The following is a 99228-nucleotide window of genomic DNA, read 5'->3' on the forward strand; positions in this document are numbered from 1 at the left end:
AATCACCAAAGGTTCCAAAAGAAACTAAATAACCTGAGTCCATATAAATATAGAACTCAGGTTGCTTAGTTGTGTTTTTTGAATACTGTCTACTTGACAGGGGTCACTTCAAGGTGCCTTTTCTAATAGTTTTTTAGCAGAAGCAACTGCATCCGATAATGATTAATAGTATAAAGAGTACAACGAGTAAAGCAAAGCCTCCAGCAAAACCGCAGCCTTCGCCGCAACTACCACTATATCCCATAATAATAGTTCCTCCTTTAGATAAGAGAATACAACTAGGATCCATTCCACGGATTTTAATGGGTTCACTTTACCTTATGTTTTTACGTATGAATTGAGCAGGTCCTTTTGAAAATAAGCGAAAAATTATTTAATGTGTTGCCCCTGAATGTTGATAAGTACCGACGTTCGAAAGGTGCTTAAAACGTATAATCCAGAAGTAATTGTTGTAAATGGAGGGAGGCAAAATTTCTTCAAGGGAATCCTGTAATTATGACTAAAGAAGCTATTTATCAAATACATATGGAAGCTGTTAATCATTACTTACTAACTAGAAAAGAATTAAAAGATTTTATCAATGAAAAAGGACTTTCCAACAATATTTTAGTACCATCCGATGGTGAAGTATCCCACTTTCCAATATAAATACTTAAATACTTAAATACTTATGCGCTTTTTTTGATTATAAGCGTTGGTTTTCAAAATAGGGTGCTTACCAAACATGCCCATCAAGTCAAGATAATATAATACTCCCAGAACAAAAATTTTGGCGTGTTGCTCGTAATTAGTGTTTTGCGATAACTCGTTCTTGTTAGTTTGATAGTGATGGGGTGCTACCTCAAATAGATAAAATTCCATTCTTCTTTGTAGGAAACCTATAGGACTTAAATACTTTTGAATATTGAATACAAATTTAGACATGAAAAAACACGATCTATTCTTATGTTTTTATAGAAAGAATAGATCGTGTTTTTTCATTTTAGGGGGATTTTATTTTGTTAGCTTGATAGCGATGTGATCATGCCTTTTTTTAGAGTCATACTATCAGTATATCCAAGATTAGGAGATTACTTGCAAGAGTCTTGGAAGTATTGCAATCGTGCTGTGTTATAATTCTAAAGTACTAACATTTCATGTAGGAATTATAGATGTCGTTTTGACATATGAAATGTAAAATCAATCTGTTATTTTGAGGGTTCAGGCTACCATTATCTAAACTAACATTCACACTAAAAGAAGTACAAGGAGGAAGGTATATCTATTAAAATAGTGAGGTATACCAAATTAGAAATGAACATTAAATTTAATAAAAAAGTAGTAGCATTCACGGCAGGATTAACAGTATTATCTTCACCATTGGTATCGTTTGCAGAGGAACAAGAATTAGTAAACAATAAGCAACCTACAAACGTTCAGGAACAAAGTAAAACAACAACAGATGAACAGGCTTTAAAAAGTATTGAAGCTAGTTTTGAAGAGGTAGACGGACGTGGTGGAGGTACTGTCGACAATAAGAAAGCAGATAGTTTTCAACGTTCAGAAGGTATTCATGAAGAAACAGGTACATTAACTGTTCCTAACAATTCAAACAGAACAAAACGTAGTCTGTCTCCCATATCACCTAGTACCTCTAGTACAATAAACGGTGTTCCATTCACTGAATGGATTGTTCCAGCAGGTAACGATAATATTCGTCCTCAAAACTACATGAGTCCAAAGTACATTACAATTCATGAGACTGATAATACAAGTGTAGGAGCAGGTGCTAGAAACCACGCTCAATACCTATATAACCAAGCAGTAGGAAACACAGACCGAGCTGCATCGTGGCATTTTACAGTAGACGATAAAGAGATTTATCAACACCTACCATTAAACGAGAACGGATGGCATGCAGGAGACGGTGATGGTCCAGGTAATAGAGAATCCATTGCAATTGAAATCGCAGTTAATAGTGACGGAAACTACAGTAAAGCGGTAGATAACGCTAAGAAACTTGTAGCTTATTTAATGAAAGAAACTGGTGTACCGTTAAATAACATTGTAAAACACCAAAAATGGAGCGGTAAAATCTGCCCTGCTAACATGATTAATAATGGGCAATGGGATGTATTCGTAAATAGCGTTGAGGGGTATTATAATAATCTTTATCAACCAAAGGATGACATTACAGGAGGGTGGTATGAAGAAGCTATTCGAGAGTTAAATAGAAGAGGTATTATGATAGGGGAAGGAAACGGAGTTTTCGCACCCAATAGAGCGATAACAAGAGCCGAATTTGCTCAATTAATCTCTAACTCTCTAAACCTGCCAGCTGGAGATGCTTCATTTAAAGACCTAAACGATGCAAATTCAACTTTACGGGATGGTATTAAACGTACTGCAAGTGCAGGTATCATTCAAGGTAGAGGAGATGGTTATTTTGACCCAAACACACCTATTACAAGAGAAGAATCAGCAATTATTGTAAACAAGGCTTTACAGTATAAAGGTATATGGGGACCAGTTGTAAACCTACCATTCTCAGATAAAGACCAAATTATATATAAAGAAGATGTACAAAGACTGTATGGCCTAGGTATTGTAAGAGGTAAGGGTGACAATCAATACGACCCTAAAGGAACAACAACTCGTGGTGAAACAGCAACATTCATTCTAAATATGCTACAAGTAATTGAAAATGGTAGTGTTGAAAAGGTAATTGGAACGGCTCAAATTAATGGTATTGGGGTAAATGTTCGAAGCGGATCAGGTACAAACTATTCTATTGTTAGAAAGACAAGTAAAGGCGAAAAAGTTACAGTATATGAAGAAAAAAATGGTTGGCTAAGAATTGGAACAGGTCAGTGGATTTATTATGACTCTAGTTATATCGACTATAACAGATTATAAAAGACTAAATAGTTAAAAGAACAGGCCATATTTGGATATATAACTTAATCTCAGGTTGTGAAGAAGACTTTCTCCACAACCTGTTTTTGTGTCTGCCTCCCTCTTTACCTACCAATACTGATAAAAAGAGGAAAAGGAGAGATTCATTATGATGGGTGCATCGAAAAATCACCGTGATCAGCGTGTATACAATTTAATTTACCTTATGTTTTTACGTATGACTTGAGCAGGTCCTTTTGAAAATAAGGGAAAGATGATTTAATGTGCTTCCCCGGAATATTGATTACCCATTTTCTAAAAAACAAAACATTTAATTATAACTATAATAGGATTGTTTAATATAATGTATTAATCCTAACAGAAGGGAGGATTAGCCATGCAATTAGTTTGTTTTAAAGTAGTAAATGGTCAATACTTTTTAGTTGTAGAAGGTATCGAGATTCCTGCGCCAATTCCAGCGTTTGCTGCAGCTTTATTAATTGGTTTAGGAGTAATCCCGCTTTGTTCTTAATTTAAGGAACTCCAAACAGCTCTATCTTTCAATCAATAAACCCTTAAGTATATGAATGTTTGAGGGTTTTCTTATAATAAAAAAAGAAAAGACGCCATAAGGCGTCCCCACAATTAGGTAGATAAGACTTTAGTTTTCCAATCTAAAGAAATTTTGTATCAGCTCTTTGAAAGTATATCATAATATCTGATTGATTTATTTATTATGTATTATTACATACTTTTCTCAAACCCTCTAGTTTCTAGTAGATAAAATAGAATCCTAATATTACTAAAAATCAAATAAATATTTCTAAAAAACCTAAATATTTATAAGGGTAATAAAAGTGATACATTTAAGGTGCAAATTATAAAAAATATTAAAGGGGAGATAAAGCAGTATTAAAAAAACTATTATAAGCGGTGCGCATTTATACAGGTTATATGAACCTGAATTTTGTTAAAAAGATACTCATTTAAGTGTACTTTTTCTGACTTGGACTAACATAATTTTAATAATATGAATGTTGGAGGCTGATCCCAATAGGGGCATAATGAAACGAAATACCAACAGCGCTTTAGCTAGCCTATCATGCAGTAAAATCTTATTATTTATAGGAACGATTATATCAACGGGCTCCTTACTAAAATAATGAAGAATCATCATTTGTTTATTCTGATTTCTGGAAAAGTTTTAATAGATTCATGCTGAACAAACATACTTTTTAGAAAGAGGAGAGATTATTGATGGATAGTCAATTACCATATCAACAGCAAAAAAGAGAAAAGGCACTTGTGATTGGAGCTGGTATTGCAGGCTTACTTACTGCACGCGTGCTTTCCAGTTATTTTGAGGCAGTGATAGTTGTTGAAAAAGATGAGTTACCTCAAAAACCATCTGAACGGCCAGGTACACCCCAAGACTTTCATCCCCATCGTGTATTACCACGTGGAGAAATAATTATGAACCGTTTCTTTCCTGGATATGTTGATGATCTATTAAATCTAGGGGCCCATAATGTCAAAAATGATAAAATGATTCGATTTTCTCCGTATGGGGAACTGGAACTAGTTATAGAACGAAAAGGTGCAGCAAGCAGTCGAGCATTGTTAGAATGGACAATCCGCCAACGTGTGCAAGAAATTCCTAATGTACATTTTTATTCAAAGCAAGCGGTGACAGGCCTTTTAGCTTCGTCTGATCACAAGCGTGTTATTGGGATTCATATTCAAGAACGAGACGAATTAAAAACAAAGCGAACTGTGTTAACCGATTTGGTAGTTGACACATGTGGTCGTCAATCTAAACTCAATAAATGGCTTACATCTATGGGATATGATGTTCCAGAATCAGAACGTTTAAAGGTGAATTTTGGATATAGCACGAGATATTATAAAGTACCGTCACATATCAAAGAGAAATTGAGTGCAATTTCTGAAGGAGATCCTGCTAAAAACGTTGGTGCTGTAGGGTTATTATATATTGAAGATAACATAGCTCAAGCGCTACTATTTGTTGCTGGAGGGATGCACTATCCACCAACCAATTCAAAAGAATATGAAAAAGAACTGGATTCTTTAGTTACCCCTATGATGAGGGAGTTAATTAAAGAGTTAGAACCAATTAGTGTCCCAAGAGGATTTAGAGCGCAGGAGTCAACTCGTCAACATTTTGAACAAATGGAAAATTGGCCATCTGGATTATTAGTGTTAGGTGATGCTTTTTGTAACTTTGATCCCATTTATGGACAGGGGATGACCGTAGCTGCCATTGAAGCTGAAATGTTAGATACTTGTTTAAAAGAACATTCTACTCATAAACCTGGATTCGAACGCAAGGTGCTGCAACGTATGCAACAAGCTATTGAACCGGCATGGTGGCTGAGTTCAATTGCGGATTTACGTTGGAAAGGTGTTGAACATGTAGGAGCTGTTCCACTAAAAGGTGTGAAATTTGCACAGAAATATTTTGATTTATACCTTAAACAAGCTGTAAAGCAAGCGAATGAGGGGAATTCATCCATGCTCCAAAAATATATAATGATGAATGGGCTAGTTCATTCGCCTCATGATATCATTAACTCAGATATGTTAAGGATGTTAATCAATGGAGATGAGTCTTTAGAAGAGAATGAACTTTTGAACGAACTTGGAGAAGTAGATAAGAAACCAATGCAAGAAAGAATAAATGAATTAATCCCTTCTTTTTCATTAGCTTTTGAGAATAGCATTCCAAATTTGTTCTCATCCATTTCAATTTCTAATGTCAAATGAGGAAAAGAAACATTGCTCTAATTAGGGCAATGTTTCTTTTATTAGATAAGCAGTATTTAATCAACTACTTTTTCAATTGTTGGCATTATAGCGATTGGTGGTAAAGAGTAAGTCCAAGCAGCAGCGTATACGTTTAATTTTTCACCTAATTTGTAGTTTTCACCATTGGATACAGGTACTCTTAAAATTTTATTTTGGGAAACTAGCTCCCACCAATTATGCTGATAATAAAGTGCTTCTTCTTTCGTAAAAGTATCAGCAACAATTAAGTAATTATCGTCTGCTGAAATAACATAGCCCGTGAAAGGTATTTGTATTCGTACCTGTTCCTCCTTAATTGGAGAAGTGTTATTGGCAGTATCCGCAGAAGCAGGTGTTAAGCCAAAAGTAAATCCGCACCCTAATGTTAATGTTGTAACTACTGTTAATAATTTTTGTTTTTTTGAAAACATAATAGAAAGCCTCCTTAAATTTTATTACCACACCAACACCATTCTATTCATTTAGATATAAAGCCTTTCTGCATTCAAATATTTAACAATTTTGTCATAAATAAAACAAAATTGTAAGTGATATGTATTTTTAGAGTGATTTATGATATAATTCACTAGGTAAAGTATTTTCGTGGTTCATCTCTATATAGTTTTTTACCCTACTTACTCTGTAAAATATTATTGGTGAAGAGAGAATGTTTTCTCTCTTCTTTTTTTATTTGACATTAATAATATCGTTAATAAAGGATGTTTAATATTTTTTAGGCTATTTTGTTGTTGGTAATTAGTTTTGGTACGTATAATAAAATATGGTTTGATTAAGAGATTTAGTCTTGACGTACAGAATTTGCAAAATGTTGGTGTTCCGTCTTTATTTACATCAAATGTTAAATGTATTCTAATTTTAAATGAATTCAACATAATATTTTGTATCTATAATCCCAAAGGAAACTTTACATGGAAATGAAATTTTTCCTGCAGAAGCAGCCTGCATACAAGAAATTACCCAAGATTCCAATTCTAAAGGCAAGCGGTATACTTGAATATTACCATCACTGTTTTTTACAGTTACAATCGGTGTATTTACTCTGGTTGTAGCAAAATCGTCCGTTGTTATCATTCTTACTGCATTATTAGTGTGAAAACCAGTGTTTATAACTTCATAAATCTGTCCATCTTTCTCTTTAATAACCATAGGTATATTTAAATAGGGATAGTTTTTAATATCATTATGAATAATTGCTCCTACTGCATTCTTTCTTATTTGAACCTCTTGCATTCTTTTATGCTCCTTTATAATGATTTAAACATGTTTACGTAAATTTATTTTATTTTACATCTATATCTAAAGCTATTTTGCTCATTAAAGGGTTAGGGTCAATTCCTATTGTGCATTCGATCTGTGTTTTTGCATATATTTCACGTTTAAATTTCAACGCAAATTCATAGGGATCGTTAGTAAATAAATGAATGCTATCCGTAATATCCATGAAGAACTCGTCGATGGAATATTGGTGAAAATCCTCAATAGGAACGTACTGCAAAGCTAACTTTGTTATGTAATTAGAGCATTTAATGTATGTTCCCATAATCGGATTTATAACAAGAATGTCTTTTCTTCGAGGAATCTCGTATAATCTGGCCATCTTCTTTACTCCCAATTCTTTTAATGGGGGAGTGGCAGCTAATACGAAAGAACCGTTTCTATTTACATCACCGACTACTGCCAATTGTGTATACATAGGATCTAACCCCATTTTGATGCAACTTATAGAAGCGTAAAAGCTACGTAAATCAACACATAAGATGATTCTATTCGGTAAGATAGAATAGTCATACACTGCTATTCTTTCCTAAACAAAAGAACGTTTGTTCTTATTATATACGAGCTTGTGTTCTTTTATAAAGAGGTTTTGTTTTAAAATAATTTTTTCAGATATTTTTCTTGTGGGAGCAGCAGTTCTAACAACAATCAGTAATAGGGGGCGTGACATATGTCCATCAAGCTAAAATTTTAACATACCCACAAAAAGAAAATTTTTATCTCTCTACACCAATTTATGACAAATTATTTTTTTCATTTTTAGGATAATGAATTTCTTAACTTGATGGCAATGACCTAACATTAAAGTGTATGGGTAATTTCTATTAATTAATATATTGAATTTAATAAATATAAAATTAAAGCATAGGTGTATGATAAACGTATGTAATATCCTTCATTATGTCCATAAATGTGCCCTGGATTTATTAGTATTTTTTTGCTAAAACCATACTAAATAAAGGCCGCAATAAAATTAAAGGTAAAATGAACAGAATATTCAAAATTATATATATCAACTTATTTAAAGGTTAATCTAATGTAATACCATGATACCATGGTTTTACATTAGATATAGATAATTTTGGAAAAGGGGAAGATTCTATGAATGTTCAACTAGAAAATGAACAAATAACAAAATTATTAAACGACTGGTATCAATCCATGTTAAAACAACAATTAGTTAAAGCAAAACAATTAAAAGAGTATATAGAAAATGAAATTAACAATGTCAAGGAAAATCAAAACGTACTCTTATATTATTCTTTATTAGATTTTAGATACAAAGCATTAACAGATTGGATAAGTATTAACGAAAGCAGTTTTGATGAAATGGATAATTTCACAACTCCAGCAGATGACTTCCTAGCTTATTATTATCACTTCTTTAAAGCATTCCATTCTACTTTAACATCCAATTACACTGAAGCAAGTGAACACTATGAAAAAGCTAAAGAACTATTAATACACATTCCTGATCCAATAGAACATGCTGAATTTAATTATCGAATGGGGTATTTTTATTATCAAATCTATAAACAAGTAATAGCTCTTGATTATATAAAATTAGCTAAAGAAGAATTTTTAAAACATGAAGGTTATGAAATAAATGTAGCACTATGTGACAATTTTATAGGTCTGTGTTGTATTGATTTAAAACATTTCGAATTAGCTGAGGAGTCATTTAATAAGGCACTAGACACATTCCAAAAAAATAACCATAAAAATTCTATCCTTATGGTAAGACATAATTTAGCTTGGTTATATTCAAAACAAAATTTATCTAAACTCGCGATTCGTCATGTATCTGAAGTAACAAAGAACAATCCAAACCATTTCAAAGCATTTTTCGTAGAAGCATATGAATACTATAAGATAAATGACCATAATTACAGCGATCAACTAATTCAAAAAGGATTAAAACTTAGTAACGATTTTAACAATCAAGAATTCCAACATCGTTTTAAAATTTTAAGAGCCCTCAACAACAATGTCCCTACATTAACTTTAGAAATATTTATTTCAGAAGGTATTACTTATTTCAAACAAGAAAAACTATGGGAATGCGTAAAAGAATATGCTGATATCTTAGCTCTAAAGTTTTATGAAGAAAATAACCATAACAAAGCAAGTCAATATTTTTATATGAGCAATACAGCTCAAAAAAATGAATTAGAAAAAGGAGCGTTAAAATAATGAAAAAAATCTATCTAACTATACTTGGAATATCTTTAATTAGTATCCTATCGTTAGGGTTAAACGACTCTTTTAAAAATCAAGCTGTAAATATAGGAGACGGTGGAGGTGCACCAGCAAGACCAGATTATTTATTACAAACACACGCTGACTTATAAGAAAAAAACACCTTCATTCTTGAAGGTGTTTTTTTATAATCTGATTTTTAAATAAATGAAAAACGGAATATATCAAAGTTCTCTAAGCTAACATTATATTCCAATTATTAGAAAAATATTAAAAATTTTCATTTTTTGTTCTATTATGGATGTGAGGAGAAATTATACTTATAAGGGAGCTGTATTAGTTTGAAAAAATTTTTAGGATTAGTTTTTGTCGTAGTTATATTAGCTTTTGGAGTTTTTCAACCATACTCACTAAATTTAGAAAAAGTTTTTGCACAAGATAATACTAGTAACAATATTAATAATAATACCAAAGAAAAAAAGATCGATTGTGTACCTTGTAAAAAACCAGAAAATCTTTCGAAAAACGAAACAAATAAATTTGCTGACGAACAAATTTTGGACAAAGTAAAAAAACAATTAACTGATCTTAAACAAAACAAATTAAGTATTTATTCCACAGCAGATTTTGAATGGAAAGAAGCTGTTAAAGTCGATTATAAAGAGAATAAAACATCGGCTATCATAATTCCTTCAAAAGAAAACCCTAAATCTAATGATACAAAACAATATCTAACTGTAGGATTTAACGAATCTGAAAGTAAGTTTGCAGACCCTACATTTTTAGAGTTGAAAACACCAAATAATGGTGATACGATTCTTTTAACAGTAAAAACATTAGATGGTAAAAATGTAGGGACTTTAGACCTAAATTCAAAAGATGGAAAACTTAATCAGATGAAATTATTCACTGATGGAAAAAGTGAATCAATCTTAAAAGAAAACAATGCAAAAGCAGGTTACTGGGAAGATGTTCAACGTTGTATTAAAAACAACTGGAAAACTATGCCTCAATGGGCTAAATGGGCTTGCGAAGGTGCATGTGGAGGATGTTTATTTGCTAGTCCATATGCATGTGGTGGTTGTCTTGGATGTCTAGCTGGTTACGCAATTGGTTGCGCTGCTAGTCAAATATAAAAAGAAGGGTGTGATTCCTCAAATGGAAATGTCTAAAGGAATACTGTTTTATAGACTAACATTGATTATTGCTTGTTTCGCAGTAGTTGCCTTCACATATCCATCTGAATTCTCTAAATTCGCATTAATCGCAGGTATTGTTGGTATTTTTATTACACTAGATAAAATAATAGCAAAAGATAACAAAAAAAGAGTTTATCTCCTCGTATCATTACTCTTTTTAATCGGATTTGCTATAACCTTCTACTACACATTCTTATAAAAATACTTTACAATAGGCGATACTTCAAAAAAAAGAATCCTGATTTTTAAAGGATTCTTTTTTTTGCTCTCCTTCTCTTTTCCCCCCTTAACAAACCAGATTAGCTAGCCAAAACAGGATATGCGAAGGGTAGGGGGCAAAGCTGGGGTGTGGAAAGCCTTTTGACTATGTGTAATTATTTCACTGCCTCTTTAAATTCTTTTCCAGCTTTAAAAGCAGGTGCTTTTGAAGCCGCGATTTGCATTTCTTCACCTGTTTGTGGGTTACGTCCTGTACGTGCAGATCTTTCACGTACTTCAAATGTACCAAAACCAAGAATCTGTACTTTCTCTCCAGTTGCTAACGCATTTGTTATTGTATCTAATAATGCTTGTGTTGCTGCTGCAGCATCTTTTTGTGTAAGTTCAGCTTTTTCTGCTACTACTTTTGTTAATTCAGTTTTATTCATTTTCTGCACCTCTTAATATGTAATTAGGTGACTATTATAACGTGTGTGTATTCATGACGCAATTATACTGTACTTAGAAAAGGCCATAGCAAGAGATAGAGGACAATGTCTGTGTAAAAGGCATAAGAAGGATATTAATTATCGCTTTAAACTCTGTTCATATTTCTTTACATCTTCCATGGTTTTAAATATTAATACATCAAAAATTCCTTTTTCATTCCCACATACAACAACAAAACCATCTGTTGCTTCCAAAACTCTACCGACGCCACCATCTGTAAGTGTAATACTGGTGATATGTTTTACGTTCAGTTTATCTTCTTTTTGAATGTAAGTAGTTATGGGGGTTCCTACAGGAAATGCGTCTGTGATTTCTTTTGTTGTATATGCGCCATCATCTACTGATTGAGTTTTAGTTGTAATAGAATCAGTTTGAGTGGCACATCCTGTTGAACATATTAAAAGAATGCCAGTAATCATACTTACACATGCTGTTTTTACCATTCACAAAATCCTCCTATAACTGTTCGTATTGTCAACCCATTTAGGGTAACAAATTATATATACGAAGTTTGTTGGATTATATGAGTCGTAATTCAAAAAAGATACAGGTATTTTGGCAGAATGTGTTTCAAACAAAAAAAAGACACCCTAAGGTGCCTTTCTGCGACTTGAACCAACGTAATATGGTATTGGATGCCAATCCAATTATTATTTTACCACATTAAGTAATTTTGGTTGTTGAGAAATATAATTCAAATCTATATGTTGTTTATTTTTGCTTCGTTAGCTTTTTTGTAATGGATTCTTCAACCTGTTCAGATTTACTTTTAATTTCATCGGTAATTGCTACCTTGCTACCCTGGTGCACACAATACAGGTGTTTGTTGCACCAGAACCAAAAAAAGTAATTAAATGTAAAAAAGTTAAAAATCGAAACATATGTTATTATTATATTGAGAATTATAAATTAAAGATGGCATCTGGAAGGGAATAGTTATAAATGAAAAACATAAAGGGGAAGTTATCTTTTAGCATTGATATTATAGGTTGTATCCTTTGCATTATAATGTTTATTATAAGTCTTGTTAATTTTAGAACATGGGTACACCCATTTTTATTCCTTATCTTCGGACTAATTTTCTTCATTAATATAGTAAATACCCGTAAGAGAAAAGGGTGTAATTCAAATTAAAATAAAAATGTATCCGTATAACCAAAAAACGCTATTCTTTTTGTAGAAATATACAGAGAGGATGGCATTTTTTATAAATTTTTTGTTTCAAGATGAATTCCAATGAATTGCTAAGGGATTATATCAATATTTTCCTCCTTCACTTTTAGAATAGCTGGCTAGAGGGGGAGATTTTGTTTAAAGAAAGGGAGTTTTTGCGATGTTACCTGATTATATAAAGATAGCTCATGAGATAGCCAAAAAAGCCCATGCTGGACAAGTAGATAAAGCAGGTATGGATTATATCAAACACCCTGAGGCGGTTGCTAGCTTTGTAAATACGAACGAAGAGAAGGCTACTGCTTATTTGCATGATGTTCTGGAAGATACAAAGATAACTGCTAATGATCTGTTAAGTGCTGGTATACCTCATAACGTAGTTGAGGCAGTGCAGGTACTGACAAAAGAGAAATACACACCTTATTTTGAGTATTTGTGCAGAGTGAAAGAAAATTCTCTTGCCCGTACAGTTAAACTTGCAGACTTAAAACATAATTCTGATCGCTCAAGACTTGCTAGGATAACAGATAAAGACCTAAAACGATTGGAGAAGTATCGCAAAGCGATTCAGTATTTAGGGGAATAAAAGAAACAGCAACTTCTTAAGTGATAATTTCTTATAATACTAGTTGTTTAAAGAAACTCCTTCTTGCAATGTTTTAAGGCATGTAAGAACAATTCTCTGGTTGTTAAAAAATAAAAAATAAGAGACTATATTCTAAAGAATCCTAGAATATAGTCTCTTATTATAAGCTTTAAAACATCAATTCAGGAATATGCAAATGATTTTTAAATAAGTTCCAAGTCTCATCTAGAATGGGTTTTGGTGGTATGTAAATAATTGTTCCATCCCGACCTCTTGTTAAAATAACTCGATATGCATTGAGTTTAATTTGGAACGGATCTTCGACACCCCATTGATAGTGTTGCCCCTTCCAATTCCCATTTTGTAGATATAGATCATCATCCCATTGAACAAGCGTCATATCTAGTTCAAGACCCTGTGTTTGGAATTCAGTTGAGCTGTAGTTGAGCGCTCTACAATAGTATTGGGATTCGGCATAGTTAAAGTATTGAGCGATCTTACTAGGGCGTTCATATCGTTCATCTCTTGGTAGAACAGGGACTTCTTTTTGATGATCAGCGCCACCAGCACAGACAACGCCAACTGTTTTTGTATCATCCTGATAAAGCTGATGTAAAGTGTGTTTGGCTTTGGCTAAATCACGCGTAATAAAAAGTTGATAATGTTCTTTTGGTAGCTTATGAATAAGCTGTTTTGTTTGTTCAAAATTAGCATCTAATAAGGTATTAATAATTTTATAGTATTTTAAAGCTGCATGAGCACGGAAAGATGAGTTTAAATGTAGCTGAGAATGTGTTCTATAATGTGCTGCATTTGTGAATATAGAATTAGAATGTTTAGAGTGAACAGTCACGTTTTTTCCAGCGATCGCATGATTCCACAGGGCGAGACCGCCTTCTTCTCCAGAATAGATCTCTTGTCCGTCTCCGATTAAGCCAATTGTTACACTCCACGGTTTATTGTTTGTTGTAACATTCATTATAATATCCGGTTCACTTAAGTTTTGAACTTCTCGATTTCTTCGAGTGAGTGATTGATCGACTTTTTTTGTATCCCATGCTCGTTGGGCCTCATCAAAAATGATTATTTGTTCTTTTGGAATCATTCTCTTTTCGAGAAAATCCATTTTATAGCCATATAGACCTTGTACGAAGGTTCTATTTTTCAACGTATCTTGTAATACGTCTACTAATGGGCCGTTACCAGATAAATAAACTGCATTTTTCATCTCGTGTGCAATGGTCAGACCTAAATATGTTTTACCTGCTCCTGGCTCGCCAGATACCAAAATAAGATGATGGGTATTTGTATGTTGGGCTTCTTCAATAATTGAGCGTACAGTTTGTTGTACTTCTGGGAAATTACTGCTTGATACAGCTTTAATGTCAGGGAATGGTTCATTATTTAAAATAGAACGAGCAGCTTCTAGCATAGAAGGTGAGGGTTCATAGACACCATTGATTACTTCCTCTAGCATTAAAGTTGGTGCTTCTGTTTTATTTAATATTCGTTTAAGAATACTTTCCAATCCATCAACTGTTGAAAGGGTTACTTGATACTCTTTTTGGAAAACCCAGCGTTCGCCTTCATAGTTTGTAAGCAGTAAAACACCTATGACTTGCATGTTAGATTGTTGAATAGCTGAGTGATAATGTTCAAGATCACGCATATAAAGAGATGTTTGGATATATTCAGAAGGTGAAACGCTATTATAACTTTTACATTCGAGGACTATCAGATAACCATTGATCAGTAAAAGTACATCTGGGCGACGACCGCCTCCGCGTAAAATCTCATATTCAAAAATAAGTGATACATCTAAATCAGAAAATCGATTAAATAAATCTTGTAGTTTATTATAACTATCAATCCATGCTCTCTTTTGAGAATCTATTTTTGTATCATTTGTATTGGTTTTATAAACATGATCTAACAATTGTTTAATAAAAAACTGTACATCTAATTGCTTAAATTGTTCAATAGTTCCAGCCCAGCCATAGTTCAATACAAAAGCCTCCTCGAATCATAGTAGTATATATGTATATCTTTATTATACGGAATAATATAACTAGTTTGGAATAAGAAAAGAGTTAAGCCGTATTTTTTCTAGAAAATTGTACAGTAATAAAAGATTTTCATTATATTTTGAGGGCTATCGATAACAAAAGAATTGATTTAGATGAAGATATTTTATGCTTAAACATAGTCTCTTAACTAGAGCACGAAATCATATTATTACCCAATTGTCACTTTTAAATAAAGTCACTATGTTTTGAAAAAAGATGCGATAAAATATAAAAAGGAAATGGCCCATTTGTTAAAAAGATCAATTTCCTTTTTACGATTTAAATATGTTTAAATTTTATTATGAAGGAACCTAAATCATAGCCTGTTTTTATTATAGCTATAGCTGAAATGATAGCTAATGGGTATTTAATAAATGGTTTGTTGAGGAATTCCTTTATATTTTTCATGTTGTAGACCTCCATTGTATTAATTGTATTATTATATATAGTATCATAAATATAATGGTTAACAGTCATTATATTTATCCCTATTAGTGAAGAATGGTACTTAAATTGACGGAGAGTTAAACAAAATAATGAGTAACAAAACGATCAAACTTTTTATGAAAATCGCATACCAATTTACAAAGAAAGAGTCCATTTTGAACAAGCTTATGTCAAAATGGACTCTTCTTATTTATCATATAATATGTGTTTGTGTTACTATTACTATTTAATAAAGTTGTGTTCTTTATTAAATAGACGTATCGTCTATAAAAATTGTACTGTTTTCAGTCCTTTTTATTTTAAAGTTAATGTGATATATTCATAACATAAAGAGCGAAATACATCACATGGGGGTTTTTATGAAAAATAAGTTGTCTTATTTAGGATTTCTCGGTTTTTTGGGGTTTTTAGGTCCGTTTACATTTTTAGGTAATATTTCATGGGCATATTATTTTTTCGGTTTCTTTTTCTTCTTCGCATATGCAAAAGTAGTACCAGATGAGCTTTTTATACTGCATGTTCGGATCGCCGCTACAAGAGCTTTTTTCGTAGCAGTAGTACTAGGAAGTATACTACTTTTGAGTGTTTTTATATTAGAAAATTTACATATAATTCGGTTATTCGTTATAATTTCATTTCTCATACCTTTAGGCACATTTATAATTAATTTAGAAATATTTGAGCGCAGAGAAAAGAAAGGAATGCAAGATGCCACTTAAGACTAGAATGAAAGAATATAGAGTAAAGCTAAATATGTCTCAAGAAGATTTAGCCAAGGAGGTTGGTGTTAGAAGGGAAACAATTGGCAATCTCGAAAATGGAAAATATAACCCTTCCTTCAAACTTACTTATGATATTGCGAAGGTTTTAAAAGCACCTCTTGAAGTTTTGTTTTGGTTTGAAGAATAGTTCATGTATGAGTAAATGATTATGATAGATATGTTCATGAGTTTTGAACAATCTTTTTTATAAAAACTAAATGCAGATTTCTAACAAAAGACTCCATTTTGATTAAACCTTTTTCAAAGTGGAGTCTTTTTGTTTACCATAAATTATGGGTTTGTGGTTTTTTGTTTAAATTTCATTACAAATCAACATCAATTTGCGAATACCTGGTTTGTAGATAAAAGAGAGCCGCAAACATCTGTATGCAATATATAAAAGGTGCCAATTCTATTGTTAATAATGGAGATTGATAGCTCCTCTACGTTCACTTTTATAGAAGAGGGGAGATGAAATAAGCTAAGATACAGCTGTTTTAGTAGATTTGCTTTATTTTTCAATTAATTTGAACGCAGGTGATAATTTGTTAAATACACTATGTTGTTCATTTCCTTCTTGGTTCATACCTGCTTGATAAGATGAAAATCCTTTATATGTTTTTCTTTTCCATTGCCATAAGCCATTACTTTGATCGAATTCACCATAGTAATGATTGTAATCAAGCTTGTTTCCTGTGTTTTTATTAAAATTATTGCTAATAAAAATACGGCTATTACTTGCATAGATTTGGTTATTGGTAATTACATTGTTCCGAGTATCGTAATTTAATTCGATTTGGCCACTCTCTTGATCTTTTGTATCATTTTTATAAATTACATTGTTCGTAATTGTGTTATTTTCTGCATATCCTTGCTGACTATCATATCCACCAATTGCAATGCCACTCATGATATTATTGGATATCGTATTGTTTCTAACCGTAATTTGGCTTGCACTTTTTCCTGCATGTTCGCTAGCTACTTCAATACCGAGGTCGTTTTCATAGCTTTGATTTTGCTCAATGATAATTTCCTTCCCACCATCCACGTAAATACCATCAGCGGAATATTCATTATAACTCGTATTATTGATGGATGAATTGTGATGGACAATGTTATTACGAACAACTCCATTTCGTGCCTGATCTAAAGCAGCTACTGGAGATACGCCTTCATGTCCAATCAGAACAATTCCGATGTTGTTGTTATCATGCACTTTGTTATTGGTAACTTCAAAAGAATCTACATTTCCATTCACAGCAATAGCCTCACTTAGCCCTAATTTCAAATTCGCTACTTCGTTATTATCAATTACAATATGATTTAAATTATTTTGTGCACTAGATGAAGTACCGTATACAGCAATGCCATGTGCATTTCCATTCTTTACATTCGCTTCAATGTGGTGGATATAATTATTTCTAATATCAATGTAACTTCCTGTTCCGGTGATATAAATACCAATAGGGGTTTCGTTAACTTTCGTTGATTTTAAATTACGAAATTCTAATCCTTTTACTTGAATATAATTCTTGTTTTCTATTGTAAATAACCCATCATCCTCTAACTTGACTTTAGAACCATCTAAAATGACCTTTTCATCTTGGTAATTTTGAAAAGTAATGGGTGCTCCTGAGGTACCAGAATGAGCGACACGAACTTTTTGGTTATAAACTCCGCCTCTTATGTAGATTGTACTTCCTTCTTTTGCGACATTAGCAGCTTTTTGAATGGTAGCAAAAGGTTGATCTAATGTACCGGGATTGAGGTCGTTTCCTGTTGGCGATACATAGTAATTTGTAACAGAAATTACATTGTCATTGGATTGTGCAAAGGTAGAGGTAGGGAGTGTGAAAATTAACATACTGAAAGAAAGTATAAAGATAAAAAGCGATTTTTTTAATGAGCGAAATATTGTTTGATATTTCATCATGATCCTCCTTCTTTTTATAAGCATTCCTTCTCAACTATATAGTTAAAACTGACGATTTATATCTTGTATCAATAAAATATTTACTTGGAATTCTGGGGGGCGCATTAACGACTAGTTAACCGCTAAACATCTTTAATAGGAGATAATATTGAGTTTTTATCTTTTTATGAAAACCAACTATTGGGAGATATTACTTGGTTCATGTATTGAATGTAATAGATGCAAATGATTTTTAAAGTTTACATAAATATAAAATCTATTCTACGTTTGTTAGATGAATTGAAGATTCTTATCGAGCAAGGTGATTTAGCAAGTTTTCAATTTATTGAGGTGTGAAAGTCCGCAAAGTTTGTGTAAAGTAATTCTGGAATAATTTAATGAAATTATTGAAGTAGACTAATATACCTAAGAAACTTATGTATTTGCATGAGCTTTTATTGTGGAAAAGGTAAGAAAGACATAAATCAGTAATCAATATGAGTTTTGCTGTCACCAAGTAAATAAGAGTAAAGAATTTTTTTGGATAAATTAGAAATTGATTTCATCTGCCATCACATGTTTAAGCCTCTATATAATATGTGTAACTCGCTTGGGTAACCTTAAAAAGAAATAGTTTTTTTGATTAATAGAATGAAGCTAACTATAAGTAGTAAGTTTTAATATTCAAATTATATTTTATCAATTATTTTTATCTTGCAACAAATAATTCAGTGCAATATATTAGAATAAACTTACAATATAGGATTAAAATTGATAACTTGTATAAAAATAGATATATCTAGTGGGAAACTTTGGTGATTGGTTGAAAAAGAAAGTGTTTTTTGATCTATGTCTATGTTGGTTTTGATAATAATTTGGCATTAAGTTTTTGGGAGAATACGGGTTTTAAAAAGAAATTTTTTTTTATCGAATAATTAATCCCTATGTAGTAGTTTAAATACAAGTTTAGAGTAATTTGTTAGAGTGAAAAATAAGTAAATTCACTGGGCTATTAGTAATAAAAAGTCTTTCATTAAGTTCTAAATGATTTTCTTTTTATTTATTAATATAAATGATAGAAAGGTGATTATTTTGAAAGAGTACATACTTACATTTTTACGAACAGCAAAACCAAAACGGGTAAAAACCGAGGCCATTGAAAAGTATCTATACAGGGAATATAAAGATTTTTATGAAGAGCAAGGTTACTATAATGAATTTGCACGTACTATGTTGAAGTTGGTAGAAGAAGGTCTTATAAAACCAGTTAAATCTTGGGGAGAAAATAGTTTGTTTCCACCATTATATAATGGATATCAATTTATGCCGCAAGAAAATACTAACGAAATACAGGTACAAAGACTATTAACAATGTTTCACCCCACATTATCTTTTTCCTACTACATGACAAACTACAACCAATATCAAATCGATGAACCCTTCATTTATGCAATAAGTGATTTTCTCTATGAAGAAGGAAAACAAGTAGTAGAAATAATTTCGGTAAATGAGCGCTCATTTGAATTATTTCATGATGAAAAATTATTAAAAAGGCCCCAAGGAAAAACATTATTAAAACATTTAGGTATTACGTATAAAGATCTAGCTTGTTACGAGACACACGAACCATTTTTTTATATTAAAAGTAAGAAGCAGCAGAAAAAAAGACTACAGGTACTCATCATCGAAAATAAAGATACTTTTTTTAGTTTGAAGCGTTTATTTCAAAGCGGTATGAACACTTGGTCAGGTATTTCATTTGACTTCTTAGTATACGCGGAAGGTAAGAAAATCATCCATAGCATTTCTTTCATGCAGGAGATTTTAGAAAATGATCAGGATTGTCATATTTATTATTACGGGGATATGGATCCGTCTGGCATCCGTATTTGGTATTCGATGAGTAAAAATACACCTTACATCTGTGAACCATTTGTTCCATTCTATCTTGACTTATTAAAAAAACATGAAAATCATACTATACAGCAACGTACGGAGCAACTGATAAGTGAAGAGGAATTAACTGCTTTTTATTCTTATTTTGGTGCAGAAGAGGCAGTAAGAATGCAAAATATATTTATGAAACAACATTATCTCCCACAAGAAGGATTAACTAAAGTTGATTATCGTCGGTTAGGAAGTGTATAGGATGGAAAATTGGAATGAATTGTTTCATGGTTTCGATGAAAGGATGAAAAATCTTAGTGTGTTTCAGCCTCTCTTACAATTACAATCAAAAAATAGATTCAAAGAATATCCTTTAATATCACTGGGGATGGCAGTTTTGCTCTATATATTAGAAAATATGCTAAGCGAAAATAAACCTACAACAAATGAAGAACTCACCTATTTTCTCCAAAAAATATTAGAAGAATCTCATAAGGAAGGAATAACGTTTCAGGAAGCGGACGAGCTAAGGATCGTCCTTGTAGACAGGTATTTACGTAATAATGGCGCACCCCATACTTTTTCCTATTATGATTTTGTAAATCAAAAGGAACAGAATTTTCAATTCCATTATATTGAATACGATACGTATGATATTCGTGAATTGCGAGAAAAACGTGTGCAGCTAAAGCTAACTACTGTTGGGATTGAAATGTTATTTAAAACAAAAGAAATGTTTAATGAATTGCAAATTTCTATTTCACAATTATACTTCAAACAACAAATGGAGAAAGGCTTGTTTGATGGGGCGCTCCGGACAGTACGTGAGTTATCCTTACAGATTCGAAGTGAAAAGCAAAAAATGATCGAGCTGCAAGGAAAAATTATTAAAGACGCAATTGAAGTATCGAAGAAAAAAGAGTTGGAACTGCAAATGAAGCGTGTAAACGAACAAACTGTTCGGGAAAGAACTACGTTTTTAGAATTGAAACATCTCGTAGAGGATGCACTGCATCGATACTACAAGGGAGAGTTGACAAAAAAAGAAGAAAAAGGCATAGATACTATCTTGCAAATCGATTACCGTTTAACAGATGTAATTTCCTTACATGAATCGTTATTTATTGAAAAGCAAAGGCTGGAAAAGGTTATGAGCGAATCCATAGAATACTTGATTTTAAACGCATTCTCCGTGAAGCTTAACTTTGAAAAAGAAGTCCTAGGAGAAATCGTACGAAATCATGTAGGAGTTGAATCTCTTGGTGAAGTGGTACGACCATTTATATCGCTACGCATCCCTCATTTTTTTCACCCTGCGCGCATGTTTGAAAAACAAAGGCGAAAAAAGGAGAAGGAAGAGCAAGAAATGTTTATCCCTGTGATTGATGAAGAAATTCTCATGGAGCAAGAAAGGAAGGAACGGTATGAGGAAGAGCAGTTGCAAAGAGAACAAAGATATCTGTTAAAACTACTCTTACAACCGCTTTTAACAAAAGAATCCTACACGATAAAAGAGATATTGGATACTTTACGGGAAGATGATAGTAATGCATATACAAGAATTACAAAAGGGCTAATGCTTTATTCCTTTTTGGTTACTCTACATACAGCAGAAACAAAATTTGAAATTATTCCGACAGAATTGCTTCCATTTGTGGAACCGATAGCTAGACTATTTCATGAATTGACTATAGAAAATCCAGAATTTACAGAAATCGGATACGTATCAATTGATCCAAACGGAGAATCAATGACTTTGGAGAGTGGATATATCCTTGCAAACTTTACTATTCAGAGGGGGAACTCATATGTATTGGGAAGTAACTGAGGTAGAGGCCGCATTTGAATTATTTCTTGTGTTTTTACGAAAAGGAAAAATCGAAAAGAATGAGAGGGATTTGTACCAATTATATGACAAAGAACAAGTTCAAGATATCTTACACCAATTGATTGAGAAACAAGCTAATATGAAAATATTTGAAGCAAAAGATGGCTTATATATTGTACCAAACATGGATAATGAGATTTTTAGCTATTCAAATGAAGAGCTTCGTATAAAAATGAAACTGAAAAATAATCGGGAGTTGTATTTGGCATATTTTGCTATGCTTACGGTGGTTTCTAAATTTTACAACAGTGAAGATCAAACGTTATCAACTCGAGTGTATGTGACGATTGAAGATGTGGAGTCTACGATTAACTATCATATAGAACAGTTTGAGAAATCTATAAAAGAGTTTGACGATACAGAAGACCTTGCCGACTTTTATGACTTAGATATTGACGGGATTGTAAAAGCATGGAACGGACTTAGAGTATATGACGAAAAAGCAAAAAATATTGAATTGACAGAAAATAATCGTATTGGTTTTTTACTAAAGGTATTTCGATTTATGCAAGAAGAAAATCTGTTTATCGTGCGAGAATACAAAGAGATTGAGTTAACTGAAAAGTTGAAAAGGATAGTTACTTCATACTATTTTAATAGTTTTCGCAAAGAACAACTAATGAATCTATTACAAAAATCGGATGGAAGGGTTGGAAACTAGCATGCCACGATTGTTACAAGTTCGTATGAGTAATATCATTTTGGATGAGGGGAAAAAAGTGATCCCAGATTTGACGTGGTCACCAGATGGAAGAGATATGTTATTTATTTTGGAAAATGGAGGTGGGAAAACAAGTTTTATTCAGTTGATGATGCAAACAATTTTGCCGAATGTCACATTAACTGGACGAAAAATGAAAGAAACAGTTGCCAAACGATCAAATGGACATATTGCAACATCTTGGCGGCTTGACGGTGATCAACCCAAATATGCGGTCTTTGGATTCTCTTATGTAAATGCAAATTCAGAATCTGAGGATTTACAATATTTTAATTATTATTTTACGCATTCAGATGATTCACCGCTCACAATTGAAACCTTACCGATGGTGGTAAATGGAAAGTTAACTAACTATACCGAATATAAAAGAACATTGCAGCGTGCGGAAGGGGTTCGCGTACGAATTCCTGAAACAAATGAGCAGTATAAAATGGAACTTCAGCAGTTTCAAATCCTTGTTGAAGAATGGAAGAACATGCAAAAGATTAATGGGGATGAGGGAGGAGTTGCTGAGTTTTTCGCTAAGGCAAAAACGGTAGAAGACCTCATAAAAAAATTGCTTATTCCATCCATTGAAGATACGATATTTCAAAGAAAAGAGGATAAAGAAGGTATCTTTGAATCTTTCAAGGGATTTAAGGATAATCTGTTGCGGATTCCGGAGCTGAAACAAGATATTCGTGACTTTGGAATGATTCAAGATAATGCAGACAGTGTAATTACATCTGTGGAAACTTATCAAAATATGAAGAAGGCTTTTTTTGATACACAACATCGATTGGTCCGATTGAAAAAAACATTTCATGTATACCAGGAAGAATTGCAAGAAGTAAATACGTCTGTAGAACAGGAAATTCAGGAATTGAATGCAAGACAAAATGATTGGCTTTGGATTAAAGACAGCTATCTGCCACAGAAAACTATGAAAGAGATTATATCACTTCAAAATAAATTACAAAGTACGCAGGAAAAAGTCGCACAACAAACAGATCGGCTGCAAACTGAAAAGCAACATCATAAAGAAGCTAGAGCACTGTATCATTATGGTGAATATAAAATGTTTCAGCGCGAAAGACGAACCTATCAAACAGAATTGGATGCGTTTGAGTTATCTCATGCAGAATTGATGAAACAATTAGAAGAAGCAAAACGCGTGTTTCAAAATGCATGGTATGCTGAATTTCAAGAAAGAAAAGAAAAAGAAGAAGAGGTAAAAGAAAAACTCTGTGTATGTGAAGCAGAAATGGTAGAGGAAAAACAAATCATTAAAGAAATACGACAAAATGGGAATGCACTTACAAAAGAAAATGCAGAAATTCAAGCAGAACTTGCACAATACAAAAATTATCATAAAGTATTACAGCAGGAAGTAGGAGATGAGGCTGTGGCCGATAAGTCACAGTTTATACTACAGTGTATAAAAGAAATTACTCAGATTAAAGAAGACATCATAGAATTAGAAACGAATATTAAAATAGAAGAGATACAGAAAAAGAAACAAGAAGAAAGTGTGCAAGAGAAAACGTTATTGATTGCTCAGTGGAGTAATGAGAAACAAAATAAGGAAAAGGAGTCGGAGCAGTATATAACACATAAAGAGCGCGTACAAAACATGTTACTTCGAATAGGAAAATCCATCTCTCATATGTGGGAAGAGCGTGAGGAATGTGTTTTAACCCTTCAAAAGCAGTTGGACCAGCTTATACGAGATAAAGAAAAACTAGCCCTTATTGTACAGCGACAAAGAGAACGCGTTGAGGATTTGCAAACTTATGATTATTTCATTCCGCACAAAACACTACTACGCATTAAAGAAGAATTAGAGAAGAACCAAATTTACGTTGTACTCGGAAGTGAATGGCTTTCACAGCAGGCGTTAGAAGAAGAAGACAAAGAGAACGTGTTAGAGAACAATAGATTATTACCCTATTCCATACTAGTAGAAGAAGGACAAATTAAACAAGTAGAGCGTGTGCTTCGTACATTAAAAGGAGAACGTTTTGAAATTCCGATTATATTCCAAGTAAAAGAAAAACTTTTTACTTCTTTCAAAACAGATATGCCGATACTTATGAGTATGCAGCGAGGGGTTATGGTATTTCAACCGCTAGAAAAGAAATTATTTGCATCTCGTGCTGAAATGCAGCGTATTCTACAAGAAGAAGAACGTCAATTGCATACAAATATCCAAAATTTAAACCAATATAGAGAATTAGAAGCATTGCTTCAAACAGTTTTGCGAGAGATTACATCTTTTTTTGAAACTTACGACAACAGGTTTGAAGAGAGGGTAAAACAGCAGATAAATTTATTACAAGTAAAAGGAGAGAAAGCGGAGAAGCAGATTGAAGAAATTCGTGCAGATATATCTCTTTGTGAGCAGCAAATCGTAGATATGAAAGAAAAATGTGGACAACTGGAAAAACAGAAATATACGATGAGAACCAAATTAGAAAAGGTGGAAGCGTTCTGTAAACGATACTGTGATATTCAGTCTGTGAAAGATAGACATATAAAAGCACAAGCCGATCTCATTAGCATAGAAAAAGAGCTTACTATGGCTGAGAGTAGGCAGGAAGAAATCAGGATGCGACAAATACAAATGCAACGTCTTGTAGATGATCACCAACATCAACGGAAACAACACGAGGACGTTCGCAACTTGTATGGTTTTTTATATGAGCTCGTAGAAGGAGAAGTTACGACGGGTGATTACGAAACAGCTCGAATTACATTTGAGCAGCTAAATAAACGTATGGAGCAGGAGAACGGTAGTTATGAACATATTCGAAAATTACTAACAGCCGCTCAGCGAAATGAAATTAAGGAGCAAGAAGTAATTCAGACACTTGCAGTATGCTGGGAATGGTTAAAATATCAGCAGCGAAGTATTACTGCAACAGAGGTAGAAGAGGCTAAAAACTCAGAAGAAAAGGCAGAAGAGACCCTTCGTACTATGGAAAAAGAAATGATTGAGGTTGAAAAAGAAGTGTACGGGAAAGAAGAAAAATGGAAAACAGAATGTGATGCAGTGAAACGGGTATATAAAAAAGAACCACATGTTTTCGGTGAGGATGCAAAAGAGGAACAGGAATGTGCGATACGTGAGTTGACATCTTCTTATGAAGAACAAGAAAAGTTAGAATTTAAATATAAACAAAAGGAAGAAGAATGGAGAGCGGTTTGTCAGGTCTTAGAAGCTTTTCAAGATATTGCGGATCTCCCTGTTTGCACAGAACTTACGATGGTTTTACCAACAGAGGAGTGGAAAAGTATTTATAGCAATCCAATGGAAACATTTCGCAAGCTGAAACGGGAAACAGAGACGGCAAAATCAAATTTTGAACAGCAAAGAATACGCGTACGTCGAGCGTTTCAGCAGTATATTGAATGTTTAGAGATGACGAATAACCATAAAGTGAAAATATTTGCAGATCAATTCACACGTTTGCTGGAAGGTGAGAAGTTGTTTGATTACGAGTATATTCATAGTAAATTCTTACGAGTCTTTGAAAGTCTTGCAGCAATGAAACGGCAACATGAACATATGCTTGTACAATCTGAAAGCGATAAACAAGAACTTGTAAACTTAATGTATCAGCGAATTGTAGCAGTATATGAAAATATTAAAGAAATACCTCGTCATTCAAAAATTCAGTTATACAGTATGCCTTTTGAGATGATTAAAATGGATTGGAAACGGGAAGAAGAAGAAACTACTCTTCAAAATCTGCTTCATTGGGTGGATACACTGCTACACCATGTACAAAAGATGCATCAAAGCAAAAATGAGGAAGAAATTGATTTGTTTATGAAACAGCAGCTGAGCACAGAAAAAATGTTGGATAGTCTGGCTCCAATTCCTACGTGTCAAATTAAAGTGTTCAAACCCCGAAAACAGACTTTAATGGAAAGTGGTATAGATTATATGCCATGGCATATTGCAGCAAAATGGTCGGGTGGGGAACAATATACGTCATATATGACTATGTTTATGGTCTTAATTACGCATATTCGTAAAAAGAGATTTACGAAAGAAAATTCATGGAAATTTATTATAGCAGATAATCCGTTTGGAAAGGCATCTAGTGAGCATGTAGTGAGTCCTATTATTGAACTTGCACAAAAATGTAATATTCAGCTCATGTGTTTAACTGCAATCAAAGAAGAAGGGCTGAGAAGACATTTTGACGTGGTAACAAGCAATCGTTATTATCATATGGGTGGGAAAGAGATTCTCTCAAAACAAGAACAAGTGACAAGTTTAAAGAGTTTATATTATAAAAAACCTGTAGTAATTTAATCAAAAGAAGGATTTTATGATCCTTCTTTTGTTAATATTATTGGAGCTTATTATATGTTTGAAGTCCATTAGATCGTAATGTTAAATTTTAACCGAATTTCTTTGAGAAGAAACAAATATATGTTTATATATTACTAAATTTATTTATGTATTTGTGTTGCTAGAGCAAATTACATACTCTTTTACTATCACATCTTTACACAAATTTTGTAGTGAGTCTTCTAACAGAAAAAAATGATGGCTTCCATAAAGGGAGTCTAAGATTTATTGTTTATGTGATTTTTCCATTCTTGTAAATCGCAAATTACTTCACTGAAATCTTTTTTAAAAGGATATTTTTCTGAAAGGAAGTCAGAATGAGTGGCCTCAATTTTTTCCCATTCTTCACTTAATTTTTGCCATGCAGAAATAGCATTTTCTAATGCTTTGTTGAATTCATCCATTTTAAGTTTGCTCCTTTATCTTAATTATTTTATCTAAAATCTTCATCAATCCATAATCCGTTTTTTTTGCGCAATTCCTTGACTTTAGCAGGGAAGAGCTTGTTTTTTTCTTCATAGACTTTATCAAATAGTTTTTGATCTTGATCTTTATTTTCAAGCCTGTCTTTTATAATTTCACAATTTCCTAGCTCAAATCCTATCCATCTACGCCCTAATAATTCGCAAGCAGCAAATGTTGTACCGCTTCCTCCAAATGGGTCTAATACAACATTACCTTGATTTGTGCTCATGCTAATTACACGATCGAGTAATTTGATGGATAGTTCGTTAAACTTTCTATTTTTAGAGCTTTTATGTCTAACGGGATAAATATCTGACCAAACATCAGAAAGAGTTATACCATTAGGGTTCATTTTATTTTTGTATCCACCATAATCTTTAATTTCTTTACCGCAATGTGGACAAGTCTGTAATGGAATTCTCTGTACGTTAAATGTATTAGGTTTTTCACCTTTTATATAATATAAAAGACTATAATTGGCTGGATATAATCTATTCTGAATAGGTAGTCCAAACTTCATATCAACTGTTATCCAATTTCGAAAGTTCATTTTTCCGTTCAAGTACCCAGAAAGGTAGGTATTCCATTTTGGAATATTATATACAAATAAAGAGCCCCCGGGTTTTAATACTCTAATACATTCATCTATCCATTTATAATACCAATCCAAATATCCACTAGAAGAATTTTTATCAGTTACTCCCTCATCATACTCCTTATCAAGATTAAATGGTGGATCAGCAAAAATAGTGTCTATACTATTATCTGCAATCAATTTAAATAATTCTAGACAATTCCCATTGTATAATTCGCCGAAATCCGAAGAGAAATAAGGCTGAATTGTTGGGGGGATATTATTTTCTTCTTGCCTAATACTATTTCTTTCCTCAAGAAGTTTAGCAATGTCCTTGCTACTGCGTAAAAAAGCTTCTTCAAATCCTGCTGGTATTCTACCTAATTTTAATTCTAATTCCACTTTTGTCATTTCAAGATAACTAAGTATTCCATTTAAAAGTTTTTCGTTTGTTGGGATAATTCCACTTTCCTTAAAAGCATGTAAGTCCTTTTTATTTATTTTTTCTTTTTTTAGTAAAGCATACATTTCATCTTCTGTATGCCCTAGTTGATTAGCTTTGTCTTTAATTACGTCAAATATAGTAAAAAACCGCAATATTATACACCTCATGTCACTTATAGTCTGTAGACCTATAGTATACATAATTTTATCATTTTCTTTAAACTATCGTCAATTATATAGGAGGAGTTATGGGGGGAAATATCAGAGTACTATTTGGCCAAAAAGTTCGTCAAATACGATTATTAAAAGAAAATATGTCACAAGAAAAATTGGCTTTTAGATGTGATCTGCATAGAACTTATATTTCAGATATTGAACGAGGTAATAGGAATGTTTCGTTAGATAATATCGAAAAAATTGCTAAATCACTAGAGGTGCAACCGATGGATTTACTGGATTTTAGTACATTAGATAGTTTTAAACAAAAAGAAACTAATAGAGGAGAAAATAATGAAGATTGAAAAGGAATTTATAACAGAAACAGCTAAAAACTTACTTTTAACTGACAGCTTAATTGAGCAAGCGTATAAGGAAGTAAAAACTTCTATTTGTTCCCCTGTGTGGCCAATGGAATCAAAAATTTTCACGATAAATAATACCAAAAAAAATTGTAATGGTGTAGTACCTATAAAGGAGCTATGCTATACAACACTTGAAGAAACATATAATTGGTACAGAGAGAAACCGCTAAATGTATTGAAAGTGGAAAAGAAGAAAGGGGGACCAATTGACGTCTACAAAGAGTTCAGTGTGAAGTTGTCTGAAGAAAAAGATTTAGATAATTTAAAAGGGCTTAATCAAGTCGATAATATAAGACGTGTAGGAATGGAATTTGAAACTGGAAATATTAGCTCGGCTCATCGCTCCATGAATAAACTTTTACTAGGGTTAAAACGTGAGGAGATTGATTTAGCAATTATCCTAATGCCTATAAAAAAACTAGCTTATTATCTTACAGATCGAGTTACCAACTTTGAGGAATTGGAACCATATTTTGAACTTACAGAGGGACACCCATTTATGTTTATAGGATTTGATGCTGAGGCTTATGATGTAAACGTTCCAGTAATACCAAAAGGTTCTGATGGTATGTCAGATCGTTCCATAAAAAAATGGAAAGATAAGATTGAGGAGCTTTAATACATATTATTTTTTAATTTAAAAACGGAATTTTCACTATTTAACTAAATTCAGATACTACTTTAGAATTTTGGTTATAAGGATAGTCAGTTGTTTTTTTATTATTAGTCTTAATTATAAAAAGGTATGTATTGTATGGTGAATTTTAAATAAAGGAATGAAGTAGTTGTGAGTGCGCAAAAGAAAATAGTTGTTTTATTTGAACATATCGATACGAGTATGAAGTACTTTAATAAAAGAAGGAACCAAAATAAGAAAAGAGCATTCTGGTATAAAATGGCTGTTATTACTGTATCAGCTCTTATTACGGTTCTTCTAGGATTAAAGAGTATAAATAATATTCTATTATCTGATTTTATTTTATTTTTAGCAGCTAGTGTAACTGTAATAAATGGATTTGATAGTTTTTATGATCATAGAGGTTTATGGGAAAAAGATGTTAAAACGTTAAGCAGTTTAAGAGAATTGAAATACAGCATAGAATATTACATTGCTGGAAAAGCAGAAGGAGAATTATCTATAGATGTGCTTAACGATTATCAAAAAAGATTACAAGAAATACTTAGTACAGATATAAATAAATGGTCTGATGTAAGAGAAGCAGCCAATAGATTAGAAAAAGAGGCTGAAAAGTAAGTAAAAATACATATTGGTATATTAAGGTGTAAAGTAACTGCATTATAAATCTAATCGGTCAGCGTGTAAATGATACATCTTTTATAAAAATATGAATAATTTGTAATTGGAGAATTAGTAGATCGATAAGGGGAAACTTCGCATGCATTTTAAATAATACTCTAGTTTTTTTATATATTAAATGTATAGGATAATATTCCTATAAATGAATAATCAATTTTTATGTGAACTTAATTTAATTACAAATTCTAATTAAAATACATAAGTTGAGAGGATAGAAATAAATTCATATGAGTAAGGTATTGTATAAATATAGAGGCATAAATGATAATACCAAAGATATTTTTATTAATAATAAGGTTTGGTATGCAAGTATTCCAAGTTTAAATGATCCAAATGAAGGATTAGTCAAAAGTATTACAGCGAAGAATGCTAAAGCTTTCATAAGAAGAACCAAAGAGATTCAAATGTCGGGATTTGTAACAAGTTTAATGATACAAAAAGATAATCCTGAGTTTAAAAAATTAAAGAGAAGAATATCAAATTTAAACGGATTTGAACGAAAATATAAATTTATGGTGAACTGGTATAAAGAAAGAGGAAGAAAACTTTCAAAGGCTGAAGGGTTTTTAGAATCCATTAATACCATGTTAAAAAAAGTAGGTATTTTGAGTTTGAGTGACAACCCATTAAGTACATTGATGTGGTCACACTATGGGGATAATCATAAGGGAATTGCAATAGGCATCAGTAATTTTAATGAAAATGCTTATAAAAAAGTTAATTATGTGAAATCAACAGAGGTACCTGAAATAAATTTAAAAGAATACAACAGTGTTCTGAAAATGTATAAAGATCATAATGAATTTGAAATTAGTTTAGATGATCCACATTTACAATTGGCGTTACAAACAAAAACACAGGAATGGAAATACGAGAGTGAATGGCGTGGGGTAAAAGAGCAATATGGACTATGCTCTATAGAGGGAGAAATTTCTGAAGTTGTATTTGGGCTAAATTGTAGTGAAAGAGATAGAAAAGAAATTAAACAAATAATTCAAGATCAGGGTATTAAGGGGGTTTTGTATAAAGAGGTTTACAGGGAGCATGATAGCTACGAATTCTTAATAAGAGATTGTAAATGAAATAATTTATAAATGTTAAATCATAATGTATTTAAAATAACATTTAGTTATAGGTGGGATTTAAATTTAAAACTATTTGGTTCATATATAAATTGTATAATAAATAAGCGAAAAGGACTTTAATAATAGATCAGGTTAACTTTTTTCATTTAAGAAATTCGACACTTTTTGTTTTTCGAAATAATTGAAATATAAACTAAACAATTTAATTATACGAACTAAAGTAGAAATAGTAAGTCCTATGTATAAATATGTTAGAAAGGCTTTTTATTAAGTTGTTAATTTTATTCAAATATATTTTTATAAACTGGGGAGGGATAGGAATGATTTGTATGCACTGTTATGATTATGAAAAAGTGCTAGCAGCAGAGAAGATTTTGACAGTATTAAATCAAAATCAGAAGTTTGATAAACTTATTGGACGTTACATTGAATTGAATAATTACTATGAAAAATGTGAGAATTGTGATTGGGAGATAGAAAAACTAGAACCTATTATTGAAAATGATCAGTACTTTTTTGATGAGCTTTTAGAGTTAGTAGGAAATTCTATAAGTCAGCTTATAGTTAATTGTGAGTATTGCTCAGAACAGGATGAAATGATTTCAACAATTAGACATACCTTCAGTGGCAGAGATGAAGGTGATGATGAAATTAGGGATAGAATATTAGACCGCATCCCCTTAGGAAATTATGTATTAGATTTTATACAGGAAGCATTTAGCTCAGCAATTACTGAATCTGAAATGGAGGGCATTGCTAAGAATCTAATCTGTAAAGGTTGTAACCATGGTGCGGGGGAAAGTTATGAAGATAAATTTGACTTTGGGCACTTTGATCTTTATGACACAGTTTACACTCAACATGATAATAATGACTTTTTTAGGGAATTTTATGGGGACAATATTCCGGAGTTATTAACTTTGTTAGCAGATTCATTTTCCATGGAACAACTTGCTTATCTGAAAGAAAATTACGAAAACTCAATTTATTGTACCGATATAAATTTTCAAAAGTTAATTAAGTTAGTAAAAACAATTAGAGAAGGAACCGTTGAAGTTAAACCAATTATTTTAAGCGAAGGTCGATATGTGTATCATGCCCGGAAACACAGTACACAAGAACAACCCTATAGTAATTCTCAAATATGGGCTGCTCCTTATGGTTATTCAAGTAACGGTAGATATAATACAGTCGGAAGTAAAACTTTCTACACATCTAATTCGTATCTGGTATTGCCTAAAGAGCTGAGAAAGCAAGAAGGTGAACAGCTAACCGTGGGAATATTTGAACTTCAAGAAGATAAGGTCTTGCTCCCTGTAGATAGTCTGTTTAGCGACTATGATTATTATAAGTTGATATCAGAAATTCCTGATTATAATAACAATGCTACAGTTAAAAAGGAATATTCAATTACCAATCTTATATATTTAGCGGCTATAAACGCTAATTTTGATGGTATAGTTTATAAATCAGTACAAGACAATAACTACTTAAACTATCTACTCTTTAATGTAGAAGAGAATGATGATTTCGAACTAAGAGCTAAGTTTGAATACAAATAATGACAAGGGGATATGAAAAGTTAATTTTATATTAGTTAGTAAGTATATCATTTATATGCGTTCTGATGAACCATGTCATAAGTAGATGCAGCTTTTAGTTTTTTTGATTGTAATTAATTGGTGAAAAATTTAAGTGGGGTGATATTTTGAAAGTAGTAACTTTTTTTAATAATAAAGGCGGTGTAGGAAAAACTACTTTAGGTGTTAATATTGCAGCCTATTTTTCTATTGAAATGGGACAGAGGGTTTTGGTTATAGACGTAGATCCTCAGGCTAATACAACACAAATGCTAATTTCTGAAGATAAATGGGATTTATTATATAGTGATGATAATAAAGAAATTAAAACATTACATGATTATTTAACACCTCTTGCTCAGGGAGACCCAGAAATTAATTCAACAATTTTAGAACCCTCTAAGGGTAGTGAGAATCGTTTTAAAGTAGATTTAATACCCGGAGATCCTAATATTTCAATTATCGAGGATATTCTAAGTGACGCATGGAATAAAAGTATTTCAGGATCGATAGAAGGTTTTCGTAAAACGAACTGGTTAAAAAGTATAGTGAATCGATTTAAAGAAGATTATGATATTATTTTTATTGATGTTGGACCATCTTTGGGTGCTTTAAATAGAAGTGTTCTACTTAATTCTGATTATATTATAACTCCTATGGGGTCAGATATATTTAGTTTGATGGCTGTGAAAAATATCTCAAAGTGGATAGGTAGTTGGAAAGCAGACTATTCAAATGGTGTTTCTTTAATGAAAAGAAGAGGAACGCCATTTGAAGGATTTAATATAAATTTAGAAGCCGAAAAAGTAAGTGGTTTAATAGGATATTCTGTTCAGCAATATGTTACTAAAACATTTAAAGATGGACGTAGACCAATCAAATCTTATGATGCAATAATAAAAGAAATTCCAACTATAATTGAAAATAATTTGAGTGATTTAATTCCTAATAATTTGAATATCGATAATTTGAATCTAGGGGATATCCCATATCTATATAGTTTAGTACCTTTAGCCCAATCTAATAATACACCCATTTTTGAGTTGAAGTCTGCAGATGGACTTAACGGTTTGCAATATGGACAAGTTAATAGTTATAAGGAAACCCTCAAAGAAATTTGTGATAAAATTGCACATAATATGGAGGTGGTAAAATGAATGATTTTCCACCGAATTTAGTGAGAGAGATAGCAAGTAAAAGGGCAATATTTTTTATTGGATCAGGTATATCGGCAAATTCTCAAAGTCAAAACCCCCAAACTTCACTCTCAAAGCCATTAACTTGGGGGAAGTTTATTAAAGGAGTTAGAAGTTTAGTAGATGAGAAAAATCCTGCTTTAAGTTATATAGATGATATGATAACAAATAAGGATTATCTCAAAGCGTTGCAAGCAATAAAAAATCATTGTGATTCAGGACGTTATGCTGAATATCTAACTAAAAATTTTGATGAGCCTTATTTTGCCCCAAGTCAAATTCATGAATATATTAAAGACATAAATTGTAAAATAGTCATTACTACAAATTTTGATAAAATATATGAACAATCATGTGGAACACATGGTTATACAGTTGTAAATTATTATGATCCAATTAGTAAAATGGTTTCTAATATTAGATCAGCACAAAATTTAATTATTAAAGCTCACGGTACGATTGATGATGTAAATAATATCATATTTACAGAGAATGAATTTTTTAAAGCAAGAAGAAAATGTCCTGATTTTTATAACATATTACAGTCATTATTTTTAACTAATACGGTAGTGTTTTTAGGGTATAGTTTAAATGATCCAGATATCAATTTACTATTAGAAATAGCTAATAGAACAAAAGTAGAAAGTAATCCTCATTATGTTTTTATGCCAAAAGGAAATGATCCGGAGCTAGAAAGGCATTGGAAAGATTGTTATAACATAAATATTTTTGAATATGGTGATGATTACATGTTTTTAGAAAATAGTATGAGAATATTAACAGAAGAGGTTAATTCATATAAAGTAACTTATGATTTACCAAAATAAATTTTATGTGAAAAAATACAATATATCCAAAGAAAGATAAGCGAATGTAAATAACATGTTTGAATAATAGTATGAGTGAGCAATAGGTATAAAAATATCTACTGAACACCTCATACTATTTTTAGAATAAGGTTTTAGAAATTCAATATCAATTTTATATTTTAATTAATAAATAGTTTATTCTTGTGATTTTCTATGCCATTAATTAAAAATATAGGAAATACGAGATCAGGTAATTGGTCTTGGGTAATATTAATGGGGGAAATTTTAGTTTTGAGCCAACGCTTTTTTAAAAATTTCACGTACTATTAAAGTAGTACTGTAACCTCTGAAGGGGGCGGAAACTAAATTTAAGAGTAATTCGTAATAGTTGTAATTTTTTTGTTTTGTATATCTTACAGGTGAAATATCTATCCTAGTATTTGTAAGGTTAACTCTCAGTATATTCAAATTTTGTTTATAGCTCCTAAAATTCAAAATTTTTCTAGTACAATGTAGACAATTTTATGGTTATAAGTACTTTTGTATATGTGTTACAGACTTCTTTGGTTTTATATAATAAAGAAGTAAGTTGTGTGAGGAATAAAATTTATTTGTAAGTGGGAGCTTGTACTTAATATCAACAGCAGTATTGTGTCTAAAATTCGGGTACTAATTTAGTATTGTAGCAGAATTAGTATTTTGAGATGGAAGATTTCAAATGTAGAATAATTCATCATATTAAGATTTTTTATGTGATCTGTAATCAATTAACTTATTTTAATTAAGAGTTTACTTTTTGAAAAATATAGCATTGATAGTTGACTCATGATCATTACTTAAATAGAAAGAAAAAAATACTTAAATTTATATTTATATATAAGGAAATAAGATATAATATTATAAGATTTGAACATTGTTATAAGTAAACCGCTTAATGAGTTAATATATAAGAGGTGATGTTTTGCAGTATTTTAGTGAAGAGGTAATAAATATAGTTTTGCCCATGTTAATACTTATTTGGACGTTAGTAATTAAAATAATTGTTAATCATAATAATTCTGTTGATGGAATAATAGAAGAAGTATTAAGGTTACCGGGTGATATTTCAATCTTAGCGACTACATTTGCAACAACGGGTATTTTAATTTTATTAAAAAAGAATGATAGTATAGGAGTAATAAATTTTGTAGCTTTAATTGTATTATCATTTATAGTTACATTAATTATTTTTGCCCTTTGTAAAAAAGAAATTGAATTAAATGATAAAGGGAAATCAAAAAATTGGAAAGAATGGCTATATGAGATCGGTATATTTATAGGAACGTATGTAATTTCTGGACTAATGCTATATGTATCTATATCCTTTATCTTATCGGAGGTGAATTAAATGTTAGCAATAAAAGATGTTAGTTATCTTTTAACATTCTTGGTTATGTTATTAATTTTGATGTCAGTGTTATTGATGGTTTTAAATTTGCGTAAGTCTACCAGGGATGCATATAGATACAATGAAGAACTAAGAAGAATTGAATTAGAGAGTACAAGGAAAGAGTTTGAAAGGAAGATTTATGAATTAAATAGTAGGTTAGCCCAAGATAATAATAGGTGGAATGAAACAAATCATTTGATTTATAATTCTCAAAAATATAATTTTAATCAGGAGAATAAAAATGATATTTTAAATGTAAATTCATTTCTAGAAAGTGCAGGATTAAAAGTTGGTGAGTTAAAAATAGAGAAGAACTTGGTATTTATGCTAACCCCTTTTCATGATATTGAATGGGATACTTTTGAAACAATTAAAGAAGTTTGTAGTAAATTAGAGTTTAAATGTGTAAGAGGTGATGAGAATAATATCTCAGGAGACATCTTACCTTCAATTATTAAGTGTATGTTACAGGCGCAATTTATAATAGTTAATATTAATGGTAGAAATCCTAATGTTTTTTATGAACTTGGAATCGCCCATGCACTAGGTAAGAAAACAATAATTGTATCTAAATTTGGTGAAGAATTACCTTTCGATATTCAGTCAAAAAATATAATTTTGTATAAGAATCTAGAAGAGCTAAGTGAGCGTATACACTTGGCAATTTTAAGAATTATAAAGGAATAATAAAAAAGAACTTGTTTGAAAATTTTCTGTACGTCATGTTTTTAGTGAAATTTAAATATTATCCTAATTATGTTTTTATAAATAATTAAAGATTCTTAAAAAACGTATTACTAATTAAAAGAAATAAAAAACTAAGTTTGAAATGTGTACAAGATAAAGTTCTATCATTTTCATTCCTCCAATATAAGTGTATTAGTATTATATTGAAAAGAAATACAGATGACAGGAGAAACTTCCTCGAAAAGTTATGATGTTGAACGAATTAACTGGATGTATGCCAAAGGCGATGAACAACCTACGGTGGAAGTTTAATACAAGTAAACGAACCACGCTCGTCACTGGCGTGGTTTTACTGTGTGTGATAGTAAATGTTGAGAAAATATATAAATTGTTAAGCTGATGTATCAGTGGAAATATAGTAAATAAATAGATTAATTGATATAATAAGTTAATTGAAGATAGATAGCGAGGAATAGATTTTGAGAAAATGGTTTTCAAAAACAACAAATTGGATGTTTTTTATCTCAATGTTGTGTATTGTAGGGGCGGTTGGTTCACCGCTTTTCGTCTATTTACGATATAGTGGCTATGGAGATTACACAGGAATAGACAATTTAGGTCCAATAGGAGATTTTGTAGGGGGCACAACAGTAACTTTTTTAACTGCCGCTAGTGTATTTTTATTAATTGGGACAAATATAATGCAACGTAAAGAATTACAAATGAGTAGGCAAAGTGTTGATGAAATGGTAAAACAAACAAAAGCTTCCGTAGAACAAATGAAAGCTTCAGTGCAACAAGCTGAGGAAGCAAAAAAAGAAACTCAAATAACAAACGAAACAATGAAAAGACAACAATTTGAAACAACATTTTTTAATATGATTAACCTACATCATAATATTTTAAAAGAGCTCAGATATAATAATGGTAAAGTAGGACGCGATGCAATATGGGAATTTTATGAAGAACTAAAAGGTATCTATATGAATCGTATATATCGGGAGCATCAGCTTTCCATATTAAAAGAAGGGGATATTGAAAAGCTAAATGAATTAACAATCCGGTTTTTAATTGCTCAAAGACTAAGTGAATATGAAAAAAACATTATAGAAGTACATTGTAATCCACGTTGGGTACATGGTTACTACACTGAATTTGATACTGAAAAATTTGGCGAACTTCAAGCAGTGCTTAATGCTGGAAAAGATGAAACATGGAATACAATTAAAGCTAATACTATGAAGGATTTTGAAAAAAATATTAAAAATAATCGTGAGAAATGTATAAATGTATTAGATAATTTTGACCTAGAATGGTATGGTGAACAAGAAAGAGAGATTCAAATAAAACATGAATTTATAACAAAATTTGAAAATGAATATTATGTTGAAACATTAACAGCATTAAAATGCCGTGCGTATGAAAAGTTATATAAAGAACATGAAAATATAATTGGTCATTATTATCGCAACTTATATAGGATTGTAAAGTTAATACAAAACACTACTTTTGATAGTGAATCGCAAGAGCGAGATAATGAAGAAAAGCGTCAGTATCGAGGGATACTTAGAGCTCAGCTTTCTTCATTTGAGCTATTGATGTTATTTTATAATATTTCATATTCTGAAAAAGGGAAAAAATTCAAAGAGTTGGTTGCAGGGATTAACTTTTTTGATGACCATCTAATTGAAGAAGATTTTATTTGGAAAAATGATGTTACAGAATTAGCTAATTTAAATAAGTATAAATATGAGGCGGAAACTAATTCATTTTATGACTGAAAGACATTGGACGATGATTCAATGTCTTTTTTATATGTAATAAAAAGATGTTCGGAATATAAATAAACAACCAAGCTCGGTGAACTGGTGGGTGTGGCGATTAGTCAAGAAATTCGAAACGATAACCAGAAGAATGTGTGTTTCCGTTGTTTACAAGATTGTAAACAGTTTGCTGTGCGATGATGTTTGCCAGCTCTTGCAACAGATTCAAATAAGTTAGCTCTTAGGAACAAAAACAAGGAACACACTGAAGAAGCTTTTGGATGCTATCAAATTTTCAGTGAGGAATAACCCTTAAACAAGTCATCGTTTTATTTATTATCCCTCTTATCTCATAAATGTTAATATATAAGAAAAGATGAAAAAATTGTCATGAGAGGGATGATATTATGGAGCAAGCAAATAGTATAGCAGAATTTAATAAGATTATTGAACGTTATAAAAAGGGAGATAATTTATCTTTCCGAGGACAAGGTACTAAATACCCAAGCATTATTTCTAGTATTGCTAGAGATAGAGGGTACTTAGAAAATGAACCTGACATGTATGCTGAAGCAATACGTATGAAGCAAAATGAGTTTGATTCATTAACAAGCCCAATCCAACGTTTGGCAAAATTACAACATTATAACGTACCAACAAGATTAATTGATATAACTTCTGACGCTCGTATTGCATTATTTTTTGCTATACAAGATGTAGAAAATAGAGAAGATGCTTACGTTTATGTCTATTCACAAGAAAATCATAAATTAAACAGTAAGAACGTTCGTGTATTATCACTTTTAGCGACTTTAAAAGAATATGATTTGGAAACCATTCGTCACCAATATCAGGCTCAGTTTAATGAAGAAATTCTCGATGAAGAAATATTATCAATAGTACAAAATAATGTTTTTGTTGAGTTTGCTGAAGAATTAAAAGACTTAAATCTTCGTTTATATCAACAAAAAGGCTCTTTTGTAATTTGTGGGAATGTAGTTCTTGATGGGGAAATTCAACGTGAGCTGAAAACTTTAGACAGTGTGGAACCAGTAATTATCATTAAAATTCCTTTTGAATATAAAGAAATGATTAAGAGGGAGTTAGATGAAAAGTATGCAATAAATGAAACGTTTATTTATCCAGAATTGCCATCGGTTGGAAGCTATGTTCGAGAAAAATACAAATATAGCAATTTTTCTAGTGATAATATGTATAGCTTAATGGAAGAAGCGGATGTTTCACATGCTGGAGCAAAACGAATATCTTTAGTTATTCTATTAAACGAAGCATTTGGTATAGAAAAGATTAAAAAAGCTGCTAAAGAATTGATGAGGAAATATCAGAAAACCAATGATGTTGTTTGGGTTTATATAGCTAAAAATGATAATGATTACATCATGAGAAATTGGATTTTAAGAGGGCAATGGATTAATCATAAATTACCAGAAAGATATAAACCAATGGCAATTAGCGAAATAAATGATGAAGGATATTCTTGGGTAAACGAGGCCGCTTACAGTGTCCAAGGAGATTTTTATAACGAGCATATCTTTGAGGATGATAAAGTCCTATTTGCAAAGTATCAAAGTTCTTACAAAGATGTATTACCAATTTATAATCAATTACATAATTTATTTGAAAATAGTCAATTTGATTTATTTAAAGAAGAACTAAATAAACAAGCTGAAAAAATAAGAAAAGTTTTCATGAATATTACTGATTTTGGTCGTTCAACGAATAAAGAGTTTGGAGATTTCCTTTATCATTATCAAGAATTTATGGCGAGATTTGATGATGTTTTGCTTACGAACGGGATGGAGCATTTAAATGAGAATGCTTGGAAATATCAAATCACAAGCTGTTTTCAAGATGCAAATAAGGCAATGCAATTGATTGATTCAGAAATTGAAATGTGGAAAAAGAACATAAATCTTACAGACAAAGAGCTTCAAGAAATTAGCTCTACTGTAGAAAAATAAAGATGGAGTAGCTTAATTGCTACTTCATTTTTGTTTGTATAAAAGTTTAATATATTATGAGAAATTCTCATTATAATGTAGAAAATTACCGAAGCTGACGAGGAAGGTTAAGAACATATCATTCTATTAAAAACAAATTCAAATGCAATGTAGGTCAAACTAACAACGATAAATTTTTTTGAAAAAGCGTGTTTTTTAGTTTACTCCCACATTCAGTATGTACATATATTATGTAGACGGAAATTAGACGGAAATTAGATGTTTTACGTTTTCACAATAAATATCGAATGAGGTCGTATAAATGGACAATTTAACAAAAGCATTAAATGAGTTGGGAACTTCAAAAAAGCTGAACTCAAAGTTAAAAAAGCTGTTGTTCAGTATTCTCAAAATCAACAAAATTCCCAATCTGAAACATTATCATTATTAAACGAATGGGGCAAAAAACCAGTTACGTTTGGCTGTGTTAAGCACCATTGGAAAAAACAAAATTAAAGCCATTTTATGGCTTAATATATATTCAAGAATTTCGATACTATATTTCCATTTGGTTCGATTGAAGCGTAGTTTTAATTTTTCCTACGTGGCCTGATTTATTTCAGGTCACAACCTCCAAACATTCAGCAGTCACTTGTTAAGGTGGCTGTTTTTAAATTTGTATGAAATAAAATGGAGCTCAGATTTAATGAGTTCGAATTAAATAAAAATGAGCAAGGTCAACTTAAAGTTTCAGGCTATGTAAACAAAACAAATCAATGGAGTCAAACGCTAGGTAAGCAGAAAAAATTCGTTGAACGTATTTTAACTGGCACATTTCGTAAAGCAATTCAAAACGGAAATGAAATTGATTTCTTAGCTGAACATGAAAATGCAAAAAGCTTATCATCTACACGAAATGGTTCTTTAAATTTACGTGAAGATGAACACGCTCTTTACATGGAAGCTACAATCAGTGATACAGCTGGGGTCCTGATTACCACACATTAATTACAGACGGAATCATTCAAAATATGTCATTTGGTATGCAAGTATTAAAAGATTCATGGAAAAACTTGCTGATGGCACATATGAACGTTCAATGAGTGACCTGTATTTAGCTGAAGTTTCAGCTGTACGAAATCCTGCTTACGTTCAATCAACAATTCAAGCTCGTTCAATTGAAGTTGTTGAAGATGTAGAAATCCCAAAAGAAAATAATATGGAGGAAAACAAATGACTGTACAAGAAAAACGTGAAATGACGTTAGAGGAACAAATTGAAGCGAAAAAGAAATTCATTGAAGTTCATCAAAATTTGGTGGATTGGGGCGACGCTTCAATGAAAAAAGAAGTAGATAAATTAACAAAAAAGCTTAGAAGTTTAGAAGCGCAATTGCCTGTTAATCAAAAATCTGAAGAAGAAAAGTGAGCTATACAAATTGGTCGTAAACCTGGTTCTGACATGCGTAAAATCAATATTGTTAAAGCAAATGTCAAAAAAATGAATGGTAATCATTCTGTCGTTGCTCGAACAAAGTTTATTGTAAAAAAAGAAACAGAGCTTGATGTGTTTTCAACAGATGGTGAATTTCTAAAAGAAGATATGTTTGTTGATGAATTGCCTAATCTTCCACTGAAAGAAATTGGTGGGGAAAAGAATACTATCTAAGGCAAACGTGCTGGCTACGCAATTGGAGTTTAAACGATAATGATGTAGACATCGAAGAAAGCATTAATAATAAGCTAATTGGTTATCTTGAAGACGGATTAAACTTTTCAATGTTCAATGAAACTGGTAGTATGGAAAACTTAAATGTTGATTCGTCTATGTTGAGTATTATTTCTACCGTTGAAGCTGATAAAATTTCGTTAATTGATGTATTAACATTAATCGGCAATTTAAATCAAGAATATCGTCAAGATGCTTTATTTATTATGCACACACAATTATTCAATAAGATTTTAACGAATGTAGAATTTAAAGACCACTTACACTTAGCTGTCGATGAGTTCAGCGGTAAAAAATTATACCATCTAGGAGAATATCCTGTTTTAGTAAATGATAATGCTGATAAAAAACGTATCATTTTTGCAAACTTATATGATGGTTATACAACTTTGGTTTCTGAGGATTCATTCAATAAAAGAATTGTAAATGATGATACAAAATCAGCACGTAAAGCTTCTGAGAAACACATCATGGACATTTACGCTGGTGGAAAAGTAATCAACAAAGATTGTTTCGCTCAACTTGATGTGAAAACAGCTTAATGAGGAGCTACTGTTGTAGCTTCTTTTATTAATATTTAAGTTGATTGATTTAATTCACATGTTTCAAAAATAATATTTTATAATTAAGTAAAATATTATTTAGAAAGTTGGAATTGAAAATGTTTCGATTTGGCTGGGAAGGTTTTATATGTAGTATGTTTGAAAGTAGGCTTGATAAAGTTTGTGATTTACATGAAATAACGGAAAGTACAATTTTTAATGAAAAGAAAAGTTTTGAGGAATTTTTAGAAAAAGAAGCCAGTGAACTCGATGAAGAAAGTAAACAAGATTTTTATGAACATTATCAAGATGAATATTTTAAATTTAGAGATGATTTTCCGAATATTTCAAGGTCATCGTTATTTATGAATTGCTTTTTTTCTCTTGAAAACTTTTTATATGAATTATGCTGTCACTTTGATAGTAATTCAGAAAGAAAACTTAAAGATGCTAAAGATAGAGGGTTAAGAAAATATAAAAATTATCTCAAGCAGTTTGTGAGTGATAAAAGTTTTTTTGCTACACCGCTTTGGGAAAGTATTATGTTTTATCAGGAGTTGAGAAATGCTTTAGCACATGCAGATGGGAATTTGGATATGTCATCGAATGAATCGTTAATTAACAAATTAGAAAAAGAAAAGAATATTACACTTACTAAACAGGGCGAAATTCGATTGAATGAGGATTTTATAAATGAAGTATCGGATAAGTTAAAAGCATTTTCTAATGGCTTGTATAAACAATTGGAACCTTCGATTAGAAAGAAATAATACAAATAAAATTCGTATTTTACCAGATTGCGCTCATTATCAATTAAGACGATGAGCGCTATTTTTTATTTTAGCTTATTATTCCTTTATCTACTTATTATATTGTCTGAACCGAAAAATCTACTTTTGGCATGTTTTTCTTGAAAGTGTTATCAGCCATGTGTGCGTAATGAAGTACCATTCTTAAATCAACGTGTCCAAGAATTTTTCGTAAAGATTCAATATCACCTGTAGAAAGATAATGGGTAGCAGCTGAATGACGTATTAAATGCAAATAAAAACGCTTTGTAATTCCAGCTTCTACTGCGTATTTTCGCATGTCACGAAGCACATTATTTTTGCTTAACATACGACCACTCAGTGACAAGAAAATTAAATCATCGACTTCACCTTCAAACGCTTCATTTTCTTCTAGTAATTGCATGAGTAGGCGATAGGTCTTATTAGATAACTGAACTACACTAGCTTTTCGGCTTTTAGCATTGTTGGAACGTATAATAGTAGTTTTATTTTCATGGTCGATGTCTAACGGGCTTAACAACAAAGCTTCGGTTATACGAAACATTCCGTCAATGAGAAGGTGCAATAATACATAATCTCGAAAATGTTTGTAACTTTTATTAGAATATGATTTTGCTACTTTTAATAAACGATTCAATTCTTCTTTTGTGAGGATTTTAATCTACTTACTATCTTTACGGAACCCCTCAAACTTAATAAATGGGTCTTGTTTTATTAACTCTTCTTTTAGACACCAATTTATAAACGTTTTTAGCCGTTTTATCCTTGCAGCAATTGTTTCATCTGAAAGACCAACAGTTTGAGATGTTTTGGGCATATAAGCATGTCCATCATAGCGTACGTATTCATTTTTTAGCCAACCAATCCAATCAGAAATAAAGTTTGTTGTAATACCTGACCGATAAAATGCTTTCGTACTTTTTTCGTTATGAAAGGCTTTAATACTGTTGAACATAAGAACGAATTGATTTAGAGATTTTGGTCGTAGGTTTTGTTTAACTTTGACCTCGAGAAACCTTTCGAATAATCGTTCAACTGCATTTTCTTTTGTAATTCTTTCAGCTTTTTTCTTATGTGGTTATCGTTTTTGCACGTTTTCTTTTTCGTTAAAGTATTCTAAAGACAATAAAAAACACTCCTTATATTCTGAATTACAGATTAAACGGAGTGTTGTGTTTCAATCAACATTTGAGTGGAACCTAATGGTAATTTTTTATGTTTGACAGTATACATATATCAATGTTTTTCAAGGTCATAATTGATAATCCTTCTATAAACCCTGTCAAGGTGGAGGTCTTTTAGATAATTTAGTCTTCTCTTTGTATTATAAACTCCCAAAACTTTTTTAATTCCTCACGTTTTTGAGGAGTCGCATTTTTTATATCTTTAAACCATTGATAAAGTTCAGGATCTTGCAAGTCTGTAACTTGTCTTATTTTAGTTGTACCGAGGAGGTAATCAATTGATACTTCAAAGAAAGTGGCTAATTTTATCAATGTATTATAATCAGGTTCTCGATTTCCTTGTTCATACATTGCATATGTAGTTCGAGCAATCCCTAGTTGTTTTGCCATGTCTTCTTGACGCAGTTTGCGTTCTTTTCGAAGAGTGTGTAGTCTAGTGCCAAACATATGCTACCTCCTTTTAGGTATTTTCTATATCAATTATAACGTCACAATATGTAACATTTAATAAAGTACACGAAATGTGTAAAAAATATTGAATTTATACTTGAATTTATGTAATATAATTGTTGGTTACACATTTTGTGACAATGGAAGAGGGGGAATAATGAGGTTTTGGTTATTGGAAAAACGTAAACATAAAAAGAAAACACAAGATTATATTGCATATGAGGCAAGAATATCTAGGAGTATGTATGCAATGATTGAAAGTGGTGAAAGAAATCCAAGTGTTCCTGTTGCAAAGAATATAGCTAAGGTACTAAATTTTGATTGGACTCTTTTTTTTGAAGAGTAATGTCACGTTTTGTGTAATTCAAAACGTGATAAGTTATGTTTCTATATTTTTTTCCTAAAACGAAATAAATTATTAGTTATTTTCAAGAAAATATTAGATAAGGGAAGTGTTTAATGTGAATATGAAAAGATTTGAAATGCGTGAAAAACGCTTAGCAGAACTACTAGGTGCAAAAGTATTATGGGAATTTATAAGTGCTGTCACAGAGGAAATTGAAAAACAAGAATTAGAGTCTACACCAGGTTTATTAGAAGATCTATTTGTACATGTGAAAGAAACCATTCAAATTCAAAATATGAACAAGAGCATAACAAAAGCCCCTGTAAAAACAGAGGCTGATGGTATAAATAAAGATACATTATTTATGGAAGCATATGTAGAATTAATCAATCATAAGTTTATTATTTCTGAATTAGCTGTAGAGCTTTCATCTGTTCTAAAAGAATTAAATTGTTTTGTTCAATCATCTTTGCCACAGCTTCAAAATAAGCTTGACTCTCAAGAACCTCAACCTGCTTCTCTTTAAGGAATTTTATTTCTTTATGCTCAAATATGTTATTTCCGGATTGTCGGATTAATTTATTATCTATGCACAACGTATTGTAGAATATGTTTTATTTTAAATTATATATGTGTGATATAATATATAAATCATTTTTGGGGAGGAATTATTTATGAAGTGCAATAAATATAATTGGGTACATTTAAAGAGGGAAAGCGTATCAATGACCCTATAAACTACGTCTACCCTTATTATTGGAGGGTAAAGTGTGAATTCATCTCATTCACATTCAATATTACGCCATAATCAAATTTTATTATGGCTCTGTGTTCTTTCTTTTTTCAGTGTTTTAAACGAAATGGTTTTGAATGTTTCATTACCTGATATCGCTAGTGATTTTAATAAGGAGCCAGCAAGTATAAACTGGATAAACACAGCGTTCATATTAACTTTTTCTATAGGAACAGCTGTATATGGAAAGTTATCGGATCAGTTAGGCATTAAAAAGCTACTCCTATTTGGAATTATAGTAAATTGCTTCGGATCAGTTATCGGGTTTGTTGGACATTCGTTCTTTTCTGTACTTATTTTGGCTCGGTTTATTCAGGGAGCTGGCGCAGCTGCATTTCCAGCACTTGTAATGGTTGTTGTTGCGCGCTATATTCCAAAAGAAAATAGCGGTAAAGCATTTGGTCTTATTGGGTCCATTGTAGCAATGGGAGAAGGTGTCGGACCATCTGTAGGTGGAGTAATTGCCGAATATGCTCATTGGTCTTATATACTGCTTTTGCCTGTTGTAACGGTTATCACTGTTCCTTTCCTTGCAAAATTATTGAAACAGGAAGATGTAATAAAAGGAAGTATTGATGTTAAAGGAATAATATTTATGTCCGTGGGTATTGTATTTTTTATAATGTTTACGACATCTTATAGAATTTCCTTTCTAATCGTTAGCATTATATGTTTCTTGATATTTGTTAAACATATTAGGAAAGTGTCTAATCCCTTTGTTAATCCTTCGCTAGGAAAAAATATATTATTTATGATTGGAATCATTTGTGGAGGACTTATATTGGGAACCGTAGCAGGATTTATTTCTATGGTTCCTTATATGATGAGAGATGTCTACCAATTAAGTACCGACACAATTGGAAGTGGGATTATTTTTCCTGGAGCAATGAGTGTTATTGTTTTCGGTTATATTGGGGGAATACTTGTTGATAAGAAAGGTTCTCTATTTGTATTAACAACTGGAGTTGCATTTCTTTCTATAAGCTTTTTAGTAGCAGCCCTTTTTATAAAAACAACACCTTGGCTCATAACAATTATAGTAATTTTTGTTTTTGGTGGGCTTTCTTTTACGAAAACAGTTATCTCTACTATTGTTTCAAGTAGTTTGGAACAAAAGGAAGCTGGTGCTGGGATGAGTTTGCTTAATTTCACAAGCTTTCTATCAGAAGGAACAGGTATTGCAATTGTAGGTGGATTATTATCAATACATTTGCTAAATCGAAAATTACTACCTATAAATGCTGATCCGTCCACTCATTTGTATAGTAATTTGCTATTAATTTTTGCAGGAATCACAATTACTAGCTGGTTAGTTACAATGAAAATGTATAAACGCTCAAGAAGAAATATATAAAAGAGCCAAAGAATTCATTTTTAAACGAATTTATTATTATATTTTTGGATAGTGAATATCTTACATCAAAAATTAAATGATTTTAAGTATAACCTCGTCCTAATTATAGAACGGGGTTATACTTGTTTGAACTTTTAAAATTTAATAATCTTATTGTCCCTTTACAAAACATATACAGAATAAACATTAATGAATTTATGGAAGTGGTAAAGGAAGAGTATAAGTTACATAGCGATAAATAGGAAACAGGAGCCAATAAAAACAACCTCGGTAAGGTAAGTGATGGAGTGTGGTATGATCTTTGTAAATCAGATATGGCTCATCTAACCGATGCTGTCTCGTGGTGGAATAGTATTGGTAGGCATTATGGAGCAAAGTCTAAGGAAGTTAGAAAATGGATGCTAGATTCTGTTAATTATGAATTGGATCATTTTAGTTTAAATAGATCAGCAGGCGCTAAATTAGGTGAGAGATATTTGCCACCAACTAAAAAATAATTGGAGGTAAAGGGAATTGGAACTAGAACTAGATGACAAAGTATACAATCAAATTGTACAACTATGTGAAGAGGGAGATATTCTATTTGAAGTAGAACAATTTGATCAAGCACTGGAGAAATATTTAGTGGCTTTAGATATGGTGCCAGCACCAAAGACGGATTGGGAAGCAAGTACTTGGTTATATACAGTAATAGGCGACACTTATCTTATTAAAGATGACTATGAAATGGCAAAAAGTAATTTTTATAATGCATTAAACTGTCCAGATGGTATTTCGAATCCATTGATTTTATTGAGACTTGGAGAGAGCTTGTTCGAATGTGGAGAACTTGAAAAAGCTAAGGAATGTTTATTAAAAGCATACATGCTAGAAGGTTACAAGATATTTTTTGAAGAAGATGATAAATATTTTGACTTGATTAAAGACATTATTTAAGGAGGAGCAATATGGCTATATTACAATCACCTTTAAAAGAGAAATTTGAAAGTCTCGTTAATCAGAGTAATGATGAATTTGATAAAGGTAATCATAATGAGTCTATTACATTATTAGAAGAGGCTTGGAGTGTATTGCCTAATCCGAAAGGTATTTATAATGAAAGTTATGATTTAGTGAATGATATTATTGATACTTGTTTTATTGTAAAGGATTTTAAGACAGCAAAAAAATGGTCAGATAAAATGTTTTTAACCGGATTTATGCGTATTGATACAGGGGAAAAAGAATTTATTTCAGGAAAAGTTGCGTATGAATTGGGTGATTTAGAAATTGCAAAAGAGTTTTTCAACTTTGCTAACAAAAAATCAGAAGGAAGATGTTTTGAAGATGAGGATGTTAAGTATCTTAAATTCTTCAAAAGTTAAGAGTGTAGGCTAGGTGGTAGATAGCTAAACATTTTATGTATGAAGAAGATGAAGAATAAATAATGGCAGAATAATTGAAATATAGACGTGAACCTTGGTTCACGTCTTTTTTGCGTTTTTTTTCAGTTTCTCCGCTACAAAATCGACGTAGGGTCAGATTTAATAGTGTGAGAGATGAGAGTAGTAGCTGGCCATCTTTCTACCGGCACTTCTTCTAAGATATACGAATGAGAAGTTTTGAAGCTTTTTTAAAATTAACGTTACGAAGCAATTCAGGGGTCGGATTTATACATAGGAAAAAGAATCCAATAACAATTGGAGGTAGTTACTATTGAAAAATCAATATCGTTAACTGTAAGTGACAGCGCTTCGCTGATACGCAAGAATGTGTCTATAAGAGATTCATAATAACGTAATCTTGAAAATCGCTATAGCCTCGTTTATTTTAAGCATCAAGTAAACGTCGTGATTCATCAACTGTAAGTAGAGCAATCTCCTCTTGTGGTTCGTTTACGTTTTTTATTTGCTTCATAGGATTACGCTCAATCAATTCTTCATCAACTAAAAAGCGGAACATCACTCGTAATGTCTTCAGCCGTGTATTAATCGTTGAAGGAGAGAGACCAACTGTTTTACAATCATCAGGTTTGTAATTATGGTCTTCAAACTGTGTTTTCTCGTTCTTCATAAATACTATGTAATAGAAAAAACGCCTCCTATTTCGTTTTTGAAAATGAAATGGGAGGCGTATAACTAACCGTTGCAGCCGACCGTCACCCTGCGTCAAGTCAATGTTAAGTCAACAGAAAATAAAAACCGCATCAAACATTAGTTTGACACGGTTTCTACAACTATGACCCCGGAGAGGCTCTCCTAGTTAAATTATGGGATGAACGTTGATTTAAATGCATTTTTACTGATTTATATAAACAAAATTCTACTGAAATGGTAATGATTATTGTAAGTACTGTGACCATTTGTGGCCACAAAATTATGTTCTTAGCTGTCTGTATAACGGTAAGGAGAATGAGGAGACTCATTCCTTTTTTGATCTAGAGGGGGGATTTTCACAATCGGAGGAGGACTTGTGAAGAGAATAGGTATAGGTTGGTTCAGACACATGGTATGGAAATGTTGAGTGTCCGAGAAAGAAATATGAGAGTGTGGAAGCTGAAAAAGAAACTTGATGATAAAGAGAATGAATTAACAAACATAAAGAGAAAGGTTAAAGAAGGCATGGATACTGAGCGAAAGAAACTTGACAATAGAAGGACAGGGTTCTAAGAGGTTTTAAACCTTGTTGATAATAAGAATCAATTAACATCAGAAGTTGAAAAGCTAGGAATAGATGTTGGGGCTAAGAAAGTCGAGATTAATATGATTTACATGCCAATAAAAAACAATTAAACTGTATAAATGAATTAATTAATAAATAACAGACACAAAAAGGAGAATTATCGTGAAAACAAAAAAATGGACAATTTGGGGAATTATCTTTTACATTCATTCAGCAGTATTACTTTTCTTAGGATTCGATAGACTCGGAGGATATCAAAATTCTGAAACATATACCGATTCAAATAAATATGCCTACGTAGGCGGAGATGCGTATAATTATATTATCAATACAAATGTACTTACAGGTTTCTTTGTACTTAGTGCGTCATTCTTTGTAGCAGGTACGATGTTAATAGCAACTGGTTCAATTCTAAGAGTTATCAAGGAAAAGTAAGTGAAGAACAAATACTTGAACCGTCAATAACACTATATAATTAAAAATGAACTTCCTTAGGGAGGTCTTTTTTTATCTTTACTTTTGTTTCTACGAAGCAGGACATGACTTACGGGATAGTGCAGATTCAACTCTCTGCTCATTATAAGGAGAAGAATGGAGTCTCTAGAATTGTTTGCTAAAGGGGCTAAGCTAAGAGTGTTTTTAATAGAATCAATATTTCATTAGCACTTGATATACAATTTAAATGTAACGTTTTTTGTAACCTGATTTTAATAAAATAAAATGTACCTGTTATTTGTTTGTGTATCGTTACATCATACTTGTTAGATTGGGATTTGAAAGTATCAGCAAAATATTATAAAAATAGATCAAACCCTTGGTATCATTGGGTTTGTAGCTTATTAATAATATTATGATAGTATATGAATTGAGACAAGTCTCGCTCTTCTATTTAAACCTTAAAGACTTATTTGATTCTAAATATAATCAAGAACAGGAGAATGATGATGAATCTAAATAGTAGGGTTAATTCAGCCTTAAAAGAAAAAGAAATAAGTAAACATTCATGGGCTTTAAAATCAAATAATATTACTATGAAAAAAATGGATAAATCCTCTTTTATTAATAATGAAACAGGTATTCCTATTGATATAAGGTCTTTTTTTGAGATAGATGTAATGAAGGAAAATAGCAACTTTCAAATAATTCTAGAGTTTATGAATCAAGACTATCTTGCTACGATTAGAAAAGGGTTGGGAGAAAAAGCTAGGACAAAATTATTATGGTCTAGTAAACTAACCGAGTATGTTCAAATGAAGTATCCTAATATATATGAAGAATTTAGAAAGGATAATAAAGTTGATGATAACGTACCGTATATGATTTTTAAAAAGGTAGATAAGAAATACTATAAGGTTTCTTTTTCTACAAGTTTGGAAGAATATGAAGGAATGGGTTCTGTTCAAGTTGCTTCAACTTCAAAGTTAGAATCAGTTAAAAGAAATCGAGAGTATAGTTTTTATGGACAGGAAATAAGAGATTCTGTTGTATATGAGTACTTATTCAATGCGAAAAGTCACCGATGGATTGATGAAAATATCCTTGGTTTAGATTCGAAGGAGAGCAAAGGTTATCAAGCTATGGGTATTCTACATGATATTGGGATAAAGAATGACCATAAAGGAATCTTTGAAGGAATAAATATTTCTGATGCTCTGTCTCTGTTACAAAAAGAAATGGAAGATTTTAATCCTATTAAGAATGTTCTAATACGATTGAGTGAAGAAGCTAAAACAATAACTCTTGATACACATGTGGATGAAGAAGATGATTTTCCTGAAGGGAAAGAAAAATTTAGATTACACAGATATAGAGAACGTAATAATAAATTAGTTAAACAAGCTAAGGAACGCTTTATCCAAGTACACGGGAGGCTTTATTGTGAGGCTTGCGGAATGGACTTTGAACAAGTTTATGGTGATAGAGGAAAGAATTTCATAGAGGCACATCATAGAAAACCAATATCTGAAATGAAAAATGATGAAACGACTAAAATTGAAGATTTAGCAATGCTTTGCCCTAATTGTCATAGTATGATTCATCGTAAGCCACTGGTTACTGTTGAAGAGCTGAGAGTTTTAATTCAATCGAAAGGGAAATTTATATAAATAGATTAAAAAATTTAACAATATAACACATAATGGTATGAATAAGTCCTTAATATGATGTTTTATCGTAAAGGAATAGGTGGAAGTTATGCTGCACGTGAAGTTTGATTTTTAAAAAGGTGTGATATTACACCTATATATTATGATGAGAGATGTCTACCAATTAAGTACTGCCACAATTGGAAGTGAGATTATTTTTCCTGGAGCCATGAGTGTTATTGTTTTAGGTTATATTGGGGGAGTGCTTGTTGATAAGAAAGGTTCTCTATTTGTATTAACAACTGGAGTTGCATTTCTTTCTATAAGCTTCTTAGTAGCCGCCCTTTATATAGAAACAACGCCTTGGCTCATAACAATTATAGTAATGTTTGTTTTTGGCGGGCTTTCTTTTACAAAAACAGTTATCTCTACCATTGTTTCAAGTAGTTTGGAACAAAAGGAAGCTGGTGCTGGAATGAGTCTGCTTAATTTTACAAGCTTTCTATCAGAAGGAATAGGTATTTGAATATTTTGATTTACGTCAAATAAATTATGATCCAGCACTCGCTGAAAAACTTGTTGAAAAGTGGGAAATGCTTGGGATTCAATGTGTGGAAGTTCCACAGTATCCAACACATATGAATGAGCCTTTTGATGATTTTGAAATACTATTACTTTAGGAGCGGATCATAACGGACAATCCTTTACTTATTTTTTGTGCAAGCAATGCAAAAGTAATAACTAATATTAATAATTTAAAAACACCATCTAAGCGTAAATCAACGGAGCATATTGATGGTTTCGTGGCTATGTTAATTGGTCATAAAGAAACATTAAATATGATGGAGGATGCTATTCCAAAAGATGATTATGATGATTATTTAGATGAAATTTATAGGTAAAACACGAATGGTATTTTTTGACCAGTTCTATTTTAAAATTAAGCGATGTTAAAGAGTAGTGTTGATTTTTTTATTAAACTGTTATCTAAGTTAAGGATAAACATAGTGTATATTGAGCTTTCAGTTCTTAAACATAGCATTCAAAATATATTTGTAATATGAAGTTTTTACTAATATCTTTTTGAATGGAATGGCACATAAGGAGGAGCTTAAATGGCTAACTTGCATGGCACTTCTAATGATCCAAATGTTGCGGCGGTTTTTGGAGATAGTACTGGTGGACCGGCAGTTTGGGGCAAACAATACAGTTAATCATCCAAATGCTTCTGGTGTGTACGGAACTAGTCAATACGGAGTTGGTGTCTGGGGAAAAGGTGGAAGATTAGCAGGTCTGTTTGAAGGTGATGTTGAGATTATCAAGGGTAGGGTCTGGGCAAACAATACAGTTAATCATCCAAATGCTTCTGCTGTGCTGGGAACTAGTCAATACGGAGTTGGTGTCTGGGGAAAAGGCGGAAGATTAGCAGGTCTGTTTGAAGGTAATGTTGACGTTACAGGTGGAGTGAAAACCCGGAGAATTCTAGTTGACAGTCAAGGCGGCCAAGGCATTCCATGTGTGGAAATCTGGCAGGATGGATTAGGAGATATTTTTGCAGCTCTTAACCAAAATCGTAAGGTATTTAGTATTTCAAATAATGGTTCATTTTCTACTACCTCTGGTGGCGATATAAGAGGTGACCTCTTTGTAGGGGGGTACCTTACAGTGAAGGGTGACATCTATGGAAAGGGGGTTAAGCTTACCAGCGACAAGAACACTAAGGAAAATTTCTCTGATGTTAACGCTCTCCAGATTCTTGATAAATTGGCAAGCATGCCAATCCATTCTTGGAACTACAAAGATGACACGGCCAGTGAGCGTCACATTGGCCCGACTGCTCAGGATTTCCATGACACCTTCGGGCTCAGTGGAGCTGATAATAAACATATTTCAAGTATAGACATACAGGGGGTAGCTTTGGTAGCTATTCAAGGGTTAAACGAGAAAAATGAAAGACTCATAGCAGAAAATGCTCAGTTACATGCAAATTTAGCTAATCTCGAGGCACGCCTTTCAGTTCTTGAGTCTAAGGGCTAAGTCGAAGGGATTAATTATAAGGACCAAAAATGGTCCTTTTTTTGATGGAATGTTAACATTGTTATTTAACAGAGATTATTCGAAAAAAATCCTGAAATTTTCAACAAACTGTATATGTGAAAATGGAAATTCTAGAGTTGTAACAGAAAAAACTCTAATCGTTATAATAGCGTGTATTTTTAAGTCCTTCTTAAGTGCTGGGCACCTAAATCAGGAGAAGAACGTTTTTATGTAAATTTATATATTCGTCAAAATAAGAAACCCAACTTAGATAAGATGGGTTTTTTTATTATGATACAATACCTACCTGATGCCAAAAGCTCTTTTGGGTTCTAGGAATATCTGTTAGCACCATCCGCAGTAATAGCAACAATCTAAAGGACTACTTCCACCTTTTGCGCATTCTTTCATACAAGGATCATTTGAAGGGGAATGGGTACTATGCGAATCCACGTACATCGTTTCAGGATAGGAATAGGGAGAATAAGATGGCTGTGGATTATAAGGTACAGCTTGGTTCATGCCATAAGTTGTATATGCCGTAGGTCTTGTACATTGTAGATACCAAGGTCTTGTTTTATACTGCCAACATATAGGCCGACATTCATATTCGAAACCTGGAGCTCCAGGTGTGCAATCCGCCATACATTGGGCATAGGTATAAGGGACTTTATAACAATACTGACGGTACAAAGACAATCACTCCTTATCTTAATCTTGTTTTCCACAATATTATATTTAGCTGTATACTTTTTGGGAAATTGTCCATGCATAATTGTCTAACATGCATAGCAAAGGTTAAATTTAAAATATGAACAAAGCTACTTTAACGGATCCGGAAACGTTCGTTAATTGAAAGGCGGTGGGAAATTGGGTTTAAGGGACAGATTTTCAAATTTTTTATTTAAACAAGCTGAAAAGCGAGGTTTGTTCGAAGATATTTTTAATAATACTGTTCGATATGGTGGTAGATATGCAGGCGATGATAATATCTTGGAATCTAGTGATGTTTATGAATTACTACAAGATATAAGTAATCAAATGATGTTGGCTGAGATTGTTGTGGAAGATAAAGACGGTAAGGAAATTAAAAATGATTCAGTTCTCAAGGTATTAAAGAATCCAAACAATTATCTTAAACAGTCTGAATTCATTAAGTTAATGACTAATACCTATTTACTTCAAGGTGAAGTCTTTCCAGGATTGTTGGCTAGATCTTGTCATATTTGAATTACGCGCGTTGCTAATAAACCTAAAACGGTTCCTAATCCTAGTAAAGAAGCCCAAATCCATCCTCATTTATTGTTTTCATTCGCTAAAATCTACAAAGATGTCAGAGTGTTGGGAAACCCCAAAAGGGTTTTCCGACACTCTGAGAAAAGGACGCTTGTGAGAACGTCCTTTTTTATTCCTTTAGAAGGTAGGTTACCTTGTTTAAAATAGCTTCAATTTGCTGTGCATTTTTACTATACATTTCACTTGCCGTTTTTGATTTCGTTTCCAAAGAAAATAGCTCAAGATCAGCATGGCATTTTTTTAAAGATGCTAATAATAAAGGTTTGTTTTGAGGAGAAGGCATTTGGAGTTTATCATTATAAATGTCGATAGTAAGTTGTCCGTATGAATCAACTTGACCAAGAAAGACATTTTCAATGACAACACCGAGTTTTTCTAGTTCAGAATGTAACCAAGCGCGGTTATGCCCACTAGCTGAAAGAGGTTCATCTAGTACATTTCCATCCATAATAACAGTTTGTGGTTCCTTTTTATTTGGTATTTTCAAGCCAATACCTTTTGCTGTAAGTGGTTGAGATTCTTTCTTTAATAATACATTTAATTCTCCGCTTGGTTCTAAGACGGCAAATTCTACTTCGGATATACTAAAGGCCCCACTTCCTCTGAGAAGTTCAAGTAATTCATCACTGGTATACTTTTCTTTCTTTAAATTATCCTCAAGTATTTTGCCATCCTTTATTAAAACTGTGGACTTGCCTTCAAAGAAATCTCTTGCGGCTTTGTTTTTTAAGGAAAGAATTCCTACAAAAAAAGGTATCGAAGCGAAAATAAGTATGGCAAAGACACCATGGAAAAACTTTTGGTCTAGCCCTGTAGATACTTGAGAGGCGATACCACCGATTGTCATTCCAGCTACGTACTCAAAAAAGGAAAGTTGAGAGATTTGCCTTTTTCCTAAACATTTTGTGATAGTAAATAAAATAATTAATATGAATAAAGAGCGTAGAATGACAAGCATCCATTCGGGTTGGTGAGACATAGTAATTTCCTCCAGTCTACTTAAAACCATTTATATTAAGGTTCTTCACGTTCTAATACGGAAACTCTATCCTTTAAATCAGCTGTGACGCTGTCCATTTCTAACATACATGACAAACTCGTTTTACTTCTTCATCTTTTGAATTCAATGAAAGGGAACTTAAACTTGCTTGAGCACCTCTTAAACTAGTGAGGCATGTTTTTGCATTTTTACTGGTGCCGTTGGAGGTATATTGTTATCACTAATTTAAATAAGTCATTTATGTAGTAATTGCTACCATAATTTTGGTAGTTTTTTTGCTGCTTTATTAAAGAGGATTGTAACCACCAATCAAAAATGTTTTTTATCCTTATTAACCTAATTAGCTAGAAGAAAATAGAAAATAAGATTACTTAAACATACAAGCACCACTTACAATGGTGTTTGTATGTTTGAGTAATTATTTATTGAGGTAGCATGTAACCAATTAATGCTCTATTAAGTTGGATAAAGGAATTTCTTGTTCATTATTTGGTTCATTAAGAGGATAAATTCTAGCTGTTTCATTATTTTCAGTCACATTTTGAATATAAATTGGAACTCCATTATACGTTACGTTAGCCATGACTGGCGAAGCGGCAATCTCTTGTGCTCTTTGTTTGTTCATTATAATGACCTCCTTTTGATTTGTAACAGTTATAATATTTACTTCAAACTACTTAAGTATTCTTATTACTCAATAATAAGTAAACAGGGAGCTAGTTTTAATTACGGTTATTTGACTAATGAAGACAACGGTTAGATTTTGATTCCCTAGTTGGTTACGGGATTAGTTTATGTAGAAAGTAAACTTTTTGTTTTAAAATCAGGATGCTTAGCATGAGTATTTTGAAAAGGCAAGTGGCCTGGTTACAGTGACAATTATTAGGAAATAAGAAGTAACTGTATAAATTTGTGAAATGTACCCATAAACAGAAAACACCTCTTGTACCATATCTAATAAAATAGGGTATAAGAGGTATTTTTTCTTGTTTTATTCTATTGGATTACTCTATATTGTTCTACTTCAATTAGGTTCTCCTAAATGTAAGAATCCGCTCTAAGCCAATGATAATCTTTACATTAACCTGTTATTGATTATTCTTTTCTTGAATTTCTTCAGAAGGCTCTTCAGTTGGATCTGGCTCATTCTCATCAACGCCATTGCAACCGCACAAGAAACCTACAGATAAAATAGTAGACATGATAGCAAGTAAATATTTTCTTTTCTTCAATTGATTATTGCTCCTTTCAGAGAAATATTTATGCTATTATTTTCTACTTAAAGAAAAAGAATATGCTAACATTTTTTGACACTTTTTCCTTTATATCGAATCAGAATCAAATTCAATTATTAAGGGATTTCCTAGATATTTGTGAGTTTACGGCAAAATGTATTTCAAAGAAGAGTAACTTTAGTAAAAAATGTGCAAAATTATGTGCTGTGATTTATCAAAGATATCGTCAGGAATGTTTCAAATCCCCAAAAATTAATTTTCTATATACATTTATAATCCAGGTAACAAAAGAATTAAATAAATATGTAGTATTGCCAATAGCTATACTGGTTAAGATTCCTATGAAGGCACTTCCTATGATATCAAATGGATAATGATGCCCTAGCCAGATACGTGAAAAACCTGTCAAAATTGCTAAGAACCACATGATTGAGCCAAATAAACGTTCACGAAGTAAGACGGAGGTCGATAAGGCAAATGCTAAGACTGTATGTTTACTAGGAAATGAGGAATTATTCTTTGATGGGATAAGTAAACGCACACGATGTATAACAAATGGACGAGGTTTAAAATAAAAGAGCTGGATAAAGCGGTTTATAAATAATGCGAATCCTACTGATACCCCTGCAAATAAAATAATTTTTTTGTAGGAATTGTTTCTAAACCACATTAAGGCTAATAAGAAAATGTACAGCAATCGAGTCTTTTGTGAAATGAATATCATAAATGTATCCAATGTTGAGTTACGACCAGCTAGACGATTGATAGCCCTAAACATCTTATAATTCATGCAGATGCTCTCCTTTATTTTTGAATTGTTATATACATACCATTCCCTCACGAAAGAGAAATATGTAGTGTGCATGCCCTTTCTTATTATTCTACTCCATTTAAATAGGTAAATAATATATAGTTACCAATTGAACATGTTTAACTTGATAATGCTCCTCTTACTGGTTATGTACATTTTTAGTTTAGTCACAAAAATTTATAGAAAGCGCACGCCCCTATATTCTCTTGGCATTATTAACTTGACATTGATATAGAGCTACACCTTTTAGAGCATTTGACGAAGATTGTAAATATGTCTATTTTCAATGTGAATATTTACTAGACAAAAACACTTTTCCCATTAAAAGAGCTGTTCTTAAGTGTAAAATAAGGCAAACAGTGCCAAGTACTTTGTATACGAAACTGTATTTTTTCAAATACTTTAAGCAGAAAGCCTTTCAATAGGAGTGAAAAAAGTGATAAGAGACAAAAGTAAAATGATTCATCTGTTTTTATTATTAATTGTTACTGCAGTTTTTATATGGTCTGTTATTAAGCCTGCAAGATACTCGTCATGGGCAGCGGAAGCTATTCCTGCCGTTCTCGGTCTAATCATTATAATTGCAATATACAATAAGTTTCGCTTTACTACTCTCTCTTATATCATTATTGCAATACTAGCCATCATAATGTTCATCGGCGGTCATTACACATACTCAAAGGTTCCTCTTTTTAATTGGATAAAAGATGTCTTTGATTTAAATCGAAATCACTATGATCGATTTGGACATTTGATGAAAGGCTTGTTTACAATTGTGATAAGAGAAATATTATTACGGAAAACGCAACTCACCGAAGGTCCTTGGTTAGTTACGATTTGTATAAGTGTTTCGCTTGCTATTGCTGCACTATACGAAATCATCGAATGGTTAGCTTTTAAAATAGCAAAGGGAGGAACAACAGCAAAAGACTTTTTAGGTATGCAAGGCGATATATGGGATGCACAATGGGATATGTCACTTGCCTTAGTAGGATCGATTCTTGCGTTACTCACCCTTTCGGCATTACATAACCGACAATTGAAAAAGAATTGATAAATTTCCAATCTAATAATACATAACTTTTCAGTTCCTTTTTGATTTTTTTATAAAATTATTTTTTGTATTTCAGTAAAAACCACTTGAGTAATATTAGGAAGTTCTGTTTTAAAAATCAAGAACTATTAGTATAAGTTGGCATCATAAATCCCTATAAAATAGCGCATCATAAAATATGTGAAATTGAAACGAGTGTTTCTTTTTACGATTTTTTTCAGGGGGGACAAAAATGAATATCCTTAATTTTTTGATGTCATCATTCAATTCAAAAAAAATAACTCAACAAATGTTTGAGTTATTCGGAAATAAAAAGAAGAACAATAAAGGATGGATTTGGGTTTCTTTACTAGGGTTAGGAACCGTTTTAGGTGTATTAGCAACACGTAATTCAAGCATGATGAAACCTATAAAACATACGTTTCAAGGTTTTCAAAATAAAACAAGATCATTTATTCCATCCAAAGTAAATTTAGCAAATATGGAATTTGCTGATGAAATTACGCCTAACAACCAAGAGAGACATGGTAACCAAACAAATAATCACCACCATTACAAGACAAAAATCCCATCAAAACAACATTAAATAGATAGCCGGTTCTTTATCTTACAGGGAACCGGTTAATTTATGTCTAAACGTACGCTCTTGTTTTTGGAAATGGTGATCTCAAATAAATCCTTAAAGTAATTACTGATTTATACAAAAAACTGCAAATTATCATTATATATTTTTATAAAGTTTTTTATGGCTGTATATCACGCTATCTCGGCCATAAAATTGCTGGGTTAGTTATCCTAAACGTAGCATCTTTACGGCCTAATTCATCATTTGGATTTATGGAAGAGATATAAAGATGAAAATTTGCGTGACGAATGTACCAGTTAGAAAGATTGGGATTGGTACAACGAAATGATACAAATTCCCAACCATACGGATATGCAAGTCCTGGTTCTATAACAAACGTTGAGTCTGCTTGCATTAGTGGGTCTGCTGGATTCTCTGCATGAAGTTTAATACGGAAATCTTGATGTCGTAAGAAAGAATTCGGATAATTATAGGAACGGAATCTTACTAAATTTCTACTTTCATCTACCCATTCCAAATTAAACGTAGCATCCATTCTATCTAAATTGCTATTCTCCTGGATTGGAGTAAGTTCACCAAGAAAGTTTTGGTGACGAATAAATCTATCTGGAAAGTTAAAAGATTGAAAAGAACGCCAAGCCATAGTATCACTTCCTTATAGTTAAAAATAATCTCAATATCGTATGTAGATATATAACTTTAAGAAAATTGTCCATAAAGAATCAAAACATTAACCTTTCACACCTAGATTCTTAACAACGCAAACAAGGAAATGTTATACGTTATGATACTTAATTTTATAGAAATTGGCTTAGCTAACCTGTTCAAGTGTTTAGTGTGCTGTTAGATCATTCTCACGTTCGGAAATCTCTGTACACTAGCGTAAAAAAGACAATCAGAAACTAAACTTCTCATATTATATTTTTTAAAAATTATAATGGAGGTGCTGAATGTACGGAATGATTGTTATTTAGTTTTGAATGTGAAATATAAATGAGAGGAGCCCTATTGAATTTATTGAAGAGGTAATGGAAGAGCAAAATTTACCTAGCAGCAATTAGGAGCCAACAAAAATAACTTCGGCAAGGCAAGATGGAAAACGACGACATCAACTTTATATAGAAGGAATAAAGCACGTGTGGCCTATATACGTGCTTTTATTGCGTATATTTACATGGAAAATGAGTGGAAAGGACATCTTGTACGGCTTAGTTAGTATAAACGATAATTTTATTGGAAAGTGTACGCAGGTATGATAGCTCATGCGACTTAGTAAGTATGAGTAAAAAATTCATGATTTCTGCGCAAGCTGAGTGAGTCTTGTTTCATATAGGGTGTAGAGGTTAAAGGTCATAAAAATATTGTGAAAAAGCGAGAGATTGTCATTTTTGAGAGAGGTAGATAAACAAACCACAGGAAAAATCCAAGTCGAAACAAAATACGAAAAAATGATATGTCATCTAAAGGAAGTGATAGTTAAGTGTACAGTGGGGAGCAAGTAATTGAGGAATCTCTTTATTATTACACCGATCAAGTCCTATAAAAGAATGGTTACGAAGAAAGATGGAAATAACGAGAGATCGGAGTGCAAATCGCTAGTTTCCTTAAAATTATGACGGATGCTTTTCATGATTTGTAATCTGTTTGTGCACTACAGTTGTGGGACTCCACATAATTAAGAGTTGTTGTTAGCACAGTTCGCAATAATAACAACAACTTGCAGCACTTCCGCCACTTCTTATACATTGACGGTAACATTCCCAACGCGTGTCGGTTTGTTGTCCAAAGGCATAAGTCTGATATTGCTGTGAACTATAAGGTGTTACTATAGGTGCTGTATACGATGGTTGTACTGAGTAGGAATAAGTAGGAACCATGTAAATAGGTTCACACCATATACGGCAATACTCGTAATCATGCCCACTATCTAAACAAGCTTGCATACAAGTTGGACGACGAAACATACGTTTCACTCCTTGTTTTGATATTCGTTTCCATACAGTTTATTGAATTTAACATAAATTAGATGATTGTCTATTCATAAATAGGTAGTTGTCTAAATCGGTGGTACTGATAGTTAAGAAAGGTTTAAAAACACGTGGTTACTAAAATGCTATCTTTCTGAAATTGTTCATCTTTAATGTATCTGATGCATCAGTCTCTTTATCTCATTTTTCCTACGATTCATCCCAGCTTCAGAAACTGTGTAACGGAAAACAAAGAAACATGAAGCTAATTTATATAGTAAAAGAACAATTTAAAAATATGTTGAGATTAAAAAATGGTGCCAAGAAAGGATTGCTCATTTTATGCTTCTACAGTTCATACAATAAATTGATGAATTTCTAAAAACGGAACCATATTCGGAAATTTAGGCTGATGGTGAGTTAAGTGAAGAAGCTTGGTGTTGTGAAAAATTAGGGAGTTTAAAAGGGGACTTTTTATGAAGAATGAACGAGTAGTAACTTGTAATAAAAAAGGAAGTATTGCAATCGTTACAATTCAAAATCCACCAGTCAACACTTTAAGTTTAGAAGTAGTTCAACAATTAGTAGATGTATTAGAGGAAATAGAAATTGATAATGATATTTCAGTCGTAATTATAACTGGAAGTGGAGAAAAGGCCTTTGTAGCGGGAGGGAATATAAAAGAATTTCCAGATTGGATGGGTAAAGGTGAAAAATATGCTGAGATGAAATCATTAGAATTGCAACAGCCACTTAATCAACTAGAGAATCTGCCTAAACCGACTATAGCGGCTGTTAATGGGTTAGCACTAGGTGGTGGATGTGAATTAGCACTTGCTTGTGACTTAAGGATAATAGAAGAACAATCTTTAATTGGATTACCGGAAATTACGTTAGGTTTATTTCCTGGGGCTGGAGGAACCCAACGCTTACCTAGATTAATTGGAGAAGGGAAAGCAAAAGAGATGATGTTCACAGGGAAATCGATTACAGCAAAAGAAGCAAAAGAAATAGGCTTGGTTAACTACATTACTCCTCGAGGAGAGGCGTTAAATAAAGCAAAAGAGATTGCAAGGGATATAAGTACATTTTCTCTTCCAGCTCTCGCCTATATGAAGTTGGCAATTCGCGAAGGTGCAACAGTACCTTTACAAGAAGGGCTTGAGATTGAAGCGCGTTACTTTGGAAAAGTATTTCAAACAGAAGATGTGAAGGAGGGGGTAAAGGCATTTATTGAAAAAAGAATGCCGTATTTTACAAATAAATAGAATGGGACGAAAAAAGGTATCAAGGTTTAGTCTACACTATGCCAATATAGATGCTATTTTTAAAGCTATTTATTTGGTTTTCGAAACACCTTTCAGATCTAGTTCGTCTTAATAAGTACATTTGTAGTAGCATGTATATTTCAAAAGTGAAAATAAATAAAAAAGCGGAGGAATAGAATGGAAAATGGTACAAATGAAAAGGAAATAAATCAAACGCCTTTAGTAAGTGTATTAATTCCTACGTATAATCGTCCACACTACTTTGAAAAAGCTTTATGTAGTGTATTAGAACAAACATATCCTAATATAGAAATTATAATAGGGGATGATAGTACAAACGACGAAACAGAGAAAGTGTTACAAAAGTACTTGTATGATCATTCAAATATTATTTATATAAAGAATAGGTCAACTCTTGGACAATTTGAGAACTCACTTATGTTATTTCATAAAGCGAAAGGTGAGTATATAAACTTCTTAATGGATGATGATTTATTTCATGTAAATAAAATTGAAAAAATGATGAAATACTTTTTAAATGACCTAGATAATGAAATTAAGCTTGTAACATCCCATCGCCAAGTAATGGATGCAGAAGGAAACCTATTGCCAGATGTTTATTCAACGATGCGTTTATTTTATACAGATACGATTATAGATGGGGCACAATTAGGAAATATGGTGATTATGAATCAAAAGAATTATATAGGAGAACCGACAACGGTTTTATTTCGTAAAAGTGATTTAACAGAACCGTATGGTGTGTTTGATAAAAGGCGGTATCTTTGCAACGTAGATGTAGCTTCATGGTTATCCTTACTGAGTAAAGGGAAAGCAGTATATATAGCGGAGACCCTCAGTTACTTTCGATTACATTCAAATCAGCAGTTAAATGAATCTAATAAAATGATGGATGGGTTAGAAGATTTTTCGCATAGTATTATTATAGCTGGAGAAAAATATGGTTTCTTATCTTCCGAAGAGGAGTTAGACAAAGCTATTACTAATTTTCTAGACTATGCAAGAAGAATTGTTCCATCATCCATACTATATTCATTGGACTATTACCAACAAATCAAGCTAAAGAAAATAAATATAGAAAAGAAAAAACAGCGTATGAATATCAACTCGCACCTTCCAAAAGTCAGTATACTAATTCCTGCCTACAATAGACCTCATTACTTAGAATTAGCCCTCAAAAGTGCTTTGAATCAAACCTATGAAAATATTGAAATTATTATTTCTGACGATAGTACAAATGATGAAGTAAAAGCAATGATCCAACCATACTTAAAAGAATATGAGTGTATAACATATGTTAAAAATGAAAATCCATTGGTGGCTGAAAATTTTAATCAATGTATAGAGCTTGCTACTGGTGAATATATAAATTTTTTATTAGATGATGATTTATTTCATCTTGAAAAGATTGAGAGAATGATGAAATACTTTTTTGAATTAGAAAACATTGCATTTGTGACGTCGTACCGTGAACTGATTGATGAGAATGGAGAGATATTACCACCCTCAACATTGAATGTGAAAATTGCTACAGAAACTACAATTTTTGAAGGGGAAACACTAGGGAATTATATGTTGAAAAACTTGAAAAACGTAGTTGGAGAACCGACAACGGTTTTGTTTAATCGCAATTTTTTTGGAGGGAAATTTGGTTATTTTAAGGGAAAAGCGTATTCTTCCATTAATGACATTGCAACTTGGTTAGATATGATGAGGAAAGGGAAAGTAGTTTATATACAGGAACCTCTTAGCTACTTTAGACAACATAGTGGACAGAATCAAAAACAAATGCACTTTATATTAATGACAATTGAAGAATGGATTGAATTAATTACAGATGCACATAATAGTGGTTTTTTAAATGCTGAACAAGATTATAAAGAGAGCTTATCTTATTGTTTGGAGAATGCAGGATTTATACTGAAGGATGCAGTAAGAAGTGGAGAACTAAATCAAATTTATAATGAAAAGATAAAAAGCGGGTTAAATAAACTAGTTACTCATATATTCGAGAAAGATATTTGTTATTGCCAATATTGCAATCAACAATTTGAAAAATTTTCCCCTTGGCCAGCACATTATGATTTTCTAAAATATCAATTTGAGATGTGGAATAAAGATACAGGTATCTGTCCAGTTTGCTATTCGATGGATCGTGACAGGTTGTATCGTGCGTACATTGAAATAGAAACGGATTTGTTAAGTAGGAATTATACTATGCTTCATATTGCACCTGAAGTGAAGGTAAGAGGATGGCTTAACCAGTTTAAAAACATTACTTATATATGTGGGGATTTAGAACCAAAGGATTCTTTAATGGAGGAAATTGATATTACGAGAATTGCATACGAAAATAATACCTTTGATGTTATTTTATGTAGTCATGTATTAGAACACGTGCCTGACGATGAAAAAGCAATGCGAGAATTATATAGGGTATTAAAGCCAAATGGATGGGGAATTATTCAAGTGCCAATCGTAATGAATGTAGATTTTATTATAGAGGATAAATCTATTGTAACGCCATTATTGAGAAAAATAGCCTTTGGTCAAGAAGATCATGTTAGGATTTATAATCGATCGGGATTTATTCAACGATTAACAGATGTGGGATTTAAGGTGGAATTGTATAACATAGCTGAGAAACAAGGAATAGAAATTGCTAGGAAATTCGGATTATCTGAAACCGATATGCTCTATATTGTCCGAAAATGATAGAAAGGAATAGATAAATATGGAGAATATTCCTTTTTTACGTGCGTCAATTATACCTGTAAACGAGTACTTAGATGAATTAGAGCGAATTGATATATCCAACATATATACAAATTATGGACCTATGAATCAACGTTTTGAAGAAACGATTATGTCGGAATTTTTTCAGAACAGGGGAGCTGTTACAACAGTAGCAAACGCAACGCTAGGGTTAATGGCGGCAATTCAACTTAAGAAAAGAAAAAAAGGAAAATATGCTCTTATGCCTAGTTTTACATTCCCTGCTACTCCGTTGGCAGCTATTTGGTGTGGCTTGGAGCCTTATTTTATTGATATTTCATTAAATGATTGGTGTATGGATAAAACGGTACTTTTGGATACGATTGATGAATTAAAAGAAGAGGTTGCAGTTGTTGTTCCATATGCAACATTCGGATCATGGATGGACTTGAAAGATTATGAAGAATTAGAGAACAAGGGTGTTCCGGTTGTTGTTGATGCGGCACCAGGGTTTGGATTAATGCATGAGGGTATACATTACGGTCAGAATTTTAGTGGTATGATTGTATATAGCTTTCATGCAACAAAGCCTTTTGGAATTGGTGAAGGTGGTATGATATATAGCCATAATGAGGAAGAGATAAATCAAATTAAAAGAATGGGGAATTTTGGATTTGATCATAATCGTGAATGTTTGATGATGGGGTTTAACTGTAAAATGACTGAATATGCAGCAGCTATTGGGATTGCAACGATAAATACATGGAATCAAAAAATGAAAGAACGAAATCGTATCTCTGAATGGTATAAACAGTTATTACAAAGTACGGGATTAATGAAAAAAGGTTGGCAAGTTCAAAAGACAGAAGCAGTTATTCATCAATTTATGCCTATTCTCTGTCCAGAAAAAATTAACAATATGCAAGTAATAGAAGTGTTGAAAAAGCAAAAGATAGAAGCTAGATCATATTTTTCACCATCTTGTCACCAACAAGATTTCTTTAAAAACTACAAGTCTACAGATTTAACAAATACAAATAAAATAGCAAAACGAATAATTAGTCTACCTTTATGGGAAGGAATGACGAAAGAAATCGTGGAGCAAATAATAATGTGTTTAATGCAGAAGGTGGTGTCCACAGATGAATAGTTTTTATAGTCAAGAAGAGTTGAGTGAAATTGGCTTTCTATCTGTCGGGGAAAATGTATTAATAAGTAAAAAAACCAGTATATATAATCCAGGTGCTATATCTGTTGGAAATAATGTAAGAATCGATGACTTTTGCATTTTAAGTGGCAAAATTAAAATTGGAAGTTATTCGCATATAGCGGCATATACAGCGTTATATGGAGGAGAAATGGGGATTGAAATGCATGATTTTGCAAATATTTCATCAAAAACAATTGTATATGCAGCAATTGATGATTTTAGCGGAAATACATTAATGGGACCGACTGTTCCACATCAATATAAAAATATAAAAGCTGGAAAAGTTATCTTGAGAAAGCATGCCATTGTTGGTGCGTATTCTATTATCTTTCCAAATGTAGTAATAGGAGAAGGAGCGGCAGTTGGCGCGATGAGTATGGTAAAAGAAAGTTTAGATGATTGGTATGTGTATGTCGGGGTGCCCGTAAGAAAAATAAAAGCTCGTAAAAGAAAGATAGTAGAATTAGAAAATGAATTTTTAAAAAACATTAATTCCTGAGTCTTTAAAAGATTTCGCTGCAAATTATCTCAAAAAAATAAACAAAAACATGTGTGTGTAAGGGGATATTATAAGATTACTAGTAGGTTGCAAAAAGTTAAAGAATTGTGCGGATAAAATTGTGATTTAAACCATAAATTTGCCGTTTCGGTAAGGTTATGGTTCTTTTTGTTTGTGGAAGAAAACTTATTATTGAGAGCACTACATGTCCATCGCCACTAAGATAGCCTTAAAGTAGACATAATTTCTTAAAAATGATACTACATAATAGTTAAAAAATACCTTTGTATCGCTCCTGCTTTATATAAAAATAGCAACATGCAATTGTTTATAATCTCCATTGCAAAGGAATAAGATAAGCTATAGAATTTAAAAGTATTTAAATGCCGGATATTGTTTAAATCATTTTAACTAATACTTAAGAGGAGAATACAATGAATAAAATAAAAAAGTTACTTAAACGTAAAACGACTTGGATAATTTTTATTCTTTTCGTACTTGTTTATGTAAATAACAGTTCTTTTTTTGCGAAGAGGGACGAGGGAAATCCTCTTCTTCTTGCTCATCGAGGACTTTCGCAAACATTTAGCATGGAGGGAATTGAGGGGGATACGTGTACAGCAGAACGTATACATGAACCTGAACATTCTTATTTAGAAAATACAATTCCATCTATGGAAGCGGCATTTAAAGCTGGAGCTGACCTAGTAGAGTTTGATGTTCAACCAACTAAAGATAATAATTTTGTTATTTTTCATGATTGGACTCTTGATTGCCGTACTAATGGTAAAGGTGTTACTAGAGATTTTACAACAAAAGAATTACAAGCACTTGATATTGGTTATGGGTATACAGCTGACGGGGGAAAAACATTCCCGTTTCGTGGAAAAGGGATTAATCTTATGCCAACACTTGATGAAGTACTTAACCATTTTCCAGATCGTTCTTTTCTTATTCATATTAAAAGTGATGATGAAAATGAAGGAATCCAATTGGCTACTTACCTCAAGAAACTACCAGCGAAACGCCTTCATCAACTAACAGTATATGGTGGTGATAAGCCGATTGCTGTGATAAGAGAGCACATCCCTAGTTTACGAACGATGTCAAAAGCAACCATGAAAAAGGATCTTCTTACTTATATGGCGTTAGGGTGGACTGGTTACATACCTTCAAGCATGAAGCATGGAGAGTTACATATACCAGATAAAGTAGCTCCTTTGCTTTGGGGATGGCCTAATCGTTTTCTTAATCGAATGGATAAAGCAGATACGCGAATTATCATTGTAGGAGGAAATGGACTTGGATTTTCAAGTGGATTTGACTCATATGAAGATATAAAACGTCTTCCAGATGATTATACAGGTGGAATTTGGACAAATCGCATTGATAAAATAGCACCTCTATTTAGCAAATAAGGGAAGACATTAAAAGCGGAGTTTTTTCATGTATTTGGCCATTTGTATTTTAAAAAAAGACCTATTGAAAATATTGAAGTTTGATCTACCGAAAAAACGCTCTGATTTCATATACATTATGGAAATCAGAGTTTTTTTAATGAATGTGACTTATTTAATTTATATTCAAGTAAAAGTCCGACATAGATTAAAAAATAAACTACTAGATGTACAAAATGAGCTTTATCTACATAAGTAACTAAATGTCGATAAAGTTTGGAGGTACTTTCAAAACATTCAGTTGATAGGCAGTGGTGGTGCTTCTATCTAATTTTAAAGATTTGAGATAGACTATTAGTATTTTTGTACTTGAGGCAAAGTTATGTTTCCTTTTCGTTTAAATAATCAACGCAATCTTCTTAATAACATGTGATTTCCGGCAAGGTTAGGCTTTAATTTCTGGCAAGTTTATATGTAGTCTTTTTTGTTATCTAGAGAGCTATAATATATTTGCTATCCTCTTAAACATTTCCATTATTACAAAGTAAAAAACGTTATTTTTTCTATATAGGCTAAATAGAAAAGGAGGGTGCTTTTTTATAAATTTCTCGATCGTATCATCTTATAACATTCGAGTAACAAAAAATTGTTTGTTACTCGAATTTATTTTGATATGTAAAGAGTTGAAATTTACCTTTGTACAGACGTTCTTTCTAGCGAGATGATATAAATTTCTGTAATTTAAGCTTCTATTTTTTAGTTGCAGATAATATCTTATAACGGTGTCTCAAATAACAACAGCCATAAGAAGTGAATTCAATTTACACATATTTAAGTATCTGGAAAAAGTAAAACATAATTTACGTTAAAAGAAGGGTGGTAACTTAAAAAATGGAACATGAAACAAATTTACTGGAGTTAGAGTTGAAAAAACTTTTAATTGCAAATATAAATGATCCTGAGACATTATTAAAGATAGGTGAGATTTATTACTCCAGTGGGCGACTATATTTAGCAGCAAAATATTTATCCTATGTCATGAAAATGACTAACAATATTGATTTATCCAACAAAGCAAATCAATTATTGTTTTTAGCAGAACGTGCAATCCAGATTAACAATAATGATAATATGGAGTCTACTTCTGGATTTTTAGATACACTTATAATGGAACTTCTTAATTGCTTAAAGAACCATTATTACTATAATATCGATATAGAGTTATTTGAACTTATGCATGTACGTCCCTCCATAGATTCAATTGTTGTAAATATCCAGAATGAAAAAGAAGAAATTTTGAAGCACTTACAAGGACTTGAAGAACTATACTTCAATTTGAGCGACCCCTTTTCCAAAGAGTTATTAATCGAACTCCTGGCATTTCGATTATTAGGAAATCATAAAGTCAAGTTGCCTTTAAATACTCTTGATTATTGGAATCAAAGAAAATCTATTCAAAACCTCATCCATTCTACAGAAACACTTCAAACTAATTATCATAACTGGACGCTACAATTGTTTGATTTAACGCCTTTAAAGTATAATTTGCAGTTGTTTTATGTTTCGATGGGAATTAGTGCGACTTTTTTAGATAAGCAGTATGAATACAATAAAATTTCACCCGTAATAAAAGCAAAAGAAGGAGACATTGTTATAGACGCAGGTGGATGTTTTGGGGATACTGCGCTTTATTTCGCTCATGAAGTAGGAGAAACGGGCCATGTTTATACAATTGAATTTATACCAAGCAATTTAGAAATTATGTCGAAAAACATCAATTTAAATGAAACACTTCAAAAGCATATTACAATTGTTAAACACCCTCTTTGGAATGATTCAAATACTTCGCTATATTATAAAGATCAAGGGGCTGCAAGTTTTGTTTCATTTTCTGAAGAATCAGGTGTTACAGATAAAGTGAGTACTATCACCATAGATAATTTGGTAATAGAACAAAAAATTCATAAATTGGATTTTATTAAAATGGATATTGAAGGTGCTGAAATGAATGCGTTAAAAGGCGCTATCCATTCTATAACTACATTCCGCCCTACGCTTGCTATTGCGATTTATCATCAAATCAGTGATTTTGTTAATGTTATGAAATTTATTAATGAATTAAATTTGGGATATCAATTTTATTTAGGCCACTATACTATCAATGCTCAAGAAACAATTTTATTTGCGGTTGCAAGAGAGAAGATGGAAGTGAGTGGTTAAAAATGAAGAATAAATCTCAAAGACGCCTTGCGGTAATTGATACCAAATTCCCTTGGAAGTTAAGTGGATTTCGTTATTGGGAGAATTACCAAATCTATAAAGAACGACCCGATACTCTTTACTTTGCTACTGAGGTATATACAGATGATTTCCCGACCAAAGTTTATGATTTTCAATTATTTAATAAGATAGCGAAAGAAGAAGGAATTACCGATATATATTGTGTTTTTTTAAATTTCGTGTTGAGTTTATTAGGTATTTGTTATCTTCCTGACGGAACACAAATGCCAGGAGCAAATCCGAAACTTGATATAGCGACTTTTTTAATGGAAAATCATATTGAACTTCACACTACAGTATATCCAGGAGGGGGATTAGATCCTTATACTTCTGTGGAATTTTTAAATATAGTATCTAAACATTGTAAAACAGTATTCTCTAATGCAAATGAAGTATTAAATACTATCCCAAATAGTATTTATGTTCCAGGAGTGATTAATACAGATTTTTATCATTACAATCAAAAGGTTATTTCTAAGCCAATACAGATAATATTTGTGGCTCACAATGCAGAAAGAAAAGGATTTCCTTTATTAGCGCAAGCGTTTAATAAGCTTGATGATCAATTTCATTTACATATTGTAGGAAACTGGGAAGATAGTTTACATCTATTAACAAACAAGAATTATACTTTTTGGGGCATATTAGATTTCGAAAAACTAAAACACTTATATGAACAATCTCATATTTTTATCTGTTGTAGTACAAAAGATAATTTTGCTATTGATGGATTTCCAACTACTGCTGCAGCTGATGCAATGGCGACAGGGTGTATCTTAGTTTCAACGAATCACCGAAACGATGATCGTATACTTAAACATGGTGAAGACTATCTAAAGATAGAAGAAGATAGCAATTCCATATTAAACAACTTATTATGGATTAAGATGAATTTTGAAAAAGCATTAGAGATTGGAAAAAGTGGTTCATTAAAAATGGATAAATATTTTAACTATAAAACAAATGTAAATTTCAAGCTATCTCACATGTTTTATGTTTAATGACAATAAAGTTGTTAAATTGAGAATAAAGTCATTTAAAAAATAATAAAGTTGTTTAAAAATGAAAACCATTGCCTATGTCACTAACGAGGCAGGTTCGGTTAAGAAGGAATTTTTATAAATTAAGAGAATAAATATTTAAAACTCTATATTTCTAGGGTGAGGAAATTATAGCTGATTACATAGATAAAATATAGATAATTGAAAAATATTAATTTTGTTTTGTTCTACAATTATTAAATAATACTCTGGGGATGATAGCTTTATGGAAATAATTCAATTACTAAAGAAGGATCACTTATTTAATAAGGCTATAGATGTTTTCTGGAAAGAATGGGGTGAAGAAGGAGGGCGTGCTTTTTATGAAGATTGTATGATTAATGCTTTAAATAATCCAAATGACATACCCAGTTTTTACGTTGCAAAAGTAGATGATAAGATTATCGGAATTTATGCATTAATTCGTAATGATCTAAATAGTCGTCAGGATTTGAGCCCCTGGCTAGCATGTTTGTTTGTAGATGAAAAATTTAGGGGCAACTCTCTAGGAGAAAAAATGTTGAATCATGGACTTCTAGAAGCGGCAAAAAGAGGTTACAAATTTCTTTATCTTACTTCAGATCTTAAAGAATATTATGAAAAATACGGATGGGAAAAGATTGGGGTTGCTTATGGACCTAGTGGAGGTTACATACCTTTGTTTAAAAAGTCAACGGCTCTATAATTAAAGCGCCCCTTGTTTAACAAACAGGTGCTTTAGTTGAACAAGATTAAACAACTATATTATTGAACTTTGAGTTTAAATGTATTTAAATGAATAGAAATTAAACAACTTTAAAGAGCCTTACTACAATAAAATGTAGCAAGGCTCTTATATTTTTAATAATAAAATTAAATAATTTTATTATTACTTTACATTTTAATCTGTTATCAATTATTTTTTCCCTTTTTGTTTATTTATAGGAATTAGAGAAATAAATGAGATGGATAAGCAAACTTTATAATGCTCCTTCGTATTTATAAATAAAAAGAGTCGAATACATGCAAATAAAAGTAGTTTTTATCGATTATACTTTAAAAAAATCAGATATTATGGAAGAGATAGTTTTGCGAAGTGGTGTAAGGCGTTCTTTTCTAGTAGATATTACGCACTAAATGCTCGTGTGTATTAATACTCACTAGTTAACACTCTCATGTCTAAAGGCAGACTAAACCCCAGTATTATTAAATCTATGATTTACGTTGAATGTATAAAATAGGAGGCTTCCATTTCATACAGTTTGACGGCGTAACGCAAATATTTAGGCTAAATCAATGAGTAAATTATCGGACAAAAATAAGCGCTCTAACTTTGAATAGAACGCCATTTTACCGTAATATATGGCCCGGAAAGGGCTCGAACTCAAGACCTCCACACTGTAAAGGTGGGGGGGTATTTTATTACTTTTCTTCCTGCATTATAAATTTCCAAAAACGTTTTAATTCTTCACGTTTTTGGGATGGAGCAAGTTTTATATCATTTAACCATTGATCTAGTTCTGAATCATTTCTTTTCCTTTCAACATCAAAATCTCTCCCTAGAAGAAAATCAGTAGATACTTTAAAGTAATCTGCTATACGTATCAAGGTATTGTAATCAGGTTGACGTTCATTACGTTCATACATACCAATTGTACTTTCACTAAGTTGAAGGGATTGAGCCAGTTCTTTTTGCGTAATTCCTTTTTGTTTTCTTAAATCACGAATTATATTTCCAAACGTTTTCATTCTATCACCTGATAATATATTAACACAATATGTGTTAATATATTAAAACTTTTAAAAATTGATAATTGAAATCTATTGACAACACATTTTGTGCGGTTTATATTTTAATTAACAACACGAAATGTGGTTTTAGGGGTGAGAATGTATGAATTATGAAAGAGTAGCTGAAAATCTAATTAATTTAAGAAATGGGAGATCTAGAGAAGAGGTGGCAAAAGCAGTCGGAATCAGTATTAGTACATTGCAGATGTATGAAAATGGACAGAGAATCCCACGAGATAATATAAAAATAAAATTAGCGAATTTTTATGGTGTTACAGTTCAAACAATTTTTTTTGATTCAGAACAACACGAAGTGTGTTGAATAATAATATATCTTTAAGATGATGTGGTGATTTTTTAGAAATGTAAGTTTAGAAAGTGTTTTAGGCAATTTTACATAAAAAATAATGCTTTTATCATCATATATAAATTATAGGAGTGTGTTTGCATGAACATGAAAACATTTGAAATGCGTGAAAAACGCTTAGCAGAACTACTAGGTGCAAAGGTACTATGGGAATTTATCAGTGTTGTAACAGAGGAAATTGAAAAGCAGGAATTAGAGTCTACACCAGGTTTGTTAGAAGATCTATTCATACATGTAAAAGAAACCATTCAAATTCAAAATATGAATCAACGCATAACAAAAGCTCCTATAAAAACAGAGGCTGATGGTATAGATAAAGATACATTATTTATGGAATCGTATGTAGAATTAATCAATCATAAGTTTCTTATTTCTGAGCTAGTTGTAGAGCTTTCATCTGTTCTAAAAGAATTAAATTGTTTTGTTCAATCATCTTTGCCACAGCTTCAAAGTGAGCTTGATTCTCAAGAACCTCAATCTGCTTCTCTTTAGGGAGTGATTGAAGTATTTCTTTTATTTCTTTACACTCGTATATGTTATTCTCCGAGTCTTCAATTAATTTATTGCAACGATTGGTGTATTCAAGTGCACCTAGAGTCGCTAATGCGCGAGGATCTAATCCTAGAATTTCCATGTATTCCTCTCCTTTCCTCTACAATAATTCGATAGGGGGAAGGAGATTCCTTTAATGATTTGCTAGAGTTTTTATATAGTTATATAACATGTTATTTATTAGTGGGAATGTTATTTAGCTGGAATACAATAGAATTAGACTTAAAAGAGCTTCAAAAAAGGATGAGAAGAAAGGGGAATCCAGTAAGTCTGACTCCTTTCCCTTAAATAATCTACTTATGGAACGGTTGTTTACTTGTAAAATGAATTTTAAATTGGATTCCTTGAGGGAGATTTGATCGACGGAGGGAATGGATAGATAAACAAAATTAAAGAGAATTGTAATGGAAAGAACTATAGGAGATATTTAAGGAGTTATTAGATAATATGTTTTTTAGTATTTAAGAAGAGTCCCATGTATAAATTATTACATATAAAAATAAACGATTAGTCATTAAATAGAGAGAAGGACACTAGTTATTTGTATAAATGGAATACCGGAGAGTAGGAAATTAATATAAGTAGAGAGTGCAATCCTCAGTATTTCTTGAATGTTAATAAGCATTAAACTTTATATTGCAACACTTACAGGTGATGCTCCAACTGTTACTACTGTATTTACGGTATAGTCAACGGAGTTAAGAATAGTAACTGTGTTTTGTTCTGGCTGTGCAATATAGATGAATTTTCCATCAGGGGTAAACGCAGCGCTTTTTGGGCCATTTATGGAAATAGTGCCTGTGGATTGATGTTGTGCTGTATCAATAATATTGATTTCATCTGTAGTTTCTTCTCCTAGCAATGCTAAAGGTTGATTAGGTGAAAGAGCAAGGAACGAGTAGTAATATGCTCCAGTAAGAATATCCCCAATCTCTTGGAAAGTGGACAAGTCAATAACTGTAAGGGTGGTCCCAGACGCCACCAACTCTTCTGTAACATAAGCGAATCCGTCAAGCAAGCTGATTTCTATGAGATTTGGATAATCGTTTGAAGTAGGACGTTCTGCTACAATTTCTCCTGTGTTTAGATCAACCTTTACAATACTCCAAGTCGTATAATTTACGACGTAGGCGTATTGTCCATTCGGATCAATTGCTATACTTGAAAATCCATAACCTCCAAGCGAGATAGTATTAGAGATGGTTTGAGTTAAGAGGTTAATAACAGTAATGCTCATTGAACCAGTTAAAAAATTTAGTATATACGCAAACTGGTTATCCGGAGAAAACCCAATATCAATTGGGTCGTTTATCGAGAAAGTAGAGATAATGGTAAGTGTTTCATTATTAATTGTAGAAACACTATTATCATTTGAGTGCAAAACTAAAGTGTATGTTTTGTTTGGACTAACAGCAACTTTAATTGGCTGATATGGAAGATTGATTACATGCTGGACAGTCTTTGTTGCTGTATTAATTACTGAAAGAGTATTATCATCTCTATTTGCTGTAAAAGCATAAATAGGAGGACTTGGTGGCACTGGTAAAACAGAGAGGGTGCCATTTAAGATAAATGTATTTTTATCTTGTGGCGTAACTGTTAAACTCTTAAGTTTAAAGCTACTAAAATCAAAGCAGCAATTCGAATCAATTGTATAATAAACAATCTGATTGATAGAGAATTTATGCCATTTAGAAAAAGCTGCATCTCCTTGTCCATATTGATTTTGAACAGGGGAAATACTAACAAGCATTGTAAGTACTCCATATATGCGAACACTGTGTACTGGATAGGAACCATCTGGTAGATCAGTTTGAAGAAGGCAAGGGTTCGGTGCTTGCAGCGTACATGGTTCAAATGCACATTTTAATCGGTTTGTATTCCAGGTGACAGCACCGGTATAATTCGTATCATTAATTATATATCCTTCAGGAGCTGTAATTAAAGCCTCAAAATCTACATATCGATTGCACGTACCTTGGCAAGGTAACATGTACTTCACTTCCTTTATCAAAAATTATGTGTTATTTCATGTGGTATATAAAGTTGATTACATACCGTATTAAGAAAAATAATTTTAGAACTTATGCCTTTTTATGAAATAATCATGTTTGAAAGGCATTTACTTGTTGATATGACATGCCAATAGGTGGCAATGCTCTATATTATGCTTCCTATTTTCTAATGCTTGTACATATCGTGGTTATTTTAATCGGGATAATATTTGATCCAATAATAGTAAAACACGTTGAGGTAAATATAAAATTGATCTCGATAGGTTAATGCTGATAAAGCGCTATTGAATTCAAAGAAGTCAAAGCATGAAAGGTGACACAGCGCTATGGCAGAAACGGAAATTGCATATGTACCACTAATAAGGATTGTGACGCTTAAGAGTGAGGGGGAGTAAGTCTAGAAAGCGATTAGAGTTTCCTGGTTTATTTTTCACATTAGAAGATTTTCTAGTTAGCAAGTCATATTGTGATTGAAATTACTTATGGAATAGATTTTTACGGAAAATAATAAAAATTCATGGACAAACAAGATATCGCCTTTATCTTTTAGTGTATACAAAAAGAAAATCGTAATTACCGGAACAGTTCGTTCTTTTTGTTTATATAATAATATAACTGAACTTTATTTATTGATAAGGAGTGGGATAATAGCTGCCTAAAATTATAGTTATTATGACTAGTTATTACAAGCCATTGTTTGTAGAGAAATCGATACGGAGCGTATTAAATTAGAATTGTCAACGTTCCGCAGTTTTAATTAACGAAGCATCTCAGCCAATTAAAGGTGTAAAAAGACCTGCACAAAAGATTACAAACAATGATCCATATATAATGGATCATTGTTCGACATGTATTGGGCTTCTATTTTGCCAATCGTTCAAAAAATAGGTTTCTTACTGGGATAAGAAACCGAATTTTATTGCATGAGGTATGCTATTTTTTTGAGATTGAATCATTTTTGGGTTTTTATCCGATAGATAAGATTTTAGATAAAAAATATATTAATTTAAATTCAATATATTTTTAGTTATTCGCGGAAGAAAAAAATGAATTTATACAATTATTAAACCATAAAGAACATGTAAGGAATTAAGAGAAGACTTAAGAAGAAAAAGAGGGTGAGACCTTGAGTGAAGTCTATTTGAAAAATTATTGGTTATTAAATTTAGAGTATATAAAGGTGTTTTCTGAATTAGTACATCATAACATTTCTTTACCTTTATTAAGTAATTTTTATCAATATTTAGAAGAAGATGTTAAAAGTAAGATGAAAAGTAAGGATTTTTATAAATATTTGTCTGTTGCACCAATAGAAGAAAAACAATTGCAGTCAGAATTTGAAAAATGGTTGCCTCTGCTTGAGCAAACGACAAAGAAAAGAGGATCAGATGGAGTCGTATTGCTTAATACTGATTATCTTCGTTTTTCAGCAGGTAATTTTTCGCATTTTAACCCTAAGTATACAAAAATATTAACAAGAGCAAAAAAAAGCGAGCTTTATGGTCTCCCTACGATTTGCACACTGGATTATACAAATAAAGTTCCTGATAGTTCTCATATTTTCATTGAAAAAGCTCAAAAAATTTTTTCAACATGTAAAGAACATCCGTTATTTTCTAATAAATTTTTTCAAACAAAACTACTCAATGATCTTCCTATCATGATTGAAAAAATTAATATGGCATATTTTATTTTTGAAGAACATGATATCTCGAGTGTGATTGTTGGTACAACAGAAGATATAACGAACCGAGTACTTACTCTTATCTCTAAAAGTAAGGGGATTCCAAGTTATTGTCTTCAGCATGGGGCCATAATGGGAGAAGAAGCGTTTTTTCCAATTTTCGCTACGAAACAGATTGTATATGGAGAGTATGAACGAGAGTGGTATTTTCGAAGAGGTGGAGCGGATTCTCAAATCGAGATATTGGGACACCCAAGATATGATGATATCTTTGAAAAGAAGCATTTAGAAAAAAAAGTACTTTGTAAGAAACTAAATATAGATACCTCTAAGAAAATAATCTTTATAGCAACGCAACCATTTAAAACCCAAGTTTATGTTGAACTAACAAAACAATTGATGAAAGACAAAAATATTACAGTTATTATAAAGCCTCACCCTTGGGAAAAAGGTCGTAATTTAGTGAGCGAATATATTCATTTAAGTAAGGTATACCCTAATGTCAAGTATATTACAACAGAAGTAAGTATTTATGATGTCATTTCTAATTCAGATCTTGTAGTTATCTCTAATTCAACAGTAGGATTAGAGGCTATGTTATTGGATAAACCAGTAGTCGTTTATAAATCTAAGTCAGAGGAGAGAGATTATAAATATTACGATGAATTAAGCTGGCTTGTAACTCATTCTATTGAAAATATGATACAGACAATTGAAAAGGTTTTATATGATTCTTCCTATTCTACAACTGCTAAACAATTAAGAGATTATTTCATACAGAAAAATTACCCTCAAACTACAGTTACTCAAAAATTACAAGATTTATCTCGAGGTATGTAAAAGTAAAAAAACTTTATAAAACGCAATGAATTCTACAGCTAAACATCTAAATAATCGTATGGAATAAGATCATAGACACGTAAAACGTCGTTTTGCTAGATCCTCAAGATTTCAAAATTCTCTTCAAGCCTCAAGTACAATAAAAGGAATTGAAGCCATTCATTCCTTATATAAAAAAACGGAGTCTTCAACCAAACTCCGTTTTTTCGATATGCAATGAATTATAGAAATTATTGCTGCCTGTATAAAATTTATTTTCTTCAACCACAGATCTTTTACATTTTAGTTAATTTTGCAACAGAACTAATATTTCCAATCTAGAACTTCGTCTGGATTGAAATTTCACTACAATATGAAATTTCTTGTGGGCCAAGATGTGTGGGAGAAGTTTGTTATTATGAAATCAGTGCGTTTCCTAATTTTTTTCTGATGGGAATGGCAATACAGTTCGCTCTTCTTTTGGTTTTGAAGTTAAAAGTGCATTAATATTTGTTAAGTAAGTAGTTTTTTGGCTTTGATACAATTAGATAATTATATCAAAATGGTTAAATGATTAAGTATTCTTATGAAAAAACAGCAATTTTTTATCGTTATTTTTCTTTTTAGATGGGTTTAACACCTGATCGAATGGTTCCAGTTGAATTTTATAAAAAACTTGCTTTACCAATAGAAGAGATCACAATATAAAAAAACCTCGATCTCAGCATTTAGTACTTTGGGATAATAGTAAAATATCTACTTATCTAGAATATCCCATGAGAAATTCCACCATCAATTGGAATAAAAGTACCTGTAATAGCACTTGCAGCATCACTAGCTAAAAAAGCTACAACATTACCAAATTCTATTGGGTCATTATATCTCTTCATTGGTAAATTTTTTGTGATTTCTAATTCGATATCTTCAACATTTCGCTTTTGTGTTTTAGACATTTCATTTAATAATTCTAATGCGCGAGCAGTTTTGAAAGAACCAGGTCCAACAGTATTAACTGTAACTCCATAACTAGCGTATTGATGAGAAAGAGTTTTAGAAAGAGAAGCTAGTCCAGCCCTATATATGTTTGATAAGGTAAGCATTTTTGAAGGCTCTTTTGCAGTAAGAGAAGAATTTATAATAATTCTTCCCCACTTACGAGAAGACATATCAGGAATTAATTGTTTAGTTAAATAAATGACGGGCAATAACAGATCATTGTGTGCTTTACAGAAATCTTCAATAGTTAAATCCTCTATCGTTCCAGCTTTAGGACCAGCCACATTTGTAAATAAAATATCAATATTCCCCAGTTGCTTTTTTCCTTGCATAATAAGTTTATTTAAATCCTCGATGCTAGTTACGTCGGATGGGATTGCTAGAACTTCTCCTTTACTACCAATATCACAAATTTCTTTTTTAGCTTTTTCTAATTTTTCACTTCTACTTGTAATAATTACATTATGTCCATCAAAGTATAATCTTTTAGCAACTGCTAAGCCAAGTCCATCAGAACTAGCTAACACTAATGCGGTACGTCTTTCAATTTTATTCATTAAATCTCCTCCAACATATCTTCATATAATTGATCATCTTTACTTACATCATATTTTAAAGTTCTACCTATAAAATTCTTAGCTTCTGAAGGTTGGGTACCTGTTCCAGGGCGCTTATATGTTAAATCACTCCATTGGATTTTTGTACCTTTAGTCATATCACTACAAGCTACCAAGGACCTACGAGTTAATATAAAATTTGCATCATCCGTATGCCGGCGCTTTATCGGCACACCCATTGCTTTTTTAATATTACGTATATCAGTTACAAATTGATTTAGTTCATGAGGATTAATAGAAACTTCATAGTCAGGTCTTTTTATTGTAGCGTCTAAACTGAAGTGCTTTTCTATAACGTGAGCACCTAACGTCACTGCTGCTAAGGAGATAGCTGTTCCTGCAGTGTGATCACAGAAGCCTACTGGATAATTAAATTTTTTTAGTGTCTCCATTACTCTAAGATCAACTTCATTAGGTGGAGTCGGATATTTAGTATTAGTTTGATATACAACGACATTTTTTCCACCTGATTTTTCAATCACTTCTAAAGCAGCTTCTATTTCAGATAACAATGCACTTCCAGTAGAAAGAAATATAGGTAAACCAGTTTTTGCACATTCAGCCAAAAAGGGATGGCATGTAATATCCCCGCTAACTATTTTAAGAAAGTCAGCACCTGACTTGACAATAAACTCAAGAGACTTAAAATCTACTACACAAGCCGTCGTAGATAATCCCAATCTATGTGCAGTATCAAACAATTCGATAATCTGTTCGTCTGATAATCTCCATTTATCCCAATCTAATTTGGTCTTAGAAGATTTTCTACAATCAATGTCATTATAGGCTATATGCTGAAAAGTAACTGCATCAGCCATACTTGAGTTGGCAACATCGACCATTTTTTTCGCCTCAATAAATGAACCTGCATGATTAATTCCGGCCTCGGCAATTACAAAAACTGATGAATCATCACCAATTAGCTTCCTATTAATATTAAATTTCTGCATCAGCAATCTGTCCTTTCTCAAGGTAACTACAAAATTGCAGCAGTTGTATAGAATGTAATTTCTTAATTGTATTTGTAAGGAATTGTTAGCAAGATTTTTTATTTAGAAATGTTTAAACAGAAGTGAAGTGTAAATAATCACATGCTATAGCAGCTGCAGTGTTTATTTAGGAGAAGATATACCTACCTCTCTTAAACATCATCTGGACCATTTGGATCATATTTTAAATCTTTCGCTTTTTTATTTTTCAACAACTTTAATAACGTATGAACCAAGAAACGAATTTAGAACGTGAAATAATTATTTTTTAAAATTATTATTGGGAAAATGGGAAATATTTGTTTTGATTTCCATCAGAGAAATATCAAGTAGTAGTTTTCCATTAATGTATTAGAGTGTGCAATCGCATCACCGTAGCATTCTTTAAGTGAGCTTTTAATTATTCGAGATCTAAAATCATTTGTACCAAATAGCAGTCACTTTCATATACTGGGCAGGATACTATTTACCTGCTTTATCCCGCTATTTGCGGTCAGTAAGGTCTGCCGTGTTGTACGAAGGAGCCTATAGGAACGAATTTGATTTTCGATTTCATAAGGATATAAAAGATAAATCCATTTTTTCTTTGTCGTATCGTACGTATAGAAAATGCCACAAATTCTATATACATTCGGCCCAAAAATTTCAGGCTTTATTCTCTTTACATCAACATTTTTATACGCAATCTTGATAACTAAAAATAAATAAGAAATCTTTATCATGTGAAGGAGAAGAGCTCCTCCTTTAAACGGAGTGAAGGTAGGGGCAGTTCAATGTAAATATATATTGTCATTCTGTTTAAAATATCTAACTAGCCTAAGTGGTTATTATGGAGGTGCTCTATGAAATTAGCATTAGGTACTGTTCAGCTGGGTCTTCATTATGGAATAGGAAATATAATGGGTAAACCTGATAGGGAAGAGGCTTTAAATATCATCAAATATGCTATAAATAATGGTATAGATGTGTTAGATACAGCGTCTTCTTATGGAAATAGTGAAGTTATTATAGGTGAATATGTCTCAAGCAAAACAACAGAAAAAAATTTTCAGGTTGTAACTAAAATACCTATGATTGATTCTGAAAATATTGGTATTGAGCATTTAGATAGCTTAATTGATAAATATATTAAACAATCTATGATGAATTTGAAAACAAATATTATAGACTGTTGCCTGTTACATGATTCTAAAAATATGGTTTCACATAATGGATATATCATTCAAAAATTAAATACATTGAAATTAGGGGGAGTAATCAAAAAGATTGGTGTATCCGTTTATACACCTGATGAAGTTAAGCGGTTTTTGGAATTTGATTGTTTTGATATGATTCAAGTTCCTTTAAATATATTTGATCAACGTCTAATTTGTTCAGGCCTACTACAAAAGCTGAAAACAAAAGGAATAGAAATACATGCTAGAAGCCCATATCTTCAAGGGTTGCTATTAATGGATACGGAAAAAATTCCCGATTATTTACAAATCGCTAAAAAACCAATAAAAGAATTTGAGTTTTTAGCTCAGGAATTCAATTTAAGTAGAGCGCAATTGGCTTTATTATTTGTTCGAGAATTGAAAGAAGTTGATAAGATTATTATTGGTTGTGAAACAGTAGATCAATTAAAAGAAAATATTCAAATCTGTAATTCACCTTTATTAGAAGAGAAAGTTCTTAATACTGCAAAGAAATTATTTAAGGATATACCTGAGATAATTATTAATCCGAACTTATGGAGGGTGAATAATGAATCAACATGAATTATTTAGTTTAAAAGGCCAGAATGCAATTGTTACTGGTGGATCTGGTTATCTTGGTTCTGCAATTTCTGAAGGGCTGGCTAAGTATGGTGCAAACGTTATGATAGTTAGTAGAAGCAAAGAAAAATGTATGAATTTAGCTGATCAGTTAAATCAAAAATATAATGTGAAATGTCAGGGATATGCTCTAGATGTTTCAGATAGTAAATCAATAAACCATACATTTGAGGAGATTTATAATTCAGATAATAAGATAGACATTCTTATTAATAATGCTTACTTTGGAGCAGGAAAGACTATTGAAGAAATGACAGAATCGGAGTGGGAAACAGGAATTGATGGTTCTATAAATAATGTGTTTCGGGTTACTAAAAAGGCATTACAATATATGCTACCGAAGAATAAAGGAAATATTATTAATATCTCTTCAATGTATGGTGTTGTTTCCCCAGACCCTTCTATTTATGGCGATTCAGGCTTTAATAATCCTCCGAATTATGGAGCAGGAAAAGCTGCTATCATACAGTTTACTCGGTATCTTGCGTGTCACTATGGTTTAAAAGGAATTAGAGCTAATTCTATCTCTCCAGGTCCATTTCCTAATACAGAAGTTCAGAAAAATAAAGAATTTATTCGAAATTTAAAGAAAAAAACAGCGCTAGGTCGTATTGGAAATCCCCAGGAATTACAAGGGTTGATTGTTTTTCTTGCATCTAATGCTTCAAGCTATGTAACGGGGCAAAATATTTGCATTGATGGTGGCTGGACATCGTGGTAAAACATCGCTAGAAAGTCAAGGATGTAACAAGAAACCTTTCCACTGAAAAAATCTTCTCATTTTATATAAGATGAGAAGATTTTTTAGTTATAGTGAGAATTTGACAATCTAGAAGTGAAAAGAGCCTTCGTTAATAATGTTATATTATATTGATAAATTTATCGTTACAAATACTTTGTTATTCTGTAAAATTCCCTAATTTTAAGGAAGTATTTGATATAGATAGAAGTCATTTCTCTTTATTGAGACTGACTTTTATTTTTGAGTTAGTGCAACTCATTGAAAACCTTTGTTAATATGATTTAGGTATTTTAAGAAGGTTATTTCCAAAATTGTACCAAAATTTTAATGGAAAATGAAAAAATACAATTTGTATCATGTTTATTTTTTGAAGCAATATCTCTTATTGGTACTATCCTCTTATATCATTCTTCTTGGTATTCTTTAGCTAAGTGAGAGGGGTATGATGAAATAGGAGGACCAATCTTAAAGAAGGATAAACTAGTTTTTGAAATTGGTATACAGTTCTTTAATAAATATAGTTTTTGCAATATGTCTTTATCTATTGGATGAAGCATGTAATCTGTCATTATGAAATAATTGTGATGATAGATAAATACTTTTCCTTCGGGTAGAATCGTGTAATGAGATAAATTCGGATAAATAGGTGGTCCATCTGAAAATTTATCTAAACTACTTTGTGAAACTTTAATAATTTCTTGATTTGAAAATTTTAATTTGCGAAATGCTATGGTGTTAATGAATGGACGTTTTTGATTATTTTCTATATAAAATAATTCTTCTTTTTCGTTTTGCACAACCCGTAGATTTGGGATTGATTCAGTAAGGGTTATGGGAGGACCTTCAGTATATTTGTAGATAAAGGGATCAGGGATTGAGACAATTTCATTTTGATTATATTTGAAGTAGGAAAGCATTTCTTTCGATATAAGCCTACGTTTATAATTATCAATTAAAAATACTTCACCTTGTGAATTGCTAAACAAAATACCATTTAAATCTTTGGAAGGGAGGTTAGCATATAAATTTTGGAAGGAAAATGGTGTTTTAAAAGTAATATCGAGCACTTTGTTAATGGGATAAAAAGGCTGGAATGTATTTAGGCGTTTCCAAAACATCGCATCTCCAACAAACCAATATAAAGGATTTGTATCCCAATATTCACAGTATTTTTCATAAACCTTTAATAATATTCTTCTAGTATGCATAACTGAACAGTGATCCACAACATTTGCAGCTGTATATAAAATTTTTGAAGCTTCTCTTACATATTCATGAATAGGTTGTAGATTATAATCAACATATTTTACGTATTGAGAAGAGTACACTATATCTATTTCAGGTTGTTTTTCTAAGAAAGATAACATTTCAGCTAATCTGTTTGGAACGTACATAGTATCGTCCGTTAAATAGCAAATATACTCCCCACGTGTTAATGGAAGTGCCTTATTGATGAGAGTTGCATATCTTGTGGTTTTATATCTCTCATTATCTTGTATAAAACTATTTTCATAATAAATTCGAGGGTCATCTAAATAATTTTTTATAATATTTATAGTTTCTGGACAAGAGTTATCATCCATAATAAAAAGTTCCCATTCTTTATAAGTTTGCATTAGAACACTTTCAATAACTTGATTAATTAATGATGGCTTATTATAGCTAGTAAGGATAATTGAAATTAGGGGTTGCAAAATCGTCACCTCTTCTGAGAATATTGAATGTTTTTTCTAGCGAAGTCTAATAGATAATAATAAACCTTTATTGATACATTCTTTTTTGTACTTGGATAGTTTATTACCTTTTCATAGAAATGGTATGGACTATAGTGGAGTAAAAAGAGATATATAGATAAATATAAACGCTGCTATAGACTTTAATATATATATAAATTTTTTTAAAAATTATCGGAACGGATTGTCCTTTCTGTTTATATAATAACGTAACTGTTTTTGTATTTGGTTATAAGGAGGAGAGGAATATTTGCCTAAAATTTCAGTTATAATGACAAGTTACAATAAGCCTACGTTTGTTGAAAAATCGATATTAAGTGTATTAAACCAAACTTTTCAAGATTTTGAGCTTTTTATCATGGATGATAATTCTAATGAAATGACCCAGAAGGTAATTCAACCATTTATAAATAAGGAAAATATACATTTTTATAAAAGTAATGTGGCCCATATTTCTGAACGGACAAAAAAAGTCAGATATGCGGCTCTAATTAATGAGGCTCTTAAGCATGCGAAGGGGGAGTATATTACTTATATTACTGATGATAATCAATATGAAAAAGAACGACTCAAAAAGATGTCTAGTTATCTTGATGTGAATAAAGATGTTCAAATTATTTATTCTGCATCAAAAACGATTCATCTAGATGAATCAGATTTGCCTATTAAAACTGTTGAAAGAGCTGCCAAAAAAATTACTAATAATGCTCCATGTACAATTGATCATTGTTCTATTATGCATAGAGCCTCTGTTTTACCGATTCTTGAAAAAAGGTGGAATTCTTACTGGGATGAAGATCCTCAATTTTATCGTATAGGAGATGCACGCTTTTTTTGGAGATTAAATCATTATTGGGATTTTCATCCTTTAGATGAAATTTTAGATATCAATTATATTACTTCACATTCAATACATGCGCAGTTATTTGCAGAAGAAAAAAATGAATTTGTACAATTATTACCACTACAAAGAACATGTAAAGAATTAAGAGAAGACTTAAGAAGAAAAAGAGGGTGAAATGTTGAGTGATATCTTTTTGCAAATTACTGGGCGATAAATCCAGAATATATAAATGTTTTTTCTGAGCTAAACCATTATAATATCCGTTTGCCATTACTGAGTAATTTTTATCAATATTTAGACGATGATGTAAAAAATAATATGAAAGTAAATAATTTTTATAAACAACTGTCCATTGAGCTAATAGAAGAAACGCAGTTGTAGTTAGAGTTTGAAAAAAATATCTTTATTTCAACCAAAGATAACTCCTTAAACAACCTTATATTTTCAGTTTTCAATGAGCAACCTGTACCAAAAATTTAAAACAGCATCGTATGTTTTGCTATTCAAAAAGCTAATTTTTCTCCCACCTATTTGTTGGTGCAATAGCACTACATACAAATTGAGAAGGGAGTTTTCTTGACTAAAAATTATTTCAATCAGAGGAGGTATGCATTTATATGTTTTTTAAAGATAAAAACATTTTAATTATTGGTGGAACAGGAACAATTGGAAAGAGCATTCTTTCTAATATTCTAGAAGAAAAGCCAAAAGTTGTAAGGGTTTTTAGTAGAAGTGAATATAATCAATTTTTATTACAAGAAGAATTCAGGGAAAAAAATCGAAATATTCGCTATTTAATCGGGGATATTCGCAATTATGATCGATTATTTAGTGCGATGGAAAATATTGATTATGTGTTCCATGTGGCAGCGATGAAGCATGTTTCTTTTTGTGAATATAATCCGTTTGAAGCTGTTTTGACCAATATTTTTGGAACACAAAATGTAATAAAAGCGGCAATTGCTCAGAAAGTAAAAAAGGTAGTTTTTACAAGTTCTGATAAAGCGATTTCACCAACAAATAATTACGGTGCGACAAAATTGACTGCTGAAAGATTGATTACGTCAGCGGAATATTCAAAAGGTTCAAGTGAAACGATATTCGCAAGTGTTCGTTTTGGAAATGTTATGGGGTCAAGAGGTTCTGTTATTCCCTTATTTGAAAAACAAATTAAAGAAAACCAAAAAATAACTGTAACGGATCTTAGTATGAGTAGATTTATGATGACACTGACCCAAGCAACTATGTTAACAATTGAAGCAATGAAAATAGCAAAGGGTGGTGAAACTTTTATATTAAAAATGCCAGTTATTTCATTAAACGATTTAAGTGAAGTGATGATAGAAGAAGTTACAAAGTTATATGGATTGCCCAAGGAGAATATTAAAATTGAAGAAATTGGGTTAAAACCTGGTGAAAAAATGTATGAAGAACTTATGACACATGATGAATCTTTACAGGCTTTTGAATTACCAGATATGTTTATCATTCCTAGCCCATTAAAAAAGGGTGCTCAATATGAAAATGCAAAAAGGGCGAAGGCAGGGTTTTACCGTTCTGATAATCAAAATGCTATTTCAAAAGAAGAGCTTAGAAATTTAATATTAAACCAGAAACTATTAACAGGAGGGGAGAAACTATGAAAATATTAGTAACTGGTGGTGCAGGTTTTATTGGTAGGTGGGTTGTAAAGAGATTATTGCAGGATAAGCATGAAGTATGGATATTAGACAACTTAGCAAATTCAACTACTGCAAATATTACCGAGTTTGCACACGATCTAAATTTAAAACAATGCATTCAAGGAGATATTAAAGATAAAAAATTAGTTGCTCAATTATTTGAAAATAATTCATTTGACCTTTGTTATCATTTAGCAGCGAGTATCAATGTTCAAGATAGTATAGATGATGCTAGAACAACTTTTGAAAATGATACAATTGGTACTTTTAATTTGTTAGAACAATGTCTTAAGTATAATGTCAAAATGGTCTTTATGAGTACTTGTATGGTATATGATAAAGCCACTAAAATGCAGGGAATATCAGAATTAGATCCTATTAAACCAGCTTCTCCATATGCTGGGTCAAAAATTGCTGCTGAAAACATGGTTTTATCTTACTATTATGCTTACAAGCTGCCAGTTGTGGTTATTCGTCCATTTAATACGTATGGCCCATTCCAGAAAACTGGTGGTGAAGGTGGGGTTGTTGCTATTTTTATAAATAATAAATTAGATAATGTACCACTAAATATTTATGGAGATGGGAAACAAACGAGAGATCTTTTATATGTTGAAGATTGTGCGGATTTTGTTGTGGCGGTAGGATACTCTTCAAAAGCAAATGGTCATATTATTAACGCAGGAACAGGACAAGATATATCAATTAATAAATTAGCAGAATTGATTTCAGGAAATAAAGTAAGTATTCAACATGTAACTCATATCCATCCACAAAGTGAAATTCAAAAATTATTATGTAACTATGAAAAAGCAAAAACAATATTGAGTTGGGAACCGAAAGTTTCTTTAGAAGATGGAGTTATTAAAACAGAAGAGTGGATTAAATCTTTAAAAAGTAACCCTAAGGAGAAAGAATAATGGTAAGGGAAATTCTCGGTATACATGGAGGAAAGCCTGTTAGAGAAACAAATTTGCCATATGGTCAACAACAAATTGATGAACATGACATTCAGGCGGTTGTAGATGTATTAAAAGGGGATTTTTTAACGACAGGGCCAACGATTCAACAGTTTGAGGAGGCTCTAGCAAAATATGTGGGAGCAAAATACGCTGTTTCTTTTTCAAATGGTACAGCTGCTCTGCATGCTGCTTGCTATGCAGCTGGCATAACTGAGGGAGATGAGATAATTACAACTCCAATGACATTTGTAGCAAGCGCGAATTGCATATTATACCAGGGTGGAAAACCAGTATTCGCTGATATTGACTATGAAACATACAACATTAGTACTAAATCTATTGAAGAAAAGATTACAAACAAAACAAAAGCCATCATTCCCGTACACTTTACGGGCCAACCTGTAGAGTTAGATGCAATAATAAAAATTGCAAGAGAAAATGATTTAATTATCATTGAAGATGCAGCCCACGCATTAGGAGCCACATATAAAAATAAAAAGATTGGTTCAATTGGTGATATGACAATGTTTAGTTTTCATCCAGTGAAACATATTACTACAGGAGAGGGTGGGGTAATTACTACAAATAATCCACTGTTTTATGAAAAACTTGTTCAATTTCGTACGCATGGAATTGAAAGGAACCCTCAAAAACTTCTTGAAAATCATGGGCCTTGGTATTATGAAATGCAATTCTTAGGTTACAACTACAGAATAACAGATATACAAGCTGCTCTTGGCTTATCACAGTTAAATAAATTAGACTCTTTTATTAAGATTAGAAAGAAATATGTAGACATCTATAATAAAGAATTTAGTTGTCTATCTGAAATCATCATACCAAAGCAATTGCCCCAAACCGACTCAAGTTGGCATCTTTACATTATTCGTTTAAATACTAAATTATTAAAGGGCAATCGAAAAGAAATTTACGAGGCATTACAAAAAGAAAATATCGGTGTGAATGTGCACTATATACCCGTATATTTACAACCGTTTTATCAAAATTTAGGTTATAGAAAAGGCCTTTGTCCACAAGCAGAAAACGTATATGAGGAAATCATTACGCTGCCTCTATTTCCTAAAATGACAGAAGCTGATGTATGGGATGTAATAAAAGCAGTGAGAAAAGTTATTTCGTTTTATAGAGTTACTAAACATTAAGTGAAAGGGGTGTTATTAAGATTGCAAAATCAAAAATTGTTAAAAGCTGTTACAAAAGTTGATATTAAAAAAGGAGAGATTATTACAGCTAATAAAGTAGCTATGGAACTAGATGTTGTTGAAAATGCACTGAACCAGCTTGAAGCAGAGGAATTGTTACCTCAGATAGCTTTATATAATTTGTCTGCAGGTACCCCATTATCAAAAGAGGTTATGGAACCTCCAAAAGTAGTAATAATTGTACTTTGCCGGTTAAAATCTACTAGGTTACCTTTAAAGGCATTATTACCAATAAATGGAATTACTTCCATTGAAAGATGTCTTATAAATACATTAGCTATTCCAGGAAAACATCAGGTCATACTTGCTACTTCAGATATAGCACAAGATGATCCTTTGGAAAAATTTGATTTAGACGGGAAGGTTAAAATTTTCAGAGGTGATCCAGAAAATACTGCTGATCGCATATTCCAAGCTGCCAAACAAGAAAATGCAAATATTGTAATGCGGATTACAGGAGATTGCCCAGTTGTGTCACCAGAAATCAATACTTTTTTACTAGATGAACATTTGAAAAGCGGTGCAGATTATACACAAGCAGAGTTAAGTATATTTTTACATTAGAGGCAATCGAACGATTGCTACAAACCCAAAAAACTTTAACCTATGCAGAATACCTTCCGTTGTATTTTGTAAATAATCCCCATTTATTCCAAGTCAATATAGTAAAACTCCCTCCTCCATTTCGTTACCCTACTTGGAGGCTAACATTAGATGAACAACCAGATTTAGATATGTTCAATGAACTTTATAAAAGTCTGAATGTAAAATCTAAACCTTTATTTTTTCATCAAATAAAAGATTACATCCTAGGAAATCCTGAACTTATTCAAATCAATAGTCATGTGAAACTAAAATATATAAATCAAAAATCGTTAGTAGATGAGTTAAATAGAGAAACAAAATTATAAATTAATAAATTAATAAATTGTAGCGCTTTTAGTGAGGAGGGAGTAACTTGCTTGAGAAAAAAATTGCCTTTCGCGCCGACGCATCTATTGAAATAGGGACCGGTCATATTATGCGTTGTTTAACACTTGCCCATGAGTTACGGAGTAAAGGTGCTCAGATTTATTTCATTTGCCGTAAGCTGCAAGGTGATCTGCAGCAATATATTTTAAATAAGGGATTTCATGTGTTTTTATTAGATGCAGATGGTGAAAATACGAATTTCTCAAGTACAGTACACGGGAGTTATTTGAATTGGCTAAAATATCATTGGTTTGTTGATGCACAACAGACCAATGATATTTTGTCGCAACTTCCCAAGTTTGATTGGTTAATTGTTGATCATTATGGATTAGATAATAAGTGGGAGACTGCTTTAAGAAAAACTGTAAGAAAGATTATGGTAATTGATGATCTTGCAAATCGAATGCATGACTGTGATTTATTACTAGATCAAAATTTATATGATAACCTTAATACTCGCTATAAAGATTTATTACCAGAGCAATCATTAGTGAAATTAGGACCTAAATATGCCATATTACGACCAGAGTTTCATGCTGCTAAAAAATTTTAAGAAAAAGAACAGGCGAGATTGAACGCATTTTTGTATTTTTTGGGGGGCATGATGCAACGAATGAAACATTAAAAACATTAAGAGCTATACAAAATATAAGTAGCGATACTTTAAAAGTAGATGTAGTAGTAGGAAGTCAAAATCCCCATAAAGAAGAGATTGAATCTTATTGCAGGAGTATTTCTAATGCCTCGTTCTATTGTCAAATAGAGAATATGGAAGAGTTTATCGTACGAGCGGATTTAGGGATAGGAGCTGGTGGCACAACCACATGGGAACGCTGCTTTCTTGGATTACCTTCTATAACAATTACAACTGCTCCAAATCAAATTGAAGTAACCCAGGCTGTGTCGAAAGCTGGTGCTACATGGAATATTGGTACAGCTGAAAGTGTTTCGGATGAAACGATTACGAAATGTCTAAGCAAGCTTTTATCAAATTCTAATATAGTGAAAGAAATGTCTAATAAGGCTCTTTCTATACAGTGCGCCAGTAATTCAGATGAAATAGCAAAAATTATTTTAGGAGGATAGCATGTTAGATATAGGGGATTTTCAATTGAAAAGTTTAGAAAAGAAAGATTTAGAACTTATTTTAAAGTGGAGGAATACAAAAGAAATACGTACGGTTATGTATGAAGATCATGAAATTACAATAGACGAACATTTAAAATGGTATAAAAAACTAGAAATGGATGATACAAAAATTGCAAGATTATTAATATATAAAGAAAAACCAATTGGATTTGTTAATTTTACAAAAATAGACAAAATGAATCGGACTTGTTATTGGGGATTTTATATAGGTGACAAACAAAGCGTAAGACGTGCTGGAACTGTATTAGGTTTATTAGCATTAGATTTTATTTTTGAAACAAAAGGCATACAAAAAGTGTGTGCAGAAATATTAGAATTAAATCGGATTAGTTTAAACTTTCATCAGAAACTTGGGTTTGTAGAAAATGGAAGATATGTGAACCATATTTGCAAGGGTAATGAATATATTGATGTCATTAAAATGACACTGTTTTATGAGCAATGGATGGAAAGGAAAAAAGCTATAAAAAAAGAACTTGAAGGTGAAAAACATGACTAATGTATATATCGGTGGTAGAGAGATTGGCAATAACTCGCCACCATTTATCATTGCAGAAATGTCAGGGAATCATAATCAATCATTAGGTAGAGCATTGCAAATTGTAGAAGCAGCTGCAGAGGCTGGAGCACAGGGATTTAAAATTCAAACATATACACCTGATACAATGACTTTAAATATAGAAAATGGTGATTTTTTAATTCAGGATACGAACAGCTTATGGAAAGGTAAATCACTTTATCATTTATATAAAGAAGCATATACACCATGGGAGTGGCATAAACCAATTTTTGATCGCTGTACAGAATTAGGAATGATACCATTTAGTACGCCATTTGATGAAACTGCTGTAGATTTTCTAGAGTCATTAAATGTTTCTTGTTATAAAATCGCATCTTTTGAAAATACTGATATTCCCCTCATACGTAAAGTAGCTGCAACAGGAAAACCAATAATCATTTCGACAGGTATGGCTTCAATTGCTGAATTAGATGAAACAGTAAGGGCTGCAAGAGAAGAGGGATGTAAAGAATTAATTCTATTAAAATGTACAAGTACGTACCCTGCATCACCAAAATCTACAAACATAGCTACCATACCTCATATGAAGGAGTTATTTAAATGTGAAATAGGTTTATCTGATCATACACTTGGAGTAGGGGTATCTGTAGCAAGTGTTGCTTTGGGGGCCACAGTAATTGAGAAACATTTAACACTCTCGAGGTCTGACGGAGGTGTAGACGCTGAATTTTCAATGGAACCCGCTGAATTTAAATTATTAGTAAGTGAAACTGAAAAAGCATGGGAATCTTTAGGTAATGTATATTATGGACCAACTAATTTAGAAAAAGACTCTTTAAAGTTTAGAAGGTCATTATATGTTGTAGAAGACATAAAAGCGGGAGAGGTATTCACGAATGAAAATATTAAAGCCATTAGACCAGGTAATGGCTTATTACCAAAACACCTATCCAAAATTATTGGAAAGAAAGCGAGTAAAGATATCAAAAAAGGAACACCTATTTCATGGGATTTAATTTGATAGAGTATACTGAAATACTAATAAGAATTCATTTCAATTATATAGTAGCAAACATGTTAGCTTGTGTTAACCGACATGTACCTCCTATCTATTTGTTGGTGTTAGTACACCTGCAGGAAAATTAAGGAGGGAGTCTTCTGACGGGAAAAGATAAATTAAAATGCCTTTTCATAAAATTGAAAAGGCATTTTAATTTATTCAGAATGATTATAAAAGAAAAGAAATTTTTAATTTAATAAATCAATTAAGTTGTGATCGTAATATAGTCGTTATAAAATTGATTCTCTCATGAAAAGTATGTTGTGTAATAACTTTTGTGTGAATTTTTTCGATCATTAATCCTTTTGAAATCGTATCATTCAAATGAAGAGATATCTTATTTAAACAATCATTAAAGCTGTTATAGGATATAATTTCATCTTTATTGAAGAAAGATGAAAGATCAGATTTTTCTTCTATAATTTGAAAGCCTTGGCAAGCGGCGATATCAAATGTACGATTATTAATGGTATTACTTTTTACTCTATTTTTATTTTTATTCTGTGGAAACATATAACTACGATGAGGATTTAATATGAGACTAGCGTTATTATAATAGAACGCAACTTCTTGAGGTGGAATCCATTCTTCTATAATCTTAATTCTTCGGTGATTTTTCCATTTTTTAATTAACTTATTTCTCCAATGTTGACCAATAACAGTATAGTGATAAGGAGTTTTTTCCAAAAGAAACTGTATCAATTTTACTCGGGTTGGATAAGGGTATCCAATGAACAATACTTCACTTTTATATTTTGAATTTTTTAGACCAGGTTTAAATACATCTATATTAGTTGCTAATGGTAAGTGATATACATTGGTATATCCTAAACTTGTGTAATATTTAAGTGCTTCACTATCGATAGTAAATATAAAATCAAAGTTATTTAATAGAAGAAGAGAAGTGTCTATATAAAATGGGTCCTCAGTTAACCAGACAGCTAATTTAATGTTCCTTTTTTTAAAATATTGAATGGCTATTTGCGGTAGATGATTACCTAATAAGGTGAAAACAATATCAGGATGAAACGTTGTTGTAATGAAATCTAATTGCTCTATTAATTCACTCGGCTGTACTGCTAACCATTCGAAATTTTGATTGATAAGTGTTCTCTGTATGCTTTGATCTAGATATTGATAGATTTTTGAGTAACCAGAAGTAATGTATAAGAGTTTCATATTTCAATCCCTGCTTTAGGTATAAAATATATTATGAGCTAAACGTAACACTTTCTATTTCTTTACAACTGATCTTAGTAATACTTATAGTAGGAGGAGTAAGTGGATTTTCCTCTTCTAATGTGACGATACAAGTATTAGGGTTAAAATTTGTAAAAATAGCAGGTCCAATAATATTTCCAGATTTACCAGTCACAGTAACGACTTCGCCTGGTTGTAAATTTTTAAAAATACTACATACTCCACCTGAACAACGGAATAAATTACATAAGAACAAATTTGTCCCTCCTTTAAACAATATACTGTATCATATGAAAGTATGTAGAAGGATGTGTAGACAAGTAACCCTTAGAAGGGGAAAAAATTAAATTAAAGAAAATTATTGAAGTGATAGATAAAATAGAATAATACATTTGTGATTATTCTGATTAGATTTTTTCATAAAAAAGACATTCATTAGAATGTCTTTTTTATAGATTGAACTAGAACCATTTAAATCATCTTAAGGTGTGGTTAAAGTAACGCTTTCTATATCTTCACAACTTATGAATATAGTATTGGTTGAAGAGGGGGTCAGCACATCTTCTTCTACCAATACCACCGCACAAAGATTTGGAAAGAACAGTGAAAAAGTAGCAGGTCCAATAATTTGACCTGATCTAGTAGTAACTGTAACAACTGTACCTGTTGGCCATGAAGAGAATAAAAAACAAGCTAAACCTTTACAATTTGCCATATTAAATCCTCCTAACTCTAATTTCAAATAATGTAGTAAATTCCAAACATCTTATAGGGTATGTGGTAGCAGTATAAAGTGCTTGGATATTCGTTCATGATCAACAAGATCACTGTGAAATACTACTATACACACGTTTAAAAGATAAAAATGGTAAGGAGGTTTATGAAGGAGATATTGTATGATTTAGTAATCAGTTATTCAAAGTTCCAAATGATATGGATCGGAATTATGGGGTGGGAGATAACGAGTATATCGAGCTATGCTATATGGTATTTGATTAGGATGAGATAGAAGGCTTAAGTTTTTGGTAGCATTTATGGGAATCCAGAGTAACTAGAAAACTAAATAAAATTCTTATTTGCACGACACGTTTCCTTATAAGTGTGCAAACACGAAATAGGAGGGTTATTAATTTGATGACAACAACTGTTTGACTGAAGGTAGGAATGGAAACACCGCCAGGTTGAGCTTAAACTACTTATCTAATACTCCTACATGCAAGGCATGATAATAGTCACAAATTGTATGAAGCTAGGTGAAGTTAGCTGAACAAAACCTAAGTGAGAAATCATATGGTAATGGATAGGTCGGGATGCTACAAAATATCTATGGTGAGAATGTACGGCTCTAAAGGATTAATACATTAGAAATGTGTATGTCGTTAATGACGATGTTATCTACCGAAAAGTAAGAGTAAATGATATGAAATTCGGAACATCTAACGATGAGGATGTAAAGATAACAGGCTTACAGCAAGCACCTAAGGATATATGTATAGCTAAGTCAATCGGAACGTGGTAAGCAAGAAAATGTCACTAAAGCCTACTAGAAGACAGGTGCATATACGGTTCTAACGAACCGAAATTGATTTGTTCTTGTGAAGGTGGGGACACGTATCAACGAAGCATGTAACAAATGTAGAGGGATAGTCCCTAGTCTTATTCGTTGAAAACTAAATCAACTATATGTAACTCACAGGATCGAGTAAGATGATGGGACCTTTCGTAAGAAAAGGGAATGAATACATCGGTGAGTACAATATTGTTCGTAATCTAGTTGCTCTAGTATAAAAGGATAAGATGGGACGCTGTATGCAATGAAAGTCGCACGTACAGTGTTAAGCCGGGGAAAAGATGGAGATAACTTCAAAGTTATATATCGCAACGATATCTAAATTGTATATGTAGAAAGGAGCACCTAATTAAAGTGCTCCTTAGGAGATTGATTATAAATGTCTGTTCATTAACTATTATTATGTTTATTTTATCAAATGGTGAAAAACTTGGACAAAAACTTCATTTTGCACACCAAAGCAGCTAGTTAATAAAACTAACTGCTCGTTGTACAAAAGAAACGCTACGCTTACAGAAATAGTTTGTAACTTTAAGTTGTAGAAATAGTATCAACAGGGTTAAAAATATTATTCGGAAATGAAAGGTAGGAGATGAATTGGCTTCGAACAAGGGATTGCAGGAAGTCATCTTAATTGTTCGACATACAGAAAGTGTTACTCGACTACCTATCGAATGTACGTTTGGTGCATAATAGTCATATACCGAAATGGAGGTGAATCAAATAATGATGAATAAAGCCTATAAGTTTCGTATCTATCCAAATCAGGCACAAGCAATTCTAATCAACAAAACGATTGGATGTTCTCGCTTTGTATTCAATTATTTCCTATCCTTATGG

General features: G+C 31.9%; 91 protein-coding genes and 11 pseudogenes. 72 read left to right on the forward strand and 30 right to left on the reverse strand.

The window, feature by feature from the left end:
- Nucleotides 1–133: 133 nt before the first annotated feature.
- Nucleotides 134–244, reverse strand: coding sequence for a YjcZ family sporulation protein (locus MR167_RS03320; protein WP_000542355.1), 111 nt, complete (start codon nucleotides 242–244; stop codon nucleotides 134–136).
- Nucleotides 245–495: 251 nt separating this feature from the next.
- Here MR167_RS03320 and MR167_RS03325 point away from each other — a divergent pair, with 251 nt between their 5' ends.
- From MR167_RS03325 to MR167_RS03335, 4 genes are all read left to right on the forward strand, one after another.
- The gene (locus MR167_RS03325) at nucleotides 496–648 is read left to right on the forward strand and encodes a hypothetical protein (RefSeq protein WP_231577724.1); all 153 of its coding nucleotides are present in this window, start codon (nucleotides 496–498) and stop codon (nucleotides 646–648) included.
- Between the two features lie 645 nt (nucleotides 649–1293).
- The gene (locus MR167_RS03330) at nucleotides 1294–2895 is read left to right on the forward strand and encodes an S-layer homology domain-containing protein (protein ID WP_242313880.1); all 1602 of its coding nucleotides are present in this window, start codon (nucleotides 1294–1296) and stop codon (nucleotides 2893–2895) included.
- A 376-nt stretch (nucleotides 2896–3271) separates the two neighbouring features.
- Nucleotides 3272–3406, forward strand: a complete 135-nt coding sequence (locus MR167_RS32915) for a hypothetical protein (protein ID WP_001177696.1) — start codon at nucleotides 3272–3274, stop codon at nucleotides 3404–3406.
- A 725-nt stretch (nucleotides 3407–4131) separates the two neighbouring features.
- On the forward strand, nucleotides 4132–5658 hold the full coding sequence (locus MR167_RS03335; protein ID WP_242313881.1) for an NAD(P)/FAD-dependent oxidoreductase: 1527 nt from the start codon (nucleotides 4132–4134) through the stop codon (nucleotides 5656–5658).
- Nucleotides 5659–5714: 56 nt separating this feature from the next.
- On the opposite strand, the gene MR167_RS03340 is transcribed toward MR167_RS03335, so the two are convergent.
- The 3 genes and pseudogenes from MR167_RS03340 to MR167_RS03350 all read right to left on the reverse strand — a co-directional run.
- Entirely contained in the window at nucleotides 5715–6110 is a 396-nt protein-coding gene (locus MR167_RS03340; RefSeq protein WP_000491767.1) for a DUF3221 domain-containing protein, read from the reverse strand.
- Nucleotides 6111–6555: 445 nt separating this feature from the next.
- Nucleotides 6556–6930 carry a hypothetical protein gene (locus tag MR167_RS03345; protein ID WP_001158653.1) on the reverse strand — a complete coding sequence of 125 codons (375 nt, stop codon included), beginning with the start codon at nucleotides 6928–6930 and terminating at the stop codon, nucleotides 6556–6558.
- Between the two features lie 52 nt (nucleotides 6931–6982).
- A pseudogene (locus MR167_RS03350) lies at nucleotides 6983–7492 on the reverse strand (Y-family DNA polymerase); the annotation flags it as partial.
- Nucleotides 7493–8076: 584 nt separating this feature from the next.
- On the opposite strand from MR167_RS03350, the gene MR167_RS03355 reads away from it, so the two are divergent.
- The 4 genes from MR167_RS03355 (at nucleotide 8077) to MR167_RS03370 (ending at nucleotide 10572) form a co-directional block, all read left to right on the forward strand.
- Entirely contained in the window at nucleotides 8077–9168 is a 1092-nt protein-coding gene (locus MR167_RS03355) for a response regulator aspartate phosphatase (RefSeq protein WP_001102657.1), read from the forward strand.
- Nucleotides 9168–9326: a Phr family secreted Rap phosphatase inhibitor gene (locus tag MR167_RS03360; RefSeq protein ID WP_000725639.1), complete on the forward strand. Its 159-nt coding sequence runs from the start codon at nucleotides 9168–9170 to the stop codon at nucleotides 9324–9326. Before MR167_RS03355 ends, MR167_RS03360 begins: the two co-directional genes overlap by 1 nt.
- A 189-nt stretch (nucleotides 9327–9515) precedes the next feature.
- The gene (locus MR167_RS03365; protein ID WP_242313883.1) at nucleotides 9516–10310 is read left to right on the forward strand and encodes a hypothetical protein; all 795 of its coding nucleotides are present in this window, start codon (nucleotides 9516–9518) and stop codon (nucleotides 10308–10310) included.
- Nucleotides 10311–10332: 22 nt separating this feature from the next.
- Entirely contained in the window at nucleotides 10333–10572 is a 240-nt protein-coding gene (locus MR167_RS03370) for a hypothetical protein (protein WP_002001785.1), read from the forward strand.
- Nucleotides 10573–10747: 175 nt separating this feature from the next.
- On the opposite strand, the gene MR167_RS03375 is transcribed toward MR167_RS03370, so the two are convergent.
- Together MR167_RS03375 and MR167_RS03380 are read right to left on the reverse strand one after the other, a co-directional pair.
- Nucleotides 10748–11020: an HU family DNA-binding protein gene (locus MR167_RS03375; protein ID WP_001043942.1), complete on the reverse strand. Its 273-nt coding sequence runs from the start codon at nucleotides 11018–11020 to the stop codon at nucleotides 10748–10750.
- Nucleotides 11021–11158: 138 nt separating this feature from the next.
- A complete protein-coding gene (locus tag MR167_RS03380; protein ID WP_000241086.1) occupies nucleotides 11159–11524 on the reverse strand; it encodes a hypothetical protein in 366 nt (121 codons plus the stop codon).
- Between the two features lie 890 nt (nucleotides 11525–12414).
- On the opposite strand from MR167_RS03380, the gene MR167_RS03385 reads away from it, so the two are divergent.
- Complete coding sequence (locus MR167_RS03385; protein WP_000936396.1) at nucleotides 12415–12840, forward strand: HD domain-containing protein; 426 nt, start codon at nucleotides 12415–12417, stop codon at nucleotides 12838–12840.
- A 169-nt stretch (nucleotides 12841–13009) separates the two neighbouring features.
- Here the strand turns inward: MR167_RS03385 and MR167_RS03390 are convergent, their stop codons facing one another.
- Together MR167_RS03390 and MR167_RS32920 are read right to left on the reverse strand one after the other, a co-directional pair.
- Complete coding sequence (locus MR167_RS03390; RefSeq protein ID WP_242313885.1) at nucleotides 13010–14845, reverse strand: DNA/RNA helicase domain-containing protein; 1836 nt, start codon at nucleotides 14843–14845, stop codon at nucleotides 13010–13012.
- A gap of 340 nt (nucleotides 14846–15185) precedes the next feature.
- The gene (locus MR167_RS32920; protein ID WP_000789571.1) at nucleotides 15186–15314 is read right to left on the reverse strand and encodes a hypothetical protein; all 129 of its coding nucleotides are present in this window, start codon (nucleotides 15312–15314) and stop codon (nucleotides 15186–15188) included.
- 398 nt (nucleotides 15315–15712) lie between these two features.
- Between MR167_RS32920 and MR167_RS03395 the strand changes: the two genes are divergently transcribed.
- Both MR167_RS03395 and MR167_RS03400 read left to right on the forward strand, forming a co-directional pair.
- Nucleotides 15713–16072 carry a DUF3796 domain-containing protein gene (locus MR167_RS03395; protein ID WP_242313887.1) on the forward strand — a complete coding sequence of 120 codons (360 nt, stop codon included), beginning with the start codon at nucleotides 15713–15715 and terminating at the stop codon, nucleotides 16070–16072.
- Complete coding sequence (locus tag MR167_RS03400; RefSeq protein ID WP_001128812.1) at nucleotides 16062–16262, forward strand: helix-turn-helix transcriptional regulator; 201 nt, start codon at nucleotides 16062–16064, stop codon at nucleotides 16260–16262. The genes MR167_RS03395 and MR167_RS03400 overlap by 11 nt, the downstream gene beginning before the upstream one ends.
- Before the next feature lie 363 nt (nucleotides 16263–16625).
- Here MR167_RS03400 and MR167_RS03405 read toward each other — a convergent pair whose 3' ends face one another.
- On the reverse strand, nucleotides 16626–18044 hold the full coding sequence (locus MR167_RS03405) for a right-handed parallel beta-helix repeat-containing protein (RefSeq protein ID WP_242313889.1): 1419 nt from the start codon (nucleotides 18042–18044) through the stop codon (nucleotides 16626–16628).
- 1074 nt (nucleotides 18045–19118) lie between these two features.
- Here MR167_RS03405 and MR167_RS03415 point away from each other — a divergent pair.
- Genes MR167_RS03415 through MR167_RS03430 form a run of 4 tightly spaced genes read left to right on the forward strand, consistent with a single transcriptional unit; the run spans nucleotide 19119 to nucleotide 26825 of the window.
- Nucleotides 19119–20174 (forward strand): Wadjet anti-phage system protein JetD domain-containing protein, encoded by a 1056-nt coding sequence (locus MR167_RS03415; protein WP_242313891.1) that lies wholly within the window; start codon nucleotides 19119–19121, stop codon nucleotides 20172–20174.
- Nucleotide 20175: 1 nt separating this feature from the next.
- Nucleotides 20176–21741: a hypothetical protein gene (locus tag MR167_RS03420; RefSeq protein ID WP_242313893.1), complete on the forward strand. Its 1566-nt coding sequence runs from the start codon at nucleotides 20176–20178 to the stop codon at nucleotides 21739–21741.
- Nucleotides 21722–22462, forward strand: a complete 741-nt coding sequence (locus MR167_RS03425; protein WP_242313895.1) for a DUF6063 family protein — start codon at nucleotides 21722–21724, stop codon at nucleotides 22460–22462. Before MR167_RS03420 ends, MR167_RS03425 begins: the two co-directional genes overlap by 20 nt.
- Nucleotide 22463: 1 nt before the next feature.
- Complete coding sequence (locus MR167_RS03430; protein WP_242313897.1) at nucleotides 22464–26825, forward strand: coiled-coil domain-containing protein; 4362 nt, start codon at nucleotides 22464–22466, stop codon at nucleotides 26823–26825.
- A 257-nt stretch (nucleotides 26826–27082) separates the two neighbouring features.
- Here MR167_RS03430 and MR167_RS03435 read toward each other — a convergent pair whose 3' ends face one another.
- Together MR167_RS03435 and MR167_RS03440 are read right to left on the reverse strand one after the other, a co-directional pair.
- Nucleotides 27083–27268 (reverse strand): hypothetical protein, encoded by a 186-nt coding sequence (locus tag MR167_RS03435; protein WP_154131664.1) that lies wholly within the window; start codon nucleotides 27266–27268, stop codon nucleotides 27083–27085.
- A gap of 29 nt (nucleotides 27269–27297) precedes the next feature.
- Nucleotides 27298–28500 (reverse strand): DNA-methyltransferase, encoded by a 1203-nt coding sequence (locus tag MR167_RS03440; RefSeq protein WP_242313899.1) that lies wholly within the window; start codon nucleotides 28498–28500, stop codon nucleotides 27298–27300.
- A 95-nt stretch (nucleotides 28501–28595) separates the two neighbouring features.
- On the opposite strand from MR167_RS03440, the gene MR167_RS03445 reads away from it, so the two are divergent.
- From MR167_RS03445 to MR167_RS03520, 17 genes and pseudogenes are all read left to right on the forward strand, one after another.
- Nucleotides 28596–28868, forward strand: coding sequence for a helix-turn-helix domain-containing protein (locus MR167_RS03445; protein WP_098329984.1), 273 nt, complete (start codon nucleotides 28596–28598; stop codon nucleotides 28866–28868).
- Nucleotides 28858–29547 carry a PDDEXK family nuclease gene (locus tag MR167_RS03450; protein WP_242313901.1) on the forward strand — a complete coding sequence of 230 codons (690 nt, stop codon included), beginning with the start codon at nucleotides 28858–28860 and terminating at the stop codon, nucleotides 29545–29547. Before MR167_RS03445 ends, MR167_RS03450 begins: the two co-directional genes overlap by 11 nt.
- Before the next feature lie 168 nt (nucleotides 29548–29715).
- Entirely contained in the window at nucleotides 29716–30183 is a 468-nt protein-coding gene (locus MR167_RS03455) for an SLATT domain-containing protein (protein ID WP_098298326.1), read from the forward strand.
- A gap of 290 nt (nucleotides 30184–30473) precedes the next feature.
- The gene (locus tag MR167_RS03460) at nucleotides 30474–31328 is read left to right on the forward strand and encodes a DUF2971 domain-containing protein (RefSeq protein WP_242313904.1); all 855 of its coding nucleotides are present in this window, start codon (nucleotides 30474–30476) and stop codon (nucleotides 31326–31328) included.
- A gap of 323 nt (nucleotides 31329–31651) precedes the next feature.
- Nucleotides 31652–32893, forward strand: a complete 1242-nt coding sequence (locus MR167_RS03465) for an RES domain-containing protein (protein ID WP_242313906.1) — start codon at nucleotides 31652–31654, stop codon at nucleotides 32891–32893.
- Nucleotides 32894–33039: 146 nt separating this feature from the next.
- A complete protein-coding gene (locus tag MR167_RS03470) occupies nucleotides 33040–34068 on the forward strand; it encodes a ParA family protein (protein ID WP_242313907.1) in 1029 nt (342 codons plus the stop codon).
- Entirely contained in the window at nucleotides 34065–34934 is an 870-nt protein-coding gene (locus tag MR167_RS03475) for an SIR2 family protein (protein ID WP_242313910.1), read from the forward strand. The genes MR167_RS03470 and MR167_RS03475 overlap by 4 nt, the downstream gene beginning before the upstream one ends.
- Nucleotides 34935–35877: 943 nt before the next feature.
- Nucleotides 35878–36303: a hypothetical protein gene (locus MR167_RS03480; RefSeq protein ID WP_242313912.1), complete on the forward strand. Its 426-nt coding sequence runs from the start codon at nucleotides 35878–35880 to the stop codon at nucleotides 36301–36303.
- A complete protein-coding gene (locus tag MR167_RS03485) occupies nucleotides 36304–37032 on the forward strand; it encodes a hypothetical protein (RefSeq protein ID WP_242313913.1) in 729 nt (242 codons plus the stop codon). It begins immediately after the preceding gene.
- Between the two features lie 479 nt (nucleotides 37033–37511).
- Nucleotides 37512–38813: a putative phage abortive infection protein gene (locus MR167_RS03490; RefSeq protein WP_242313915.1), complete on the forward strand. Its 1302-nt coding sequence runs from the start codon at nucleotides 37512–37514 to the stop codon at nucleotides 38811–38813.
- A gap of 389 nt (nucleotides 38814–39202) precedes the next feature.
- Nucleotides 39203–40777 (forward strand): FRG domain-containing protein, encoded by a 1575-nt coding sequence (locus tag MR167_RS03495; RefSeq protein ID WP_242313917.1) that lies wholly within the window; start codon nucleotides 39203–39205, stop codon nucleotides 40775–40777.
- A gap of 669 nt (nucleotides 40778–41446) precedes the next feature.
- On the forward strand, nucleotides 41447–41764 hold the full coding sequence (locus MR167_RS32925; protein ID WP_255786650.1) for an HK97 family phage prohead protease: 318 nt from the start codon (nucleotides 41447–41449) through the stop codon (nucleotides 41762–41764).
- Between the two features lie 55 nt (nucleotides 41765–41819).
- On the forward strand, nucleotides 41820–41993 hold the full coding sequence (locus tag MR167_RS32930) for an HK97 family phage prohead protease (protein ID WP_255786651.1): 174 nt from the start codon (nucleotides 41820–41822) through the stop codon (nucleotides 41991–41993).
- On the forward strand, nucleotides 41990–42184 hold the full coding sequence (locus MR167_RS03505) for a hypothetical protein (protein WP_242313919.1): 195 nt from the start codon (nucleotides 41990–41992) through the stop codon (nucleotides 42182–42184). The genes MR167_RS32930 and MR167_RS03505 overlap by 4 nt, the downstream gene beginning before the upstream one ends.
- A gap of 33 nt (nucleotides 42185–42217) precedes the next feature.
- On the forward strand, nucleotides 42218–42424 hold the full coding sequence (locus tag MR167_RS03510; RefSeq protein WP_242313921.1) for a hypothetical protein: 207 nt from the start codon (nucleotides 42218–42220) through the stop codon (nucleotides 42422–42424).
- Nucleotides 42425–42459: 35 nt separating this feature from the next.
- Nucleotides 42460–43026 (forward strand): annotated as a pseudogene (locus MR167_RS03515) (phage major capsid protein); the annotation flags it as partial.
- Nucleotides 43027–43145: 119 nt separating this feature from the next.
- A complete protein-coding gene (locus MR167_RS03520) occupies nucleotides 43146–43796 on the forward strand; it encodes a hypothetical protein (protein WP_242313923.1) in 651 nt (216 codons plus the stop codon).
- Nucleotides 43797–43893: 97 nt separating this feature from the next.
- Here the strand turns inward: MR167_RS03520 and MR167_RS03525 are convergent, their stop codons facing one another.
- The 3 genes from MR167_RS03525 to MR167_RS03535 all read right to left on the reverse strand — a co-directional run bounded on the left by MR167_RS03525 (nucleotide 43894) and on the right by MR167_RS03535 (nucleotide 45448).
- Nucleotides 43894–44454 (reverse strand): tyrosine-type recombinase/integrase, encoded by a 561-nt coding sequence (locus tag MR167_RS03525; RefSeq protein ID WP_242313924.1) that lies wholly within the window; start codon nucleotides 44452–44454, stop codon nucleotides 43894–43896.
- 24 nt (nucleotides 44455–44478) lie between these two features.
- The gene (locus MR167_RS03530; protein WP_242313972.1) at nucleotides 44479–44871 is read right to left on the reverse strand and encodes a phage integrase SAM-like domain-containing protein; all 393 of its coding nucleotides are present in this window, start codon (nucleotides 44869–44871) and stop codon (nucleotides 44479–44481) included.
- A gap of 253 nt (nucleotides 44872–45124) precedes the next feature.
- Nucleotides 45125–45448: a helix-turn-helix domain-containing protein gene (locus MR167_RS03535; protein WP_242313926.1), complete on the reverse strand. Its 324-nt coding sequence runs from the start codon at nucleotides 45446–45448 to the stop codon at nucleotides 45125–45127.
- A 160-nt stretch (nucleotides 45449–45608) separates the two neighbouring features.
- Here MR167_RS03535 and MR167_RS03540 point away from each other — a divergent pair, with 160 nt between their 5' ends.
- From MR167_RS03540 to MR167_RS03565, 6 genes are all read left to right on the forward strand, one after another.
- Entirely contained in the window at nucleotides 45609–45797 is a 189-nt protein-coding gene (locus MR167_RS03540; RefSeq protein ID WP_242313928.1) for a helix-turn-helix transcriptional regulator, read from the forward strand.
- A 115-nt stretch (nucleotides 45798–45912) separates the two neighbouring features.
- Nucleotides 45913–46323: a hypothetical protein gene (locus MR167_RS03545; RefSeq protein ID WP_242313929.1), complete on the forward strand. Its 411-nt coding sequence runs from the start codon at nucleotides 45913–45915 to the stop codon at nucleotides 46321–46323.
- Between the two features lie 148 nt (nucleotides 46324–46471).
- A complete protein-coding gene (locus MR167_RS33600) occupies nucleotides 46472–46534 on the forward strand; it encodes a tetracycline resistance efflux system leader peptide (RefSeq protein WP_106081929.1) in 63 nt (20 codons plus the stop codon).
- Nucleotides 46535–46567: 33 nt separating this feature from the next.
- Nucleotides 46568–47944, forward strand: coding sequence for a Tet(L)/Tet(K)/Tet(45) family tetracycline efflux MFS transporter (gene tet, locus MR167_RS03550; RefSeq protein WP_242313931.1), 1377 nt, complete (start codon nucleotides 46568–46570; stop codon nucleotides 47942–47944).
- 513 nt (nucleotides 47945–48457) lie between these two features.
- Complete coding sequence (locus MR167_RS03560) at nucleotides 48458–48880, forward strand: tetratricopeptide repeat protein (protein WP_000418194.1); 423 nt, start codon at nucleotides 48458–48460, stop codon at nucleotides 48878–48880.
- Between the two features lie 11 nt (nucleotides 48881–48891).
- Nucleotides 48892–49308, forward strand: a complete 417-nt coding sequence (locus MR167_RS03565; RefSeq protein ID WP_000996351.1) for a hypothetical protein — start codon at nucleotides 48892–48894, stop codon at nucleotides 49306–49308.
- Nucleotides 49309–49753: 445 nt separating this feature from the next.
- Here MR167_RS03565 and MR167_RS03570 read toward each other — a convergent pair whose 3' ends face one another.
- Entirely contained in the window at nucleotides 49754–49996 is a 243-nt protein-coding gene (locus MR167_RS03570) for a hypothetical protein (RefSeq protein ID WP_242313933.1), read from the reverse strand.
- Between the two features lie 771 nt (nucleotides 49997–50767).
- On the opposite strand from MR167_RS03570, the gene MR167_RS03575 reads away from it, so the two are divergent.
- The 5 genes and pseudogenes from MR167_RS03575 to MR167_RS03595 form a co-directional block, all read left to right on the forward strand.
- Nucleotides 50768–51040 carry a hypothetical protein gene (locus MR167_RS03575; protein ID WP_193533330.1) on the forward strand — a complete coding sequence of 91 codons (273 nt, stop codon included), beginning with the start codon at nucleotides 50768–50770 and terminating at the stop codon, nucleotides 51038–51040.
- A 509-nt stretch (nucleotides 51041–51549) separates the two neighbouring features.
- Nucleotides 51550–52710: an HNH endonuclease gene (locus tag MR167_RS03580; protein ID WP_242313935.1), complete on the forward strand. Its 1161-nt coding sequence runs from the start codon at nucleotides 51550–51552 to the stop codon at nucleotides 52708–52710.
- A 142-nt stretch (nucleotides 52711–52852) separates the two neighbouring features.
- Nucleotides 52853–53212, forward strand: a pseudogene (locus MR167_RS03585) (MFS transporter); the annotation flags it as partial.
- Between the two features lie 656 nt (nucleotides 53213–53868).
- Complete coding sequence (locus tag MR167_RS03590) at nucleotides 53869–54726, forward strand: tail fiber domain-containing protein (protein ID WP_002083428.1); 858 nt, start codon at nucleotides 53869–53871, stop codon at nucleotides 54724–54726.
- Nucleotides 54727–55596: 870 nt separating this feature from the next.
- Nucleotides 55597–55953: pseudogene (locus MR167_RS03595) on the forward strand (phage portal protein); the annotation flags it as partial.
- Between the two features lie 178 nt (nucleotides 55954–56131).
- Here MR167_RS03595 and MR167_RS03600 read toward each other — a convergent pair.
- From MR167_RS03600 to MR167_RS03615, 4 genes and pseudogenes are all read right to left on the reverse strand, one after another.
- On the reverse strand, nucleotides 56132–57001 hold the full coding sequence (locus MR167_RS03600; RefSeq protein WP_242313974.1) for a DUF421 domain-containing protein: 870 nt from the start codon (nucleotides 56999–57001) through the stop codon (nucleotides 56132–56134).
- Nucleotides 57002–57036: 35 nt separating this feature from the next.
- A pseudogene (locus MR167_RS03605) lies at nucleotides 57037–57209 on the reverse strand (DUF1657 domain-containing protein); the annotation flags it as partial.
- Nucleotides 57210–57467: 258 nt separating this feature from the next.
- A complete protein-coding gene (locus MR167_RS03610; protein WP_001041682.1) occupies nucleotides 57468–57647 on the reverse strand; it encodes a small acid-soluble spore protein H in 180 nt (59 codons plus the stop codon).
- Between the two features lie 463 nt (nucleotides 57648–58110).
- Nucleotides 58111–58254: a hypothetical protein gene (locus MR167_RS03615; RefSeq protein WP_000746491.1), complete on the reverse strand. Its 144-nt coding sequence runs from the start codon at nucleotides 58252–58254 to the stop codon at nucleotides 58111–58113.
- 62 nt (nucleotides 58255–58316) lie between these two features.
- On the opposite strand from MR167_RS03615, the pseudogene MR167_RS33605 reads away from it, so the two are divergent.
- Nucleotides 58317–58439 (forward strand): annotated as a pseudogene (locus MR167_RS33605) (hypothetical protein); the annotation flags it as partial.
- Between the two features lie 44 nt (nucleotides 58440–58483).
- On the opposite strand, the gene MR167_RS03620 reads toward MR167_RS33605, so the two are convergent.
- Nucleotides 58484–59047 carry an undecaprenyl-diphosphatase gene (locus MR167_RS03620; RefSeq protein WP_242313937.1) on the reverse strand — a complete coding sequence of 188 codons (564 nt, stop codon included), beginning with the start codon at nucleotides 59045–59047 and terminating at the stop codon, nucleotides 58484–58486.
- Between the two features lie 457 nt (nucleotides 59048–59504).
- Here MR167_RS03620 and MR167_RS03625 point away from each other — a divergent pair, with 457 nt between their 5' ends.
- Together MR167_RS03625 and MR167_RS03630 are read left to right on the forward strand one after the other, a co-directional pair.
- On the forward strand, nucleotides 59505–60122 hold the full coding sequence (locus tag MR167_RS03625) for a DUF2238 domain-containing protein (RefSeq protein WP_242313939.1): 618 nt from the start codon (nucleotides 59505–59507) through the stop codon (nucleotides 60120–60122).
- A gap of 232 nt (nucleotides 60123–60354) precedes the next feature.
- Nucleotides 60355–60708: a hypothetical protein gene (locus tag MR167_RS03630; protein WP_001023788.1), complete on the forward strand. Its 354-nt coding sequence runs from the start codon at nucleotides 60355–60357 to the stop codon at nucleotides 60706–60708.
- A 175-nt stretch (nucleotides 60709–60883) separates the two neighbouring features.
- Here the strand turns inward: MR167_RS03630 and MR167_RS03635 are convergent, their stop codons facing one another.
- Nucleotides 60884–61351: an AbfB domain-containing protein gene (locus tag MR167_RS03635; protein WP_242313941.1), complete on the reverse strand. Its 468-nt coding sequence runs from the start codon at nucleotides 61349–61351 to the stop codon at nucleotides 60884–60886.
- Between the two features lie 1045 nt (nucleotides 61352–62396).
- Nucleotides 62397–62672, reverse strand: a complete 276-nt coding sequence (locus MR167_RS03640) for a hypothetical protein (protein ID WP_242313943.1) — start codon at nucleotides 62670–62672, stop codon at nucleotides 62397–62399.
- A gap of 479 nt (nucleotides 62673–63151) precedes the next feature.
- Between MR167_RS03640 and MR167_RS03645 the strand changes: the two genes are divergently transcribed.
- The 8 genes from MR167_RS03645 (at nucleotide 63152) to MR167_RS03680 (ending at nucleotide 73790) form a co-directional block, all read left to right on the forward strand.
- Nucleotides 63152–63943 carry an enoyl-CoA hydratase gene (locus tag MR167_RS03645; protein WP_242313945.1) on the forward strand — a complete coding sequence of 264 codons (792 nt, stop codon included), beginning with the start codon at nucleotides 63152–63154 and terminating at the stop codon, nucleotides 63941–63943.
- A gap of 177 nt (nucleotides 63944–64120) precedes the next feature.
- Nucleotides 64121–66679, forward strand: coding sequence for a glycosyltransferase (locus MR167_RS03650; protein ID WP_242313947.1), 2559 nt, complete (start codon nucleotides 64121–64123; stop codon nucleotides 66677–66679).
- A 19-nt stretch (nucleotides 66680–66698) separates the two neighbouring features.
- Nucleotides 66699–67829, forward strand: coding sequence for an aminotransferase class I/II-fold pyridoxal phosphate-dependent enzyme (locus tag MR167_RS03655; RefSeq protein WP_242313949.1), 1131 nt, complete (start codon nucleotides 66699–66701; stop codon nucleotides 67827–67829).
- Nucleotides 67822–68388: an acyltransferase gene (locus tag MR167_RS03660; protein ID WP_242313951.1), complete on the forward strand. Its 567-nt coding sequence runs from the start codon at nucleotides 67822–67824 to the stop codon at nucleotides 68386–68388. Before MR167_RS03655 ends, MR167_RS03660 begins: the two co-directional genes overlap by 8 nt.
- A gap of 434 nt (nucleotides 68389–68822) precedes the next feature.
- On the forward strand, nucleotides 68823–69806 hold the full coding sequence (locus tag MR167_RS03665; protein ID WP_242313953.1) for a glycerophosphodiester phosphodiesterase family protein: 984 nt from the start codon (nucleotides 68823–68825) through the stop codon (nucleotides 69804–69806).
- Nucleotides 69807–70676: 870 nt separating this feature from the next.
- On the forward strand, nucleotides 70677–72005 hold the full coding sequence (locus tag MR167_RS03670) for an FkbM family methyltransferase (protein WP_242313955.1): 1329 nt from the start codon (nucleotides 70677–70679) through the stop codon (nucleotides 72003–72005).
- Nucleotides 72006–72247: 242 nt separating this feature from the next.
- Nucleotides 72248–73066 carry a glycosyltransferase gene (locus tag MR167_RS03675; protein WP_346657766.1) on the forward strand — a complete coding sequence of 273 codons (819 nt, stop codon included), beginning with the start codon at nucleotides 72248–72250 and terminating at the stop codon, nucleotides 73064–73066.
- Nucleotides 73067–73331: 265 nt separating this feature from the next.
- Nucleotides 73332–73790: a GNAT family N-acetyltransferase gene (locus tag MR167_RS03680; RefSeq protein ID WP_000402858.1), complete on the forward strand. Its 459-nt coding sequence runs from the start codon at nucleotides 73332–73334 to the stop codon at nucleotides 73788–73790.
- 716 nt (nucleotides 73791–74506) lie between these two features.
- On the opposite strand, the gene MR167_RS03685 is transcribed toward MR167_RS03680, so the two are convergent.
- Nucleotides 74507–74833 (reverse strand): helix-turn-helix domain-containing protein, encoded by a 327-nt coding sequence (locus tag MR167_RS03685; RefSeq protein ID WP_000846664.1) that lies wholly within the window; start codon nucleotides 74831–74833, stop codon nucleotides 74507–74509.
- 145 nt (nucleotides 74834–74978) lie between these two features.
- Between MR167_RS03685 and MR167_RS03690 the strand changes: the two genes are divergently transcribed.
- Entirely contained in the window at nucleotides 74979–75197 is a 219-nt protein-coding gene (locus MR167_RS03690; protein WP_001105580.1) for a helix-turn-helix transcriptional regulator, read from the forward strand.
- Nucleotides 75198–75323: 126 nt separating this feature from the next.
- Nucleotides 75324–75734 carry a hypothetical protein gene (locus MR167_RS03695; RefSeq protein WP_001056479.1) on the forward strand — a complete coding sequence of 137 codons (411 nt, stop codon included), beginning with the start codon at nucleotides 75324–75326 and terminating at the stop codon, nucleotides 75732–75734.
- Nucleotides 75735–76425: 691 nt separating this feature from the next.
- Here MR167_RS03695 and MR167_RS03700 read toward each other — a convergent pair.
- Entirely contained in the window at nucleotides 76426–77787 is a 1362-nt protein-coding gene (locus tag MR167_RS03700) for a YncE family protein (RefSeq protein ID WP_242313958.1), read from the reverse strand.
- Nucleotides 77788–78565: 778 nt separating this feature from the next.
- Here MR167_RS03700 and MR167_RS33610 point away from each other — a divergent pair.
- From MR167_RS33610 to MR167_RS33615, 3 genes and pseudogenes are all read left to right on the forward strand, one after another.
- Nucleotides 78566–78931 (forward strand): annotated as a pseudogene (locus MR167_RS33610) (glycosyltransferase family 2 protein); the annotation flags it as partial.
- Nucleotides 78932–78935: 4 nt separating this feature from the next.
- The gene (locus tag MR167_RS03705; RefSeq protein WP_000005859.1) at nucleotides 78936–80333 is read left to right on the forward strand and encodes a CDP-glycerol glycerophosphotransferase family protein; all 1398 of its coding nucleotides are present in this window, start codon (nucleotides 78936–78938) and stop codon (nucleotides 80331–80333) included.
- A 34-nt stretch (nucleotides 80334–80367) separates the two neighbouring features.
- A pseudogene (locus MR167_RS33615) lies at nucleotides 80368–80560 on the forward strand (DDE-type integrase/transposase/recombinase); the annotation flags it as partial.
- 516 nt (nucleotides 80561–81076) lie between these two features.
- On the opposite strand, the gene MR167_RS03710 reads toward MR167_RS33615, so the two are convergent.
- Nucleotides 81077–81865, reverse strand: coding sequence for an SDR family oxidoreductase (locus tag MR167_RS03710; RefSeq protein WP_001033154.1), 789 nt, complete (start codon nucleotides 81863–81865; stop codon nucleotides 81077–81079).
- Nucleotides 81865–82875: an N-acetylneuraminate synthase family protein gene (locus tag MR167_RS03715; protein WP_001168998.1), complete on the reverse strand. Its 1011-nt coding sequence runs from the start codon at nucleotides 82873–82875 to the stop codon at nucleotides 81865–81867. Before MR167_RS03715 ends, MR167_RS03710 begins: the two co-directional genes overlap by 1 nt.
- An 881-nt stretch (nucleotides 82876–83756) precedes the next feature.
- On the opposite strand from MR167_RS03715, the gene MR167_RS03720 reads away from it, so the two are divergent.
- Nucleotides 83757–84674 (forward strand): aldo/keto reductase, encoded by a 918-nt coding sequence (locus MR167_RS03720; protein ID WP_000761598.1) that lies wholly within the window; start codon nucleotides 83757–83759, stop codon nucleotides 84672–84674.
- Complete coding sequence (locus MR167_RS03725; protein WP_001071530.1) at nucleotides 84661–85452, forward strand: SDR family oxidoreductase; 792 nt, start codon at nucleotides 84661–84663, stop codon at nucleotides 85450–85452. Before MR167_RS03720 ends, MR167_RS03725 begins: the two co-directional genes overlap by 14 nt.
- 425 nt (nucleotides 85453–85877) lie before the next feature.
- Here the strand turns inward: MR167_RS03725 and MR167_RS03730 are convergent, their stop codons facing one another.
- On the reverse strand, nucleotides 85878–87167 hold the full coding sequence (locus tag MR167_RS03730; protein WP_001182747.1) for a glycosyltransferase family 2 protein: 1290 nt from the start codon (nucleotides 87165–87167) through the stop codon (nucleotides 85878–85880).
- A gap of 289 nt (nucleotides 87168–87456) precedes the next feature.
- Here MR167_RS03730 and MR167_RS03735 point away from each other — a divergent pair, with 289 nt between their 5' ends.
- The 9 genes and pseudogenes from MR167_RS03735 (at nucleotide 87457) to pseI (ending at nucleotide 95579) form a co-directional block, all read left to right on the forward strand.
- Nucleotides 87457–88224: a glycosyltransferase family 2 protein gene (locus tag MR167_RS03735; RefSeq protein WP_001124413.1), complete on the forward strand. Its 768-nt coding sequence runs from the start codon at nucleotides 87457–87459 to the stop codon at nucleotides 88222–88224.
- A gap of 4 nt (nucleotides 88225–88228) precedes the next feature.
- Nucleotides 88229–88428, forward strand: a pseudogene (locus MR167_RS03740) (CDP-glycerol glycerophosphotransferase family protein); the annotation flags it as partial.
- Nucleotides 88429–88667: 239 nt separating this feature from the next.
- Nucleotides 88668–89693, forward strand: coding sequence for an SDR family NAD(P)-dependent oxidoreductase (locus tag MR167_RS03745; RefSeq protein ID WP_000465152.1), 1026 nt, complete (start codon nucleotides 88668–88670; stop codon nucleotides 89691–89693).
- The gene (locus tag MR167_RS03750; protein ID WP_242313960.1) at nucleotides 89690–90652 is read left to right on the forward strand and encodes a dTDP-glucose 4,6-dehydratase; all 963 of its coding nucleotides are present in this window, start codon (nucleotides 89690–89692) and stop codon (nucleotides 90650–90652) included. Before MR167_RS03745 ends, MR167_RS03750 begins: the two co-directional genes overlap by 4 nt.
- Nucleotides 90652–91857 (forward strand): UDP-4-amino-4,6-dideoxy-N-acetyl-beta-L-altrosamine transaminase, encoded by a 1206-nt coding sequence (gene pseC, locus MR167_RS03755; protein WP_242313962.1) that lies wholly within the window; start codon nucleotides 90652–90654, stop codon nucleotides 91855–91857. The genes MR167_RS03750 and pseC overlap by 1 nt, the downstream gene beginning before the upstream one ends.
- Nucleotides 91858–92828 (forward strand): annotated as a pseudogene (locus tag MR167_RS03760) (cytidylyltransferase domain-containing protein).
- Between the two features lie 47 nt (nucleotides 92829–92875).
- A pseudogene (pseG, locus tag MR167_RS03765) lies at nucleotides 92876–93975 on the forward strand (UDP-2,4-diacetamido-2,4,6-trideoxy-beta-L-altropyranose hydrolase).
- A 1-nt stretch (nucleotide 93976) separates the two neighbouring features.
- Nucleotides 93977–94537 carry a UDP-4-amino-4,6-dideoxy-N-acetyl-beta-L-altrosamine N-acetyltransferase gene (pseH, locus tag MR167_RS03770; protein ID WP_242313964.1) on the forward strand — a complete coding sequence of 187 codons (561 nt, stop codon included), beginning with the start codon at nucleotides 93977–93979 and terminating at the stop codon, nucleotides 94535–94537.
- The gene (gene pseI, locus MR167_RS03775) at nucleotides 94530–95579 is read left to right on the forward strand and encodes a pseudaminic acid synthase (RefSeq protein WP_242313966.1); all 1050 of its coding nucleotides are present in this window, start codon (nucleotides 94530–94532) and stop codon (nucleotides 95577–95579) included. Before pseH ends, pseI begins: the two co-directional genes overlap by 8 nt.
- A 240-nt stretch (nucleotides 95580–95819) precedes the next feature.
- Here pseI and MR167_RS03780 read toward each other — a convergent pair whose 3' ends face one another.
- The 3 genes from MR167_RS03780 to MR167_RS03790 form a co-directional block, all read right to left on the reverse strand.
- Nucleotides 95820–96797 carry a CgeB family protein gene (locus MR167_RS03780; RefSeq protein WP_000772277.1) on the reverse strand — a complete coding sequence of 326 codons (978 nt, stop codon included), beginning with the start codon at nucleotides 96795–96797 and terminating at the stop codon, nucleotides 95820–95822.
- 31 nt (nucleotides 96798–96828) lie between these two features.
- A complete protein-coding gene (locus tag MR167_RS03785) occupies nucleotides 96829–97074 on the reverse strand; it encodes a CGEA protein (protein WP_242313968.1) in 246 nt (81 codons plus the stop codon).
- Nucleotides 97075–97299: 225 nt separating this feature from the next.
- Nucleotides 97300–97533, reverse strand: coding sequence for a hypothetical protein (locus tag MR167_RS03790; protein ID WP_001262458.1), 234 nt, complete (start codon nucleotides 97531–97533; stop codon nucleotides 97300–97302).
- A 119-nt stretch (nucleotides 97534–97652) separates the two neighbouring features.
- Here MR167_RS03790 and MR167_RS33620 point away from each other — a divergent pair, with 119 nt between their 5' ends.
- A complete protein-coding gene (locus MR167_RS33620) occupies nucleotides 97653–97718 on the forward strand; it encodes a YopX family protein (protein ID WP_098298235.1) in 66 nt (21 codons plus the stop codon).
- 1393 nt (nucleotides 97719–99111) lie between these two features.
- Nucleotides 99112–99228, forward strand: a 117-nt coding sequence (locus MR167_RS03795) for a helix-turn-helix domain-containing protein (protein WP_242313976.1), incomplete at its 3' end; no start/stop codon positions are given.

It is taken from the genome of Bacillus cereus group sp. BfR-BA-01355, from assembly GCF_022663675.1.
Lineage (GTDB): Bacteria > Bacillota > Bacilli > Bacillales > Bacillaceae_G > Bacillus_A > Bacillus_A thuringiensis_S.

Bases quoted from the DNA above. Each gene is read 5' to 3' on its own strand.
- MR167_RS03320 (WP_000542355.1), bottom strand. From the start codon at position 244: ATGGGATATAGTGGTAGTTGCGGCGAAGGCTGCGGTTTTGCTGGAGGC.
- MR167_RS03325 (WP_231577724.1), top strand. From the start codon at position 496: ATGACTAAAGAAGCTATTTATCAAATACATATGGAAGCTGTTAATCAT.
- MR167_RS03330 (WP_242313880.1), top strand. From the start codon at position 1,294: ATGAACATTAAATTTAATAAAAAAGTAGTAGCATTCACGGCAGGATTA.
- MR167_RS32915 (WP_001177696.1), top strand. From the start codon at position 3,272: ATGCAATTAGTTTGTTTTAAAGTAGTAAATGGTCAATACTTTTTAGTT.
- MR167_RS03335 (WP_242313881.1), top strand. From the start codon at position 4,132: ATGGATAGTCAATTACCATATCAACAGCAAAAAAGAGAAAAGGCACTT.
- MR167_RS03340 (WP_000491767.1), bottom strand. From the start codon at position 6,110: ATGTTTTCAAAAAAACAAAAATTATTAACAGTAGTTACAACATTAACA.
- MR167_RS03345 (WP_001158653.1), bottom strand. From the start codon at position 6,930: ATGCAAGAGGTTCAAATAAGAAAGAATGCAGTAGGAGCAATTATTCAT.
- MR167_RS03355 (WP_001102657.1), top strand. From the start codon at position 8,077: ATGAATGTTCAACTAGAAAATGAACAAATAACAAAATTATTAAACGAC.
- MR167_RS03360 (WP_000725639.1), top strand. From the start codon at position 9,168: ATGAAAAAAATCTATCTAACTATACTTGGAATATCTTTAATTAGTATC.
- MR167_RS03370 (WP_002001785.1), top strand. From the start codon at position 10,333: ATGGAAATGTCTAAAGGAATACTGTTTTATAGACTAACATTGATTATT.
- MR167_RS03375 (WP_001043942.1), bottom strand. From the start codon at position 11,020: ATGAATAAAACTGAATTAACAAAAGTAGTAGCAGAAAAAGCTGAACTT.
- MR167_RS03380 (WP_000241086.1), bottom strand. From the start codon at position 11,524: ATGGTAAAAACAGCATGTGTAAGTATGATTACTGGCATTCTTTTAATA.
- MR167_RS03385 (WP_000936396.1), top strand. From the start codon at position 12,415: ATGTTACCTGATTATATAAAGATAGCTCATGAGATAGCCAAAAAAGCC.
- MR167_RS32920 (WP_000789571.1), bottom strand. From the start codon at position 15,314: ATGAAAAATATAAAGGAATTCCTCAACAAACCATTTATTAAATACCCA.
- MR167_RS03395 (WP_242313887.1), top strand. From the start codon at position 15,713: ATGAAAAATAAGTTGTCTTATTTAGGATTTCTCGGTTTTTTGGGGTTT.
- MR167_RS03400 (WP_001128812.1), top strand. From the start codon at position 16,062: ATGCCACTTAAGACTAGAATGAAAGAATATAGAGTAAAGCTAAATATG.
- MR167_RS03405 (WP_242313889.1), bottom strand. From the start codon at position 18,044: ATGAAATATCAAACAATATTTCGCTCATTAAAAAAATCGCTTTTTATC.
- MR167_RS03420 (WP_242313893.1), top strand. From the start codon at position 20,176: ATGGAAAATTGGAATGAATTGTTTCATGGTTTCGATGAAAGGATGAAA.
- MR167_RS03425 (WP_242313895.1), top strand. From the start codon at position 21,722: ATGTATTGGGAAGTAACTGAGGTAGAGGCCGCATTTGAATTATTTCTT.
- MR167_RS03430 (WP_242313897.1), top strand. From the start codon at position 22,464: ATGCCACGATTGTTACAAGTTCGTATGAGTAATATCATTTTGGATGAG.
- MR167_RS03435 (WP_154131664.1), bottom strand. From the start codon at position 27,268: ATGGATGAATTCAACAAAGCATTAGAAAATGCTATTTCTGCATGGCAA.
- MR167_RS03445 (WP_098329984.1), top strand. From the start codon at position 28,596: ATGGGGGGAAATATCAGAGTACTATTTGGCCAAAAAGTTCGTCAAATA.
- MR167_RS03450 (WP_242313901.1), top strand. From the start codon at position 28,858: ATGAAGATTGAAAAGGAATTTATAACAGAAACAGCTAAAAACTTACTT.
- MR167_RS03460 (WP_242313904.1), top strand. From the start codon at position 30,474: ATGAGTAAGGTATTGTATAAATATAGAGGCATAAATGATAATACCAAA.
- MR167_RS03465 (WP_242313906.1), top strand. From the start codon at position 31,652: ATGATTTGTATGCACTGTTATGATTATGAAAAAGTGCTAGCAGCAGAG.
- MR167_RS03475 (WP_242313910.1), top strand. From the start codon at position 34,065: ATGAATGATTTTCCACCGAATTTAGTGAGAGAGATAGCAAGTAAAAGG.
- MR167_RS03485 (WP_242313913.1), top strand. From the start codon at position 36,304: ATGTTAGCAATAAAAGATGTTAGTTATCTTTTAACATTCTTGGTTATG.
- MR167_RS03495 (WP_242313917.1), top strand. From the start codon at position 39,203: ATGGAGCAAGCAAATAGTATAGCAGAATTTAATAAGATTATTGAACGT.
- MR167_RS32925 (WP_255786650.1), top strand. From the start codon at position 41,447: ATGGAGCTCAGATTTAATGAGTTCGAATTAAATAAAAATGAGCAAGGT.
- MR167_RS32930 (WP_255786651.1), top strand. From the start codon at position 41,820: ATGGAAAAACTTGCTGATGGCACATATGAACGTTCAATGAGTGACCTG.
- MR167_RS03505 (WP_242313919.1), top strand. From the start codon at position 41,990: ATGACTGTACAAGAAAAACGTGAAATGACGTTAGAGGAACAAATTGAA.
- MR167_RS03510 (WP_242313921.1), top strand. From the start codon at position 42,218: ATGCGTAAAATCAATATTGTTAAAGCAAATGTCAAAAAAATGAATGGT.
- MR167_RS03520 (WP_242313923.1), top strand. From the start codon at position 43,146: ATGTTTCGATTTGGCTGGGAAGGTTTTATATGTAGTATGTTTGAAAGT.
- MR167_RS03535 (WP_242313926.1), bottom strand. From the start codon at position 45,448: ATGTTTGGCACTAGACTACACACTCTTCGAAAAGAACGCAAACTGCGT.
- MR167_RS03540 (WP_242313928.1), top strand. From the start codon at position 45,609: ATGAGGTTTTGGTTATTGGAAAAACGTAAACATAAAAAGAAAACACAA.
- MR167_RS03565 (WP_000996351.1), top strand. From the start codon at position 48,892: ATGGCTATATTACAATCACCTTTAAAAGAGAAATTTGAAAGTCTCGTT.
- MR167_RS03570 (WP_242313933.1), bottom strand. From the start codon at position 49,996: ATGAAGAACGAGAAAACACAGTTTGAAGACCATAATTACAAACCTGAT.
- MR167_RS03580 (WP_242313935.1), top strand. From the start codon at position 51,550: ATGAATCTAAATAGTAGGGTTAATTCAGCCTTAAAAGAAAAAGAAATA.
- MR167_RS03600 (WP_242313974.1), bottom strand. From the start codon at position 57,001: ATGTCTCACCAACCCGAATGGATGCTTGTCATTCTACGCTCTTTATTC.
- MR167_RS03610 (WP_001041682.1), bottom strand. From the start codon at position 57,647: ATGAACAAACAAAGAGCACAAGAGATTGCCGCTTCGCCAGTCATGGCT.
- MR167_RS03620 (WP_242313937.1), bottom strand. From the start codon at position 59,047: ATGAATTATAAGATGTTTAGGGCTATCAATCGTCTAGCTGGTCGTAAC.
- MR167_RS03630 (WP_001023788.1), top strand. From the start codon at position 60,355: ATGAATATCCTTAATTTTTTGATGTCATCATTCAATTCAAAAAAAATA.
- MR167_RS03635 (WP_242313941.1), bottom strand. From the start codon at position 61,351: ATGGCTTGGCGTTCTTTTCAATCTTTTAACTTTCCAGATAGATTTATT.
- MR167_RS03640 (WP_242313943.1), bottom strand. From the start codon at position 62,672: ATGTTTCGTCGTCCAACTTGTATGCAAGCTTGTTTAGATAGTGGGCAT.
- MR167_RS03645 (WP_242313945.1), top strand. From the start codon at position 63,152: ATGAAGAATGAACGAGTAGTAACTTGTAATAAAAAAGGAAGTATTGCA.
- MR167_RS03650 (WP_242313947.1), top strand. From the start codon at position 64,121: ATGGAAAATGGTACAAATGAAAAGGAAATAAATCAAACGCCTTTAGTA.
- MR167_RS03655 (WP_242313949.1), top strand. From the start codon at position 66,699: ATGGAGAATATTCCTTTTTTACGTGCGTCAATTATACCTGTAAACGAG.
- MR167_RS03660 (WP_242313951.1), top strand. From the start codon at position 67,822: ATGAATAGTTTTTATAGTCAAGAAGAGTTGAGTGAAATTGGCTTTCTA.
- MR167_RS03665 (WP_242313953.1), top strand. From the start codon at position 68,823: ATGAATAAAATAAAAAAGTTACTTAAACGTAAAACGACTTGGATAATT.
- MR167_RS03670 (WP_242313955.1), top strand. From the start codon at position 70,677: ATGGAACATGAAACAAATTTACTGGAGTTAGAGTTGAAAAAACTTTTA.
- MR167_RS03680 (WP_000402858.1), top strand. From the start codon at position 73,332: ATGGAAATAATTCAATTACTAAAGAAGGATCACTTATTTAATAAGGCT.
- MR167_RS03685 (WP_000846664.1), bottom strand. From the start codon at position 74,833: ATGAAAACGTTTGGAAATATAATTCGTGATTTAAGAAAACAAAAAGGA.
- MR167_RS03690 (WP_001105580.1), top strand. From the start codon at position 74,979: ATGAATTATGAAAGAGTAGCTGAAAATCTAATTAATTTAAGAAATGGG.
- MR167_RS03695 (WP_001056479.1), top strand. From the start codon at position 75,324: ATGAACATGAAAACATTTGAAATGCGTGAAAAACGCTTAGCAGAACTA.
- MR167_RS03700 (WP_242313958.1), bottom strand. From the start codon at position 77,787: ATGTTACCTTGCCAAGGTACGTGCAATCGATATGTAGATTTTGAGGCT.
- MR167_RS03710 (WP_001033154.1), bottom strand. From the start codon at position 81,865: ATGAATAAAATTGAAAGACGTACCGCATTAGTGTTAGCTAGTTCTGAT.
- MR167_RS03715 (WP_001168998.1), bottom strand. From the start codon at position 82,875: ATGCAGAAATTTAATATTAATAGGAAGCTAATTGGTGATGATTCATCA.
- MR167_RS03720 (WP_000761598.1), top strand. From the start codon at position 83,757: ATGAAATTAGCATTAGGTACTGTTCAGCTGGGTCTTCATTATGGAATA.
- MR167_RS03725 (WP_001071530.1), top strand. From the start codon at position 84,661: ATGAATCAACATGAATTATTTAGTTTAAAAGGCCAGAATGCAATTGTT.
- MR167_RS03745 (WP_000465152.1), top strand. From the start codon at position 88,668: ATGTTTTTTAAAGATAAAAACATTTTAATTATTGGTGGAACAGGAACA.
- MR167_RS03750 (WP_242313960.1), top strand. From the start codon at position 89,690: ATGAAAATATTAGTAACTGGTGGTGCAGGTTTTATTGGTAGGTGGGTT.
- pseC (WP_242313962.1), top strand. From the start codon at position 90,652: ATGGTAAGGGAAATTCTCGGTATACATGGAGGAAAGCCTGTTAGAGAA.
- pseH (WP_242313964.1), top strand. From the start codon at position 93,977: ATGTTAGATATAGGGGATTTTCAATTGAAAAGTTTAGAAAAGAAAGAT.
- pseI (WP_242313966.1), top strand. From the start codon at position 94,530: ATGACTAATGTATATATCGGTGGTAGAGAGATTGGCAATAACTCGCCA.
- MR167_RS03780 (WP_000772277.1), bottom strand. From the start codon at position 96,797: ATGAAACTCTTATACATTACTTCTGGTTACTCAAAAATCTATCAATAT.
- MR167_RS03790 (WP_001262458.1), bottom strand. From the start codon at position 97,533: ATGGCAAATTGTAAAGGTTTAGCTTGTTTTTTATTCTCTTCATGGCCA.